The 111,697-nt window shown below is 73.9% G+C and carries 97 protein-coding genes and 1 pseudogene (1 of these 98 cut by a window edge); 55 read left to right on the forward strand and 43 right to left on the reverse strand.

What is annotated here, in order from left to right; genetic code table 11:
• Positions 1–119: 119 nt before the first annotated feature.
• Positions 120–2,615 (reverse strand): helicase C-terminal domain-containing protein, encoded by a 2,496-nt coding sequence (locus tag AB0D66_RS16935; RefSeq protein WP_362303200.1) that lies wholly within the window; start codon positions 2,613–2,615, stop codon positions 120–122.
• A gap of 85 nt (positions 2,616–2,700) precedes the next feature.
• Between AB0D66_RS16935 and AB0D66_RS16940 the strand changes: the two genes are divergently transcribed.
• Both AB0D66_RS16940 and AB0D66_RS16945 read left to right on the forward strand, forming a co-directional pair.
• Positions 2,701–3,747 carry a hypothetical protein gene (locus tag AB0D66_RS16940; protein WP_362303203.1) on the forward strand — a complete coding sequence of 349 codons (1,047 nt, stop codon included), beginning with the start codon at positions 2,701–2,703 and terminating at the stop codon, positions 3,745–3,747.
• Between the two features lie 162 nt (positions 3,748–3,909).
• Positions 3,910–4,545, forward strand: coding sequence for an HAD family hydrolase (locus AB0D66_RS16945; RefSeq protein WP_362303206.1), 636 nt, complete (start codon positions 3,910–3,912; stop codon positions 4,543–4,545).
• 26 nt (positions 4,546–4,571) lie between these two features.
• Here the strand turns inward: AB0D66_RS16945 and AB0D66_RS16950 are convergent, their stop codons facing one another.
• Positions 4,572–4,823, reverse strand: coding sequence for a hypothetical protein (locus AB0D66_RS16950; protein ID WP_362303208.1), 252 nt, complete (start codon positions 4,821–4,823; stop codon positions 4,572–4,574).
• Between the two features lie 178 nt (positions 4,824–5,001).
• On the opposite strand from AB0D66_RS16950, the gene AB0D66_RS16955 reads away from it, so the two are divergent.
• On the forward strand, positions 5,002–5,385 hold the full coding sequence (locus tag AB0D66_RS16955; RefSeq protein ID WP_355825214.1) for a cold-shock protein: 384 nt from the start codon (positions 5,002–5,004) through the stop codon (positions 5,383–5,385).
• 81 nt (positions 5,386–5,466) lie between these two features.
• On the opposite strand, the gene AB0D66_RS16960 is transcribed toward AB0D66_RS16955, so the two are convergent.
• The 4 genes from AB0D66_RS16960 to AB0D66_RS16975 form a co-directional block, all read right to left on the reverse strand.
• Positions 5,467–6,336, reverse strand: a complete 870-nt coding sequence (locus AB0D66_RS16960) for a 1,4-dihydroxy-6-naphthoate synthase (protein ID WP_362303211.1) — start codon at positions 6,334–6,336, stop codon at positions 5,467–5,469.
• Positions 6,323–7,075 carry a futalosine hydrolase gene (locus AB0D66_RS16965; protein ID WP_362303213.1) on the reverse strand — a complete coding sequence of 251 codons (753 nt, stop codon included), beginning with the start codon at positions 7,073–7,075 and terminating at the stop codon, positions 6,323–6,325. The genes AB0D66_RS16960 and AB0D66_RS16965 overlap by 14 nt, the downstream gene beginning before the upstream one ends.
• Before the next feature lie 13 nt (positions 7,076–7,088).
• A complete protein-coding gene (locus tag AB0D66_RS16970) occupies positions 7,089–7,577 on the reverse strand; it encodes a hypothetical protein (protein WP_069921361.1) in 489 nt (162 codons plus the stop codon).
• Positions 7,578–8,029: 452 nt separating this feature from the next.
• Positions 8,030–9,391 (reverse strand): MFS transporter, encoded by a 1,362-nt coding sequence (locus tag AB0D66_RS16975; protein WP_362303217.1) that lies wholly within the window; start codon positions 9,389–9,391, stop codon positions 8,030–8,032.
• A 343-nt stretch (positions 9,392–9,734) separates the two neighbouring features.
• Here AB0D66_RS16975 and AB0D66_RS16980 point away from each other — a divergent pair, with 343 nt between their 5' ends.
• The 3 genes and pseudogenes from AB0D66_RS16980 (at position 9,735) to AB0D66_RS16990 (ending at position 11,781) form a co-directional block, all read left to right on the forward strand.
• A complete protein-coding gene (locus AB0D66_RS16980) occupies positions 9,735–10,652 on the forward strand; it encodes a DUF3027 domain-containing protein (RefSeq protein WP_362303220.1) in 918 nt (305 codons plus the stop codon).
• 66 nt (positions 10,653–10,718) lie between these two features.
• Positions 10,719–11,300: pseudogene (locus tag AB0D66_RS16985) on the forward strand (ATP-binding cassette domain-containing protein); the annotation flags it as partial.
• 298 nt (positions 11,301–11,598) lie between these two features.
• The gene (locus AB0D66_RS16990; RefSeq protein ID WP_362303223.1) at positions 11,599–11,781 is read left to right on the forward strand and encodes an AAA-associated domain-containing protein; all 183 of its coding nucleotides are present in this window, start codon (positions 11,599–11,601) and stop codon (positions 11,779–11,781) included.
• A gap of 111 nt (positions 11,782–11,892) precedes the next feature.
• On the opposite strand, the gene AB0D66_RS16995 is transcribed toward AB0D66_RS16990, so the two are convergent.
• Positions 11,893–12,891, reverse strand: coding sequence for a WD40 repeat domain-containing protein (locus AB0D66_RS16995; RefSeq protein ID WP_362303225.1), 999 nt, complete (start codon positions 12,889–12,891; stop codon positions 11,893–11,895).
• 77 nt (positions 12,892–12,968) lie between these two features.
• Between AB0D66_RS16995 and AB0D66_RS17000 the strand changes: the two genes are divergently transcribed.
• Positions 12,969–13,655: a GDSL-type esterase/lipase family protein gene (locus AB0D66_RS17000; RefSeq protein ID WP_362303228.1), complete on the forward strand. Its 687-nt coding sequence runs from the start codon at positions 12,969–12,971 to the stop codon at positions 13,653–13,655.
• Positions 13,656–13,688: 33 nt separating this feature from the next.
• On the opposite strand, the gene AB0D66_RS17005 is transcribed toward AB0D66_RS17000, so the two are convergent.
• Complete coding sequence (locus tag AB0D66_RS17005; RefSeq protein WP_362303230.1) at positions 13,689–14,006, reverse strand: hypothetical protein; 318 nt, start codon at positions 14,004–14,006, stop codon at positions 13,689–13,691.
• A 262-nt stretch (positions 14,007–14,268) separates the two neighbouring features.
• Here AB0D66_RS17005 and AB0D66_RS17010 point away from each other — a divergent pair, with 262 nt between their 5' ends.
• Entirely contained in the window at positions 14,269–16,866 is a 2,598-nt protein-coding gene (locus AB0D66_RS17010; protein WP_362303233.1) for an NACHT domain-containing protein, read from the forward strand.
• 95 nt (positions 16,867–16,961) lie between these two features.
• On the opposite strand, the gene AB0D66_RS17015 is transcribed toward AB0D66_RS17010, so the two are convergent.
• The 4 genes from AB0D66_RS17015 to AB0D66_RS17030 all read right to left on the reverse strand — a co-directional run bounded on the left by AB0D66_RS17015 (position 16,962) and on the right by AB0D66_RS17030 (position 20,562).
• On the reverse strand, positions 16,962–17,951 hold the full coding sequence (locus AB0D66_RS17015; protein ID WP_362303236.1) for an aldo/keto reductase: 990 nt from the start codon (positions 17,949–17,951) through the stop codon (positions 16,962–16,964).
• A gap of 219 nt (positions 17,952–18,170) precedes the next feature.
• Complete coding sequence (gene thpR, locus AB0D66_RS17020) at positions 18,171–18,722, reverse strand: RNA 2',3'-cyclic phosphodiesterase (RefSeq protein WP_362303239.1); 552 nt, start codon at positions 18,720–18,722, stop codon at positions 18,171–18,173.
• 36 nt (positions 18,723–18,758) lie between these two features.
• Positions 18,759–20,099, reverse strand: a complete 1,341-nt coding sequence (locus AB0D66_RS17025) for an MFS transporter (protein ID WP_362303241.1) — start codon at positions 20,097–20,099, stop codon at positions 18,759–18,761.
• Between the two features lie 25 nt (positions 20,100–20,124).
• Positions 20,125–20,562 (reverse strand): MarR family transcriptional regulator, encoded by a 438-nt coding sequence (locus tag AB0D66_RS17030; protein ID WP_362303244.1) that lies wholly within the window; start codon positions 20,560–20,562, stop codon positions 20,125–20,127.
• Positions 20,563–20,682: 120 nt separating this feature from the next.
• Here AB0D66_RS17030 and AB0D66_RS17035 point away from each other — a divergent pair, with 120 nt between their 5' ends.
• The gene (locus tag AB0D66_RS17035) at positions 20,683–20,865 is read left to right on the forward strand and encodes a hypothetical protein (protein ID WP_030156886.1); all 183 of its coding nucleotides are present in this window, start codon (positions 20,683–20,685) and stop codon (positions 20,863–20,865) included.
• Between the two features lie 27 nt (positions 20,866–20,892).
• Here the strand turns inward: AB0D66_RS17035 and AB0D66_RS17040 are convergent, their stop codons facing one another.
• Positions 20,893–22,353 carry an NCS2 family permease gene (locus AB0D66_RS17040; protein ID WP_362303247.1) on the reverse strand — a complete coding sequence of 487 codons (1,461 nt, stop codon included), beginning with the start codon at positions 22,351–22,353 and terminating at the stop codon, positions 20,893–20,895.
• Between the two features lie 166 nt (positions 22,354–22,519).
• Here AB0D66_RS17040 and AB0D66_RS17045 point away from each other — a divergent pair, with 166 nt between their 5' ends.
• Together AB0D66_RS17045 and AB0D66_RS17050 are read left to right on the forward strand one after the other, a co-directional pair.
• The gene (locus AB0D66_RS17045) at positions 22,520–22,846 is read left to right on the forward strand and encodes a DUF2530 domain-containing protein (protein ID WP_362303249.1); all 327 of its coding nucleotides are present in this window, start codon (positions 22,520–22,522) and stop codon (positions 22,844–22,846) included.
• Positions 22,847–23,002: 156 nt separating this feature from the next.
• Complete coding sequence (locus AB0D66_RS17050; RefSeq protein ID WP_362303252.1) at positions 23,003–25,456, forward strand: cation-translocating P-type ATPase; 2,454 nt, start codon at positions 23,003–23,005, stop codon at positions 25,454–25,456.
• Positions 25,457–25,511: 55 nt separating this feature from the next.
• Here the strand turns inward: AB0D66_RS17050 and AB0D66_RS17055 are convergent, their stop codons facing one another.
• The 4 genes from AB0D66_RS17055 to serC all read right to left on the reverse strand — a co-directional run bounded on the left by AB0D66_RS17055 (position 25,512) and on the right by serC (position 31,457).
• Positions 25,512–28,676, reverse strand: a complete 3,165-nt coding sequence (locus AB0D66_RS17055; protein ID WP_362303255.1) for a molecular chaperone Hsp90 — start codon at positions 28,674–28,676, stop codon at positions 25,512–25,514.
• A gap of 57 nt (positions 28,677–28,733) precedes the next feature.
• A complete protein-coding gene (locus AB0D66_RS17060; protein WP_362303258.1) occupies positions 28,734–29,243 on the reverse strand; it encodes a class F sortase in 510 nt (169 codons plus the stop codon).
• Between the two features lie 41 nt (positions 29,244–29,284).
• The gene (locus tag AB0D66_RS17065; RefSeq protein ID WP_362303260.1) at positions 29,285–30,073 is read right to left on the reverse strand and encodes a hypothetical protein; all 789 of its coding nucleotides are present in this window, start codon (positions 30,071–30,073) and stop codon (positions 29,285–29,287) included.
• A gap of 265 nt (positions 30,074–30,338) precedes the next feature.
• Complete coding sequence (gene serC, locus AB0D66_RS17070) at positions 30,339–31,457, reverse strand: phosphoserine transaminase (protein ID WP_362303263.1); 1,119 nt, start codon at positions 31,455–31,457, stop codon at positions 30,339–30,341.
• A 148-nt stretch (positions 31,458–31,605) separates the two neighbouring features.
• Between serC and AB0D66_RS17075 the strand changes: the two genes are divergently transcribed.
• From AB0D66_RS17075 to AB0D66_RS17085, 3 genes are read left to right on the forward strand one after another with little or no spacing between them, the layout of a single operon-like run.
• On the forward strand, positions 31,606–34,470 hold the full coding sequence (locus tag AB0D66_RS17075) for an FAD-binding and (Fe-S)-binding domain-containing protein (RefSeq protein ID WP_362303266.1): 2,865 nt from the start codon (positions 31,606–31,608) through the stop codon (positions 34,468–34,470).
• A 46-nt stretch (positions 34,471–34,516) separates the two neighbouring features.
• A complete protein-coding gene (locus AB0D66_RS17080; RefSeq protein WP_362303269.1) occupies positions 34,517–35,461 on the forward strand; it encodes an EamA family transporter in 945 nt (314 codons plus the stop codon).
• A complete protein-coding gene (locus tag AB0D66_RS17085) occupies positions 35,461–35,817 on the forward strand; it encodes a DUF1801 domain-containing protein (protein ID WP_362303271.1) in 357 nt (118 codons plus the stop codon). The genes AB0D66_RS17080 and AB0D66_RS17085 overlap by 1 nt, the downstream gene beginning before the upstream one ends.
• A gap of 576 nt (positions 35,818–36,393) precedes the next feature.
• On the opposite strand, the gene AB0D66_RS17090 is transcribed toward AB0D66_RS17085, so the two are convergent.
• Positions 36,394–37,383 (reverse strand): WYL domain-containing protein, encoded by a 990-nt coding sequence (locus AB0D66_RS17090; protein WP_362303274.1) that lies wholly within the window; start codon positions 37,381–37,383, stop codon positions 36,394–36,396.
• 39 nt (positions 37,384–37,422) lie between these two features.
• On the opposite strand from AB0D66_RS17090, the gene AB0D66_RS17095 reads away from it, so the two are divergent.
• On the forward strand, positions 37,423–37,878 hold the full coding sequence (locus AB0D66_RS17095) for a hypothetical protein (RefSeq protein WP_362303277.1): 456 nt from the start codon (positions 37,423–37,425) through the stop codon (positions 37,876–37,878).
• Between the two features lie 61 nt (positions 37,879–37,939).
• On the opposite strand, the gene AB0D66_RS17100 is transcribed toward AB0D66_RS17095, so the two are convergent.
• A complete protein-coding gene (locus tag AB0D66_RS17100) occupies positions 37,940–39,580 on the reverse strand; it encodes a CocE/NonD family hydrolase (RefSeq protein WP_362303280.1) in 1,641 nt (546 codons plus the stop codon).
• 340 nt (positions 39,581–39,920) lie between these two features.
• Here AB0D66_RS17100 and AB0D66_RS17105 point away from each other — a divergent pair, with 340 nt between their 5' ends.
• The 7 genes from AB0D66_RS17105 to AB0D66_RS17135 all read left to right on the forward strand — a co-directional run bounded on the left by AB0D66_RS17105 (position 39,921) and on the right by AB0D66_RS17135 (position 49,204).
• Positions 39,921–40,742, forward strand: coding sequence for a TIGR03084 family metal-binding protein (locus tag AB0D66_RS17105; RefSeq protein ID WP_362303283.1), 822 nt, complete (start codon positions 39,921–39,923; stop codon positions 40,740–40,742).
• Positions 40,739–42,808 carry an acyclic terpene utilization AtuA family protein gene (locus AB0D66_RS17110; protein WP_362303286.1) on the forward strand — a complete coding sequence of 690 codons (2,070 nt, stop codon included), beginning with the start codon at positions 40,739–40,741 and terminating at the stop codon, positions 42,806–42,808. The genes AB0D66_RS17105 and AB0D66_RS17110 overlap by 4 nt, the downstream gene beginning before the upstream one ends.
• A complete protein-coding gene (locus AB0D66_RS17115; protein ID WP_362303289.1) occupies positions 42,805–44,403 on the forward strand; it encodes a carboxyl transferase domain-containing protein in 1,599 nt (532 codons plus the stop codon). The genes AB0D66_RS17110 and AB0D66_RS17115 overlap by 4 nt, the downstream gene beginning before the upstream one ends.
• A gap of 8 nt (positions 44,404–44,411) precedes the next feature.
• Positions 44,412–46,319 (forward strand): biotin carboxylase N-terminal domain-containing protein, encoded by a 1,908-nt coding sequence (locus tag AB0D66_RS17120; RefSeq protein ID WP_362303292.1) that lies wholly within the window; start codon positions 44,412–44,414, stop codon positions 46,317–46,319.
• Positions 46,316–47,479: an acyl-CoA dehydrogenase family protein gene (locus AB0D66_RS17125; protein ID WP_362303295.1), complete on the forward strand. Its 1,164-nt coding sequence runs from the start codon at positions 46,316–46,318 to the stop codon at positions 47,477–47,479. The genes AB0D66_RS17120 and AB0D66_RS17125 overlap by 4 nt, the downstream gene beginning before the upstream one ends.
• A 217-nt stretch (positions 47,480–47,696) precedes the next feature.
• Positions 47,697–48,431 carry an enoyl-CoA hydratase family protein gene (locus AB0D66_RS17130; protein WP_362303298.1) on the forward strand — a complete coding sequence of 245 codons (735 nt, stop codon included), beginning with the start codon at positions 47,697–47,699 and terminating at the stop codon, positions 48,429–48,431.
• Positions 48,428–49,204, forward strand: a complete 777-nt coding sequence (locus tag AB0D66_RS17135) for a TetR/AcrR family transcriptional regulator (RefSeq protein WP_362303300.1) — start codon at positions 48,428–48,430, stop codon at positions 49,202–49,204. The genes AB0D66_RS17130 and AB0D66_RS17135 overlap by 4 nt, the downstream gene beginning before the upstream one ends.
• 74 nt (positions 49,205–49,278) lie before the next feature.
• Here the strand turns inward: AB0D66_RS17135 and AB0D66_RS17140 are convergent, their stop codons facing one another.
• A complete protein-coding gene (locus AB0D66_RS17140) occupies positions 49,279–50,385 on the reverse strand; it encodes a citrate synthase 2 (RefSeq protein ID WP_362303303.1) in 1,107 nt (368 codons plus the stop codon).
• 200 nt (positions 50,386–50,585) lie between these two features.
• On the opposite strand from AB0D66_RS17140, the gene pdxH reads away from it, so the two are divergent.
• Together pdxH and AB0D66_RS17150 are read left to right on the forward strand one after the other, a co-directional pair.
• Positions 50,586–51,248 carry a pyridoxamine 5'-phosphate oxidase gene (gene pdxH / locus AB0D66_RS17145; RefSeq protein ID WP_362303305.1) on the forward strand — a complete coding sequence of 221 codons (663 nt, stop codon included), beginning with the start codon at positions 50,586–50,588 and terminating at the stop codon, positions 51,246–51,248.
• 410 nt (positions 51,249–51,658) lie between these two features.
• A complete protein-coding gene (locus tag AB0D66_RS17150) occupies positions 51,659–53,005 on the forward strand; it encodes a PAS domain-containing protein (RefSeq protein WP_362303308.1) in 1,347 nt (448 codons plus the stop codon).
• Here the strand turns inward: AB0D66_RS17150 and AB0D66_RS17155 are convergent.
• Positions 53,002–53,757 carry an SIS domain-containing protein gene (locus AB0D66_RS17155; protein ID WP_362303311.1) on the reverse strand — a complete coding sequence of 252 codons (756 nt, stop codon included), beginning with the start codon at positions 53,755–53,757 and terminating at the stop codon, positions 53,002–53,004. The two genes, AB0D66_RS17150 and AB0D66_RS17155, sit on opposite strands and share 4 nt — an antisense overlap.
• A gap of 234 nt (positions 53,758–53,991) precedes the next feature.
• Here AB0D66_RS17155 and AB0D66_RS17160 point away from each other — a divergent pair, with 234 nt between their 5' ends.
• Positions 53,992–54,684 carry a metal-dependent transcriptional regulator gene (locus AB0D66_RS17160; protein ID WP_362303314.1) on the forward strand — a complete coding sequence of 231 codons (693 nt, stop codon included), beginning with the start codon at positions 53,992–53,994 and terminating at the stop codon, positions 54,682–54,684.
• A gap of 347 nt (positions 54,685–55,031) precedes the next feature.
• On the forward strand, positions 55,032–55,913 hold the full coding sequence (locus AB0D66_RS17165) for an alpha/beta hydrolase (RefSeq protein ID WP_362303317.1): 882 nt from the start codon (positions 55,032–55,034) through the stop codon (positions 55,911–55,913).
• Positions 55,914–55,985: 72 nt separating this feature from the next.
• On the opposite strand, the gene AB0D66_RS17170 is transcribed toward AB0D66_RS17165, so the two are convergent.
• The 3 genes from AB0D66_RS17170 to AB0D66_RS17180 form a co-directional block, all read right to left on the reverse strand.
• Positions 55,986–57,626 carry a transporter gene (locus tag AB0D66_RS17170; protein WP_362303320.1) on the reverse strand — a complete coding sequence of 547 codons (1,641 nt, stop codon included), beginning with the start codon at positions 57,624–57,626 and terminating at the stop codon, positions 55,986–55,988.
• Positions 57,623–58,471, reverse strand: a complete 849-nt coding sequence (locus tag AB0D66_RS17175) for an ABC transporter ATP-binding protein (RefSeq protein WP_362303323.1) — start codon at positions 58,469–58,471, stop codon at positions 57,623–57,625. Before AB0D66_RS17175 ends, AB0D66_RS17170 begins: the two co-directional genes overlap by 4 nt.
• Positions 58,472–58,691: 220 nt before the next feature.
• Positions 58,692–59,360 carry a bifunctional DNA primase/polymerase gene (locus AB0D66_RS17180; protein WP_362303326.1) on the reverse strand — a complete coding sequence of 223 codons (669 nt, stop codon included), beginning with the start codon at positions 59,358–59,360 and terminating at the stop codon, positions 58,692–58,694.
• Positions 59,361–59,592: 232 nt separating this feature from the next.
• Between AB0D66_RS17180 and AB0D66_RS17185 the strand changes: the two genes are divergently transcribed.
• From AB0D66_RS17185 to AB0D66_RS17195, 3 genes are all read left to right on the forward strand, one after another.
• Entirely contained in the window at positions 59,593–60,975 is a 1,383-nt protein-coding gene (locus AB0D66_RS17185; RefSeq protein ID WP_362303329.1) for a transcriptional regulator, read from the forward strand.
• Positions 60,976–61,087: 112 nt separating this feature from the next.
• On the forward strand, positions 61,088–62,416 hold the full coding sequence (locus AB0D66_RS17190; RefSeq protein ID WP_362303332.1) for a hypothetical protein: 1,329 nt from the start codon (positions 61,088–61,090) through the stop codon (positions 62,414–62,416).
• The gene (locus AB0D66_RS17195) at positions 62,413–62,853 is read left to right on the forward strand and encodes a hypothetical protein (RefSeq protein ID WP_362303335.1); all 441 of its coding nucleotides are present in this window, start codon (positions 62,413–62,415) and stop codon (positions 62,851–62,853) included. Before AB0D66_RS17190 ends, AB0D66_RS17195 begins: the two co-directional genes overlap by 4 nt.
• A gap of 15 nt (positions 62,854–62,868) precedes the next feature.
• Here AB0D66_RS17195 and AB0D66_RS17200 read toward each other — a convergent pair whose 3' ends face one another.
• The gene (locus AB0D66_RS17200) at positions 62,869–64,176 is read right to left on the reverse strand and encodes an ABC transporter substrate-binding protein (protein ID WP_362303338.1); all 1,308 of its coding nucleotides are present in this window, start codon (positions 64,174–64,176) and stop codon (positions 62,869–62,871) included.
• 208 nt (positions 64,177–64,384) lie between these two features.
• Here AB0D66_RS17200 and AB0D66_RS17205 point away from each other — a divergent pair, with 208 nt between their 5' ends.
• Both AB0D66_RS17205 and purU read left to right on the forward strand, forming a co-directional pair.
• A complete protein-coding gene (locus tag AB0D66_RS17205; RefSeq protein WP_069921400.1) occupies positions 64,385–64,831 on the forward strand; it encodes a hypothetical protein in 447 nt (148 codons plus the stop codon).
• Positions 64,832–64,845: 14 nt separating this feature from the next.
• Complete coding sequence (gene purU, locus AB0D66_RS17210; protein WP_362303341.1) at positions 64,846–65,727, forward strand: formyltetrahydrofolate deformylase; 882 nt, start codon at positions 64,846–64,848, stop codon at positions 65,725–65,727.
• Between the two features lie 214 nt (positions 65,728–65,941).
• Here the strand turns inward: purU and AB0D66_RS17215 are convergent, their stop codons facing one another.
• Entirely contained in the window at positions 65,942–66,460 is a 519-nt protein-coding gene (locus tag AB0D66_RS17215) for an EF-hand domain-containing protein (RefSeq protein ID WP_362303344.1), read from the reverse strand.
• Between the two features lie 300 nt (positions 66,461–66,760).
• On the opposite strand from AB0D66_RS17215, the gene AB0D66_RS17220 reads away from it, so the two are divergent.
• Together AB0D66_RS17220 and AB0D66_RS17225 are read left to right on the forward strand one after the other, a co-directional pair.
• Positions 66,761–67,324, forward strand: a complete 564-nt coding sequence (locus AB0D66_RS17220; protein WP_362303347.1) for a sigma-70 family RNA polymerase sigma factor — start codon at positions 66,761–66,763, stop codon at positions 67,322–67,324.
• On the forward strand, positions 67,321–68,568 hold the full coding sequence (locus AB0D66_RS17225; RefSeq protein WP_362303350.1) for a zf-HC2 domain-containing protein: 1,248 nt from the start codon (positions 67,321–67,323) through the stop codon (positions 68,566–68,568). The genes AB0D66_RS17220 and AB0D66_RS17225 overlap by 4 nt, the downstream gene beginning before the upstream one ends.
• 164 nt (positions 68,569–68,732) lie before the next feature.
• Here AB0D66_RS17225 and AB0D66_RS17230 read toward each other — a convergent pair whose 3' ends face one another.
• Positions 68,733–70,304: an AMP-binding protein gene (locus AB0D66_RS17230; RefSeq protein ID WP_362303353.1), complete on the reverse strand. Its 1,572-nt coding sequence runs from the start codon at positions 70,302–70,304 to the stop codon at positions 68,733–68,735.
• A gap of 136 nt (positions 70,305–70,440) precedes the next feature.
• Between AB0D66_RS17230 and AB0D66_RS17235 the strand changes: the two genes are divergently transcribed.
• The 4 genes from AB0D66_RS17235 (at position 70,441) to AB0D66_RS17250 (ending at position 74,514) form a co-directional block, all read left to right on the forward strand.
• Positions 70,441–71,655, forward strand: coding sequence for an amidohydrolase family protein (locus AB0D66_RS17235; RefSeq protein ID WP_362303356.1), 1,215 nt, complete (start codon positions 70,441–70,443; stop codon positions 71,653–71,655).
• On the forward strand, positions 71,655–72,809 hold the full coding sequence (locus tag AB0D66_RS17240; protein ID WP_362303359.1) for an acyl-CoA dehydrogenase: 1,155 nt from the start codon (positions 71,655–71,657) through the stop codon (positions 72,807–72,809). The genes AB0D66_RS17235 and AB0D66_RS17240 overlap by 1 nt, the downstream gene beginning before the upstream one ends.
• A gap of 5 nt (positions 72,810–72,814) precedes the next feature.
• A complete protein-coding gene (locus AB0D66_RS17245; protein ID WP_362303361.1) occupies positions 72,815–73,738 on the forward strand; it encodes an acyl-CoA dehydrogenase family protein in 924 nt (307 codons plus the stop codon).
• A gap of 311 nt (positions 73,739–74,049) precedes the next feature.
• Positions 74,050–74,514 carry an ATP-binding protein gene (locus AB0D66_RS17250; protein ID WP_362303364.1) on the forward strand — a complete coding sequence of 155 codons (465 nt, stop codon included), beginning with the start codon at positions 74,050–74,052 and terminating at the stop codon, positions 74,512–74,514.
• 340 nt (positions 74,515–74,854) lie between these two features.
• Here AB0D66_RS17250 and AB0D66_RS17255 read toward each other — a convergent pair whose 3' ends face one another.
• Positions 74,855–75,580 carry a hypothetical protein gene (locus AB0D66_RS17255; RefSeq protein ID WP_362303367.1) on the reverse strand — a complete coding sequence of 242 codons (726 nt, stop codon included), beginning with the start codon at positions 75,578–75,580 and terminating at the stop codon, positions 74,855–74,857.
• Positions 75,581–75,843: 263 nt separating this feature from the next.
• On the opposite strand from AB0D66_RS17255, the gene AB0D66_RS17260 reads away from it, so the two are divergent.
• Complete coding sequence (locus tag AB0D66_RS17260; RefSeq protein WP_362303370.1) at positions 75,844–76,437, forward strand: MBL fold metallo-hydrolase; 594 nt, start codon at positions 75,844–75,846, stop codon at positions 76,435–76,437.
• 98 nt (positions 76,438–76,535) lie between these two features.
• On the opposite strand, the gene AB0D66_RS17265 is transcribed toward AB0D66_RS17260, so the two are convergent.
• A complete protein-coding gene (locus AB0D66_RS17265; RefSeq protein ID WP_362303373.1) occupies positions 76,536–77,462 on the reverse strand; it encodes a cyclase family protein in 927 nt (308 codons plus the stop codon).
• A 108-nt stretch (positions 77,463–77,570) separates the two neighbouring features.
• Between AB0D66_RS17265 and AB0D66_RS17270 the strand changes: the two genes are divergently transcribed.
• Genes AB0D66_RS17270 through AB0D66_RS17280 form a run of 3 tightly spaced genes read left to right on the forward strand, consistent with a single transcriptional unit; the run spans position 77,571 to position 80,778 of the window.
• Positions 77,571–78,482: an SDR family oxidoreductase gene (locus AB0D66_RS17270; protein WP_362303376.1), complete on the forward strand. Its 912-nt coding sequence runs from the start codon at positions 77,571–77,573 to the stop codon at positions 78,480–78,482.
• A gap of 17 nt (positions 78,483–78,499) precedes the next feature.
• Entirely contained in the window at positions 78,500–79,714 is a 1,215-nt protein-coding gene (locus tag AB0D66_RS17275) for an acyl-CoA dehydrogenase family protein (protein WP_362303379.1), read from the forward strand.
• Positions 79,711–80,778 carry a Zn-dependent alcohol dehydrogenase gene (locus tag AB0D66_RS17280; RefSeq protein ID WP_362303382.1) on the forward strand — a complete coding sequence of 356 codons (1,068 nt, stop codon included), beginning with the start codon at positions 79,711–79,713 and terminating at the stop codon, positions 80,776–80,778. The genes AB0D66_RS17275 and AB0D66_RS17280 overlap by 4 nt, the downstream gene beginning before the upstream one ends.
• Before the next feature lie 213 nt (positions 80,779–80,991).
• On the opposite strand, the gene AB0D66_RS17285 is transcribed toward AB0D66_RS17280, so the two are convergent.
• Positions 80,992–81,624 (reverse strand): flavin reductase family protein, encoded by a 633-nt coding sequence (locus AB0D66_RS17285; protein ID WP_362303385.1) that lies wholly within the window; start codon positions 81,622–81,624, stop codon positions 80,992–80,994.
• A gap of 135 nt (positions 81,625–81,759) precedes the next feature.
• Between AB0D66_RS17285 and AB0D66_RS17290 the strand changes: the two genes are divergently transcribed.
• From AB0D66_RS17290 to AB0D66_RS17305, 4 genes are all read left to right on the forward strand, one after another.
• Complete coding sequence (locus tag AB0D66_RS17290; RefSeq protein WP_362303389.1) at positions 81,760–82,686, forward strand: hypothetical protein; 927 nt, start codon at positions 81,760–81,762, stop codon at positions 82,684–82,686.
• 111 nt (positions 82,687–82,797) lie between these two features.
• On the forward strand, positions 82,798–83,622 hold the full coding sequence (locus AB0D66_RS17295) for a hypothetical protein (protein WP_362303392.1): 825 nt from the start codon (positions 82,798–82,800) through the stop codon (positions 83,620–83,622).
• A gap of 11 nt (positions 83,623–83,633) precedes the next feature.
• A complete protein-coding gene (locus AB0D66_RS17300; protein WP_362303395.1) occupies positions 83,634–84,383 on the forward strand; it encodes a hypothetical protein in 750 nt (249 codons plus the stop codon).
• Between the two features lie 170 nt (positions 84,384–84,553).
• Positions 84,554–85,372: a VOC family protein gene (locus tag AB0D66_RS17305; RefSeq protein WP_362303398.1), complete on the forward strand. Its 819-nt coding sequence runs from the start codon at positions 84,554–84,556 to the stop codon at positions 85,370–85,372.
• A gap of 41 nt (positions 85,373–85,413) precedes the next feature.
• Here the strand turns inward: AB0D66_RS17305 and AB0D66_RS17310 are convergent, their stop codons facing one another.
• From AB0D66_RS17310 to AB0D66_RS17320, 3 genes are all read right to left on the reverse strand, one after another.
• Complete coding sequence (locus AB0D66_RS17310) at positions 85,414–86,256, reverse strand: enoyl-CoA hydratase-related protein (RefSeq protein ID WP_362303401.1); 843 nt, start codon at positions 86,254–86,256, stop codon at positions 85,414–85,416.
• A 579-nt stretch (positions 86,257–86,835) separates the two neighbouring features.
• Positions 86,836–89,070: an acetate--CoA ligase family protein gene (locus AB0D66_RS17315; RefSeq protein ID WP_362303404.1), complete on the reverse strand. Its 2,235-nt coding sequence runs from the start codon at positions 89,068–89,070 to the stop codon at positions 86,836–86,838.
• A 183-nt stretch (positions 89,071–89,253) separates the two neighbouring features.
• Complete coding sequence (locus AB0D66_RS17320) at positions 89,254–90,408, reverse strand: NAD(P)/FAD-dependent oxidoreductase (protein WP_362303407.1); 1,155 nt, start codon at positions 90,406–90,408, stop codon at positions 89,254–89,256.
• A gap of 263 nt (positions 90,409–90,671) precedes the next feature.
• Here AB0D66_RS17320 and AB0D66_RS17325 point away from each other — a divergent pair, with 263 nt between their 5' ends.
• Together AB0D66_RS17325 and AB0D66_RS17330 are read left to right on the forward strand one after the other, a co-directional pair.
• Positions 90,672–91,124, forward strand: a complete 453-nt coding sequence (locus AB0D66_RS17325) for a DoxX family protein (RefSeq protein WP_362303409.1) — start codon at positions 90,672–90,674, stop codon at positions 91,122–91,124.
• Positions 91,121–91,540 carry a Zn-ribbon domain-containing OB-fold protein gene (locus tag AB0D66_RS17330; protein ID WP_362303412.1) on the forward strand — a complete coding sequence of 140 codons (420 nt, stop codon included), beginning with the start codon at positions 91,121–91,123 and terminating at the stop codon, positions 91,538–91,540. The genes AB0D66_RS17325 and AB0D66_RS17330 overlap by 4 nt, the downstream gene beginning before the upstream one ends.
• Positions 91,541–91,822: 282 nt before the next feature.
• On the opposite strand, the gene AB0D66_RS17335 is transcribed toward AB0D66_RS17330, so the two are convergent.
• The gene (locus tag AB0D66_RS17335) at positions 91,823–92,497 is read right to left on the reverse strand and encodes a pyridoxal 5'-phosphate synthase (protein ID WP_362303415.1); all 675 of its coding nucleotides are present in this window, start codon (positions 92,495–92,497) and stop codon (positions 91,823–91,825) included.
• A 50-nt stretch (positions 92,498–92,547) separates the two neighbouring features.
• Positions 92,548–93,744 (reverse strand): acetyl-CoA acetyltransferase, encoded by a 1,197-nt coding sequence (locus tag AB0D66_RS17340; RefSeq protein WP_362303418.1) that lies wholly within the window; start codon positions 93,742–93,744, stop codon positions 92,548–92,550.
• Between the two features lie 146 nt (positions 93,745–93,890).
• Between AB0D66_RS17340 and AB0D66_RS17345 the strand changes: the two genes are divergently transcribed.
• Both AB0D66_RS17345 and AB0D66_RS17350 read left to right on the forward strand, forming a co-directional pair.
• Positions 93,891–95,087 carry an acyl-CoA dehydrogenase family protein gene (locus tag AB0D66_RS17345; RefSeq protein ID WP_362303421.1) on the forward strand — a complete coding sequence of 399 codons (1,197 nt, stop codon included), beginning with the start codon at positions 93,891–93,893 and terminating at the stop codon, positions 95,085–95,087.
• On the forward strand, positions 95,087–95,569 hold the full coding sequence (locus AB0D66_RS17350) for a nitroreductase family deazaflavin-dependent oxidoreductase (protein ID WP_362303424.1): 483 nt from the start codon (positions 95,087–95,089) through the stop codon (positions 95,567–95,569). Before AB0D66_RS17345 ends, AB0D66_RS17350 begins: the two co-directional genes overlap by 1 nt.
• 120 nt (positions 95,570–95,689) lie before the next feature.
• Here AB0D66_RS17350 and AB0D66_RS17355 read toward each other — a convergent pair whose 3' ends face one another.
• The gene (locus AB0D66_RS17355; protein ID WP_362303427.1) at positions 95,690–96,337 is read right to left on the reverse strand and encodes a TetR family transcriptional regulator; all 648 of its coding nucleotides are present in this window, start codon (positions 96,335–96,337) and stop codon (positions 95,690–95,692) included.
• Between the two features lie 422 nt (positions 96,338–96,759).
• Here AB0D66_RS17355 and AB0D66_RS17360 point away from each other — a divergent pair, with 422 nt between their 5' ends.
• From AB0D66_RS17360 to AB0D66_RS17375, 4 genes are all read left to right on the forward strand, one after another.
• Positions 96,760–97,554, forward strand: coding sequence for a VOC family protein (locus AB0D66_RS17360; protein ID WP_362303430.1), 795 nt, complete (start codon positions 96,760–96,762; stop codon positions 97,552–97,554).
• A gap of 228 nt (positions 97,555–97,782) precedes the next feature.
• Positions 97,783–100,173, forward strand: coding sequence for a PQQ-binding-like beta-propeller repeat protein (locus AB0D66_RS17365; protein ID WP_362303432.1), 2,391 nt, complete (start codon positions 97,783–97,785; stop codon positions 100,171–100,173).
• A gap of 57 nt (positions 100,174–100,230) precedes the next feature.
• The gene (locus AB0D66_RS17370) at positions 100,231–100,731 is read left to right on the forward strand and encodes a peptidylprolyl isomerase (protein ID WP_362303434.1); all 501 of its coding nucleotides are present in this window, start codon (positions 100,231–100,233) and stop codon (positions 100,729–100,731) included.
• Positions 100,732–100,848: 117 nt separating this feature from the next.
• A complete protein-coding gene (locus tag AB0D66_RS17375) occupies positions 100,849–101,442 on the forward strand; it encodes a hypothetical protein (RefSeq protein ID WP_362303437.1) in 594 nt (197 codons plus the stop codon).
• 8 nt (positions 101,443–101,450) lie between these two features.
• Here the strand turns inward: AB0D66_RS17375 and AB0D66_RS17380 are convergent, their stop codons facing one another.
• From AB0D66_RS17380 to AB0D66_RS17390, 3 genes are all read right to left on the reverse strand, one after another.
• Positions 101,451–102,227, reverse strand: a complete 777-nt coding sequence (locus tag AB0D66_RS17380) for an enoyl-CoA hydratase/isomerase family protein (RefSeq protein ID WP_362303439.1) — start codon at positions 102,225–102,227, stop codon at positions 101,451–101,453.
• Positions 102,224–102,670, reverse strand: coding sequence for an OB-fold domain-containing protein (locus AB0D66_RS17385; RefSeq protein ID WP_362303441.1), 447 nt, complete (start codon positions 102,668–102,670; stop codon positions 102,224–102,226). The genes AB0D66_RS17380 and AB0D66_RS17385 overlap by 4 nt, the downstream gene beginning before the upstream one ends.
• Positions 102,671–102,731: 61 nt before the next feature.
• The gene (locus tag AB0D66_RS17390; protein ID WP_362303444.1) at positions 102,732–103,883 is read right to left on the reverse strand and encodes a lipid-transfer protein; all 1,152 of its coding nucleotides are present in this window, start codon (positions 103,881–103,883) and stop codon (positions 102,732–102,734) included.
• Positions 103,884–103,978: 95 nt separating this feature from the next.
• Here AB0D66_RS17390 and AB0D66_RS17395 point away from each other — a divergent pair, with 95 nt between their 5' ends.
• The gene (locus AB0D66_RS17395) at positions 103,979–105,661 is read left to right on the forward strand and encodes a FadD3 family acyl-CoA ligase (RefSeq protein WP_362303447.1); all 1,683 of its coding nucleotides are present in this window, start codon (positions 103,979–103,981) and stop codon (positions 105,659–105,661) included.
• A 12-nt stretch (positions 105,662–105,673) separates the two neighbouring features.
• Here the strand turns inward: AB0D66_RS17395 and AB0D66_RS17400 are convergent, their stop codons facing one another.
• From AB0D66_RS17400 to AB0D66_RS17415, 4 genes are all read right to left on the reverse strand, one after another.
• The gene (locus AB0D66_RS17400; protein WP_362303450.1) at positions 105,674–106,246 is read right to left on the reverse strand and encodes a Uma2 family endonuclease; all 573 of its coding nucleotides are present in this window, start codon (positions 106,244–106,246) and stop codon (positions 105,674–105,676) included.
• A gap of 28 nt (positions 106,247–106,274) precedes the next feature.
• The gene (locus AB0D66_RS17405) at positions 106,275–107,042 is read right to left on the reverse strand and encodes a class I SAM-dependent methyltransferase (protein ID WP_362303453.1); all 768 of its coding nucleotides are present in this window, start codon (positions 107,040–107,042) and stop codon (positions 106,275–106,277) included.
• Between the two features lie 175 nt (positions 107,043–107,217).
• Positions 107,218–107,406, reverse strand: a complete 189-nt coding sequence (locus AB0D66_RS17410) for a hypothetical protein (RefSeq protein WP_215143141.1) — start codon at positions 107,404–107,406, stop codon at positions 107,218–107,220.
• A gap of 181 nt (positions 107,407–107,587) precedes the next feature.
• Positions 107,588–110,629, reverse strand: coding sequence for a BTAD domain-containing putative transcriptional regulator (locus tag AB0D66_RS17415; RefSeq protein WP_362303456.1), 3,042 nt, complete (start codon positions 110,627–110,629; stop codon positions 107,588–107,590).
• Positions 110,630–110,793: 164 nt separating this feature from the next.
• On the opposite strand from AB0D66_RS17415, the gene AB0D66_RS17420 reads away from it, so the two are divergent.
• On the forward strand, positions 110,794–111,697 hold the 5' portion of the coding sequence (locus AB0D66_RS17420; protein WP_362303459.1) for an amidohydrolase family protein. 323 nt of this gene lie beyond the right edge of the window; only the first 904 of its 1,227 coding nucleotides appear in the window; its start codon is at positions 110,794–110,796; its stop codon lies off the right edge, out of view.

Below are 111,697 nucleotides of genomic sequence, written 5' to 3' on the forward strand. Positions count from 1 at the left end.
GTGGCGGGGCTGGGGGTGCCGGTGCGGCTCAGGGATCGGGGCTCCGCCCCGGGCCCCGCGCCTCAAACGCCGGCGGGGCTGGATTGTGGCGGGGGTGGAAGGGGGCTGGCGGGGGTGGGTCAGATGTGGTCTTCGGCCAGTTCTGCCACGCCCGTGATGCGGTGCAGGGCGTACGTGCGGACCTCGTCCGCCGTGTGGTCGTAGCCGGTGACGAAGCCGCCTTCCACGCGGACCGGGGCGATGACGCGCTGGCTCGCCGCGCCCTCCGCGTTCACGTAGCCGATCCACACCGCCGACCCCGTCAGCGCGGCCGCCTGTACCGTCGCGAGGGTCTCCGCCGCGCTCGTGCGCGGGAGTTCGCCGGGAGTGACCGAAGCCGAAGCCGAAGCCGTGACCGGCTCCTTGCGCACCGCCGTCGCCGCCACGTCGCCCGCGCGGATCGCGCGTACCGCCGCGCCCAGCAGGGTGTCGTCCGGCACCGGCGGGCCGTCCGGCACCGGTACGGGCGCCGAGCGCGCCGGGGTGCGGCGCGCGTCGGCCCGGGCCACCAGCACGTCCCCGGTCAGGGACTCCGCGGCGGGCGCGTACCCCATCGTCCGCAAGCCCTCCAGCAGCGTGGCGGGTTCGGCCTGCGCCGCCAGCACGGTGGGGGCGAGGCGGCGCAGGCCCAGCCCCGCCGAGCGCTTGTCGGCCAGGATCTCGCCGAGCATCGCGTCGTCGTCGCAGCGCACGTACGAGGAGGCCGCGCCGACCCGCAGGTGCCCGTGCCGCCGCGCGACGTCGTCGATCAGGTACGTCAGCGGCTGCGGGACGGGCGTGCGGCTGTGCTCCTTGAGGAAGGCGTGCAGGTCCGCGGCGGCGTGCCCGGCGTCCAGGGCCCGGCGCACCGACCCGGGCGTGAACCGGTACACCGTCGCCCCGCCCTTGGACTCCACGTCCGCGAGCACCGCCAGGGTGTCGCCGAGCGGGCGGCGCAGCGGGCCCGGGGCCACCGCCGTCAGGTCGGCCTGCAGCAGGACGTGGTCCACCGGCTCCGGCAGCAGCGGGGCCAGCAGCGGCGCCGGGTCGCGGTGCTCCAGCAGGGCCCGGCCGAACGCGCTGAGCGCGCCCCGGCCGGTGACGCCCAGCACCTCGGCCTCGGTCAGGGTCCAGTGCGCGAGGCGGGTGCGCAGGTCGCTCGTACCGCGCACGGGCCGCTCCCACGCCAGCCGGTCCAGCAGCGCGTCGGGCGCCGGGGAGCCGCCCTCCGGCAGCGCGGCGAGGAGTTCCAGGACGCGCCGGCGCACCTCGGGGGCGGCGGAGCGGTCGAGGTCGGGGCCGAGCGCGGACAGGGTGCGGCCCTTGCCGTCCTGCTCGCCGACCAGGCCGGCGGTCCGGGTGGCCGGCAGCCAGGCCGCCGCGAGCGCCGACCACCGCTCGGGGGGCGGCAGTTCGCACCAGTCGTCGAAGGCGGGGGTGGGGGCGTAGCGTTCGTCCGCCTCCCCGTCACTGGCCAGCAGCCCGGCCGCGTAGGCGAGTTCGATCCAGAACGCCGCCGTCGGCTCGGTGGTGTCCAGGACCGTCGCGGCCCGCTTCAGGTCCCGTACGGCGAGCCCGCCCGCGCGCAGCACCAGCGGAGCGGCGTGCTCCCAGGACTTCACCAGCTCCTCGACGGTGGACAGCGCGGCCAGCGCCTGCCCGGCGGCGTTCGCGTCCACAAGCTGTGGACGGTGCTCACGGTGCGCGGACACCGGCGGAGCCACCGGCGCGGTGTCCCGGTGCGCGAGGCCGCCGCGCAGGTGCAGCGCCACCTCGCGCGGCAGGACCACCGTCCGCGCGGAGGCGGGCAGCAGCAGCCCGTGGTCGCGCAGCCAGCGCACCGGCGCCGCCGGGTTCGGGGTCACCTCCCCGTACGGAGGCCCCCACACGAGCCGTCCGAGCACCTGGTGCGCCTCCGCCGGGGCCTCGTCCAGCAGCGCCGACATCCGCTCCGGGTCGGTGAACAGCCCGGTCAGCGCCGAGACCGCGGACACCGGGTCATGGGTGGCGGGCAGCCCGACGGCCGCCACGATCTCCTGGACCCGGGTCGGGGACATCCCGGACGTGGCCTCGGCGACGGTCGGGCCGAGGCCCGTCGGGGAGGGCCGCTGGGCGGCGGGCGCGAGCAGCTCGCGGGCGGTGCGCACCAGGCGCAGCCGGTCCTCGTCGCCCCAGACCAGGGCCTGGTCGCGCAGGGTGGCCACGGCCCGGGGGAGCGCGGCGCGCGCCCCGTTGTCGCGGCCGGTGGTGCCCTCCTGCCCGGTGAGCAGCGACTCCAACACCGGGTACGGGCACGGGTCCGGGGCCACCGCCAGGGCCTCGGCGGTCTGCAGCGCGAACCGGTCCAGCCGCTCCAGCGCCCGCACCACCGAGGCGCGGGTGCCGGCGCGGGTGGCCAGCTGGGTCACGTCGCCGGGCACCGGGCTGAGCAGGTCCGGGCGGGCGTGCAGCAGTGCGGCGAGCGCCGCGTCGTCGCGGGCGCGCAGCGCCTCGGCGAGGGAACGCGGGGCGCCCGTCGCGGCGCCCCCTGCGGTGCTTGCCTCAGGCACGGTCGTCGCCTCCTGGTCGCGTCGGCCGGTCAGTCGGCCGGTCCCCATCCGGCCAACGGTATCCGCTGAGCCCGCGGCCGCTCCACGGGCGCACGCGCTACCTTCGGGACAGGCGGTAAGGGAGGAGCCGGGCGTGGGGATCGAAAGCGACCAATTGGTCTACGAATATCTGAGCCGCGTCGGGGACTTGGCGCAGCAGCGGCAGCTGTCCTCCGGTGACCGGATGCGGCTCGTGGCGGGGCTGCGGGACGAGATCGACCGTCGGCGCGCCCGGTACGAGCCGGAGACCCCGGCCGCGGTGCGCGGCATCCTGGAGCGGCTCGGCTCGCCGGAGGAGGTCCTGGCCGGCCATGGCACCGCAGGGACGGGGTCCGCGCCGCTCCCTCCCGCCCCGGCCGTGCCCGCTCAGCGCGGGCCGCGCGGGCCGAAGCCGCCGAAGCCGCCGAAGCCGCCGAAGTCACGGGCGCAGCCGCCGGCGGAGCCGCGGAACGTGCCGCCCCACCTGGCCGGCCTGGACGAACTCGGCCCCTCGGGAGGGTCGGAGCCCGAGTGGTGGCGGCTCGGCCCCGGGGTGTACGGGGCGGGGCCGCAGGTCGAGGGGTTCGCGGGCGGCATCGAGTTCCCCGAGCCGGAGGCCGAGCCCGAGCCCGAGCCGGAGCCGGGGGCGGGCGAACCGGGGGCCGAAGCCGAGGCCAAGGGCAAGGGCGCGGCCGGAGCCGGGGCCGCGGCGGCGGAGTCGGGCGTACGGGGCCTCGTACGGTTCCTGCGGGAGCGGCGGCGGGCGAAGAAGGAGGCCGCGGCGGAGGCGGCCCCCGCCGCGGGGGCGGAGGCCGCGGCCGGCCCCCGGCCCCGGCCGAACGCCTTCCTGCTGTTGGCCGCGGCCGTCCTGCTCGCCGGTGTGGTCACCGGCTACTGGCTGCTGCTCGTCGTGGGCTGGCTGCTCCCGTACGCCTCGCGGGTGCTGGGGCCGGCCGAGCGCAAGTGGGCCGTCTTCGGGCCGCCGGGGGTGGTGGCCGCGGGGGCGGTGGTGTGGCTGTGGGGCCGGATGAACGAGCGCTGGGGGGAAGCCCTGCCGGAGGACCAGCTGAGCCATGCCCTGCACGGGATGTGGCCGTGGATGCTCCGGGTGGCCGCGGTCGCCTCCATCGTGTACCTGGTCTGGCGGGCGCGTCGGCGGTAGCCGGGGCCCGCCCGGGGGATCGGGTGCGGCGCCGCTGCGGGAGGCCGTGACGGGCGCGCCGGAGAGCGGGCGGGGCAGACATGCACCCATGTCTCCCGTGTCACCTGTACGTTCCCCGGCCGTAGGTCGCCGTCGGCCCGGGTGTCGGTCCGCCTCGGCACAATGGCGGGTATGAACCTCACCGTCGGCTTCGACCTCGATATGACCCTCATCGATTCGCGTCCGGGAATCAAGGCCGCCTACCAGGCACTCTCGGCCGAAACGGGCACGTTCATCGACGCCGACGCGGCGGTCACGCGGCTCGGGCCGCCGCTCGACGAGGAGCTGGCGTACTGGTTCCCGGAGGCCGAGATCCCGGCCATGGCGGACCGCTACCGCGAGATCTACCCCACATACGCGATCGAGCCGACCCCGGCGATGCCGGGCGCCCGCGAGGCGATCGAGGCGGTCCAGGCGCTCGGCGGCCGCGCGATCGTCGTCACCGCCAAGCACGAGCCCAACGCCCGCCTGCACCTGAAGCACCTCGGCATCGAGCCGGACGCCGTCATCGGCTGGCTGTGGGCCGAGGCCAAGGCCGGGGCGCTGCGCGAGTACGGGGCGCAGGTCTACGTCGGCGACCACGTGGGCGACGTGCGCGGCGCCCGCAAGGCCGGCGCGCTGTCCGTGGTGGTGCCGACGGGCCCCTGCCCGGAGCCGGAACTGCGCGCCGCGGGCGCCGACGTGGTGCTCGCCGACCTCACCGCGCTGCCGCAGTGGCTCGCGGAGTACGTCGCGGCCCAGCCCGCCCAGCCCGCCTAGGGCACGTACGGCTCCGCCGCCGCCGGCTACGCCTGTGAGGCGCGGGCCGCCCGGCGCTGGGCGGCCGCCGAGCGGAGCACCCCCGCCGCGGAGATCGCGAAGCCGACGCCCATCAGCATGCACACGGCCCACGCGTACGACGGGAAGGGGTCGAGGTCCAGGAACAGCGGGGCCATCGTCGCGAGCGTGGCCACGGCGCCCACGATGAAAACGATGCCGCCGGCCTTCACCAGGGCGTCGCCGGGCCGTGCTTCGTCGGCAGGAGGAGTAACAGTCACCCCACCAGGGTAGTTCCCTGGCCTGAGTGGCCGACGGCGAAGGACCGGGGAACGTCTTGTCACCGGGCCCTCGACCATTAGCCTGGAGGTGGCGGGTCACAGTTGACCCGCTGCACTGTTGTCCGGAGCCGTTCCACGGCACTTCGGACCCCGACGAGCACAAGGACAGAGGACGGACGTGCCTACCGGCAAGGTCAAGTGGTTCAACAGTGAGAAGGGCTTCGGCTTTCTCTCCCGCGACGACGGCGGCGACGTCTTCGTCCACTCGTCGGTGCTCCCTGCCGGGGTCGACTCCCTCAAGCCCGGCCAGCGCGTCGAGTTCGGTGTCGTCGCCGGCCAGCGCGGTGACCAGGCACTTTCGGTGACGGTCCTGGACCCGGCGCCGTCCGTCGCGGCAGCCCAGCGCCGCAAGCCCGACGAGCTCGCCTCGATCGTGCAGGACCTCACGACCCTGCTGGAGAACATCACGCCGATGCTGGAGCGCGGCCGCTACCCCGACAAGGTGCACGGCGCGAAGATCGCCGGCCTGCTGCGCGCGGTGGCCGACCAGCTCGACGTCTGAGCCGGCCGCACCACGACGGTGCCCCGCCCCTCGAGAGAAGGGCGGGGCACACGCATACGAGGGGCCGCCGCGGCCCCGGGGCTACGGGAAGGCCAGCGCACCGGGCGAAATGGCCGGTACCAGCCCCTCGGCCGCCGCCCGGGTCAGCAGCCCGCGCACCGCCGCGTAGCCGTCCTCGCCGAGGTCGGCGGTGAACTCGTTGACGTACAGCCCGATGTGCTGGTCGGCGACGGCCGGGTTCAGCTCCTGCGCGTGGGCCCGTACGTACGGGCGGGAGGCCTCCGGGTCGTCCCAGGCCATCCGCACCGACGCGCGGGCGGACTCGGCCAGGGCCTTCAGGGTCGCCTCGCCCAGCGAGCGCTTGGCGATGATCGCGCCGAGCGGGATCGGCAGGCCGGTCGTGGACTCCCAGTGCTCGCCCATGTCGGCCAGGCAGTGCAGCCCGTAGTCCTGATAGGTGAACCGGGCCTCGTGGATGACCAGTCCGGCGTCCACCCGGCCGTCGCGCACCGCCGGCATGATCTCGTTGAAGGGCAGTACGACCACCTCGCCCACCCCGGCCGGGAGCACGTCCGCCGCCCACAGCCGGAACAGCAGGTAGGCGGTGGAGCGTTCGCTCGGCACCGCCACCGTCCTGCCGCTCAGGTCGGGCCCCGCGCCACCGGCCAGGGCCGGGTCCTTGACGAGCACGAGCGGACCGCAGCCGCGCCCCAGGGCCCCGCCGCAGGGCAGCAGCGCGTACTCCTCGAGCACCCAGGGCAGTACGGCGTACGACACCTTCAGCACGTCCAGCTCGCCGCGCTCGGCCATGCCGTTGGTGATGTCGATGTCCGCGAAGGAGACGTCGAGGGCGGGCGCGCCCGGGACACGGCCGTGCGCCCAGGCGTCGAAGACGAAGGTGTCGTTCGGGCAGGGCGAGTAGGCGATCTTCAGCGGTTCACCGGTGCTCATGGCGTTCTCCCCAGTTCGCGAGTACGGGCCCCAGCGAGCGGAAGCCGTCGGCGAGGGCGGCGAGGGCGTCCCCGATCCGCCAGGCGGCACGGTCGCGCGGGCCCACGGCGTTGGAAACGGCGCGGATCTCCAGTACGGGCAGCCCGTGTGCGGCGGCCGCCTCCGCCACCCCGAAGCCCTCCATGGCCTCGGCCCCGGCCATCGGGTGCCGGGCGGCGAGCTCGGCCGCCCGGGCGGCGGTACCGGTGACGGTGGACACGGTCAGGACGGGCGCGAGCAGCGCCCCGGTGGCCTCGGCGGCGTGCGCGGCGAGCTCGGCGGGCGGCAGGTGCACGCTGTGCCCGAAGCCGAGCGCCCGCACGTCCAGGAAGCCGTCGGGGGTCTCGGCCCCCAGGTCGGCGGCGACGATCGCGTCCGCCACGACGAGGGAGCCGGGCGGGGCGGCGGGCTGGAACCCGCCGCCGATGCCGGCCGACACGACGAGCGTGTACGAGCCGAGGGCCAGGGCGGTGGCGGTGCCGGCGGCGGCGGCCGCCGGACCGACGCCCGCGACGAGCACGTCGAAGGCGGGGCCGGGGAGGTCCCCCGGGGTCCCCCCGGACGGAGTCCCGGCACGGGTGACGAGGTACCCGCCGGGAAGGGTGCGCGGCTCAGGACCCGGGGCGTCGGGATGAGGGCTCAGCCCGGCGGCGACGGAGTCTGCCTCCGCCGCCACCGCGGTCACGACGAGCGCGCGCACCGGTGCCGCCCGGTTACTTGAGCTTGAGGTTGAAGGTCCAGACGGAGAGCGGCTTGCCGTCCTCGGCGACCTGGACGAAGGCGAGCTTCTTCGAGGCCGGGGCCTCGCCCTGGCCGCCGGTCGCGAAGACGTCGGCGCCCGGGAAGCTGCGGTAGGTGTTCGAGGAGGGCTCCGTGATGGGCTGCCCGTCCAGGACGGCCTGCCACTTCTTGCCGTCCTCGACGACGTCCGGCTCGACGCCGAGGCGCAGCGTGTCGCCGCGGGCGTACTCGACGGTCTTGGCGTCCTTCAGGTTGGTGAGGCAGTCCTGGACCTTGTCCATGGACAGCGGCTCGGTGCCGCCGTGGCAGGCGGCTTCGGCGGACACCGACGAGGTGCCGACCGTCACGGTCGCCAGCGGTGTCGGCTTGTCGCAGGCGGAGAGGAGGAGGAGGCCGGCGGACACGGCTCCGAGGGCCGCGACGCTGCGGCGGGCCCTACCCGAGAAAAGCGGTGCGGTCATGAGCCGAAGGCTATCGGGCCGCTGGGCTGCGCCGCTGCACGGGGTCCCCTGGCCTGCGGCGCGCCGTTTCGCCTGCGGCTGTGCCCGGCCCACGACACGGGGCTCCGCCCCGCACCCCGCGCCTCAATCGCCGGCGGGGCTGGGTTCGGGTGCGGCGCCGCTGCCGGGGGCCAGCCCCCGGACCCCCGCGCCTCAATCGCCGGCGGGGCTGGGTTTGGCCCGCCCCGGACCCCCGCGCCTCAATCGCCGGCGGGGCTGGGTTTGGGCCCGCCCCCGACCTCCGCGTCTCGATCGACGGCGGGGCTGGGTTTGGCTGCGGTTGTCCGCGCGGCCACGCCGTACGCGGTGGGAGGCGACATCCAGCCCCTCCGGCGTTTGAGGAGCGGGGGTCCGGGGCGGAGCCCCGGTTGGTGGGCCGCGCCATGCGACGGGCGTGGTGGACGCCGCCCGGGTCACGCGACTCGGGGGCGGGGGGTGCCGGGCTGGTGGCGGGGGGCGTGCATGAAGCCGCGCAGGGCCATGGTCGTGCCGAGGGCGACCACGGCCGCGGCCACGGACATGCCCAGCACCCCGTTCAACGGCAGCGCGATCCCGATCGCGCCCCCCAGCACCCACGCCATCTGCAGCAGCGTCTCCGAACGGGCGAAGGCGGACGTACGTACCGCCTCCGGAACGTCCCGCTGGATCATCGCGTCCAGCGACAGCTTCGCCAGCGCCTGGCAGAAGCCCGCCGTCGCGCCCAGCACCGCCATGAACAGCCCGCTGAAGAACGCCGCCGCCAGCACCGCGACCCCGAGCGTCAGGCACAGCACCGCCGCGATGATCGCCTCCGGCGCCCTCGCCCGCAGCCAGGCCCCCACCGCCGTGCCGCACGCGTTCCCGACGCCCGCCGACACGCCGACGATGCCCAGCGACACCGCCGCGCTCTGCCCCGCCAGGGGATGCTCGCGCAGCAGGAACGCCAGGAAGAAGATCAGGAACCCGGAGAGCCCGCGCATCGACGCGTTCGCCAGCAGCCCGCACAGGACGGACCGGCTGACCGTCCGCAGCCCCGGCCGCCGCGAATGCGCCTCGTGCGTGGACAGCCGCGCCCGCCGCTCGCCGCGCGCCTCGTCCACCTTGTGCGGCAGCGTGAACGCCGCGACCGTGCCCCACACGAAGATCGCGCAGGCCCCGTACAGCGGCCACTGCGGGCCGATCTGGTGCAGTCCGGCCCCCACCGGCGCCGCCACGCCCGTCGCCAGCAGCCCGGCCAGAGTGACCCTGGAGTTCGCCTTGACCAGCGAGAACCGCGGCGGCAGCAGCCTCGGCACCACCGCGCTGCGCACGACCCCGTACGCCTTCGAGGAGACCAGCACCCCCAGCGCCGCCGGATACAGCTCCAGGCCGCCCGTGGCCACCGCGCCCGACATCATCAGCGCCAGCAGCGCCCGGGTCAGCATCGCGGCCGCCATCGAGGCCCGGCGGCCGTGCGGCAGCCGGTCCAGCAGCGGCCCGATCACCGGGGCCAGCAGGGTGAAGGGGGCCATCGTGATCGCCAGGTACAGGGCCACCCGGCCGCGTGCCTCGTCCGTGGGAACGGAGAAGAACACCGTCGAGGCCAGCGCCACCGTGATCATCATGTCGCCGGCGCCGTTGATGGCGTGCAGCTCGATCAGTCTGCCGAGGCCCGACTCACCGGCCCCGTGCGCGTGCGTGGCCCGCCGGATGCCGCGCGCCGTCCCCGTGAAGGGCAGGTGCAGGGCACGCCCCAGGGCCCGGCCGGCCCGCCTGGCCGGTCCCGAGCCGTCGCGGGACGACCGTACGGGTGCCACCTCGCCATAGTGCCCCACAGGTCCCTCCCGGACCCTCCCCGGCGTGTCGCGGGGTTCCTCGCCGGGCGGGCTTCTGCGCGAATCGGACCTTGCATGTGGGCCCCGGGCTTCGAAGGAGGTAGCGTGCGTAGCGCGCCACCGGCGGTTGCTCTTGGCCGCGCGCCTCTTCGCGATCCCGCAGAATGGATCGCATAAAGGTGCGCCCGGAGTCCGATCGGGTGCGGACGTCGACGCGGCCCTCTGGTCCGCTCCGCCCGTTCCACGTACGGACAGACCGACGGGTCGTTGTGGACGACAGTACGGACGGCGCACTCGTGAGACGGCGTAGGAGAGAACGAGACCAGTGAGTGCTGCGACGACGCGAAGCCGTACCCCGCGTACCCCCGACCGCCTGTGCGTCGAGGCGGTAGACCTCGCCCGCGCGGCCGCCGAGGAGGCCGCCTTCCCCGGTGTGGTGGGCGAGCACGTCTCCGCCGTGGCGGAGGGCGACCGGGTCGTCACGCACTTCTTCGAGTCCAAGGAGCCGGGCTACCGCGGCTGGCGCTGGGCCGTCACCGTGACCCGCGCCTCCCGCGCGAAGAACGTCACCCTCGACGAAACGGTGCTGCTCCCCGGCGAGGACGCGCTGCTGGCCCCCGAGTGGGTGCCGTGGAGCGAGCGGCTGCGCCCCGGCGACATGGGCCCGGGCGACCTGCTGCCCACCGACGCCGAGGACCTGCGGCTGGAGCCGGGCTGGTCGGGCGAGGACGCGCCGCCGCCGAACTCGGTGGTCTCCGCGGAGATGGCCGAGCTGGTCGAGGCGGAGGACGCGGACGTCACCGACCGCGCGGTGGTCCCGGTCCGCGGGTCCATCACCTCGGTGGCCGAGGAACTGGGCATGCGCCGCGCCCGGGTGCTCTCGCGGTACGGGCTGCACAGCGCGGCCGACCGCTGGGACGAGTCGTTCGGCGCGAAGACCCCGATGGCGCAGGCCGCCCCGGCCTCCTGCGTCTCCTGCGGGTTCCTGGTCGCGATCGGCGGCTCGCTGGGCCAGGCCTTCGGGGTTTGCGCGAACGAGTTCAGCCCGGCCGACGGGCGGCTGGTCTCGCTCTCGTACGGGTGCGGCGGTCACTCCGAGGCCGCCGTCATGCCGGCCCCGCTGCGGCCGGCCCCGCCGGTGCTCGACTCGATGGCCACGGACGAGTTCCCCCTCCGCCCGTCCCCTGACACGGGCTCGGTCCCCACGTCCGACCTCCCCGCCGCCGACCTGGGCCACTCGTAGCCCCAGCCCCCTCCCGGGGCCGGCCCCCGGGAGGGGCGCCGCACCTGTGCGGGTACCCCCGGTTGGATGGCTCGGGCGGCGGCCCGGGAGGGGCCGTGGTCCGCTGGGCGCGATGGAGACCGCGCGCCCGGACACGCCGCACACCGGTCAGGCCGCCCCGGCGAAGGGCCGCCTGACGTGGGCGGACCTCGCCGTGGCCGCAGCGGTGCTGGTGCTCTTCTCCCTCGCGCTCCAGGTCGGCAAGGGCACGACGGGTCCTACGCGGGCGCGGACGGCGAACTGCCCGTGTTCGGCGGCATCGACCTGGAGATCCGCGAGGGCGAGATCGTGGCCCTCCTCGGCAAGTCCGGCAGCGGCAAGTTCACCCTGCTGCGCTGCCTGACCGGCCTGATCCCCGCCAGCTCCGGCTCCGTCACCTACCGGGGCGAGGAACTGCGCGGCGCCAACCCGGGCACGGCGATGGTGTTCCAGACCTTCGCCCTGCTGCCCTGGCTGACCGTCCGGCAGAACGTCGAACTGGGCCTGGAGGCCAAGGGGGTGGGCCGCGAGGCGCGGGCCCGCCAGGCCGTCGAGGCGATCGACCTGATCGGCCTGGACGGCTTCGAGTCGGCGTACCCCAAGGAGCTCAGCGGCGGGATGCGCCAGCGCGTCGGCTTCGCCCGGGCGCTCGTCGTCGAGCCGGACGTGCTGATGATGGACGAACCGTTCTCGGCGCTCGACGTGCTGACGGCGGAGATCCTGCGCGGCGAGCTGATGGAGCTGTGGGCCTCCGGCCGCTTCCCCGCCAGGGCGGTGGTGCTGGTCACGCACAACATCGGGGAGGCGGTGCTGATGGCCGACCGGGTCGTCGTCTTCGGCTCGCGCCCCTACGGCACCATCAAGGAGACATTCGCCGTCGACCCGCGAGGTCCCGCTGGTCCGCCTCATCGACACCACCCTGCGCAGGTTGCGCGGGGCGCGGCCGCGGGCCGGCTTCTTCCGCGACCTGCTGTCGCACCACTACACGAGCGAACAGGTGGAACAGCAGCTGGAGACGGCCACCGACTGGGGCCGCTACGGGGAGCTGTACGGCTACCACGCGGACGCGCAGGAATACCGCCTGGACGAGGACCCCGCGCCCCGGCCGTGAGCACGTGCGGCGCCGCTGAACCCGCCGGCCCCCGGGGGGGTCGGGGCGCGGGGGCCCGGGGCGGAGCCCCCGGGCGGGGGCGCCGCCGGCTAGTCCGCGGAGCCCCGCCGGCTAGTCCGCGGAGCCCCGCCGGCGGAGCAGGCGCTTCGCGGCGAAGACCAGGCCCAGGGCCCCCGCGAGGACGAGGGCTCCCGTGCCGAAGCCGCCCGGCGGCTCCGGCACGGGCGAGGCGCCCGGCCCGGCCCCCGGCTGCGGCGGCGCCGCCGAGGCGGCCGCTGCGGCCAGCGGGACCGCGATGACGCGGCTGGCCCCGCCCTCCGTCCCGAACATCAGCGCCGAACCGTCCGCCGTGTACGTCACCGACTCCGCCTGGCCCTGCCACGGCGCGTCCAGCCGGTCGCCCTCGCCCTGCGGCAGCCCGTCCTTCCAGGCGTACGTACGGGCCGTGAAGTACCCCCGCAGGGCCAGCCGGCTTCCGTCGGGGGCGAAGGCCCCGTCCGTCACCCACGGCACGCCCGCGACCCGCCGGAACACGTTCGGCCCGCTCCCGGACAGCCGCTCCGGACCCTCGTACAGCCCGCCCGTGCTCTCGTGCTTGCTCGCGATGTACACCCGGCCCGTCACCGGATGCACCATCAGCGCCTCCGCGTTCCGCGGCCCGTCCGCGTACCGCACGGTGAACTGCGCCGCCTTGACCGTGACATCGCCCAGCTGCTTCGGCTCCGGGAAGCGGTAGATCCACACGTGGTCCCAGGTGCCGTCCTTGTTGTCCCCGATGTCGCCGACGTACAGCTGCCCGTCCGGCCCCAGCGAGATCGCCTCGACGTCCCGGGGCCGCCCGATGCCCGTCAGCGTGACCCGCGCCACCGTCTTGCCGGTCGCCGAGTCCACCGCGTAGACGTACGGGCCGTCGTCGCTGTCGTTGTGCGTCCAGTACACGCCCGGATGGATCCGGCTGGCCGCCAGCCCGCTCGACTCCTTGATCCGCGGATCGGTGATGGTGAAGGAGGACGCCCCGGGAACCTCCGACCCGGCCGCGAGGGCGGACGACGGCGGCAGCAGGGCGAGTACCAGGGCGGCGGAGGCGGACGACAACGGCAGCAGGCGCATACCCCCAGCCTGCCAGCCCGCCCGGGCGTGTCCGGCATCACAGGGGCTCGGGTCGGGTGATCCGCGATGATGACCGGATGCGTTTCATGTTCGTCGGCGACTCCATGACCATCGGACGCGCCGGCGACTACACCTGGCGCTACCGGATGTGGCAGCACCTGGGCTCCACCCCCGGCGGCCCGTACGAGATCGTCGGCCCCCGCCGCGAGCTGTACGACACCTCCGCCGACGCGCCCACCAGCCAGGCCTACGCCGACCCGGACTTCCCGCAGGACGCCCGCCGCCACCTGGCCGGCTGGGGCGAGGGCTGGCAGCACATGGCCCCCCTGGTGGGGCCCGCCGCCGCGGCCGGCCGGGCCGACGTCCTGCTCGTCTCCCTCGGCCTGATCGACCTCGGTTTCTACACCGGCGCCGAGGACACCGCCGCCAACGTCCGCCGCTTCGTCGAGGCCGCCCGCCAGGCCCGCCCCGGCATCCGGATGGTGCTGCTGCCGGTGATCCCCAACATCCGCGCCGAGGAGGACGCCCCCTTCGCGGCCGAGGTGGCCCGCTTCAACGAGCTCCTGGCGAAGGCGGTGGCCGATCTGACCACCGCCGCCTCGCCGATCCTGCTGGGCGCCCGCCCGGACGCGTACGACATCCACCGCGACACCTACGACGGGACCCACCCCAACGCCTCGGGCGAGCACCGCCTGGCGGGCGAGTTCGCGGCGGTCCTCCACCAGGCCTGGGGCATCGGCGGGCCCTACCAGCCGCGGGGCTAGCCCAGACGGGGCAAGCCCCTACCGGCCGCGGGACTAGCCCCCCGCACCCGGCTCCGTACCCGCACCCGGCTCCGCTCCCGAACCCGCACCCGGGCCCGCGGCCGGCTGCTGCGCCCGCCTGACCTCCCTCAGGTAGTCCAGGGCCTGCTGCCCGGAGACCTCGCCCAGCAGCCGGTCCTCGTGCAGCCCGCGGCGCGCTTCGTTGCGGGCGCCCACGAGCGCCTCGGCCCGCAGCACCAGCAGGCCGCCGAACACCAGGGCGGCGAGCACCCACCAGGGCGCCTCGGCGAGGACGCCCAGCGCGGCCGTCAGCAGGCCGCCGAGGGAGGCGAGGAAGCGGGGTGCGGTCATCGTGGACTCCTCGAAGGACGGTCAGGGCAAGGGGACTTCGGCGGATCCGCCAACAAAGCCGCCGAACCTGGCGGTTGGCCGTACAGGCGACGCCCGGCTGGCCAAGATGGTGGACCGGGCAGGGACGCGGACACCCGGCGCCGCGGCCGGCGGCGACTTCCGGCGACACCGTTTCTACGCCCGCCGAAGGCCTCCGACCAGGGGCTTCGGGCAACGGTGAACGAGTGAACGCCAATGAACGGGCCCCGGACGAGGAGAGCGCATGGCAGGACCTGGGGGAGCGCGCCCGAAGGGCCCGCAGCGTCCCGATCCGGCGGCGGCCGCACCGGAGTTCCGGTCCTGGGCGGCGCTCATGCGCCGTGTCCACGACGAGCTCTACCTGGAGCTGGAACCGGCGGACCGCCCCTCGGTCAGGGCGCTGGCCGAGGCGGCGCACCTGAGCCCCGGCTACGTCTCGGAGGCGTTCGCCGGCAAGCGGCGCCCGGGGCTGAGCGCCTTCCGCTCGATCGTCGGGGCACTGGGCGGGGACCCCCGTGCGTGGGAGCCGCGCTGGCACCGGGCGCAGGCCCGGCAGCAGCCGGCGGACGGGGAGCCGCCGCCCGCGCCCCTTCCCGGGGTCGCGGACGACAGCCCCGAGGGCCCCGGCCCCGACGGGGCGGTGCGGCCGCTGCCGGGCCCCGGCGCGGAGCTGCGCCGCTACCCCGTACGCCGCTTCGTGCGGGCCGTCCTGGCGTGGGCGGCGGCGGTGTTCGCCTTCCCGGTGCGCGCCCGCAGGGACAAGCGCGCGGTGCGGATGCGGCGGCGGCTGATCAAGCAGGTCATGGAGAGGGCGGCCGAGGACCTCGAGCGGGCGGAGGCCCACCACTACCTGGAGCCGCGGTTCGTGATCCTCGAGGAGCCGGAGCCGGAGCACGCCGGGGGCAGGCGCCGGAGCAGGGCGCACCGGCGGGCCGAGCTCGTGCCGGTGCCGACCCGGGTGAGCAGCGTCCGCGCGCTCTACGAGGACCTGGACGAGCTGGTGGTGCTGGGCCGGCCGGGCATGGGCAAGACCACGCAGCTCGCCCGGCTCGCCCACCGGCTGGCCGAGGAGGCCCTGGCCGGGGACGACGGCAGGGACCCTGCCCGCATCCCGGTCTACCTGCGCCTCGACAGCTACCGGGGCGAGCCGATCGAGGAGTGGCTGGCCGCCGCGATGAGCAGGTTCCAGGGCGTCTCGGGGGTGCTGGTGCGCACCTGGCTGGACGAGCACCTGCTGCTTCCGGTGCTGGACGGCCTGGACGAGGTGCCGGAGGCGGACCGGGCCCGGTGCGTGCGGGAGCTGCTGCGCCTGCGCGAGCTGTGCCCCGGCATGGCCGTCGGCTGCCGGACGGACGAGGGCGACCTGCGTCGCCTGGTCCGCGGTCTGCGGGCGCTGCGCTACGTCGAGCTCCAGCCGCCGACCCGGCAGGACGTCCAGGCCTTCCTCAACGCCGACCGGGCGGCCCTCGCCGACGTGCACGCGGCGCTGGAGGAGAACCCCGACCTGTGGCCGCTGCTGCAGTCGCCGATGATGCTGCACGTCATCCGCGTCGCCTACGCCAACCGGTCGGCGGACGACCTGCGTCTGGAGGGCGGCAACGCGGAGCGCCGGAGCCGGATCTTCGACGCCTACCTGGCGCAGTGCCTGCGGCGCGAGCGTCCGCGGCCGGACGAGGCACCGGAGCGGACGCTGACCTGGCTGACCTGGCTGGCCCGGACGCTCACCGCACGCGGCGAGCACGTCCTGTACCTGGACCGGCTGGACCTGAGCTGGCTGCCGCGCCGCGAGGGGGTCCTGCCGCGGGTCGTCCCGACCGTGGCCATGGCCGCCTGCGCCCTCGGGATACCCGTGCTGTGGGTGGCGGCGGCCGACCGGGCCGGGGTGCTGCACGCAGACGCGGCGGGCGCCGCGGCCGTGGCCCTGGCCATGGTGTGCAACACGGCGGCGCAGGCGTTCAGGTCGGACGAGCATTTCCTGCGGAAGCCGGAGGGCGAGGACGCGGACGGCCGGGGCCGGCGCGGAGACCTGGTGATCCCCATCAGGAACAACGGCGTGACGATGGCGGTCATCCTGTTCTGCCTGCTGCTGACGGGGGTGGACCTGGCGGCACCGGGACCCGTCGTGGTGGCGCTCGCCTACCTGTGGGTCATGACCACCCAGATGGAAGGCGCCCTCACCGACGTCTTCTCACCCGTGGAGCAGCTGCGGTGGACCTGGCGGCGCCGTGAGCGGGCGGTCTTCTCGCCGGGCGCGTTCCCGGTGAAGCGCATGGCCCTGTCGGCCCTCGTGTGGATCGCCGTCCAGGCCCTGGTCGGCTACGTCGTCCACCTGCTCTGCCCGGACCCCGCGTGGATCGCCCCGGTCGCGGCCTTCGCGCTGGGATGGGCCTACGTGCTGGGCAACCAGTTCGAACCCTCGCTGCAGGACCGGCGCCCCCGTCCCAACGAGGGGGTCCGCCGCACGGTCCGCTTCTCCCTGGTCCACGGGTTCGCGGGCCTGGTCGTGGCCGCGGTGCTGCTGACCGCGCTCATCGGACTGGCCGCTCCCGGACAGGGCCTGCGGCGCGCGGGCTTCGTCGCGGCCCTGCTGGGCCTGCTGTTCGCCGTGGTGCGCGGCTTTCGCTACGGGGGACTGGCGGTCGTCCGCCACTGGACGATCCGCGCGGTGCTCGCCCGCCGGGGGCGCACCCCCTACCGCTACCGGCGCTTCCTGTACACCGCCGAGCAGCGCATCCTGCTCTTCCGCACGGACAGCGGGTTCTTCTTCCCGCACCGCCTGATCCAACTGCACCTGGACACCAGCGCGGAGGAGCTGCTGCCCCGGGTGGTGGCCGCGCCGTGAGCGCCCGCGCCGGTGGGCGGGCCGCGCCGTGAGCGCCCGCGCCGGTGAGCGGGCCGCCGCCCCGGAGAGGGGGCGGCGGCCGGGGCTCGGCGCGATCACCAGGCGAAGGCCTCCGGGGACGGGCCGGGGCCGGGGAAGATCTCGTCCAGACCGGCCAGGACCTCCTCGCCCAGCTCCAGTTCCAGCGCGCGCAGGGCGCTGGTGAGCTGCTCGGAGGTACGCGGGCCGACGATGGGGCCCGTCACTCCGGGCCGGGTCAGCAGCCAGGCCAACGCCGTCTCGCCGGGTTCCAGGCCGTGCTTGTCGAGGAGGTCCTCGTACGCCTGCACCTGGGCCCGCACCTCGGTGCTGGCCAGCGCGTCCGCCGAGCGGCCGGAGGCGCGGCGCCCGCCCTCGACCTCCTTCTTGATGACCCCGCCCAGCAGGCCGCCGTGCAGCGGGGACCACGGGATGACCCCGAGTCCGTACTCCTGGGCGGCCGGGATGACCTCCATCTCGGCGCGCCGCTCGGCGAGGTTGTACAGGCACTGCTCGCTGACGAGCCCGACCGCGCCGCGCCGGGCGGCGGTCTCGTTCGCCTGGGCGATCTTGTAGCCGGGGAAGTTGGAGGAGCCGGCGTAAAGGACCTTGCCCTGCTGGATCAGGACGTCGACGGCCTGCCAGATCTCCTCGAAGGGGGTCCGGCGGTCGACGTGGTGGAACTGGTACAGGTCGATGTAGTCGGTCTGGAGCCGCTTCAGGCTCGCCTCGACGGCCCGCCGGATGTTCAGCGCGGAGAGCCGGTCGTGGTTGGGCCACGGGTCGCCGTCGCCGGCCATGTTCCCGTAGACCTTGGTGGCGAGGACGGTCTTGTCCCGGCGGCCGCCGCCCTGGGCGAACCAGGTGCCGAGGATCTCCTCGGTGCGGCCCTTGTTCTCACCCCAGCCGTAGACGTTGGCGGTGTCGACGAAGTTCAGGCCTGCGGCGAGTGCCTCGTCCAGGATGCGGTGACTGGTGGGTTCGTCGGTCTGCGGACCGAAGTTCATCGTGCCGAGAACGAGTCGGCTGACCTTGAGTCCGGTGCGTCCGAGCTGCGTGTACTTCATGAGCCCCTAGCCAACTGCTTCGAGTCCACTCGAAGCAAGGGGCGCTTACTGCCCCACGGCGGCCGCCACGGCGACGACGACGAACATCAGCACGAGCACACCGGCCATGACACGGTTTCTGGTCTTGGGATCCACCCGTCGAGCCTAACGCGGCCGCCGCCCCGTCCCGTACGCGCACTCCCCGGCCCGGCCCGGTCCCGGCCCCCGGCCCCGGCCCGGCTAGCCCTCCAGCGGCCAGGCCCCGGCGGTCTCGTAGCGGGGCTGCTCCCCGGGGACCCCGCCGACCGGCAGGTTGCTGCGCACCAGGCTCAGGGTGTCGGCCTGCCAGGGGGCGCCCTCGAAGTCGGCGAGGGCGTCGAGGTAGGGCCGCAGCGGCGCGCCTTCGCGGGAGCGGGCCAGGGTGAGGTGCGGGGTGTAGCGGCGGTGCTGCTCCATGGGCACCCCGGCCCGCCGGGCGGCGGCGTCGGCGCGCTCCGCGAGCAGCCGCATCCCGTCGAGGTCCCCGGCGGCGCCGATCCACAGCGCGCGCTCGCCGAAGTGGCCGGCGCCGTGCAGGCGCAGCGGGAACGGTGCGGTGCGGTGCGCGGCGCGGGCCAGCCGGGCGTGCAGGTCGGGCAGCAGCCGGTCCCCGACCTCGCCCATGAAGGCGAGCGTGAAGTGCCAGCCGGCTTCGCCGGTCCAGACCAGCCGGTCGTCGCGCACCGTGCGCACGGCCCGGGCGAGCTCGGCGACGGCCGCGTCGGGCGGCAGCACGGCCGCGAACAGTCTCATGGCGCGGAGCCTAGCGGCCGCCGTCCCGCCCGGGGGTCAGGCCGCCGGGACCAGCGCGGGCTCGCGGACCGCCGGGACGAAGGCCACGCCGTGCCGGTTCACCCGCAGCCGCAGGTTGCCCACGCGGGCCAGGACCACCGCGACGGAGACGGAGGCGAGGAGCGAGATCACACCTCCGGCGGCCATCCCGATCCGCGCCCCGTAGGTGTCCGTGATCCAGCCCAGCAGCGGCGCGCCCAGCGGGGTGCCGCCGGTGAAGACCATCATGAACAGGGCCATGACCCGGCCGCGCATCTCTGGGTCGGTCGCCATCTGCACGCTGGAGTTCGCCGTCACGTTGACCGTCAGCCCGAAGATCCCGATCGGCACGAGCAGCGCCGCGAACAGCCAGAAGCCGGGCGCGAAGGCGGTCACGGTCAGCAGCACCGAGAACAGCACGGCCGCCGCCACCAGCAGCCGCAGGCGGGAGTGCCCGCGCCGGGCGGCGAGCAGGGCGCCCGCCAGGGAGCCGGCCGCGATCAGGGTGTTGAAGAGCCCGTAGGTGCCGGCGTCCCCGTGGAACACGTTGCTCACGTAGGCCGACAGCCAGATCGGGAAGTTGAACCCGAAGGTGCCGATGAAGCCGACGAGGACGATGGGCCAGACCAGCTCGGGCCGGCCGGCGACGTACCGCAGTCCTTCGCGGAGCTGCCCCTTGGCGCGGGGCCGCGGCTCGACCGGGTGCAGTTCGCCCGTCCGCATCATCAGCAGGCCGGCGATGGGCGCGGCGAAGGACAGCCCGTTCAGCAGGAAGGCCCAGCCGGAGCCGACCGCGGTGATCAGCACACCGGCGAGGGCCGGGCCGACCAGCCGTGCGGACTGGAAGTTGGCCGAATTCAGACTGACGGCGTTGGCGACCTGGTCCTTGCCGACCATCTCGGGGACGAAGGTCTGCCGGGCCGGGTTGTCGACGACGGTGACCAGGCCGAGCAGGAACGCGGCGAGGTAGACGTGCCAGACCTGGACGTGTCCCGCCAGGGTGAGCACGGCCAGGGCGATGCCGGTCAGGCCCATCGCGGTCTGGGTGACGAGCAGCAGCGGCCGCTTGGGCAGCCGGTCGGCGAGTACGCCTCCGTAGAGCCCGAACACCAGCATCGGCAGGAACTGCAGGGCGATGGTGATGCCGACGGCGGAGGCCGAGCCGGTCAGGGAGAGGACCAGCCAGTCCTGGGCGATCCGCTGCATCCAGGTGCCGGTGTTGGAGATGACCTGGCCGGTCGCGAAGAGCCGGTAGTTCCGGATCTTCAGCGAGCTGAACATGGAGTTCTTGCCCGCGGGGGGAGTGTCGGGGGTGGATATGTGGCCGGGTGCGGAGTCTGCTCCGTTTCCCGTACTCAAAAGCTTCGCCTCCTGGCGTCGTTCCTTACAGGTGCGCGAGCTTCTCCAGGACGGGCGCCGCCTCGCGCAGCTTGGCCCATTCGTCCTCGGTCAGCTCTGCCGCGAGCCCGGCCAGGAAGGCGTTGCGCTTGCGGCGGCTCTCTTCGAGCATCGCTTCGGCCTCCTCCGTCTGGCGGACCACCTTCTGGCGGCGGTCGTCGGGGTGCGGTTCCAGCGTGACCAGTCCCTTGGCTTCCAGCAACGCGACGATGCGCGTCATCGAAGGCGGCTGTACGTGTTCCCGGCGGGCCAGCTCACCGGGGGTGGCCTGGCCGCAGCGGGCGAGGGTGCCGAGGACCGACATCTCGGTCGGGCTCAGCGATTCGTCGACGCGCTGGTGCTTCAGGCGCCGGCCCAGCCGCATGACGGCGGAGCGGAGGTCGTTCACGGCGGCAGCATCGTCGCCATGGGTAAGGTCACGCATGTTCTTTAGAATAACTCATTACTCTAGCTAAGGAAAACCATAAACCGGCCGTCACTCGTACGGGTGAGTCGGCGGCGGAAAGTGACACGCGTCCATGCCCGCTGCCCCGACTCTTTCGGCATGGGGACACATGTGCTGAGCATGCGCATAGACGGGGAGCTCCTCGACAGGCTCCGGACTCATGCCGCCAAACGCGGAATGAGCGTCCAGGACTACGTGGTCCGGACGCTCATTCGCGATGACTTCGACGAGCGCTTCAAGGCGGCCGTCGACGAGACGGAGAAGTTCTACGGGCTGACGTGAGCCTTCACGCCGGCCCGCGCGCGACCCCTACGTGAGGCCGAGGGCCGGCATCGCGTAGTAGAAGACGAACACCGCCGACACCACGTACATGGCCACGGGGACCTCGCGGCCCCGGCCGGTCGCGGCGCGCAGCACGCAGAAGCTCACGAAGCCGATGCCGATGCCGTTGGTGATCGAGTAGGTGAAGGGCATCATCACCATGGCCAGGAAGGCCGGGACGGCGATGGTGAAGTCGCTCCAGTCGATGTCCTTGACCGAGCCCGCCAGGATCAGGAAGCCGACCGCCACCAGGGCGGGGGTGGCCGCCTGGGACGGGACCATGGTGGCGAGCGGGGTCAGGAACAGGGCCACGGTGAACAGGCCGCCGGTCACGACGTTCGCCAGGCCGGTACGGGCGCCCTCGCCGACCCCGGCCGTGGACTCCACGAAGCAGGTGGTGGCCGAGGAGGAGGTCGCGCCGCCCGAGGCGACCGCCAGGCCGTCGATCAGCAGGACCCGGTTGATGCCGGGGAAGTTGCCGTCCTTGTCGATCAGCTTGGCCTCGTCGCCGACGCCGAGGATCGTTCCCATGGCGTCGAAGAAGCAGGACAGCAGCACGGTGAAGACGAACAGGACGCCGGTCAGCATCCCGACCTTCCCGAAGCCGCCGAACAGGCTGACCTGGCCGACGAGCCCGAAGTCGGGGGCGGCCACCGGGTTGCCCGGCCACGCGGGGACGGTCAGGCCCCAGGCCTCGCCGGGCAGGTCGGCGACGAGCTGGACGGCGACCGCGACGACCGTCATGGCGACGATGGAGATCAGGATCGCGCCCGGGGTCTTGCGGATCAGCAGGGCGAGGGTCAGCAGCACGCCGACGGCGAAGATCAGCACGGGCCAGCCGTGCAGGTGGCCGCCCGTTCCGAGCTGGAGCGGGACGGTGGTGTGCGCGGCGTCGGGGATGCGGGTGACGAAGCCCGAGTCGACCAGGCCGATCAGCATGATGAACAGGCCGATGCCGATGGCGATGCCCTTGCGCAGGCCCACCGGGACGGCGTTCATCACGCGCTCGCGCAGGCCGGTGGCGACCAGCAGCATCACCACGAAGCCGGCCAGCACCACCATGCCCATGGCGTCGGCCCAGCTCATGCGCGGGGCGAGCTGGAGGGCGACGACGGTGTTGACGCCGAGGCCGGCGGCGAGGGCGATCGGGACGTTGCCGATGACGCCCATGAGGAGCGTGGTGAACGCGGCCGTCAGGACGGTCGCGGTGACGAGCTGGCCGCCGTCGAGCTGGTGCCCGTACATGTCCTTCGCGCTGCCCAGGATGATCGGGTTCAGCACGATGATGTAGGCCATCGCGAAGAAGGTCGCGAAGCCGCCGCGGACCTCGCGGGCGATGGTCGAGCCGCGCTCGGAGATCCGGAAGTGGCGGTCGAGGACCGAGGTCTCCCGAGGGCCGGGTTCCGGGGCGCTGGCCGCGGAGGCGGGGGCCGGGGCAGGGGTGCTCATACGGTCCTCATTGGGTGGTTCATACGAAGAAAATGGGCCACGCCCAAACCGTTTCAGTATGAACACATGAACAAACGGGCGTCCATCTCCGCGCGTAGACCCCGTGGGGGCCGCCGTAAGCCCCACGCGGGGACCGCGGGAGCCGGCGCCCGCCTAGACTTGCCGCATGGCGAAATGGACTCCGAAGCACGAGGCGCCCGAGCCCCTTGAGGGTCCGGTCGTCGCCACCGTCACCGGCGGCACGATCCTCTGGTTCGTCCTCTTCGTCGTCCAGCTCCCCTTCTACGGGTGGTTCTCCGACCGGGGACAGCTGTGGTGGGTCTGGACCTGCGCGGCCGGCGGCTTCCTCGGCCTGATCGGCATCTGGTACGTCCGGGGCCGCGACGCCGCCCTCAAACGCCACGCGGCCGCCGCCACCGCCCCGGCCGGCCCGGAGCGCCCGGCCGGCCCGGAGCGTCAGGCCGGCCCGGAGCGCCACCCCGGCCAGGCCTGACACTCCAGCCGGAACCCCGACACCCCCCCCCGTCGGCGAAACCCCGACCCGGCGGGTCGCGCAAGGGGGACCAGGGGAGGATTGGGGTCATCCCGAAGTCGGATCTTCGGACTTCTCGGCGGGTGAAGCGTTCGAACCCCCCTTACCGTCGGAAGCATGACGCAGCGGGCGAAGATCGATCAGGACGGGCCGGAGCCGGCCGGCGGCGCCATCGACGCGGGGGCCGAGCTGGACCCCGTCCACCCGATGCGCCCGCCCGCGCCCCGGTTCAAGCCCGGCGGCCTGACCACCGCCGAGGTGGCGGAACGCGTTGCGCGCGGGGACGTCAACGACGTCCCCGTCCGCAGCAGCCGCTCCACCGTGGACATCGTCCGCGCCAACGTCTTCACCCGCTTCAACGCGATCATCGGCGTGCTCTGGGTGATCATGCTGATCGTCGCGCCGATCCAGGACAGCCTCTTCGGTTTCGTGATCATCGCGAACACCGGCATCGGCATCATCCAGGAACTGCGCGCCAAGAAGACCCTCGACAGCCTCGCCGTCATCGGCGAGGCCAAACCCAGCGTCCGCCGCGACGGCAGGACCGCCGAGATCTCCACCTCCGAGATCGTCCTCGGCGACGTCATCGAACTCGGCCCCGGCGACAAGGTCGTCGTCGACGGCGCCGTCGGCGAGGCCGAGGGCCTGGAGATCGACGAGTCCCTCCTCACCGGCGAGGCCGACCCCGTCCTGAAGAAGCCCGGCGACCAGGTCATGTCCGGCTCCTTCGTCGTCGCCGGCGGCGGCGCCTTCACCGCCACCAAGGTCGGCCGCGAGGCCTACGCCGCCCAGCTGGCCGAAGAGGCCTCCCGCTTCACCCTCGTCCACTCCGAGCTGCGCTCCGGCATCTCCACCATCCTCAAGTACGTCACCTGGATGATGATCCCGACCTCCATCGGCCTCATCATCAGTCAGCTGGTCGTCAAGGACTCCAACCTCAAGGACTCCATCGCCCGCACCGTCGGCGGCATCGTCCCGATGATCCCCGAGGGCCTCGTCCTGCTCACCTCCGTGGCCTTCGCGATCGGCGTCATCCGCCTCGGCCGCAAGCAGTGCCTGGTCCAGGAGCTGCCCGCCATCGAGGGCCTCGCCCGCGTCGACGTGGTCTGCCTCGACAAGACCGGCACCCTCACCGAGGGCGGCATGGACATCACCGAGCTCCGTCCGCTCGGCGGCGCGGACCCCTCGTACGTCAAGAAGGTCCTCGGCGCCCTCGGCGAGTCCGACCCGCGCCCCAACGCCAGCCTCCAGGCCATCATCGACGCCTACCCCGACAGCGCGGAGTGGCGCTGCACCGAGTCCCTCCCCTTCTCCTCAGCCCGCAAGTACAGCGGCGCGAGCTTCAGCGAGGGCGACGGTGAGAACAACACCTGGCTGCTGGGCGCCCCCGACGTGCTGCTCCCCACCGGGGACCCCGCCCTCGACGAGATCAACGACCTCAACGAACAGGGCCTACGGGTCCTCCTGCTGGCCCGCTCCGCCCGCGAACTCGACGACGAGGCCGTGGCCACCGGCGTGCGGCCCACCGCCCTCGTCGTCCTCGAACAGCGGCTGCGCCCCGACGCCGCCGACACGCTGCGCTACTTCGAGGACCAGGACGTCAAGGCGAAGGTCATCTCCGGCGACAACGCCGTCTCCGTCGGCGCGGTCGCCGGCAAGCTGGGCCTCCCGGGCGCCGAGAACACCGTGGACGCCCGCAAGCTGCCCACCGAACAGGCCGGCATGGCGCAGGCCCTCGACGCCAACTCCGTCTTCGGCCGCGTCACCCCGCAGCAGAAGCGGGACATGGTCGGCGCCCTCCAGTCCCGGGGCCACACGGTCGCCATGACCGGCGACGGCGTCAACGACGTCCTCGCCCTCAAGGACGCCGACATCGGCGTCTCGATGGGATCCGGCTCCGAGGCCACCCGGGCCGTGGCCCAGATCGTCCTCCTCAACAACAGCTTCTCGACCCTCCCCTCGGTGGTCGCCGAGGGCCGCCGGGTCATCGGCAACATCACCCGCGTCGCGACGCTCTTCCTCACGAAGACGGTCTACTCGGTCCTCCTCGCGATCCTGGTGGTCTGCTCCCAGGTCGAGTACCCGTTCCTGCCCCGCCACCTGACCCTGCTGTCCACCCTCACCATCGGCATCCCGGCCTTCTTCCTGGCCCTCGCCCCGAACAAGGAACGCGCGAAGCCGCACTTCGTGAAACGGGTGATGCGCTACGCCATCCCCGGCGGCGTGATCGCGGCGACGGCCACCTTCGTCACGTACCTGGTCGCCCGAGCCCACTACGCCGGCCCGGACGCCCTCAAGTCCGAGACCAGCGCGGCCACCCTGACCCTGTTCCTCACCTCGATGTGGGTCCTGGCGATCATCGCCCGCCCGTACACGTGGTGGCGGGTGGGCCTGGTCGGCGCGATGGGCGGCGCCTTCCTGATCGTCCTGGTCGTCCCCTGGCTCCAGGACTTCTTCCAGCTCAAGCTGCAGGGCGCAACGATGCCGTGGATCGCGGTGGGAGTGGCGGCGGCCGCCGCGACCCTGATCGAGTTCACGTTCCGCTGGGTGGACCGCAAGTTCCCGGCGTAGGGGGCACGGGAGGCGTACGGGGCTCCGGCGGCGCCTCCCGCGGCGCGGGCACGACCTAGTCGAACCACCTGTCCCGGGCCAGTTCCGCGGTCCGGGACGGGTCCTCCAGGAGGGCGGCGACCTCGAAGCGGCGGGGCCATTGGCCCGAGGACCAGGCCAGGCCGGCGGCCACGCCCTCCAGGGTGGAGGCGTGGACGGTGCCGTCGGGGGTGTGGCGCCAGTCCAGTTCGATGCCGCCCGCGATCAGTTCCTCGTGCTCCAGGTACGTGGCCGGGGTCGCCGGGCCGAGCAGGATGCGGACCGGCTCCGGGACCTCGTGTTCCTCGCCCGGGGTGGTGACCTCCGCCGGGACCGTGTCCGAGAGGCGGCGGACCTGGAGGAGGTCGGCCAGGTCCGCGGCGCGGGACGGGGCGACCGGGAGGAGGGGCAGGCCCTCCGTCAGGGGGAGCAGGTCCGGGGCGTCCGCGATGACCGCGTCCGTCGCGTCCACCACCCGGACCTCGCCGTCCACCACCGCGCGCAGCTCGTCCGGGAGGGTGACCTGCTCGGGGTCCAGATCGGCCAGCGCCGAGTACAGGCCGTGCAGCTGGCGGCCCGTCACCTCGCGGTCCGGGTCCGCGAGACGGGCCAGGAGCTCGGCCGCGCCGCCCGGTTCGTCCAGCAGGGCCGGCACGGTGGTCCGTACGCCCAGGGCCCGCAGGACCTGCTCGTCCTCGAAGCCGGTGGCGTCCGCCGGGGTGTAGAGGCCGGCAAGCAGCGGGTCGCCGCCCGCCGCGCGCAGGCCCGCCGGGCGGCGGCCGTCGAGCACCGGGTGGTCGCGCAGCCACCAGGCGGTGTACGGGCGCACCGACTGCGTGGTGCCGTCCGGGAGCAGGACGCGCACGGGCTGGGTCAGCGCGTCGCGCAGCGGGGGCTGCGCGAGCATCGCCAGGGCCTGGGGCCAGCAGTCGTCGTCGACCAGGTCCAGGTCGCGGACCGCGACCAGTTCGGTGGCCACCGGCGGCACCGGGGTGTCCGGCAGCTGGTCCAGGACGTCCTCGCACCACACGTCGACCGCGTCCAGCAGGCCCGCGTCGTCCGGTTCCGCGAAGTCCCCTTCGCGCGGCTCCAGTTCGTCCGGATCGAGCACCACGTCGGTGGCGCGGACCAGCTGGAACGTGGCCAGCACCCCGCACGCGGTGAGGGTGTCCGCGTCCCAGCGGCCGACCAGTTCCGCGTCCACGTACGGGACCTCGTCCTCGCGGATGACCGAGGCCAGCGGCGATCCGGGCAGCAGCAGCTCGCCGGCCGGGGTCGGCTCACCGTCCTCGTCCGGGAGGGCCAGCGCGCCCAGCCAGGGCTCGTCACCCGGTGCCAGCTCCGCGTCCCGGACCAGGCCCAGGACCACGTCGGCCAGCTCCTCCGGGTCCAGGGCGTCCTCGTCCCAGATCTCGCCCGCGTCCATCGAGCCGGCCACCGCCGCCCGCACCTGCGGGGTCGTCAGGACGGCCCGCGCGGTGGCCGGGAGGGCGCCGAGCTTCTCCAGCAGCGGGTGCGCGGCCTCCGGGTGGGCCACCTTCAGCCCCAGCCGGGCCAGGTCCGCCGGGGTGTCGGCGTACGGCAGGAGGACGTGGCGCGGCCCGATCGTCGTACGGCCGTCGGCGAGCGGCACGGGCAGCCCGGACAGCCGGTCCGGGTCGACGCCGGCGAGCGAGTCGTAGAGCCGGTGCCACCACTCGGGGGTCCGCTCGATGCCCGCGATGCGCTCGATGGCGTCACCGAGCGGCAGCCGGCCCACGCCCAGGGTGCGCAGCTCGGCGCGGCGCTCCAGGCCGGCCGGGAGCAGGGTCGGCAGGACCTCGGCGAGGACCCGTACGGTGTCGGCGCCCGCGCCCTCCACCACCTCGGCCTCGAAGGGGCGCAGGGCGGCCCGCTCCTCGGCGTGCTCGGGCGGCGCGGCGGGCGCGAGGAACGCCGTACGGGGGAGCCGCCGGAGCACGGCGGCGCGCAGGGCCCCGTCCAGCTCGCCCTTGCCGAGCGGGCCGGGGACGAGGTCCACCAGGCCGGTGGTCACCGGGTCCCAGGAGCCGAGGAGTTCGGCGTACGCGTCGGCCGCGCGCTCCACGAGGAAGTCGGTCAGCGGGCCCGGCGCGGGGTGCCGGCGGGTGGTGTCCAGCGGCAGGCTCGCGATGAGCAGGGCGGGGATGCCCAGCGGTTCGTCGGTGGGGGTCGGCGCGTGCACGACGGGCGCGGTGGCCGGGTGCAGCGGCGCGCCCTCGGTGTCGACGGGCACGGCCCAGGACACCGACCAGAAGGGCCGCAGCCGTTCCTCCACGGGCCGGTCGGCGAGCAGGGCCTTCTCGACGGGGCCGCCGTGGCGGACGGTGCGCCAGCGGTTGGTGCCCGACCGGGAGTCCTCGATGACGGCGTAGGGGCCCTCGTCGCGGCGGTACAGGGTGCGGGCGGGGCCGGCCGGCGTCTCGACGACGACCTCGCGCAGCCCGGGCAGGGTGAGCAGCAGGGCGTCGTCGATGCCGGTGAGGAGCCGCTCGACGAGGTCCTCGGCGGCGGCGTCGCGCAGCGGGAGGACCACGACGGTGTCGTAGCCCTCGGGGGCGGTGCCCTCGGCGGGCAGCGGGAGCCGCAGCAGCGGGACGTGGCCGTCGCGGCGGCGCAGTTCGTCGCCGAGGCCGGGACTGCCGACGGCGGCGCCGCGGGCCAGTTCGCGGGCCTCGGCGAGGGACCAGCGGACGCCGCCGTGGCGGCCGAGGACGGCGGGCTCGTCGGACACCGCGAGGACGGCCGCGAAGCCGACGCCGAAGCGGCCGACGGGGCCGCCGGAGCCGGAGCCGGAGCCGGAGCCGGGCCCGGTTCCCGTTCCGGCGCCCGCCGGCTCCCGCTTCGCGGAGGCGCGCAGGGTGCTCAGCGATTCCACGCCCGTCGCGTCCAGCGGAGCACCGGTGTTGGCGGCGGCCAGGACCGCGTGTCCGCCCTCGCCCGCGTGCAGGGTGAGCCGCAGCCGGCCCGGCACCCCCGCCCGGGCCGCGGCGTCGGCGGCGTTCTGGGCCAGTTCCACGACCAGCCGGTCCCGGTAGCCGCCGAGCGCCAGGTCCTCCTCGGCGTTGGCGTCCTCGCGGAACCGCGCCGGGCCGGCGCCCCAGGCGTCGAGCACCCCGCGCCGCAGCCGGGCCGTGCCGAAGGGGTCCACGCCGCTCTGGGCCGCCGTCACTCGCACGCTCACGCCGCTGCCTCCACGCTGTGCTGCCTTCAAGAACTCCTGAAGGTACCGCCTGCGGGGCTACCGCTTGCCCGTGAGGTGCGCGAACACCACGACGTTGGCATCCCAGTGGCGGTCCTGGGTGAGGTTGCCGCCGCAGGTGATCAGGCGGAGCTCCGCCTTGCCGTGGGTGTCCCCGTAGACCTTGTCGGTCGGGAACGCGTCCTTCTTGAAGGTGTCGACCCCGTCGACGGCGAACACCGCGGTCGTGCCGTCGGCCCGGTGGACCTCGATCTGCTCGTCCTTCTTCAGGCTCTTGAGGTCGAAGAAGACGGCCTTCGGGGCCTGCGGGGTGTCCATGTGCCCGACGATCGCGGCCGCGCCCGGCTCGCCGGGCGTGGGGCCCTGGTCGTACCAGGCCGCGTCCCGGGGTTTGGCGAAGTCGGGTTCCCGCATGACCCCCTGGGAGTCCAGGCCGACCGTATCGAGCGGGGCGTCCACCTTGATGTCGGGGATCTCGACGCGGTCCGGGACGGACGGCGGGAGCGAGGCGGCCGCGGCCGCCCCGGCGGAGCGGCGCCGGACGGGCATCGGGAACGCCGGCGGGAGCGGACCCGGATGCGGGTGCGGACTCAGGCATTGCCGGCCTCGGGGGCGTGAGCGGCCGGCGCCTCACCGGTGTTCACGGAACCCTTGGGCTTCTTGTGCTCGCTCGGCTTCAGCGGCTGGGGCTTCGGCTGCGGCTTCACGTCCGGGGTGCCGCCCTTGCCCTCGGTGGAGAACTTGACGGTGTCGAACTGCTTGCCGCCCGCGAAGGCCTGGACGCCGTAGTAGCCGGTCTTGACGTCCTTGGCCACCACCGCGGTGCCGGTCCAGGTGCCGTGGCCGTCGCTCTTCAGGTTGACCTGGCCGCCGAAGGCGTCGGACTTGACGAAGGCGTTCTTCTCGCCGGTCTTGATGGTGACGACGACCTTGTCGCCGGGCCGGCCGAAGTCGGTGGACAGCCGCACGCTCGCCGGCTGCGGGGCGGGCTGGTCGCCCTTCTTGACGGTCAGCTGCGCGGTGGCCTGGAGCTTGGCGCCGTCGGGGCCGGTGCCGGTCAGGGAGACGCCGTACGTGCCCTCCGCGACGTCGGCGACGGTGGCGGTGCCGCCCCGGCCCTCGGTCATCTTCACGGCGGCCAGGGCCTTGGAGGAGACGGCCAGGTGCGTCGAGCCGTCCGGCACGTCCATCTGGAAGCTCACGGAGGCGCCCGGCTTGGCGCTGGAGGCCGACAGCTTCAGGCTCGCGGCGGCCGCCGGGGCGCCCGTGCTCGCCGACGCGGTGGGGGCCGGGGCGTCGGCTGCGAAAGCGGTGGTGGCGCCGCCGAGGGCCAGCGACGAGGCGAGGGCGATCGCCGAAAGGGTGAGTGCCTTGCGCATGGGGTTACCTCCTGAACGGGCCGGGGTTTTCCCGGCACACCAGACATGAGGGACATCCTGGGCGCGTGGTTGCGGGCAGCCGCAGGGGCGGGGAGGGCCCCGGTCGAAGGTCCTCCGGCATAAAGCCGCAGGCGGGAAGGCGGGCCGGGAACCTCCCTTGGCAGCCCCTTTGCCGCGATTTTTGAGACCAAAGTCCCGGAGGCGGCGGCCGGACACGACGGAGCCCCCGGTGACACGAGGTCACCGGGGGCTCCGGGTCAAGCCGTCAGAGCTTCTCGATCACGTAGTCGATGCACGCGGTCAGCGCCTGCACGTCCGCCGGGTCGATCGCCGGGAACATTGCGATGCGGAGCTGGTTGCGGCCGAGCTTGCGGTACGGCTCGGTGTCCACGATCCCGTTGGCGCGCAGCACCTTGGCGACGGCGGCCGCGTCGATGTCGTCCGAGAAGTCGATCGTGCCGATGACGGCGGAGCGCTTGTCGGCGTCCACGACGAACGGGGTCGCGTACTTGGACGCCTCGGCCCAGCCGTACAGGTTGCGCGCGCTGGCCGCCGTACGCCCGGTCGTGAACTCCAGACCGCCCTGGCCGTTCATCCACTCCAGCTGCTCGTTCAGCAGGAAGAGGGTGGACAGCGCCGGGGTGTTGTACGTCTGGTTCTTCAGCGAGTTGTCGATCGCCGTCGGCAGCGAGAAGAACTCCGGGATGTGCCGGCCCGACGCGTGCACGCGGGCGGCCCGCTCCAGCGCGGCCGGGGAGAACGCCGCCAGCCACAGGCCGCCGTCCGAGGCGAAGGACTTCTGCGGGGCGAAGTAGTAGACGTCCGTCTCGGTGATGTCCACCGGCAGACCGCCGGCGCCCGAGGTCGCGTCCACCAGGACGAGCGACCCGGCGTCCGCGCCGGCGACGCGCTTGACCGGCGCCGCGACACCCGTCGAGGTCTCGTTGTGGGTGTACGCGTACACGTCCACGCCCGCCTCGGCCTGCGGCTCCGGGTGGGTGCCGGGGTCGGAGGAGATGACGGTCGGCGCGTCCAGCCACGGCGCGAGCTTCGCGGCCTTGGCGAACTTCGAGGAGAACTCGCCGAAGGTGAGGTGCTGGGACTTCTGCTCGATCAGCCCGTGGGTCGCGATGTCCCAGAAGGCGGTGGAGCCGCCGTTGCCCAGGATCACCTCGTAGCCCTCGGGGAGGGAGAAGAGGTCCCGGAGCCCCTGACGCACCGAGCCGACCAGGTTCTTTACCGGGGCCTGGCGGTGCGAGGTTCCGAGCAGGGAGGTACCGGTGGCGGCGAGGGCGTCCAGCGCCTCGGTCCGCACCTTGGAGGGGCCCGCGCCGAAGCGTCCGTCGGCGGGCTTGATGTCAGCGGGAATCTGGATCTCGGCCACGAGCGGAGCGTATCGGGTCCCGGTCCGCCCCTCGGAGGTGCGTCCACCCGATGAGACGCACGGTGCACCGGGGATGGGACGTGGAGGAGGGGGCCCGGGTGGCGCCCGCAGCCCCCGCCGAACCCCCAGCGGTGGCAGGGTGGACGCCGTGACGACACCCGGGGAACTCGAACGGACCTTGCGGGCGGAGCTGCGCGGGGAAGTGGACTTCGGTGCCGCGGCCCGGGCACTGATGACCATGGACGCCTCGAACTACCGGCGCGTGCCCGTCGGCGTCGTCGCCCCGCGCGACGCCGACGACGTGGCGGCCGCGCTGCGCGTGTGCGCCGCGGCCGGGGTCCCCGTCGTCCCGCGCGGCGGCGGGACCTCCATCGCCGGGCAGGCCACCGGCACCGGCGTGGTGCTCGACCTCACCCGCCACATGAACGCCCTGGTCTCCGTGGACCCGGCCGCGCGCCTCGCCGTGGTCCAGCCCGGGCTGGTCCTGGACCGGCTGCGCGACGCGGTGCGCCCGTACGGCCTGACCTTCGGCCCGGACCCCTCCACCCACTCCCGCTGCACCCTCGGCGGCATGATCGGCAACAACGCGTGCGGGGCCCACTCGGTCGCCTGGGGCACCACAGCCGACAACGTGGCCGAGCTGGCGGTGACGGCGTACGGCGGCGCCGCCCACCGGATCGGGACGGGCTGGTCCGGAGCGCCGCAGGGCCTGCGCGAGCTGGTCGAGGGGAACCTGGCCGTCCTGCGCACCGGGATGGCGGGCGGGTTCTCCCGGCGGATCTCCGGCTACGGGGGGCTCGACGCGCTGCTGCCCGAGCGGGGCGTGCAGCTCGCGCGGGCGTTCTGCGGGAGCGAGGGCACGCTCGGGGTGGTCACCGAGGCGGTGGTGCGCCTGGTCGAGCTGCCGCCCGCGCCGGCGCTGGCGGTGCTCGGGTACGGGGACGAGAGCGCGGCGGCGGACGCGGCCGCCGGGCTGCTGGCGTACCGGCCGCTCACGGTGGAGGGGATGGCGCAGGACCTGGTGCGCGGCGCCGCCGGACTGCCGCGGGGCGGGGCCTGGCTGTTCGTGGAGATGCGGGACGAGGGCGCGGCGCGCGAGCTCGTACGGGGCGCGGACGCGCTCGACGCGGTGGTGGTCGCCGACCCGGCGGCGCAGCGGGCGCTGTGGCGGATCCGGGAGGACGCGGCGGGGACGGCGACGCGGATGCCCGCGGGCGCGTCCGCGACGGGGTCCGGGGGAATGCCCGCGGGCACCTCCCCGACGGGGCCCGGGGGAGGGGACATGGCCTGGCCCGGCTGGGAGGACTGCGCGGTGCCGCCGGCCCGGCTCGGCGCATACCTGCGGGAGTTCCGCGCGCTGCTGGCGCGGCACGGGCTGCGCGGATCGCCGTACGGGCACTTCGGCGAGGGCTGTGTGCACGTGCGGATCGACTTCGACCTCGCGTCGGCCCGGGGGGTGGCCCGCTTCCGGGCCTTCTCCTCCGACATGGCGGACCTGGTGGTGTCCCACGGCGGCTCGCTGTCCGGGGAGCACGGGGACGGGCAGGCGCGGGCGGAGCTGCTGCCGAGGATGTACGGGGCGGAGGTGGTCCGCCTCTTCGGCGCGTACAAGGACGTGTGGGACCCGGCGGGCGGCATGAACCCGGGGATGCTGGTCCGCCCGCACCGCCTCGACGAGAACCTCCGCTTCGCCGTCCTGCCGGACTCCGCCTTCGCGGGGGAGGTGGCCCGGTGCGTCGGGGTCGCGAAGTGCCGCTCGGCCGACGCGGGCGGGCCGGGGGTGATGTGCCCGTCGTACCGGGCCACGGGGGAGGAGCGGCACTCCACGCGGGGCCGGGCCCGGCTGCTGCACGAGATGCTGGCGGGCGAGGTCGTACGGGACGGCTGGCGCTCGCCGGAGGTCGCCGAGGCGCTGGACCTCTGCCTGGGCTGCAAGGGGTGCCTCAGCGACTGCCCGGTGGGCGTGGACATGGCCTCGTACAAAGCGGAGTTCCTGTACCGCCACTGGTCGGGGCGCATCCGCCCCCTCGCGCACTACACCCTGGGCGGCCTCCCGGCCTGGCTCCGCCTGATCGCCCGGCTGCGGGGCGCGCGGGCGGCGAACGCCCTGGCCCGCCGGATCCGCGTGCCGGGCCTCGCCCGCGAACGCTCCCTGCCGGAACTGCCCCGCGAACCGTTCACCCGCACGCACCGCGGGATGGGGCGGGGGGAGGGGCGGGGACGGGGTCCGGGGGCCGCGGCTGCGGCCGTGGCTCCGGTCCCGCCCGCCGTCACCCTGTGGCCCGACACGTTCACGGAGTACCTCGCCCCGGAGGTCGGCCACGCGGCCGTCCGCGTGCTCGAGGCCGCCGGTCTCACCGTCGCCGTCCCCGCCGGCCAGGTGTGCTGCGGCCTGACCTACCTCTCCACCGGCCGCCTCGACCGGGCCCGCAAGGTCCTGCGCCGCACGCTGGCCGCCGTCGGCGCGCACCCCGGCCCCGTCGTCGTCCTCGAACCCAGCTGCGCCGCGGCCCTCCGCACCGACCTGCCCGCCCTGCTCCCCGACGACCCCCGGGCCAAAGCCCTGGCGGCAGCCGTCCGCACCCTCGCCGAGACCCTGGAGGAGTACGCGCCGCACTGGCGGCCGCCCCGCCTCGACCGGCCGGTCACCGGCCAGACCCACTGCCACCAGCACGCGGTGCTCGGCGACGCCGCCGACCGGCGGCTGCGCGAGCGGGCCGGGCTCACCGGCGAGCTCAGCGGCGGCTGCTGCGGCCTGGCCGGCAACTTCGGCTTCGAGCCGGGCCACCACGAGGTGTCGGTGGCCTGTGCGCAGGAGCAGCTCCTGCCGTCGCTGCGGGCGGCCCCGCCGGACGCCGCCGTCCAGGCCGACGGCTTCTCCTGCCGCACCCAGATCGCCCAGCTGGGCGGAGTCCGGGCCCGGCACCTGGCGGAACTCCTGGCGGACGGGCTGGACGGGCTGGACGGGCTGGACGACGAGCGGGGGGAACAAGGCGGGCGGGGACCCGTGTAAGGCAAGACACGAAGCCACACTCCTTACGAACCACTAATCTGGATAAATGCCCGCACCCTCCGCCTCCCCGACGACGAACGCCACTCCGGCCCCGGCCGGCGCCGCGACCCCCACCGCCACGCCCCCCGCCGCCGGCGGATCCCGCTTCGGCCCGGTCGCGCTGGTGGTCTCGGCCGGGATCTCGGTGCAGTTCGGCGCCGCCCTCGCGGTCATGATCATGCCGAGGGCGGGGGCGGCGGGCGTGGTCACCCTGCGCCTCGCGGCCGCCGCGCTCGTGCTGCTGCTCCTGTGCCGCCCCAGGGTGCGCGGCTACCTGCGCGCCGACTGGGGCACGGTGATCGCCTTCGGCGTGGCCATGGCGGGCATGAACGGCCTGTTCTACCAGGCCATCGACCGCATCCCGCTCGGCCCGGCCGTCACCCTGGAGGTGCTCGGCCCGCTGGCCCTGTCCGTGATCGTCTCCCGGCGCCTGGTGAACCTGCTCTGGGCGGGCCTGGCCCTGGCCGGCGTCGTGCTGCTGGCCGGCCACGGCGGGGCCGGCTTCGGCGGCCTCGACCCCCTGGGCGCGGCCTACGCGCTCGGCGCGGGCGCGATGTGGGCGGCGTACATCGTGTTCAGCGCGCGCACGGGCCGCCGCTTCCCCCAGGCGGACGGCCTGGCCCTGGCGATGGCGGTGGCCGCCGTCCTGTCGCTGCCGCTGGGCATCGTCGAAGCCGGCTCCGCCCTGCTGGTCCCCAGCACCCTCGCGCTGGGCCTCGGCGTGGCCGTCCTGTCGTCCGTACTGCCCTACACCCTCGAACTGCTGGCCCTGCGGCGGCTCCCGGCCCCGACCTTCGCGATCCTGATGAGCCTGGAACCGGCCATCGCCGCCACCGCCGGGTTCCTCGTCCTGAACCAGGCCATGTCCGCCCTGGACGCCCTGGCCATCGCGCTGGTGATCGCCGCCAGCATGGGGGCGGTCCGCTCCCAGACCCGGAAGCAGGTCGCCTGATGGATGCCGACGCCTACCTCGCAGCCGCCCCGGACGCCCGCCGCGAGGCCCTCACCCGCCTGCGGGAGCTGTGCCTGGCGGAACTGCCGGGCTTCGAGGAGGCCATCGCGTACGGGATGCCCGTGTACATCCGGCCCGGTGAGGAGGTCGGAGAGATCGCCTGGGCGAACCAGAAGCAGTACATCTCCTTCTACCTGATGCGCACGGACGTCCGCGAAGCCTTCGCGGACCGCCTGGCCCCCCACGACATGGGCAAAGCCTGCCTCCGCTTCCGCAACCCCGCCAAGGTCGACTTCGCCCTCATCCGCGACCTCCTCCGCGCCACGGCCGCGCCCGGTCCGGGCCGGGCCTGCTGAGGGGTGCGAGGGCTCGCCGGACGGGGTCGGGGGCGGGCGGAGCCCGGGCCGCGGGTGATCCGCGAAGGGCGAGGCTCCGGCGGCGGGAGTTCGGCGGGCCTTGTCAGGGAGGGTCGGGGGTTTCCCGTCAGTCCCATCGTCTCTCCGTGGCGGGACGCTCCCTCAAGGGCGCTCCTCCTTCGTCGTCGCGTCGCTTCGCGATGGCTTCCAGCCACCCTTGACCGACCGCCCCACCACGGAAAGACAGGGACCGCCGGGAACCCCCGAAGGAACGGGCCGGGGGACCGGGATCCGCGCGGGCACATCGCGCTCCCCGGCCATGCCCCCGGAGAGGCGGGGCTCCCAGGGGCCCGGCCTTCACCACGGCCCGAGTCCGGTGCACGCGTCAGATCGCCACGCGCCTCTCCCGGCACGGCGTCCGGCGCCCGTCCGGGGTGGCTGCACGGCCGCGCGGAGCGCCCGTGGGTAACGGCTTCGAGGTGTCGAGCGCGGGTTTCAGGGGATTGTGGCGGTCGGGCTCGGTCGGGGGCCGCGCCGTACGAACCCTGCGGGAGCGGGCCAGGGGGGTCGGGGCGCTCAAGGGGTGAGGTGGGGAGCGCTCGGCCCCGTGGTGTAGCGGGCCGTCAGCGTGGTCAGGGTGGTCTGGATGCGGGCGCGCAGGGTCGGTGGGGACAGGACTTCCGCTTCGGCGGCCAGGGACAGGAACTGGGATTCCGCCTGGTCCTGCGACTCGATCGGGAGGGTGGCGCGGGTCCAGCCCGGCAGGTCCGGGTCCGGGTGGCCGGTGGCGGCCAGGGCGCGGGCCTGGGGGCCCGTCAGCCGGGACGCGGCGCCGGGGGAGAGGCGTACCTCCGCCTGTTCCGGGTACAGCCGGGCGTGGAAGTCCTCCTGGGTCCGGCGCCAGTGCGCGGCCAGGTCGAAGCCCTCGGGGAGCTCCACGGTCCGCGCGGTCCGCGTCACCGACAGGATCTGGTCCACCCGGTAGGTGCGGGCGCCGTCCGGGCCCGCCACCAGGTACCAGCGGCCGGCCTTCAGGACCAGGCCGTAGGGGGCGAGGAGGCGGCGCACCTCCCGGGGTTCCTTCCAGCGCCGGTAGAGGACGTCGATCTCCCGGCCCTGCCACACGGCGTCGGCGACCTCGGCGAGGTACGGGGTCTCCTCGTGCTCCGCGTACCAGCCCGGCGCGTCCAGGTGGAAGCGCAGCCGCATCCGGTCGGCCTGTGCGCGCAGCTCCGGCGGCAGCGCCGCCCGCAGCTTCAGCTGGGCCGCCGACAGGGCCCGGCCGAGGCCCAGTTCCGCCGCCGGGCCCGGGATTCCGGTCAGGAACAGGGCCTCCGCCTCGCCCGTGCTGAGCCCCGTCAGCCGGGTCCGGTAGCCGGCGAGCAGCTGGTAGCCCCCGCTGTGCCCGGCGTCCCCGTACAGCGGGACGCCCGCCGCGGCCAGTGCCTCCGCGTCGCGGTAGACCGTGCGGACGGACACCTCCAGCTCGTCCGCGAGCTCGGCGGCGGTCATCCGGCCGCGGGTCTGGAGCAGGAGGAGGATCGACAGCAAACGGCTCGACTTCACTGACACATGGTGTCAGTGAACCCCTCCTACGGTCCTCACATGAACGATTTCGACTTCCTCATCGGCACCTGGGACGTCGCCAACCGCTGGCGCGCCGACTTCCTCGACGCGGACAGCGCGTGGGAGGAGTTCCCGGCCGTGTCGCGCATCTCCCGCCACTTCGACGGCGGCGCCAGCTTCGACGAGATCGACTTCCCGACGAAGGGCTTCGGCGGCCTGACGCTGCGGCTCTTCGACCGGGAGCGCGAGCAGTGGTCGCTGTACTGGTCGAGCCGCCGCACCGGCGTCCTGTTCCCGCCCGTCGTCGGCCGGTTCGAGGGCGGGCACGGCGTCTTCGAAGGGGAGGACACGCACGACGGGCAGCCGGTGCGCGTGCGGTACGTGTGGTCGGGGACGGGGGAGGGGCAGGCGCCGCGCTGGGAGCAGTTCTTCTCGCTCGACGGCGGCGCCGACTGGCTCCACAACTGGACGATGGACTTCACCCGTCGCCCCTGAGACCGTACGCCCCGCCCGGCCGGCCACGGGGGACCGGCCGGGCGGGGCGTACTCCTGCCCGCTAGCCCAGCGGCAGGTCCAGGTACGAGGGCGTCGGCTCCGGTGAGGTGAAGGCCAAGGTCGCGCGCGGCAGGTTGGCGTCACCGTAGAAGGGGTCGCGGGCGTCGATCACCAGCAGCAGCCGGTTGCCGCGCGGGACGTCGTACGCCGTCGCCTGGAGGTCGATGTCCGCGCTGATCAGGCTGTCGGGCGGCGAGTCGAGGTCGGTGTACGGGGCGTGCGTGACGATGTGCGCGGTGCCGTCGGGCGCGGTGTCCAGGAGGTACGCCACGAAGGCGGAGCCGGGGTTGGGCGCCCGGTAGGTGACCCGCAGTGCGGGTGTGCCGCGCAGCCGGGTGGTCTCCTCCACCGGCGCCGAGGCCCATACGGCGGCCACCGAGCGGTCGATGTCGCCCGTCGGGTAGGCCTTGGGCCGGCCGGCCATCTCCGCGTAGCCGGACAGGACCACCGCGTCGGCGACCGTCGCCGCGGTGTCCACCCCGCACAGCACGGTCGCCGTCCAGCCCGCCTCCGGAGCCTCCGCCAGGTCCCCGCTGCCCGCCAGGAACAGCCGGTGCGTGTGCTCGGTGAGGGAGGGCCAGGTCGGCCGGGGTTCGAGGGTCTTGTTCCACATGACCTCGCCGAGCACCTGGCCCTCGTCGCCGATGCCGTTGTCGATCTCCTTGAGGTGGTGGTCGAACCAGCGGTGGGCGTCCGTCCATATCCGGTTCGGCAGGCCGAACATGCCCGACGACTCGGGGCCGGAGTGGTCGCCTATGGACAGGACCATGCGCTTGGGGCCGGTCAGCTCGTTGAACATCTTCAGCGTCTGGTTGACCGGGAAGAGCGTCTCGTGCCAGGCGTGCGCGTAGAGGACCGGCACCTGGCGGCGGTTGAGCTCCTTGATGTGCGTGAACGGCGAGCGCGGCTCGGCCCAGGCCAGGGTGGAGCGGATGTCGCGGCCGGTGAGGACGTTGTCGAAGACGCTCTGCGTCTGCGGGCTCAGCCGCGCCTTCCCGGCCGCCTCGAGCAGGGCCCGTACGGCGGCGACGTGGCGGGTGGAGTTCTCGTAGAACGCCTCCCCGAGGTCGCCCCAGGTGCTCAGCGCGACCACGGCGTCGACGCGCGTGTCGTGGGCGGCGACCAGCTGGCTGATGCCCGAGCCGTACGAGTCCCCGAGGAAGCCGATCTTCGTCACCGGGCCGGCGGTGCGCTCGATGAGGTGGTCCAGGGCCCGGCTGCCGTCGGAGACGTCGAGCGGGCCCGCCACGTCCACCTGGCCCTCGGAGCCGGGGAAGCCGCGGGTGGTGTAGGTGAGGACGTCGTAGCCGCGGGCCGCGAAGAGGGTGGCCTGCACCGCGTACACGAGCCAGCCCAGGCTGGTCCACGGCGAGGGCATCACGACCGCCGGGCGCGGCGCGCTGCCCGTGTGCCGCCAGAGCGCGGCGTCGAGCAGGTCCCCGTCGGCGCCGGTCACCTTGCCGCGGGAGAAGACGGCGACGGACCGGACCTCGGCGATCTCGGCGGCCCGGGCGGGGGAGAGGCCGGTGACGTCACCGCTCTCCAGGGCCTCGACGAAGGCGTGCAGGGCGTTCGCGTCGAGCTCGGGGTAGAGGGAGAAGGGGGTCGGGGAGGCGTGCGCGGTTCGGGCGGCTGGATTCACGTCAGTTCATCCTCTTCGTCGTGGTCTGCGTCGAGTGACATGAACGTGCTGCGCGCGCCCGGGCCCGGAGCGGAACGTCCAGTATCGACGGGACATCCGGTGACGTATCGCGAGTTTCCGGCTTACGGCCTGAATCGCCCCCGTCCGGCCCCGGCCCGGCCGGCGGGCGAGCCGCCCGGAGACCGGCGGCTGCCAGGAGCGGTCACCAACTTCCCTTCCTCGGCGGATGGTTGGCGGGGGTGGCGGGAACGCGCCACCTCCTGAGAAAACCATGCAAGCGTGCTTGATTGTTTTGGAGGCGGCTGCCAGTGTTCCCCTCACGCCGAGAGGGGAGCACACCGTGCCCGATCCGTCCGCCGCAGACGCCACCGCCGCCGCTGCCGCCGTTCTCGCGGACCTGCGCGAGGAGGGGCGCGAACTCGACGCCCTGGTCGGCGAGTTGCCCGCTCCCGACTGGACCCGGCCCACACCCGCGCCCCGCTGGAGCATCGCCCACCAGATCGCCCATCTGCACTGGACCGACCGGGCCGCCCTGCTCTCCCTCACCGACGCCGCCGGCTTCGCCCGCATGGTCGAGGACGCCCTGGAAGCCCCCGAATCCTTCGTCGACGAGGGCGCGGAGGAGGGCGCGAAGCTGCCGCCCGCCGAGCTGCTCGCCCGGTGGCGCTCCGCGCGCGCCGCCCTCGACGCGGCCCTGGCCGCCGCCTCGCCCGACACCCGCTTCCCCTGGTACGGGCCGCCGATGAAGGCCGCCTCCATGGCGAGCGCCCGGCTGATGGAGACCTGGGCGCACGGGCAGGACATCGCCGACGCCCTCGGCGTACGCCGCACCCCCACGGCACGGCTGCGGCACGTGGCCCGGATCGGCGTACGGGCCCGCGACTACGCCTACGCGGTACGCGGACTGCCCGCGCCCGCCGAGGAGTTCCGGGTCGAGCTCACGGCCCCGGACGGCTCCGGGGCGTGGACGTACGGGCCTTCGGACGCCCCGCAGCGGATCACCGGCCCGGCGCTGGACTTCTGCCTCCTGGTGACCCAGCGGGCCCACCGCTGCGACCTCGCCCTGACCGCCACCGGCCCCGACGCGGACCGCTGGCTCGACATCGCCCAGGCCTTCGCGGGCCCGGCGGGGCAGGGCCGGGCTCCGGAGGGCTCCCGATGACCGCCGCCCCCGCCGCCCCCGATGCCCAGCACCCCCGCCACCCCCGTCGCCCCCTGCGCATCGGCAACGCCTCCGGCTTCTACGGGGACCGCTTCGACGCCCTGCGCGAGATGCTGACCGGCGGCCCGCTGGACGTGCTGACCGGGGACTACCTGGCCGAGCTGACCATGCTCATCCTCGGCCGCGACCGCCTGAAGAACCCGGACCTCGGCTATGCGAAGACCTTCCTGCGCCAGCTCGAGGAGGGGCTCGGGCTCGCGCACGAGCGGGGCGTGCGGATCGTCACGAACGCGGGCGGCCTGAACCCGGCCGGACTGGCCGACGCGGTGCGGGCACTGGCGGCCGAGGCGGGGGTTCCCGTGACCGTCGCACATGTCGAGGGCGACGACCTGATGCCGTACGGGGAGGGGGCGCTGACCGCCAACGCCTATCTCGGGAGCGCCGGGATCACGGCCTGCCTGCGGGCGGGCGCGGACGTGGTGGTGACCGGCCGGGTCACGGACGCGGCGCTGGTCAGCGGCCCGGCGGCCTGGTGGTTCGACTGGGCGGCCGACGACTACGACCGGCTGGCGGGAGCCGTGGCCGCGGGCCACGTCCTGGAGTGCGGCACGCAGGCCACCGGCGGGAACTACTCCTTCTTCACCGCCCACGACGTCCGCCGCCCTGGATTTCCCCTCGCCGAGGTGTCCGAGGACGGCTCCGCGGTGATCACCAAGCATCCGGGGACGGGCGGTGTCGTCTCGCCCGGCACCGTCACCGCCCAACTCCTCTACGAGACCCAGGGCGTCCGCTACCTCGGCCCGGACGTCACCGCCCGCCTGGACACGGTCCGGCTCTCCGCGGACGGCCCGGACCGCGTCCGCATCTCGGGCGTACTCGGCGAACCGCCCCCGGCCACCCTCAAGGTGGGCGTGACCCGCATCGGCGGCTGGCGCAACGAGGTGGTCTTCGTCCTGACGGGCCTGGACGTCGAGGCGAAGGCGGCGTTGGTGCGTGCGCAGCTGTCCGAGGCGCTGGAAGGGGTCGCGGACGTGCGGTGGACCCTGTCCCGCACCGACCACGAGGACGCCCCGACGGAGGAGACGGCGAGCGCCCTGCTGCGCCTGGTGGTCCGCGATGCGTCCCCGGACCGGGTGGGCCGCGGTCTGACCTCGGCCGCGATCGAACTCGCCCTGGGCAGTTACCCCGGCTTCCACGTCACCTCGCCGCCGGGGCCGGCGCAGCCGTACGGGGTCTTCGGCTCGGACTGCGTCCCGGCGGAATCGGTCCCCCAGGTGGCGGTCCTGCCGGACGGCTCGCGCCGGCCGGTTCCGGTCGCGCGGCGGCCCGCCCCCGGGGCTTGCGGCCCCGGCCGCCGCTCCCGGGACTCCGCCCCGGACCCCACGGGGGCTCCGCCCCCGGACCCCCGCGCCTCAAACGCCGGCGAGGCTGAACAAGATCCAGCCCCTCCGGCGTTTGAGGAGCGGGGTCCGGGGCGGAGCCCCGATCTTGCAGCCTCGCCGGCGTCTGAGGCGGGGGGCCCAGGGCCGAGCCCCGACCCTTCAGCCTCGCCGGCGTTTGAGGCGCGGGGTCTGGGGCGGAGCCTCGGTTCGGGAAGGGGCGGGGTGGGGGAGAGCCCCGCGGGGCGCACCACCCGCGCCCCGCTCGGCTCGGTGGCCGGCGCCCGCAGCGGCGACAAGGGCGGGGACGCCAACGTCGGCGTATGGGTCGAGTCGGCCGCAGCCTGGGACTGGCTCCACCGCACCCTCACGGTGGAGGTCCTCCAGGACCTGCTCCCCGAAGCCCGGGACCTGCCCGTCACCCGGCACGTGCTCCCGAACCTCCGCGCCCTGAACTTCGTGATCCCCGGCATCCTCGGCGACGGCGTCGCCTCCGGCCACCGCTTCGACCCCCAGGCCAAGGCCCTCGGCGAATGGCTCCGCGCCCGCCGCCTCGACATCCCGACCCACCTGCTGCCCGAACCCGCCCCAGCGCCTGCGCCCGCCACCGCGCCCGCCACCGCGCCCGACCCCGACCCCGACCCCGCCACCGAACCCGCCACCACCCCGGAGGGGACCGGCTCATGACCCGCCTGCGCACCACCGTCGACCCCCACGCCCCCGAGCACGCCCAGGCCCGTACCGCCGCCCTGGAACGGCTCGCCGCCCTCGACGCCGAGCACGCCAAGGCGCTCCAGGGCGGCGGCGAGAAGTACACGGCCCGGCACCGGCAGCGCGGCAAGCTGCTGGCCCGCGAGCGCGTCGAGCTGCTGCTCGACCCGGACACCCCGTTCCTGGAGCTGTCCCCGCTGGCGGCCTGGGGCAGCGACTACCCCGTCGGCGCGTCCATGGTCACCGGCATCGGCACCGTCGAGGGCGTCCCCTGCCTGGTGACCGCCAACGACCCCACCGTCCGCGGCGGCGCCAGCAACCCCTGGACCCTGAGGAAGGCGCTACGGGCCAACGAGATCGCCCGGCAGAACCGCCTGCCCTGCATCAGCCTCGTGGAGTCCGGCGGCGCCGACCTGCCCTCCCAGAAGGAGATCTTCATCCCGGGCGGTGCGATCTTCCGCGACCTCACCCGGCTCTCCGCCGACGGGATCCCGACCATCGCCGTCGTCTTCGGCAACTCCACCGCCGGAGGCGCGTACATCCCCGGAATGTCCGACCACACCATCATGATCAAGGACCGCTCCAAGGTGTTCCTCGGCGGACCGCCGCTGGTCAAGATGGCCACCGGCGAGGAGAGCGACGACGAGTCCCTCGGCGGAGCCGACATGCACGCCCGCACCTCCGGCCTCGCCGACTACTACGCCCTCGACGAGCAGGACGCGATCCGCCAGGCCCGCCGCGTCGTCGCCCGCCTGAACCACCGCCCGGCGCACGCGGAACCGCCGCAGGCCGAGGAGCCGGCGTACGACCCCGACGAGCTCCTCGGGATCGTGCCGCCCGACCTGAAGACGCCCTTCGACCCCCGCGAGGTCATCGCCCGCATCGTCGACGCCTCCGACTTCGACGAGTTCAAGCCGCTGTACGGCACCAGTCTCGTCACCGGCTGGGCCACCCTGCACGGCTACCCGGTCGGCATCCTCGCCAACGCCCAGGGCGTGCTGTTCAGCGCCGAGTCGCAGAAGGCCGCCCAGTTCATCCAGCTCGCCAACCAGCGCGACATCCCGCTGCTGTTCCTCCACAACACCACCGGCTACATGGTCGGCAAGGAGTACGAGCAGGGCGGCATCATCAAGCACGGCTCGATGATGATCAACGCGGTCTCCAACTCCCGCGTCCCCCACCTCTCCGTCCTGATCGGCGCGAGCTACGGCGCCGGCCACTACGGCATGTGCGGCCGCGCCTACGAGCCCCGCTTCCTCTTCGCCTGGCCCAGCGCCAAGTCCGCCGTCATGGGCCCCCAGCAGCTCGCCGGGGTGCTCTCGATCGTGGCCCGGCAGTCCGCCGCCGCCAAGGGGCAGCCGTACGACGACGAGGCCGACGCCGGCATGCGCGCCTTCGTCGAGGCGCAGATCGAGTCCGAGTCCCTGCCGACGTTCCTGTCCGGGCGGCTGTACGACGACGGGGTCATTGACCCGCGCGACACCCGTACCGTCCTCGGCCTGTGCCTGTCGGCCGTCCACAACGCCCCCGTCGAGGGCGCCCGCGGCGGCTTCGGCGTCTTCCGGATGTGAGCCCGCACATGACCATCACCTCCCTGCTCGTCGCCAACCGCGGCGAGATCGCCGTCCGCGTCTTCCGCACCGCCCGCGCCTTGGGCCTGGCCACCGTCGCCGTCCACTCCGACCCCGACGAGCACGCCCTGCACGTGCGCGAGGCCGACGCGGCCGTACGCCTGCCCGGTGCCGCACCCGCCGACACCTACCTGCGCGGCGACCTGATCATCAAGGCCGCGCTCACCGCCGGAGCCGACGCCGTCCACCCCGGCTACGGCTTCCTCTCCGAGAACGCGGCCTTCGCCCGCGAGGTCCGGGCCGCCGGCCTGGCCTGGATCGGGCCGCCGCCCGAGGCCATCGAGGCCATGGCCTCCAAGACCCGGGCCAAGGAGCTGATGCGCGCCGCCGGCGTCCCGCTCCTGGAACCCGTCGACCCGGCCGCCGCCACCTGCGCCGACCTGCCCCTGCTGCTCAAGGCGGCCGCCGGGGGCGGGGGCCGCGGGATGCGCGTGGTCCGCGACCTCGACGTCCTCAAGGAGGAGCTGGAGGCCGCGGCCGCCGAGGCCCGATCGGCCTTCGGGGACGGCGAGGTCTTCGCCGAGCCCTACGTGGAGCGCGGCCGCCACGTCGAGGTGCAGATCCTCGCCGACGCCCACGGCACCGTCTGGGCGCTGGGCACCCGCGACTGCTCCCTCCAGCGGCGCCACCAGAAGGTCATCGAGGAGGCTCCGGCCCCCGGCCTGCCGGAAAGCCTGCGCGAGAGCCTGCACGAGGCGGCCGTCGCCGCCGCCCGCGCCGTCTCCTACCAGGGCGCCGGCACCGTCGAGTTCCTCGTCGCCGCGGACGGACGCCCCTACTTCCTGGAGATGAACACCCGCCTCCAGGTCGAACACCCCGTCACCGAAGCCGTCTTCGGCCTCGACCTCGTCGCCCTCCAGCTGCGCGTCGCCGAGGGCGCCGCCCTGCCGCTCACACCCCCGGCGCCCGTCGGCCACGCCGTCGAGGCCCGCCTGTACGCCGAGGACCCCGCCCAGGACTGGCGCCCGCAGACCGGCGTCCTGCACACCCTGGCCGTGCCCGGTGAGGTCCGCGTCGACACCGGCTTCACCGACGGGGACGAGGTCGGCATCCACTACGACCCCATGCTCGCCAAGGTCGTCGCCCACGCCCCGACCCGCGCGGAGGCCGTACGCGTCCTCGCCCACGCCCTGGCCGGAGCCCGCATCCACGGGCTCACCACCAACCGCGAGCTCCTCGTACGGTCGCTGCGCCACCCGGAGTTCGCCGCCGGACAGCCCGACACCGGCTTCTACGAGCGCCACCTCGCCGCCCTGACCGACGACGCCCCGGACGCCACCCTGTCCGCCCTGGCGGCGGCCCTCGCCGAAGCGGCACCGGGCCCGGACGCCCCCCTCGCCGCCCGCCTCGGCGGCTGGCGCAACGTCCGCTCCCAGCCCCAGACCCGCCGCTACACGGCGGCGGGCACCGAGTACGAGGTCGCCTACCACCCGGTGGACCACCCCGGAGTCCGCGTCCTGTCCGCCGCCCCGGACCTCGTCACGCTCGAAGTCGACGGCATCCGGCGCCTGTTCCACGTGAAACAAAATTCGAACAGCTCCGACCTCTACGTCGATTCGGCGCTCGGCGCCCACACCCTCACCCCCGTCCCCCGGTTCGCGGACCCCCAGGCCCGCACCGAACCGGGCTCCCTCCTCGCCCCCATGCCCGGCACCGTCGTCCGCGTCGCCGAGGGCCTCGCCCCCGGCGTCGCCGTCACCGCCGGGCAGCCGCTGCTCTGGCTGGAGGCCATGAAGATGGAGCACCGCATCCTCGCTCCCGCCTCCGGCACGCTCACCGCGCTCCACGCCACCACGGGCCGGCAGGTCGAGTTCGGCGCCCTGCTCGCCGTAGTCCAGGAGGAAACGACGTCATGAGCTCCGCCACCATCGAAACGCCCGAGCACAAGGCCCTGCGCACGGCGGTCGCCGCCCTGGGGCAGAAGTACGGCCGCGAGTACCTCGCCCGCGTCGCCCGCGAGGGCGGCCATCCCGACGAACTGTGGGCCGACGCCGCCAAGCTCGGCTACCTCGGCGTCAGCCTGCCCGAGGAGTACGGCGGCGGAGGCGGCGGCATCGCCGAACTGTCCATCGTCCTCGAGGAACTCGGTGCCGCGGGCTGCCCGCTGCTGATGATGGTCGTCTCACCCGCCATCTGCGGCACGGTCATCTCCCGCTTCGGCACCGAGGACCAGAAGCGCAGCTGGCTCCCCGGCCTCGCCGACGGCAGCCTGACCATGGCCTTCGGCATCACCGAACCCGACGCCGGATCCAACTCCCACCGCATCACCACCACGGCCCGCCGCGACGGCGACCACTGGATCCTCACCGGCCGCAAGGTCTTCATCTCCGGCGTGGACATCGCCGACGCCACCCTCATCGTCGGCCGCACCGAGGACGCCAGGAGCGGCCGGCTCAAGCCCTGCCTGTTCATCGTCCCGCGCGAGGCCCCCGGCTTCACCCGCTCGGTCATCGACATGGAACTCCAGGCCGCGGAGAAGCAGTTCGAACTGGTCCTGGACGAGGTGCGCCTGCCCGCCTCCGCGCTGGTCGGCGACGAGGACGCGGGTCTGCTCCAGCTGTTCGCCGGGCTCAACCCCGAACGCATCATGACCGCCGCCTTCGCCATCGGCATGGGCCGCTACGCGCTCGCCAAGGCCGTCGACTACGCCAAGTCCCGCCAGGTGTGGAAGGACCCCATCGGCGCCCACCAGGCCCTGGCCCACCCCCTGGCCGCGGCCCACATCGAGCTGGAACTGGCCCGCCTGATGATGCAGAAGGCCGCCCATCTCTACGACGCCGGAGACGACCTGGGGGCCGGCGAGGCCGCGAACATGGCCAAGTACGCGGCCGGCGAGGCCTGTGTCCGGGCGGTGGACCAGTCCGTGCACACCCTCGGCGGCAACGGCCTCACCCGCGAATACGGCCTGGCCTCCCTCATCACCGCCTCCCGCGTGGCCCGCATCGCCCCGGTCAGCCGCGAGATGATCCTCAACTTCATCTCCCACCAGACCCTGGGCCTGCCCAAGTCGTACTAGAGCCGGCCGGCGCGGGGCCGGGTCGGGGTGTTGTCCGGACGGAGAACGTGATGTGTGGGCGCGGTAGCTGCTCGGGGAGAGCGGCCGGGCCAGGACGCCATGGATCATGAGTCCCGGACAACACCCCGCCCCGGCCCCCGCAGCCAAGCCCACCCGGGCCCGGGCTCCGGCGCAGCCGACCCGCACCGCCCAGCCGCCAACCCCCTCCGGAGGAGACATGCCACCCGTCCACGCCGCGCGAGCGACCGGCGTAGCCGTCCTCACCCTGGACTCCCCGGCCAACCGCAACGCCCTCTCCGCCGACCTCGTCGCAGAGCTGCGCGCCGCGCTCGCCGACGCCGGGGCGGATCCGGCGGTCCGTGCCGTCCTGCTCACCCACACCGGCAGCACCTTCTGCGCCGGGGCCGACCTCAAGTCCCCGTGTGACCCGGCCGAGTTCCTGGCCCTGCTCCGCGAGATCGCCGAACTGCCCAAGCCCGTCCTCGCCCGCGTCACCGGCCACGTCCGGGCCGGCGGCCTGGGCCTGCTCGGCGTCTGCGACATCGCCGCCGCCGGACCGCGGTCGACGTACGCGTTCACCGAGACCCACCTCGGCCTGGCCCCCGCGGTGATCTCCATGCCGCTGCTCCCGCGACTGGACCCGCGCGCCGCCGCCCGCTACTTCCTCACCGCCGAGGCCTTCGACGCCGCCGAAGCCGCCCGCATCGGCCTGCTCACCCTGCACGCCGAGGACGTGGACCAGGCCCTGGAGCCGGTCCTCGCCGGGCTGCGCAAGGCCTCCCCGCAGGGCCTGGCCGCCACCAAGGCGCTGACCGCCGCTGCCGTACGCGAGACCCTGGACCGCGACGGCAGCCGCCTGACCGAGCTGTCCGCGCGGCTCTTCGCCTCCCCGGAGGCCCGCGAGGGCATCACCGCCCGCTTCGAGCGCCGCACCCCGTCGTGGTCGCTGTGACGCGCGCGGCAGCCGACGAGTCGACCGGCACGGCGCCCGACGAGTCGACCGGCACGGCGCCCGACGAGGTGACCGGCGCGGCAGCCGACAAGGCGGGCTCGGCAGCCGACAAGGCGGGCTCGGCAGCCGACAAGGCGGGCTCGGCACCGCACGCGGCCACCGCCGGGGCCACGCCCCCCGCCGCCCCCGCCCCGCCCGGCGGCCCCAAGCAGGCGCGCAGCCGGGTCACCCGCCGCCACCTCCTCGAGGCCGCCGTCTCCTGCCTCGCCGAACACGGCTGGGCGGGCTCCACCGTCGGGGTCGTCGCCGAACGCGCCGGCGTCTCCCGCGGCGCGGCCCAGCACCACTTCCGCACCCGCGAGGACCTGTTCACCGCCGCCGTCGAGTACGTCGCCGAGGAGCGCTCCACCGCCCTGCGCGAGCTCTTCCACGCCGGTCCGGCCGCCCGCCCCGCCGCGGTCGAGGCGCTCGTCGACCTGTACACCGGCACCCTGTTCCGGGCCGCGCTCCAGCTCTGGGTCGCCGCCTCCAACGAGGAGCAGCTGCGCCCCCGGGTCACCGAACTGGAGGCCCGGGTCGGCCGGGAGACCCACCGCATCGCCGTGGAGCTGCTGGGCGCGGACGAGTCCGTGCCGGGCGTACGGGAGACCGTGCAGGGCCTCCTCGACATGGCCCGGGGCCTCGGCCTGGCCAATGTCCTCACCGACGACACGGCCCGCCGCGACCGCGTGGTCGCCCAGTGGGCCCGCATCCTCGACGCGGCCCTGGGCTGAGCCCGGGCGACGCGAAGGGCGCCGCACCCCGCCACGGGGTACGGCGCCCTTCGCGCAGGGGGTCCGTCCGGGGATCAGGCCGTGCCGGCGATGTCGGCGTAGCCCTCGATGTCGCGCGGGTCGCGCCGGCCGGGGCCGATGTAGCGGGCCGACGGACGCACCAGGCGGCCCGTGCGCTTCTGCTCCAGGATGTGCGCGGACCAGCCGGCGGTACGGGCGCAGCTGAACATCGACGTGAACATGTGCGCCGGGACCTCCGCGAAGTCCAGCATGATCGCGGCCCAGAACTCCACGTTGGTGGCCAGCACCCGGTCGGGGCGGCGGGCGTGCAGCTCCTCCAGCGCGGCCTTCTCCAGCGCGGCGGCCACCTCGTAGCGCGGCGCGTCCAGCTCCTTGGCCGTGCGCCGCAGCACGCGCGCCCGCGGGTCCTCGGCGCGGTAGACGCGGTGCCCGAAGCCCATCAGCCGCTCGCCCTTGTCCAGGGCCTTCTTCACGTACGCCACGGCGTCGCCGGTGCGCTCGATCTCCTCGATCATGCCGAGCACCCGCGAGGGCGCCCCGCCGTGCAGCGGCCCGGACATCGCGCCGACGGCGCCCGACAGGGCCGCCGCCACGTCCGCGCCGGTCGAGGCGATGACGCGCGCGGTGAAGGTGGAGGCGTTCATGCCGTGCTCGGCGGCGGAGGTCCAGTAGGCGTCGACGGCCTTGACGTGCTTCGGGTCCGGCTCGCCCCGCCAGCGGATCATGAACCGCTCGACGACCGACTCCGCCTTGTCGATCTCCCGCTGCGGGACCATGGGCAGGCCCTGGCCGCGGGCGGACTGGGCGACGTACGACAGCGCCATGACGGCGGCGCGGGCGAGGTTGTCGCGCGCGGTCCGCTCGTCGATGTCCAGGAGCGGTTTCAGGCCCCACACGGGGGCGAGCATGGCGAGCGCGGACTGCACGTCGACCCGGATGTCGCCGGAGTGGACGGGGATCGGGAAGGGCTCGGCGGCGGGCAGTCCGGGGTTGAACGCACCGTCGACCAGCAGGCCCCACACGTTCCCGAAGGACACGTGCCCGACGAGGTCTTCGATGTCGACCCCGCGGTAGCGGAGCGCACCGCCTTCCTTGTCGGGTTCGGCGATCTCCGTCTCGAACGCGACGACCCCTTCGAGCCCGGGTACGAAGTCGGACATCAGGCGGCTCCTCAGATAGTGCGAACACGCGCGGCTCCCGGCGTGATTCGCGGTCCGGCGCGGTCATCCCCGTTGATGCCCGGCGCGGCCGATGGTCACCCGCGCGGGGACCGTCGGACCGGCCCCAAGATTTTGTCCGTTCCCGGTGGACTGCGGAAGCGTGACATACGGCACACTCCCGGTGGGCGCACTGCGGCAGGATGGCCGGCGTGACCCATCAGGACCTTGATCCCTCCCTCATGCGCAGGCAGTACCGCTCCGAGATCGTCCCCGAGGAGAGCCTCGCCGACGATCCCATGGACCAGTTCGCGCGATGGTTCCAGCAGGCCGCCGTCGCGCACGTCTTCGAGCCCAACGCGATGATCGTCTCGACGGCCACCGCCGACGGCCGCCCCAGTTCCCGCACGGTGCTGCTGAAGCAGTTCGACGCGCGGGGCTTTGTCTTCTACACCAATTACGGCTCCCGCAAGGGCCGCGAGCTCGCCGAGAACCCGCACGTCGCCCTGTTGTTCCCCTGGCACCCCATCGCCCGCCAGGTCATCGTGACCGGCACGGCCGCCCGGGTCGGCCGCGACGAGACGGCGGCGTACTTCCGCTCCCGCCCGCACGGCTCGCAGCTGGGCGCCTGGGCCAGCGACCAGTCGCAGGTGATCGCCTCGCGCGCCGAGCTGGACCGCCGCTACGCGGAGCTGGAGCAGCGCTACCCGGAGGGCGAGCAGGTGCCGGTGCCGCCGGAGTGGGGCGGCTACCGGGTCGTCCCCGGCGAGGTGGAGTTCTGGCAGGGCCACGAGAACCGCCTCCACGACCGCCTGCGGTACGTCCGCGACGCGGAGAAGTGGCACGTCGAACGCCTCTGCCCGTAGCCGTGCGGGTCCCGTCGAGGCGGGGCCGGAAACGCAGGCGACCCGCGGGCTCGGGTCCCTCCCCCTGCAGTGGGGAGGGGCCGGCCGGACGTACCGGCGAGCCCGCGGGTCGGGTGACTGCTTGGGATTGGCGCCTGGCGTTCCCGCCGGGCACCGCACTGGGTGCGTGCGACGACGGGCGCTTTAGCCCGCAGCCACCTCACGCGTCCGGTTTCCGTACATTTCGGGAACCACCTCCCTTCTCGTGTACGGCAGAGCCTAGGAGCCTGTCCGGCAGGACACAAGCAAATATTTTCCGGGGCCGAAACGGATCATTCTGGGGTATTCGGGGGAACGGGGTGTGGGCTGCGTCACGTTCCAGTTCAATGATCTGACGTGCCGCACACGCGAACACCTGCTGGGGGTGCCAGGTGACTGCTTCCGGACGTGACGAGACCACCGACGACGATCTGCTCGCAGCACTGCTCGACGGGATGGACGCCGCCCTGTGCGCGTTCGACTCCGACGGCGTGATCACCCACTGGAACCGCGAGGCCGAGCGGATCCTGGGCTGGTCCGCCGCCGAGGCCGTGGGCCGCAAGGGCTTCGAGGGCTGGGCGGTACGGCCCGCCGACGCCCAGGACGTGCAGGAGCGGCTCCTGTCCGCCCAGCACGTGCCGGGCCGCCAGGTGCACGAGTTCGCGCTGCTGACCAAGGACGGCGGGCGGGTCCTCGTACGCACCCAGTCCGCCGGGGTGCCGGGTGCGGACGGGAAGCCGGCCGGGGTGTACTGCGCCTTCAGCGAGGTGCACGCGCAGATCGACCTGGAGCGGTCCATCGCGCTGAGCGAGGCCCTGCTCGAGGACGCCGCCTGGGGCGTCGTCCTCGTCGACGTCGACCTGCGCCCCGCCGTGGTCAACGCGCACGCCGCGCGCGCCCTCGGCGCCGGGCGCACCGCGCTGCTCGGCCGGCCGCTCGGGGAACTGCTCCTCCAGGGCGTGGAGGAGCTGGAGGGCGCCCTCCAGCACGTGCTCGCCGAGGGGGCGCCGCCGGCCCCGGTGGAGCTGTGGGTGTCCGTGCGGACGCCGGAAGGAGCGCGGCGGCGGTGCCTGCGGTGCGGGTTCCTGCGGCTGGCCTCGCCGCTCGCGGAGGAGCCGGTGCCGCTCGGGGTGGGCTGGCTGTTCCAGGACGTCACCGAGGCCCGGCAGGCCCAGCTGGACACCGCGCAGCTGCGGTTCCGCTCCCACCAGCTGCACCGCGCGGGCCGGGCCGCCGCCGAGTGCGAGGACCCGGCGGAGGCGGCGGCCGTCCGGCTGGACTTCGCCCTCGCGGGCTTCGCCGAGCACGCGCTGCTGGACGTACTGGACCCCTCGGCCGGTCCCGAGCGGCGCCGGCTCGTACGCTCCGCCGTCTCGCCGCCCGAGCTGCCGGGGCCCGGGGCGATCCCCGTGCGGTACGAGGCCGGGCACCCGGCCCTCCAGGCGCTCGACCGGATCGGCTCGGTGCGCACGAGCGCTCCGCGCGGGGCGGCGGACCCGGAGTGGGCGCGGGCCCGCCACTGGCCCGAGGGCGCGGCGCACGTCCTGTGCACGGTGCTGCGCAGCCGGGGGCGGACCCTGGGAGCCGTGACCTTCGTACGAGGGCCCTCGCGGGCCGCCTTCGAGGGGCCGGACGCGGCGTACGCGGAGGAGGTCGCGGGCCGGATCGCCGCCGATCTGGACCTGGCGGCCGGGGCGGGGGGACGGGCCCCGGGCGGACCCCCGGCCGGCGACGGCTAGTGGCGGAAGAAGATCCGGTCGCCGTACTCCTGCATCACGCGGCCGTTCCACTCGTGGCCGCCGTCGACGTTGCCCGAGCGCAGCAGCGGCGGCTCGATCCCGCGGGCCGCGAGCTCGCCGGCCGCGGCGGCCATGACCGCCTGCATGATCGCGCTGGTCACGACCGTGGAGGCGGGGGCGAAGGGCGCGTCGATGCCGTCGAGGGTCAGCTCCGCGTCGCCCACCGCGATCTTGCTGTCGAGGACCACGTCGCAGTGGTCCTTCAGGAAGCTGCCGGAGACGTGCCGCGACCTGGTGCCGGTCGCGTACGCCACCGAGGTCACGCCGATGACCTTCAGGCCGATGGCGCGCGCGTTCATGGCCATCTCCACCGGCAGGGCGTTGCGCCCGGACAGGGAGATGATCACGAGGACGTCGCCGTCGGAGGCGGGGCTGCTGTCGAGCACGGCGCCGGCGAGGCCGTCGACCCGCTCCAGGGCACTGCCGAGCGTGGCGGGCATGACGTCGACCCCGGCCGTGCCCGGGACCGCGAGGAAGTTCATCAGGGCCAGCCCGCCGGCCCGGTAGACCACGTCCTGGGCGGGCAGCGAGGAGTGCCCGGCGCCGAAGGCGAAGAGCCGGTTCCCGGAGGCCACGGCGTCGGCGACGAGGACGCCGGCCTCGGCGATCCGAGCGGCCTCCTCGTCCCGCACCCGCTCCAACAGGCCGATGGCGGCGTCGAAGAACTGACCGGCCAGCTTGCTCTCGCTCATACGCCGATGGCCTTCCGGGGGTCGGGGCGGGTTGACGGGGTGGGTCCGTGTCCGCCGCTCACCGTGCGGTCTGGACCAAGGGCGTGTCAATACGAACGTCAATCCCACGGAAGATCTCCGCCGGCCTGTCGGGGAGATGTCCGGGAGAGGGCTTGACGCTCGGTACGGGACGGTTGTCCGCCCGATGCGTCAGAATTGGGGGCAGGGCCAGCGCACGCAATCCGAGGGGCACGAATGTCCGGACTGATCGACACCACGGAGATGTATCTCCGCACCATCCTTGAGCTGGAAGAGGAAGGTGTGGTCCCCATGCGCGCCCGTATCGCCGAGCGGCTCGACCAGAGCGGCCCGACGGTGAGCCAGACGGTGGCGCGGATGGAGCGGGACGGCCTGGTGGCCGTGGCAAGCGACCGGCATCTGGAGCTGACGGAGGAGGGGCGGCGGCTGGCGACGCGCGTGATGCGCAAGCACCGGCTGGCCGAGTGTCTGCTCGTCGACGTCATCGGCCTGGAATGGGAGCAGGTGCACGCCGAGGCCTGCCGTTGGGAGCACGTGATGAGCGAGGCGGTGGAGCGGCGGGTGCTGGAGCTGCTGCGCCACCCGACCGAGTCGCCGTACGGGAACCCGATCCCGGGCCTGGAGGAGCTGGGGGAGAAGGCCGAGGCGGACCCGTTCCTGGAGGACGGCATGGTCAGCCTCAACGAGCTGGACCCGGGCGTCGACGGCAAGACCGTGGTCGTGCGCCGGATCGGGGAGCCGATCCAGACGGACGCCCAGCTGATGTACACGCTGCGTCGGGCGGGCGTGCAGCCCGGCTCCGTGGTGAGCGTGACCGAGTCCCCGGGCGGGGTCCTGGTCGGCAGCGGCGGCGAGGCCGCCGAGCTGGACGCGGAGGTCGCCTCGCACGTGTTCGTGGCGAAGCGCTGATCCGTTCCGGTGCGGGCGTCCGGTGCGGACGTCTGGTGTAGGCACCTGGTGCGGACGTCTGGTGTAGACGTCTGCTGTGGACGTTCGATGTGTGGATGTGGGCGGTCCCGGCGCCTCGCGGCGCCGGGACCGGTCCTCCCCTGGTGACCTGGAGCCCCGAGCTCTCAAGGTCTTCCCCTTCGGACCGTCTTCCCCGAGCGGCCCGCCTCCCTGTTGAAAGGATCTCCATCGGCAGCGGCGGCCAATCCTTGAGCAAGGTCACTCGAAAGAGCGGTGTTGTCGGCGAGACGCCCGTTTTCGAATGCGGGTTCGATAGTCTGGCCGGGAGCGAAGGGGGTGCATCTGCGGTGGTACAGCGCATCGATGTGACAGGGGCCGATGGCGTACGCCTGGCCGCCTGGGAGTTCCGCGAAGCGGACTCCGCGGCCGAGGCCCGGCCCGCAGGCCCGGACCCCCGCCCTGCCGTGCTCTTACTCCACGGGCTCATGGGCCGCGCCTTCCACTGGTCCGGCACCGCCCGCTGGCTCGGCGAGCACCGCCGCGTCGTCGCCCTGGACCAGCGCGGCCACGGCCAGAGCGACCGCCCGGCGCACGGTCCCTACACGCGCGAGGCCTTCGTGGCCGACGCGGAGGCCGTCGTCGAGCAGCTCGGCCTCGCCCCCGTGACCCTGATCGGCCACTCCATGGGCGCCCTGACCGCCTGGCAGCTCGCGGCCCGCCGGCCCGACCTGGTCGAAGCCGTGGTCATCTGCGACATGCGGGCCTCGGCGCTCGGCGAGGCCTCGCAGCAGGAGTGGGAGGACTGGTTCCACCGCTGGCCGCTGCCCTTCCCCACCCAGGACGCCGCCCGCCGCTGGTTCGGCGAGGACGATCCCCGGGTGGAGCGCCCCGACCCGGGCCGCGGCGCCTTCTTCGCCGAGGTCATGCACGAGGCCCAGGACGGCTGGCGCCCGCTCTTCTCCCGCCGCCAGATGCTGAGGGCCCGCGAGACGTGGGTGCACGACGCCCACTGGGAGGAACTGGCCCAGGTCAGCTGCCCCACCCTGGTCGTCCGCGGTCTGGACGGCGAACTGGGGAGGGCCGAAGCCCAGGAGATGGTCCGCGTCCTCCCGGCCGGCCAGTACGCCGAGATCCCCGACGCGGGCCACTACCTCCACTACGACCAGCCGACAGCTCTGCGAGCGGCCCTGGAACCCTTCCTGGACGCGGTCAGGGCTTCGCGGATCTGAGGGGGCGGGGCGGGGGCCAGGGGCTGCCCCGCCCCGACCTCCCGCCCCGCCGCGTCCGGCCGTGCCCCGCCCCTACCCCTTGCTCACCGCCGCCAGGATCTCCGGCAGGCGCCGGGCCACCAGCGGCGCCGCCAGGCGCAGGCCCGACCAGGTGGCCAGGGCGCCCCAGACCACGCCCAGCGGCAGCACCAGCCAGGTCATGTCCTGGTGGTCCGCCACGTTGAGCCAGATCGTCAGGGCGATCAACGGGGCGCACAGCAGGGCCGCCGCGAGCATGCCGCCGAAGATGCTCAGCCAGGCCAGGCCGGCCTGGCCCGGGGCGACGTTCTTGAACGCGCCCTCCGTCGGGATCGAGTACGGGTACCGCGCCGAGGCCAGTGCCCCCGTGCACAGCATCGCGCCCAGCAGGGCCAGGGCCAGGCCCAACGCCGCCGGGAAGTTGGACCAGTTGCCGACCAGGGCGGCCGTCACCACGGTCACGAAGACCGTGTACGGGACGGTGACCAGGGCCAGCGCGGCGGCCCGCCCGCGCAGCTCCACGTACGCGTCGTGCGGGGTGCCGAGCGTCTGGGCGACCATCCAGAACGCCGAGGTGTCCTGCCCGAACTGGTTGTACATCTGGATGCCGAGCATGCCGGCGCCGAAACAGGCGAGGTAGAGCGAGCCGGTGCCCTGGAGGGCGTTGAAGACCGGGATGATCAGGCCGATCGCCAGGGCCGTCACGGTCGCCGACTTCGTCTTCGGGTCGCGGACGGCATAGCGCAGGGTCCGCTGCATGACGGCGCCCGTCCGGCCGGCCGGCAGCAGGGACCAGAAGCCGCGCTCGGCGCGGTTCTTCTCCGGCTTGGCGGCCGCGAGGGTGGAGCCGTCCGGGCTGACCATCAGCTTGGTCAGGCTGCGCTCCCAGAACCAGAGCAGCAGGGCCAGGGCGCCGAGGGTGAGGGCGAGTTGGGCGGCCGCCTGGCCGTACGAGCCCTTGCTCGCGGAGTCGACCATGCCGACGGCGGTCGCCGGCGGGAGCCACCGCAGCACCGCCTCGGCCGGCTCCAGCTGGGACAGTCCGCCGGTCTGGAACAGGCGCTGGCTGGCGAAGTTGGCCAGCTGCGCGCCCACCGCGATCAGCAGGCCGCTGAGCAGCGCCAGGTCCCGCCCCTTGCGGCTGGTCAGCAGCCGCACGTTGGCGGTGGCCACCGCGCGGGCGAGGGCCACGCAGCCCACGAGCAGCAGTGGGGCGGCCACCACCGCGGCCGCCACCCCGGCGGCGCCGCGGGCGACCGCTATCACCGAGCCGATCGCCAGGCACAGCGTGAACATCGGGCCGATGCCGACCAGCGAGGAGGCCAGCAGGGCCCGTACGAGAGGACGCGGGCGCAGCGGCAGCATGACCAGCCGGCTCGGGTCGAGGGTCTCGTCCCCGGTGGGGAAGAACAGCGGCATGAAGGTCCAGCCCAGTGCCAGGATCGCGGCGAGCAGCACGACGACGGTGCCCGCGTGGGCGTTGCCGTGCAGCATGGCCAGGCCGAGCGTGACGAAGAAGCCGACCACGAGCGCGAACACCAGCGAGCTGATCCAGGCGGCCTTGCGCTTGGAGGAGCCCTTCAGCCCGTTGCGCAGCAGCGAGAGCTTGAGCCGGACGAACACCGGGGTCAGCGAGGCGGCGGCGGAGGGTGCGGGCGAGGCGGGGGACGGGGCGGCGGAGGTGACGGCGGTCATCGTGCGTCCGCCGTCCCGGAGGAGCCGCCGCCCAGCCAGTCGAGGGAGTCCCCGGCGGCGTCGCGTCCGTGTGCGCCGACCAGTTCGAGGAAGGCGGCCTGGAGGGAGGGCGCCGAGCCCCGTACCTCGGCCAGCGGGCCCGCGGCGCGGATGCGTCCGGCGGCCATGACGGCCACCCAGTCGCAGAGCGATTCGACGAGCTCCATCACGTGGGAGGAGAAGACGACCGTGGCTCCGGAGGCGGTGTAGCGCTCCAGCACCCCGCGGATGGTCTGTGCGGAGACCGGGTCGACGCCCTCGAACGGCTCGTCCAGGAAGAGCACTTCGGGGTTGTGGAGCAGTGCGGCGGCCAGGCCGATCTTCTTGCGCATGCCGGTCGAGTAGTCCACGACCAGCTTGTGCTGCGAGCCCGCCAGGTCCAGGACGTCCAGCAGCTGCGTCGCCCGCTTGTCGGTCTCCTCGCCGGGCAGTCCCCGCAGCCGGCCCATGTAGCCGAGGAGTTCGCGGCCGGACAGCCGCTCGAAGAGCCGCAGGCCCTCGGGCAGGACGCCGATCCGCGACTTCACGTCGACGGGGTCCGCCCACACGTCGCGCCCGGCGACGAGGACCCGTCCCATGTCCGGGCGCAGCAGCCCGGTCACCATCGACAGCGTCGTCGTCTTGCCGGCGCCGTTCGGGCCGACCAGTCCGATGAACTTGCCCGCGGGCAGCTCCAGGTCGATCCCGGCCACGGCCACCTGCTCGCCGAAGCGCTTCCACAGGCCTTCCACCCGCACGGCGGACGGCGCGGGTCGCGCGCCACCCGTTCCGTACGTCCCACCCGTCGCATCAGCCTGGTCCGGCATGCGCCTGCCTCTCGTCACACGTCCCCGTTGGTCGTTCTTTTCTCACCATAGGAGGAGGGGGAGAGGCTTGAGCAGTTACTTATGTCATGAGTTTCCGGTCAGCCGTGTCAGGTCAACGCCCCAGGTCGGCGGGGTTCCAGCGGCCTTCCAGCGGCTTTGCGGCCGCCTTCCGGCGGCCCGCCCGCCGGCGTGCCGGGGCGCGGCGTGCCCGGCCGCGGGCTCAGCCCTGGCGCCGCTTGCGCTCGGCGGCGGCCTCGCTGCCGCACGCGTACGCCAGTGCGTCGATCAGCTCTTCCGTGTCCGGCAGCCACCGGTTGGCGGGAGTGGGCCGCCGGGCCCACTGGACCGAGCCCCGGCCGCCGAAGCGGGTGGGCGGGGCGGCCACGTACTCGCCCTCGCCCCGGGCGACGAGGTCGATCGCCGACGGCGTCCAGCCCAGCTTGCGCACGAGGTCCGGCACCTTGGCCCCGGCGCCCGGCAGCACGAAGAAGAGCATCCGGTGGTCGGGCGTGAGGGTGACCGGCCCGAGGGTGCGCTCCATCCGCTCCAGCCGCGCGAGGGCGAGGAAGCCGGCCGCGTCGGGCACGTCCAGGGCGTCGAACGTCCGGCCCGTGGGCATCAGGATGCAGGCTCCGGGGTGGCGTCCCCAGATCTGCCGGACGCGCACGGCGCTGCCGGTCGCCTGCGCCGCCCAGTCCTTCACCGCCGGGTGCGCGCCCGGGGCCGGGCAGTCCTGCGCCCCGCAGGAGCAGAGCTCCCGCCCGTCTCCCACCTCCAGCCAGGTGCCGGCGAAGACATCCCAGTGCCGTTCTTCCGCGTACCGCACGGCATGGTCCAGCAGCTGCTCGCCGCGCTGCTTGGGGATGGGTGCGGTCTCCGTGACTCCCATGGTCTCTTCCACGCCCATCACAACTCCGCGGGTCACCTTGGGTTACGGGCGTAAACCGGCCGGTGGGCGGAGCATCGATCCTGCATACGGGGCGCACCGGTGCACGGGCGGGGGCGCGTAGGAGCCCGGGGCGCCGGAGCTGGGTAGCGACACGACGCAGAGCGGAAGATTCTCCGCACATCAGGCGGGAAGTGATCATTCCAACGATCACCCGCGGCCTCAGGGGGTTTTCATGGCAGCCAGGCCTCTCGTTGCCCGCCAGCCGAACGAACGGCTGCAGGCGCTCATCCAGGAAGCCGGGTGCTCCAACGCCGGGCTCGCCCGGCGGGTCAACATGTGCGGGGCGGAACACGGCCTCGATCTCCGCTACGACAAGACCTCCGTGGCCCGTTGGCTGCGCGGCCAGCAGCCGCGCGGCCGGGCGCCCGGCATCATCGCCGAGGCGCTCGGGCGCAAACTCGGCCGGACCGTCACCATCGACGAGATCGGCATGGCCAACGGCAAGAACCTCGCCTCGGGCGTCGGCCTGCAGTTCTCCCCGACCGTCGTCGGCGCCATCGAGCAGGTCTGCGAGCTGTGGCGCAGCGACGTGGGCCGCCGTGACTTCCTGGCGGGCTCGAGCGTGGCCGCGTCCGCGCTCGTCGAGCCGAGCCGAGACTGGCTGATCACGGGCGCCGATCCGCAGGTGGCGCGCAGCGGAGGCTCGCGCGTCGGGATGTCCGACGTCGAGGCGGTGCGGGCGACGACGGAGGCCCTGAAGGAGCTCGACCACCGCTTCGGCAGCGGGCACGTGCGGCCGGTGGTCGTGCACTACCTGAACTCGGTGGTGTCCGGGCTGATCGGCGGTTCGTACCGGGAGCCCGTCGGGCGGGCGCTGTTCGGGGCGGTGGCGCGGCTGACGGAGCTCGCGGGCTACATGGCGGTGGACACGGGGCAGCCGGGCCTGGCCCAGCGCTACTACATCCAGGCGCTGCGGCTCGCGCAGGCGGCCGGCGACCGTTCGTACGGGGGCTACGTGCTCGCGGCGTCGATGAGCCACCTCGCCGCGGAGCTGGGCAATCCGCGGGAGATCGCGCAGCTGGCGCGGGCGGCGCAGGAGGGGACGCGGGGGCAGGTCACGCCGCGGGTGGAGGCCATGTTCTACGCGGCCGAGGCGCGCGGGCACGCGCTGCTCGGCGACAACCGGGCGACGGCGGTGCTGTCGTCCCGGGCCGTCACCGCGCTGGAGCGGGCGGAGCCGGAGTCCGGGGACGACCCGGTGTGGATCCGCCACTTCGACCGGGCGTACCTCGCGGACGAGCTGGCGCACTGCCACCGGGACCTGGGCCAGGCGGACGCGGCGGCCCGGCAGGCGGCGGAGGCGCTGCGGGGCCTCCCGGCGGGCAAGGCCCGCCGGCGGGCCATCGGGCTCCTGCTGCTGGCGGCGGCGCAGGTCCAGCAGCGGGAGGTCGAGCAGGCCTGCCAGACGGCGTCCCAGGCCTCGGACCTGCTCGCGGGCCTGCGGTCGACCCGGGGCGCGGAGTACCTGGACGACTTCCGGGCCCGCCTGGAGCCGTACGCGCAAGAGGCCCCGGTCCGCGAGTTCACGGCCCGCCTGGAGGCCCGTGTCGCGTAGGCCGGGCCGCCAAGGGGCGGGTGGGGTTGCCGGGTGGCCTCCCGGTCGCGGTGTGTGACCGGGTAGCGTGACCGACGGCCGTAGGTTCGGGCGAGTCGGAGAAGGAGACCCGGTGACGGAGAACGGACAGGGGAGCGCCCCCCAGCCGGGTGCCCCGTGGGGTCCGGAGCCCGCGTACGGCTACCCGCAGCAGCCGCAGCACCCGGAGCAGCAGCACCCGGAGGAGTACCCGCAGCAGCAGCCGCAGGCGCCGCAGTTCCAGGCGGTCCCCGGGCACGTGGTGGGCCCCGGGTACGAGGGCCCCGGCGATCCGCACGGCTACGGCTACCCGCCGCTGCCCGAGGCGGTCACCCAGTACATCCCGCCCGTCCCGGCCGACCCCGCCCACGGGGAGGCCGCCACCCAGTACATCCCGCCGGTGCCGGCGGCCCCCGCGGCCTCCGCGCACGAGGAGGCGGCGACGCAGTACATCCCGCCCGTGCCGGCCGGCCCCGCGCACGGGGAAGCGGCGACGCAGTACATCCCGCCCGTGCCGGCCGGCCCCGCGCACGAGGAGGCGGCGACGCAGTACATCCCGCCCGTGCCGGCCGGCCCCGCGGCCGGACTCGAGCCGTTCGACGGGCTGTTCCGCGGCGACGGCTCCGCCGGGCACACCCAGCACCTCCCGCCGGTCCCGCCGCGCTCCTACCCGCCGCGCGGGCAGCGCCCCGCACCGCCGCCGCAGCACCACCAGCCGCACCCGGCGCCGCACCCGCACCAGAGCCCGCAGTTCGCGCCGCCGCAGCCCCCGCCCCCGCCGCCGGAGTCCCCCCGCAAGGTGTCGCCCGCGATCATCGGCGCGGTGGTCATCGGCCTGGCCGTGGTCGGGCTGGGCGTCGGCTCGCTGCTCGGCGGCGGCAAGCCGCAGAACAACGACCCGGCCGCGGTTCCGCCCGCGGCCACCGCGAGCGGCGGCTCGGCCGCGCCCGCCGGCGAGGCCCCCGTCGACCCGGGCCGCCCGCAGGCCGTCCAGCTGGACAAGCTCCTCGCGGACAGCAACGACAGCCGGGCCGCGGTGATCAAGGCCGTGGAGGACATCAAGAGCTGCAGCAACCTCGACCAGGCGGCCGCCGACCTGCGCGACGCGGCCCGCCAGCGCGAGGAGCTCGTCACCCGCCTCCAGGAGCTGAAGGTGGACCAGCTCCCCGACCACGCGAAGCTGTCCGCCGCGCTCACCAAGGCCTGGAAGTCCTCCGCGGCCGCCGACAACAGCTACGCGGCCTGGGCGGACGACGTCGACGACGACAAGTGCAAGGACGGCAAGGCCAAGAACTCCGAGAACGCCGCCGCCGGCAACAAGGCGAGCGGCGAGGCGACGAAGGCCAAGGAGTCGGCCGCGGGCCTGTGGAACACCATCGCGGCGAAGTACGGCCTCACCAAGCGGGACAAGTCGCAGCTGTGAGCCGGGCCTCCCTCTGGCGGCAGCTCTTCGGCGGCGCCGGGCCCGCGGACCGCTCCGCCGCGGCGGCCGGGGCGGAGCCGATGACCTTCGCCCGGGTCACCGCGCCGCTGGCCGAGAACATGTCCGCGCTCGACGGGGACTTCAGCCTGGAGGGCATCCGGAAGCTGGGCAGCCCCGTCCCGATGCTGGTCGAGAACAGCGGGACCGAGCTCCTTGAGCTGTGGCTGGAGCCGTTCGGGCAGGACTACTGGCTGCGGCCCGGCGAGGGATTCACCGTCACCTCGTACGGCACCTGGCACGACCGCCCCTTCGAACTGGCCCACCAGCCCGGCCAGATCCAGATCTGGGCCTGCTCGTGCTTCGCCACGGTCACCTTCCCCGACGGCACGGAGGTCCCGGGCGGCCACCAGCGGCCCAGCGGGATGTACGGGACATAGCGGCCGCCCCGGCCGTCACGCCGCCCGGGGCGCCTGTTCCAGCGTCGCCGTCATGTCCATCGTCTGTTCCCCCGCCTGGGCGACGAGCCGGCCCGCCTGGACGACCTGGAAGGTGACCCGGCCGTTGACGATGCGGGGGAAGCCCGCGACGGCGCGCATGTCCTGGTAGCGCCAGCTCAGGTCGGGGGTGAGGCCGCCGGTGGTGACGGCCTCCGCCTGGTTGAGCGACCGGGTGACCTTGCGGGCGGTGATGTTCTCGTCCGGCTTGAAGCGCTTCACGACCTCGTTCAGCACGGTGTACGCGATCCAGGTGGTCTGCGTCCCGCTGTCGTCGGGGTCGACCCCGTCGTCGCCGAAGGCGTGGTCGGCGATCACCTTGCGCATCGGGTCCCAGAGCGGGTCGCCCGCCACCGGGTACCAGCTGGTCAGGAACGCGCCCTCGAAGGGGCTCTCCTTGCCGCCGGTGCGGTCCACCAGGGACTGGCTGACGCTGCCGAGGACCGAGGAGATCTGCGGCTTCCTGTTCTGGGCGTCGGCGCGGCGGAAGGCGTCGAAGAAGGTCTCGGTGCGCTCGCCGAGCACGGCGGTCACACAGCCCTTGGGCTTCTCCTTCTCCTTGTCCTTGCTGCCGGCGGCGGCGTTCGTGGTGGTGCCCGCGAGGGCCTCGCGGGCCTGCGCGGAGAAGTCCGCGGAGTCCTCGGCGGCCCGGATGTCGGAGGCCTCGGCCAGCTTGTTCGCCTTGAGCCCGGCGTTCAGCAGGATCGGCATCGAGTCGCCCGCGAGGGTGTCGGGGCGGACCAGCGCGACCTCGCTGCAGGCGCGGCCCAGCTGGTGGCCGGCGCCGGCGAGCAGGACGGGCTGGCCGCCGTTGACCGGGTAGGAGAGGACCGACTGGAACTCCTCGGAGGAGACCCCGTAGCCGCCGATGAACGGGATGCCCTCGGCCTCCAGCGGGGCCATGAAGGCGCGTCCGTGCTGGCTGTAGGAGCCGACGACGGCCACGGCCTTCTCGTTGACGGCCTTGCGGGCGCAGTCGGCCGCGCCGCTGGGCGTGTTGTTCTCGTTGCAGGTCAGTACGCGCAGCCTGCGCCCGTTGATGCCGCCCTTGGCGTTGACCCAGCGCTCGTACGCCTTGGCCATGCCGGTCATTCCGGGCATGTTGGTCGCCTTGGTGCCCTCGGGCGCGAACGTCATGACCGTGAGGGTCTGCCCGGAACCCTCGGAGTCGCCGGGGATCACCCCGCACCCGGCGAGGAGACACGCAGCGATCGCCGTGGCCAGGAAGGTGCGGGAGAGGGTTGCTGTGTGTCGCCGATCGGTCATGTCCATGCACCATTCCGCCCCACGGGTAACTGAGGAGTGAGGGGTGCACAACATCCGGTGACGTGCAGGTGAATTGCCGGGGGGAATATCGTCTTCCGTTTATTCACATGCCCCTGAAGATCGCGGAGAGCGGGAACGTACGATCGACGGCGTGACATTCGCCCAAGGTTCGAAGAACTCTTCCCGTCGCGGTGGCCGCTCCTCCACCATGGGCGGCATGCCCCTGAACGACATGCCGTGGTGGCGCTGGCGCAGCAACGTGCGCTCGGCGCTGCACATGCTCTCCGATCCGGCCTTCCACGAGGACACCTGGCTCGCCGGCGCCGAAGGGTACGGCGACGTCACCGACGCCGTGTACCGGCTCGTCGAGGACACCTGGCTCGACAGCTGGTCGGCGGAGAAGTACGTCGGCACGATCTTCCGCGACTCCCAGGAGGCGGCCCTGGTCGACCTCGCCGTGCTGCGCGTGCTGCGCATCATGCACCAGGTCGGTCCCGACGCGGCCGTCTCCGCCTACCTGGAACACCACGCCTGGCCCGAGGCGGTGCGCGCCGCGCGGGAGGCGCACGTACGGCTCGCCGCGGCGGACGGGGACGACCCCGACGTGCGGCCGCGGTCGCTGGAAGTGTTGAGGATCCTCACCCGCGCGGTGTGAAAGGCTATGCGGTCATGAGCGACCCGCAGCCCGAGGCACAGCCCCAGCCCCCGCAGTACGTCCTGACCATGTCCTGCCCCGACAAGCAGGGCATCGTGCACGCCGTGTCGAGTTACCTGTTCATGACCGGCTGCAACATCGTGGACAGCCAGCAGTTCGGAGACCGGGAGACCGGACTCTTCTTCATGCGGGTGCACTTCGAGGCCGAGCCGGCGGTCACCGTCGAGAAGCTGCGCGCCAGTTTCGCCGCGATCGGCGACTCGTTCAGGATGGACTGGCAGATCCACCGCTCCGACGAGCGCATGCGGATCATCCTGATGGTGTCGAAGTTCGGCCACTGCCTGAACGACCTGCTCTTCCGCTCGAGCATCGGCGCCCTGCCGGTCGAGATCGCGGCCGTGGTCTCCAACCACACGGACTTCGCCGAGCTGGTGGGCTCTTACGACATCCCGTTCGTGCACATCCCGGTGACGAAGGACACGAAGGCGGCGGCGGAGGCGCGGCTGCTGGAGCTCGTCCGCGCGGAGAACGTCGAGCTCGTCGTCCTCGCCCGCTACATGCAGGTGCTGTCCGACACCCTGTGCAAGGAGATGAGCGGCCGGATCATCAACATCCACCACTCGTTCCTGCCGAGCTTCAAGGGCGCGAAGCCGTACCACCAGGCGCACGCCCGGGGCGTGAAGCTGATCGGCGCGACCGCGCACTACGTGACGGCGGACCTCGACGAGGGGCCGATCATCGAGCAGGAGGTCGAGCGGGTGGGCCACGAGGTGACCCCCGACCAGCTGGTGGCGGTCGGCCGCGACGTGGAGTGCCAGGCGCTCGCCCGCGCGGTGAAGTGGCACAGCGAACACCGCGTCCTCCTCAACGGCGCCCGCACGGTCGTCTTCGCGTAGCCCGTCCCCGGGTCTTGGCCCCGTCCCCCGCCGCAGTCCCGGCGGGGGACGGGGCGCGGCGCACCCCCGGCAGAGCCCGCGCAGCCCGGGCAGAGCCCGCGCACCCCCCGGCAGAGCCCGCACCCCCCCCGGCAGAGCCCGCGCAGCCCCGGCAGGGGGCCGGGCCCGTCCCGGCAGGGGACGAGGCCCACCCCCGAGCGCCGCACGGCAGGGGTCACGCGTCAGGGGCCTCCACCCCGCAGTACGACGCGAACGCCGTCAGGATCTCGTCCTCCGAGATGCGGCCGTCGCCGTCCGTGTCCAGGGCGGCGGCCACCCGCGTGGCCGGCTCGGGCGCGGTGCCCAGGACGCGCAGGACGCGGGCGGCGGCCGCCGGGGTCGCGCCCGCGCCGTCCTCGTCCGCCACCGCGATCACGGCCCGCAGGAACGGCCGCGCGATCTCCGCGAACCGGTCCGGGTTGTCCCGCAGCCGCTTGGCCGCCCCGGTGATGAACTCCTCGCGGGACACCCGCTGGTCCCCGTCGACGTCCGCGATCCCGGCCATGCCCTGCCAGAAGGCCTCCGCGCCCGCGAAGACGGCCTGGCCCTTGTCCGACCGGGCCGTGGTGCCGAATTCGGCCAGGACGGCCTTCGCGGCCGCGCTGAAGTCCTCCCGGTCGATATACCCGGACCCGTCCTGGTCGAAGGTGGCGAATCGGGCGGCGATCTTGCGCTCGTATTCTGCGCTGTCCATGTTCGGCGTTCCGCCTTCACGTGTGCGGTGGGTTCAGATCAAGACAAGGCAGGAGCGTAAGGCCTCGGTGGCCTGTGCGTTAAGCGAACCGGTCAAGGGCGCGAACGCATCGAACCCGCGCACGGGGAGCGCGGCGGGGCGCGCACACCTGTCCCCATGTGCCGCTGCCCTTACCACGGTTCACACACCGCCACGCCTCTATCACGGAGGGCTCACTTCCAGGGTGACCTTCCCGCAAAACGGGCGCGATGGGCCGGGTGCCCACTACATTCGATGCGTCGACACACGGCTGGGGGCATCATGCCTAAGGACGTACCACCGCGCTGGGACCGCCGCATGCAGCAACGCCTCGCCCGCGGCGAGGCCGCCGCGCTCGGTGAGCTGTACGACCGCTTCGCCTCGCTCGTGCACAGCCTGGCGCACCGGGTACTGGGCGACGAGAAGGCCGCGGACCGGATCACCCGCGAGGTCTTCGGCTACATCTGGGAGAACCCGGACGCCTACGACCCCAAGCAGGGGTCCATGCGCTCCTGGGTCGCCCGGATCACCCAGGGCCAGGCGGTGGCCCGGCTGCGCCAGGCCGAGCTGGGCCGCGGCTCGCGCGAGGAGCTCGAGCAGAAGGTCCGCAGTGCCAACGCGGCCGCCCGCGCGGACTACATCGTCACCTCCATGCCCGCGCCGCTGCGCGCCGCGCTCGAACTCGCGTACTTCAAACGGCGCGACTACCGGCAGGCCGCCGCCGACCTCCAGATCAGCGAGGACGAGGCGCGCCGCCGGCTGCGGCTCGGGCTCCAGCTGCTGTCGACCGCCAACACCCTCCCGCAGGAGGACTCCGCCCAGCCCGGATATGGAACGTCGCGATGAACGGCCCCGCCGAGTGGCCCGAGGACGGATACGAGCGCCCCGGGGGCCCGGCCCGGATACCGGGTCCGCGCGGCGCCGCCGACGACTTCGACCCGCGGCACGCGCCGCCGTTGCAGCCGCTGCCGCCGCCGGCCGCGGAACCGCGCACGCACGCCGTACTGAAGTCGCTGCTCGGCGCGTGGGCGCTGGCCGCGTGCTCCGCCGAGGAGACGCAGGCGGTGGAGGACCACCTCACCGAGTGCGCGCCCTGCGCGGAGGAGGCGCTGCGGCTGCGCGACGCGGTGGGGCTGCTGCACCCGGAGGAGAACCTCGACCTGGGGCCGCTGCTGCGCTCGCGGGTGCTGGAGGACTGCCTGGGCAAGCGGCCGGCCCGGATCCCGGTGCCGGTGTGGGCGAACCCGTACGACACCGAGACGGCGCGGCTCGACGCGCTGCTCCAGGACTTCGGGGACTCGGAGTGGCACACCCCGGTGCGGCTGAAGTGGTTCGAGGAGGAGCGGCGCAAGACGCAGCGGACGACGGTGGCGGGCGTGATCGGGCACCTGCTGGCGGTGGACGGCCTGGTGGCCGCCGCGCTGGGGCTGGACGATCCGCTGGGCAGGGAGGCGCCGGCGGGCGCCGGCCCGGCCGAGCGGTCGGAGCACTTCTGGCAGGCGTCGGCGTACCCGACCACGCGGCAGGTCCGCGAGCCGTGGCGGGAGCAGGGGCACACGCTGGTGCGTACGGTGTCCTTCGCGGGCCGGGGCGTGGCGGAACTGGCCGTGGACTACGGGGATTTCGCCCTTCCGCTCGGGGACGCCTTCCTGGAGCGGGCCTTCGAGTGCTGGGTGCACGCGTGGGACATCGCGGAGGCGGTGGACTACCCGTACGAGCCGCCGGCCGGCCCGCACCTGCACCGGATGATCGACTTGGCGGCACGCCTGCTCCCGGGCGCGCTGGCGCAGCGCCGCCGTGCGGGCCTGGCGGCGCCGGCGCGGGGCCTGGTCGCGGCGGGTGCGCCGGGGCGGACGCTGCACCTGGAGATCGAGGGCGCGGGCGGCGGCGGGTGGGACATCGCGCTGGACTCGCCGGGGGCCGTGCCGTCGGTCGAGCGGACGGTGGCGGAGATCGCGCTGGACCGCGTCGAGTTCTGCCAGCTGGCTGCCGGGCACATCTCTCCGGAGGAGGCGGCCGCGGGCCAGCACGGCGACCGCGAGGCCATCCGCGACGTCCTCTTCGCCGCCGCGTCCCTGAGCCGCATGTAGCCCCCGCCCGCCCTGCGGGCCTGCTGCTGGGGCTCCGCCCCCGGGGGTCCGGGGGCGGAGCCCCCGAAGCGGGGTCCGGGGCGGAGCCCCCGGGAAACGGAGAAAGGGCGGGGCGGGGAGCGGCTCCGCCCAGCGGCACCCCGCACCCGCCCCACCCGCCAGGCCTACGCGAAGCGCTCGCGAAGTCGGTACTTCAAGACCTTCCGCAGGGCCTCGTTGCGCGGCAGCGCGTCCAGTACCTCCAACTGCTCCGGCAGCTTGTGCGTCGCCAGCCCCGCCCCCCGCAGGTACGCCGTCACCTCCGCCAGGGTCAGCGGCGCGGCCGAACCCGCTGGCTGCTCCACCACCGCACACACCCGCTCGCCCCGCTCCGCGTCCGGCAGCCCGATCACCGCCACGTCCGCGACCCCCGGCAGTTCGTGCAGCAGGTCCTCGATCTCCTTCGCGGAGATGTTCTCGCCCTTGCGGATGATGACGTCCTTGCTGCGCCCGGTCAGCACCAGGTACCCGTCCTCCGTGAGGTGCCCGAGGTCGCCGGTGATCAGGTAGCCCTCCGCGTCGAAGACCTCCGGCGCCCCCGGCCCCCGGTCCCGGTTCAGGTACCCCTGGCAGACCGCCTCCCCCCGGAGCCGGACCTCCCCGTCCGTGCCCGCCGGCAGCGCCTCCCCGTCGGGGCCCGTGATGCGGATGGACATCCCGGCCGGGGGCCGGCCCTCGGTGGTGGCCAGGTGGTGCGCCGTGTCGTCCGGGGAGCCCATGGTGATCATCGGGACCTCGGTCATGCCGTAGCCGTGGGTCAGCATGCAGCCCATCTCCCGTACGACGGCGTGGTAGATCTCCGGCGGCTTGGGGGCGCCGCCGCCGGCGAGCAGCCGCAGGGTGGGGATGAGCTTCGTGGCGGGGTCCTTGCGCTGCTCGGTGAGGAACATGGAGTAGAAGGCCGTGGAGCCGCCTGCCACGGTGACCCCGTGGCGGCGGTAGCCGTCCAGTGCGTCGGGCATCGCGAACTTCTCGAAGAGGACCGCGGGGAAGCCGTACAGCAGCAGCATCACGGTGTAGTCGGGCCCGGCTATGTGCGCGAAGGGGAAGGCCATCGAGCCCACGTCGGCCGGGGTCAGGTGCAGGGCGTGCGCGAGGCAGGAGCCGCCCGCGATCAGCGAACGGTCGGTGTGCAGGACGCCCTTGGGGTCGGAGGTGGTGCCGGAGGTCCAGTAGATCCACCGGACGTCGGTGCCGGAGGCGGGCGGCGGGGGCAGGACGGAGGGGTCGCCGTCCGGGAGGGCCGAGTACGCCTCGAAAACGCCGCGCGCGCCGAGCCGTTCGGCCATCGCGGGGTAGTCGAAGCCCCGCCAGACGCCGGGGACGGCGAAGAACTCGGCCTTGGACTCGCGGAGCGCGAAGCCGACCTCCCGGTCCCGGTAGAAGGGGATCACGGGGGACTGGACGGCTCCGATCCGGGCGAGGGCGGCCGAGAGCAGGACGGTCTCGATGCGGGTGGGCAGCTGCCAGGCGACGACGGTGCCGGGGCGCACGCCCATGGCGTACAGGCCGGCGGCGGCCCGTTCGGAGCGGTCGCGCAGCTCCCCGAAGGTCAGCCGGCGGTCGTCGGCGGGGTCGTGCGCTGCCTCGATGAGGACGGTGGTGTCCGGGGTCAGGGCGGCGCGGCGGGCGATCAGCTCCCACAGGGTCGCGGCCCGGCTCAGTTCCGTCGCGGTGCCGGTCGTCGTGTCCGTCATCCCAGACCTCCCATGGCTGACCTAGCTAACTGACGGATAGTCAGATCAAGCGGAGAGCGTAGAGCGCCGACGCTTGTCGGTCCAGGGGTGGCGGGGCTAGCTTGTTTCTGACGATCCATCAGATTGGGGAGACGGCATGGGACTGGAACTGCCACGGATCATCAGCGTCGACGACCACGTGATCGAGCCCGCGCACCTCTTCGACGTCTGGCTTCCGGCCAAGTACCGGGACCGCGGCCCCAAGGCGCTCACCGCGGGCATCGGCGAGCTGGAGTACACCGGCGGCAAGTACGTGATCACCATGGATCCCGACGGCCCGCCGACCGACTGGTGGATCTACGAGGACCTGAAGTTCCCGTACAAGCGCAACATCGCGGCCGTCGGCTTCGACCGCGACGACATGACGCTGGAGGGGATCACGCGGGAGGAGATGCGCCGGGGCTGCTGGGACCCGGGGGCGCGCCTCGCCGACATGGACCTCAACCACGTCGAGGCCTCGCTGTGCTTCCCCACCTTCCCCCGGTTCTGCGGCCAGACCTTCGCCGAGGCCCACGACAAGGAAGTGGCCCTCGCCTGCGTGCGCGCCTACAACGACTGGATGGTCGAGGAGTGGTGCGGCGACAGCGGCGGCCGGCTGATCCCGCTGTGCATCATCCCGCTGTGGGACATCGACCTGGCGGTCGCCGAGATCCGGCGCAACGCGGCCCGCGGCGTGCGCGCGGTGACCTTCTCCGAGATCCCGACGTACCTCGGGCTGCCGTCCATCCACTCCGGCTACTGGGACCCCTTCTTCGCCGTCTGCCAGGAGACCGGCACGGTGGTCAACATGCACATCGGGTCCAGCTCCCAGATGCCCGCCGCCTCCCCCGACGCACCGCCCGCCGTCCAGGCCTCGCTCAGCTTCAACAACGCGATGGCCTCGATGATGGACTTCCTGTTCAGCGGGGTGCTGGTGAAGTTCCCGGCCCTCAAGCTGGCCTACAGCGAAGGGCAGATGGGCTGGATCCCGTACGCCCTGGAGCGCGCCGACGACGTCTGGCAGGAGCACCGGGCCTGGGGCGGGGTCCGCGACCTGATCCCCGAGCCGCCGTCCACGTACTACTACCGGCAGATGTTCTGCTGCTTCTTCCGCGACAAGCACGGCATCGCCTCGCTGGACGTGGTGGGCCGCGACAACGCGACGTTCGAGACCGACTACCCGCACGTGGACTCGACCTTCCCGCACACCAAGGAGGTCGCCCTCGACCACGTGCAGGGCCTCGACGAGGAGACGGTCTACAAGCTGATGCGCGGCAACGCCATCCGCATGCTCGGCCTGGACCTCGACCGGGACCGGGCCGGGGGCCGCTGATGGACCTGACCTACACGGACGAGGAGCAGGAGTTCCGGGCGCGGCTGCGCGCCTGGCTCGGCAAGGTGCTGCCCGAGCTGCCCGCCAGGCCCTCGCCGGACGACTGGCCCGGGCGGCGGGCGTACGACCTGGGCTGGCAGCGCAGGCTGTACGAAGCCGGGTACGCGGGCCTGCACTGGCCGGTGGACGCGGGCGGCCGGGGGGCCACCCCGACCCAGCACCTGATCTTCCTGGAGGAGACCGAGCGCGCGGGGGCCCCGTACGTCGGCGCCAACTTCGTCGGGCTGCTGCACGCGGGCCCGACCATCGCCGCCGAGGGGACGGCGGAGCAGCGGGCGCGCTGGCTGCCGCCCGTGCTGCGCGGCGACGAGGTGTGGTGCCAGGGGTTCAGCGAGCCGGACGCCGGCTCCGACCTGGCCTCCCTGCGCACCCGCGCGGTCCGCGACGGCGACGAGTACGTGATCACCGGTTCGAAGATCTGGACCTCGCACGCGGAGGTCGCCGACTGGTGCGAACTGCTCGTGCGGACGGACGCGCAGGCCCCCAAGCACCGCGGGATCTCCTGGCTGGCCCTGCCCATGGACGCGCCGGGGGTGACGGTCCGGCCGCTGCGCACGCTGGCCGGGTCGACGGAGTTCGCGGAGGTGTTCCTGGACGAGGTGCGGGTGCCGGTCGCCCACCGGGTCGGGGCGGAGAACGACGGCTGGCGGGTCACCATGGTCACCCTGTCCTTCGAGCGGGGCACGGCCTTCGTCGGGGAGGTCGTCGCCTGCCGCCGCACCCTGGGCGAGCTGGCCCGTGCGGCGAAGGCGAACGGGCGCTGGGACGACCCGGTGCTGCGGCGCAGGCTGGGGCGGCTGTACGGGGAGTTCGGCGCGCTGTGGCGGCTCACGCAGTGGAACGTGAGCGAGTCGGAGCGGTCGGGCGGGGTCCCCGGGATCGGCGGCTCCGTCTTCAAGCTCGCCTACTCGCACGCGCGGCAGGAGCTGTACGAGGCGGCGGCGCAGGTGCTGGGGCCGCTGTCCCTGTCGCTGGAGGAGGAGTGGACCCTGGACCGGCTCTCCTCGCTGTCGTACACGATCGCGGCGGGCACCTCCCAGATCCAGCGGAACATCGTCGCCGAGCGGATCCTCGGCCTCCCGAAGGGCCGGTGACGGGCGTGGATTTCCAGCCGACCGAGGAGCAGCGGGACCTGCGGGCGGGCGTACGGGACCTCCTGGCGGGCCGCTACGGGCGCGAGGCCCTGCGGGCGTCGGTGGACTCGGGGGTGTGCGTGGACCGGGGGCTGTGGCGGGAGCTGGGCGAGGCGGGCTTCTTCGCGCTGCGGCTGCCGGAGTCCGAGGGCGGGGTGGGGCTCGGGCTGCCGGAGGCGGTGATCGTCTTCGAGGAGGCCGGGCGGGCGCTGCTGCCGGGGCCGCTGGTGGCCACGCACCTGGCGGCGGGGGCGGTCCCGGGGGCCGCGTCCGGGGCCGCGGTGGTCACCGCGTTCGACCTGGGCGGGGACCTGGTCTCCTACCTGGGGGAGGCGGACGCGGTGCTGGGCGGCACCGGGCTGCCCTCCGGCTCCCCGGTCCGCTCGGCGGACCCGCTGACGCCGCTGCACCGGGTCTCGGCGGGGGCGGACGTGTCCTCGTACACCGCCGAGGGGGCGGTGCTGACGGCCGCGCTGCAGGTCGGGAGCGCGCTGCGGACGGTGGAGCTGGCGGTGCGGTACGCGGGGGAGCGCGAGCAGTTCGGGCAGCCGATCGGGGCGTTCCAGGCGGTCAAGCACCTGTGCGCGCAGATGCTGGTGCGGGCGGAGGTGGCCCGTACGGCGGTCTACGCGGCGGCGGTGACCTCGGCGTACGGGGCGGGGGCGGCGGAGGTGGCGGCGGCCAAGCTGCTGGCGGACGAGGCGGCCGTGTCCAATGCCCGGGACTGCCTGCAGGTGCACGGCGGGATGGGCTTCACGTGGGAGGGGGACGTGCATCTGCACCTGAAGCGGGCGTGGGTGCGGGCGGAGCAGTGGCGGACCGCGGCGGAGGCGGAGGAGCTGCTGGCGGCGGAACTCCTGGCGGCGGAGCTGCTGGGCTCGGCGCCGTAGCCGACTGTTACGGGAGGGAAGGCGCGGGACGCATGTCCGATTACAGAGAGTTGATATCGCTTTGTGTCCTTCGCCCTCCTCCTTACGGACCGGAGTCGGGGGGTCGCTCCGGTACGCTCCCACGAATGCGAGCGGTTGAGCGGCGCAGGCGTCGCACAGTATGCACCACGCCCACTCCTTCGCGCGGGAATATGCCCGAAGCGCTTGTTGTGGTGACTGTATGTCAACCATGCTGCTGCGCAAGGGGATCACAGTGGGTGATCCCATCCTGTCGCGAGGCGAAGTGTCCGCCGGTTCGGATGGTGTGAGCGGTGCAGGTGCTTCAGGTTCAGCTGGAGGTAGGACCGGACCCCGCCGAGGTCGGCCGGGCACGCCGGTGGGCCCGGTCGCGGCTGGCGGGGTCGGGCATAGGGGATGACGAGCCGCTCGCGGAGACGCTGATCCTGCTGATCTCCGAGCTGGTCACGAACGCGGTCGTGCACACCGGCTGTCCGGCGGTGCTGCGGATGCTGTTCGGGGGGCCGGGGGTGCGCGTCGAGGTCGCGGACGCGAGCGACCGCGCGCCGGCCCGCCGGCAGGCGGGCGGCGAGGACACGAACGGGCGCGGCCTGGAGCTGGTCGACGGCCTGGCGGACCGCTGGGGCTGGCAGCGCGAGGGGCAGGGCAAGCGGATCTGGTGCGAGATCGACCGCGCGGAGAAGTCGACGTCGGACGGGGCCACGGACGGGCCGCCGGAAGTTCACCCCTCGATGAGGGAACCGCGCGTGTACCTCTAACGAGGTGTTGACGATCCGTCACATCTTGATCACCCTGGTGTGGAGCGATTCGACGCGAGGGGACGCCAAGGACACGCCTTGACGAGTGCGGGTCGCGGGGTGGCGGCTGCCGTGCCGCGCTCGGGGCGTGCATGCGCACCGCCGCCACCCGCAGGTCTCCGGGGGCGGGGCCGGGCTGGGGCCGGGGCCGCCTGGAGTTCCGGATCAGGCGCTCCCTACCGGTGGAGGCAGGGCTTGGCCCGCTCGGCCGAGCAGGACGTCGTCCGGTCGGTTCCCGCCGCGCGGACCGGGACGACAGCCCCCTGCCGGGGCAGAGGGGCTGTGCGTCGCGGGTGCGGCGTTACTTGTCGGCGCAGATCACGTCGTACGGGCGGCCGATCGCCATGGTCAGTTCCATCGGCTCGGTCGTGCCCGACGGGCACTCGCTCTTGGTCTTGACCAGGCCGAGAACCTTGTACGAGCCGCCCGTGGCGCAGGGGACCTCCTGGGCCTGGTCGGTCACGCAGTCGCCCTGCACCAGTTGGCCGCCGCCCGCGCCCGCGTCGCCGGGGTGGTCGTCGGAGAGGTTCCGGCCGCAGACGGTGTTGGTGGGGATGCCGCTCGTCTTGCCGCTGCCGTACGTGATGCTCACCTCGATCATCAGGTCGGTGCCGGCCGGGCACTGGATCGAGCCCGGGAGGATGCTGGCGTCCTTGATGTCGATCGCCTTGAAGGTGGCGCCGGAGGCGGAGCACTTCTGGGGGCGGTAGCCGTCGGGCTTGTTGTCCGGGTCGGGTCCGCCGCAGTCGCCGACCTTCCACGTGCTGGAGGTGTCGGAGGAGGACTCGGGGTTGCCGGGGTCCGAGGGCTTGCCGGAGGGCTTGGCCGACGGGGACGCGGTGGCGGAGGCCGAACCCTTGGGCTTGCCGTCGTCGTTGCCGAGCCACTGGGAGGCGCCGTAGATGCCGGCGATGACCAGGGCGACGGCCAGGAAGCCGGCGAGGCCGCCGTTCGAGCGGCGGGCGGGGGGCTGGGGCGGGGGCGGCGGCGGGAACGAGGGCGGCGTGGCCTGGTACGGGTTGGCCATGGGGGCTGTCTCCTGGCGTGAAGGTGAGGGTGGGGCGGGGGCCGGTGTCCGGCCCCGGGGTCCGGCGTCCGGGGTGGTGCGCGCGAACGGGGACGCGTCATGGACACCTCATGGTTCCACGGGGTCGGGCAAGCGGATCACCCTGGTCCGCATGCTGGGAGGCGGACCGGATCGGCCGGCCCGTGAGGGTGTGGCACGAAACCCGCGATCATGGGCAGAAGAGCCACTCGTGGAGGTGCGGGTGCCGGCGCGAAGGTAGGGGCATGACAGACCAGCCCACCGGCCGCAGCGCCGAGTTCACCGTCCTGACCACCGGCTACACCACGTCCACCGGACCGGGCGTCGCCGCCACCGTCTCGTACGTCACCGACGGCGACCGCCACGTGATCGTCGACCCCGGCATGGTGGCCCACCGCGACCGGATCCTCGGCCCGCTCGCCGCACTCGGCCTGGGGCCCGACGACATCACCGACGTCGTACTCAGCCACCACCACCCCGACAACACCATGAACGTGGGGCTGTTCGCCCAGGCCCGGGTCCACGACCACAAGGCGGAGTACCGCAACGACCAGTGGACCGACCGGGACGCCGAGGGGTACGAACTCACCGGCTCCCTGCGCCTGATCCGCACTCCGGGCCACAGCCCCGAGGACATCACCCTGCTCGCCGGCACCGCCGACGGCGTGGTCGCCTTCGTGGGGGACCTCTGGTGGCGGCCGGACGGCCCGGCCGAAGACCCGGTCGCGCCCGACCGCGACCTCCTGCGCGGCTCGCGCCTGCGGGTCCTGGGGGTCGCCGACGTGATCGTCCCGGGGCACGGGCGGCCGTTCCCGGCCGGGGACGAGGCCCCGCTGTAGCGGGAGGCCCTGCTGTGGCGGGAGGCCCTGCTGTGGCGGGAGGTCGCGTGCCGCCCGCTCCCGGCCCGCCCCGGGCCCCGGACCCCGGGCCCCTGGCCTCAGAGGACGGCCACCGGGGCCACCGGAGTGCCGGTGCCGCCGACGAACGGTTCCGGCATGGCCGACAGGAGGAAGGCGTACCGGTTCTCTTCCGCACAGGCTGTGGACAACTTTTCGAGGTTCCAGTTCTGGCCCTGGAGCATCCCCATCTCGACCAGGTCGAGCGCGTGCACCGGAAGCCACAGGTTCTCGATCTCCGGCGGGAAGATCTCGAAGGTGAGCGTGTCGTTTGCGACCGCCGCCACGTCCCGCGCGTGGAACCACTCCGGGGTGCGGACCGACAGCCCCGGGGACGGGAAGCCGTAGCCGTGCTTGTCGCCCGCCAGGTAGACCTGGATCTGGCCGGTACGGACCAGGACGATGTCCCCGGCCCGGACCTCGACCCCGCCGAACTCCTCCGCCTCGGCCAGGTCTTCCGGGGTCACCGCGTGCCCCCCGGGCAGCCGGTCCAGGCCCTTGGCGCGCGCCACGTCCAGCAGGACGCCCCGCGAGACGATGTGCCCCGCCTTGTCGATGCCGCTGAACTCCGACCGCGCGTGCGCGGTGATCGAGGAGGCCGGTCGGCCGTTGTAGATCCTTCCCGAGTGCGAGACGTGCGTCAGGGCGTCCCAGTGGGTGCCCGCCTGCAGGCCCATGGTCACGGCGTCGTCGCTGCACGCCACCGTGCCCGGCCCGAAGAGCTCCTGGTTGATCTGCACCATCGTGTGCAGCGGGTTGATCCGGCCGGGGATCATCCCGGCCTGCACTCCGTCCTCCTTGAGGGGGAGGGCCAGCGGGACGCGGCGGCCCGTCCGGATCTGCGCGGCGGCCGCCCGGACGACCTCGTCGGTCACCAGGTTCAGGGTGCCGATCTCGTCCTCGGCGCCCCAGCGACCCCAGTTGTTGACGCGCTTGGCGATGTCGTGGAACTCGGCGGGCAGTGCCATGGGCCTCAACAGCTCCTTGGGTGGAAACGGCAACGAGGGCTTGTGCAGGTGCATCGAGGTGCCCATAGAATCTAACGGTCCGTCAGAAAACGCGGGAAGGGGCCGGACGTGGGGAACTTCTTGACAGGCAAGGTCGTCGCCGTCACCGGCGCCGGCCGGGGCATCGGGCGGGCCGTGGCACTCGCCGCGGCCGCCGAGGGGGCCAAGGTCGTCGTCAACGACTACGGAGTGGGCATCGAGGGCGGGGAGCCCACCAGCGAGGTCGCCGAGTCCGTGGTGAAGGAGATCCTCGCCGCGGGCGGCGAAGCCGTCGCCGTCGCCGACGACATCTCCACCATGGCGGGCGGCCAGCGCATCGTCGACACCGCGCTCGCGCAGTTCGGGCGCATCGACGGCGTCGTGTGCGTGGCGGGCATCCTGCGCGAGCGGATGCTCTTCAACATGTCCGAGGAGGAGTGGGACCCGGTGGTCGCCACCCACCTCAAGGGCACCTTCACCGTCTTCCGCGCCGCCTCCGCCGTCATGCGCCGGCAGGGCTCGGGCACCCTCATCGGCTTCACGAGCGGCAACCACCAGGGCTCCGTCGCCCAGGCCAACTACAGCGCCGCCAAGGGCGGGATCATCTCCCTCGTCCGCTCCGCCGCGCTCGGCCTCGCCAAGTACGGGGTCACGGCCAACGCCGTCGCACCCGTCGCCCGCACCCGGATGTCCGCGAACGTCCCCATGGAGCTCAAGGAGATCGGCGAGCCCGAGGACGTCGCGGCCCTCGTCACCTACCTGCTCAGCGACCGGGCCAGGGCGGAGGACATCACCGGGCAGGTCTACACCATCGCCGGCCCGAAGATCGCCGTCTGGGCGCAGCCGCGCGAACTGCGCGCCGGGTACGCCGAGGGCACCTGGACCCCGGAGAAGATCGCCGACTTCCTGCCCGGAACGGTGGGCAAGGACCCGATGCCGATGCTCGCGCAGCTGGAGGCCATGGCCAAGGCGGCGGCCGCCAAGGACCGGCCCAACGCCTGAGACCGAGGGAGACCGGCGTGGATTTCGGCTTCGGGGCCGAGGACGAGGAGCTGCGCGGGCACGCCCGCGCATGGCTGGCGGAGCACCTCGTGGGCCCGTACGCGCAGGCACGGGGCCTCGGCGGGCCGGGCAGCGAGCACGAGGGGGTCGCGGCGCGGCGGGCGTGGGAGCGCGAGCTGGGCCGGGGCGGCTGGATCGGGCAGGGCTGGGAGGCCGAGGGGTACGGGAACCGCCGGCTCTCCCTGACCGGGCAGGTGGTGTGGGCCGAGGAGTACGCGGCGCTGCGCGCGCCCGGCCGGGTCGGCCACATCGGGGAGAACCTCCTCGCGCCCACCCTCATCGCGTACGGGAGCCGGGAGCAGCGCGACCGCTTCCTGCCCGGGATCGCGCGCGGCGAGGAGCTGTGGTGCCAGGGGTACAGCGAGCCGGGCGCCGGCTCCGATCTCGCGGGCATCCGTACGGCGGGGGTACGGGACGCCGCCGACGGGCTCTTCCGGGTCACCGGCCAGAAGATCTGGACCTCCCTGGCCCAGGACGCCGACTGGTGCTTCGTCCTGGCCCGCACCGAGCCGGGGTCCCGGCGCCACCGGGGGCTGTCGTTCCTGCTCGTACGGATGGACCAGCCCGGGCGGATCGACGTGCGGCCGATCCGGCAGATGTCGGGGACCTCCGAGTTCAACGAGGTGTTCTTCGACGGGGCGGTGGCGGCCGAGGTCGTCGGCGGCGAGGGCGACGGCTGGAGCGTGGCCATGGGGCTGCTCGCCCTGGAGCGGGGGGTCTCGACCCTGGTCCAGCAGGTCGGCTTCGCGGCGGAACTGGAGCGCGTGCTGGCGGCGTACGCGGCCTGCGGCGCCGGCGATCCGGTGCTGCGCGAGCGCCTCGTACGGCAGTGGGCCGAGCTGCGCACGATGCGGTGGAACGCGCTGCGGACCCTCGGCGCGGCCTCCGCCGCCGGCGGTGGTGCGGCCGGCGGCGGTGCGCCGAGCGTGGCCAAGCTGCTGTGGGGCGGGTGGCACCGGCGGCTCGGCGAGCTGGCGGTGGAGGTCCGGGGCGCGGCGGCCGCGGCCGGTGCGGAGCCGTGGGCGCCCGGGCTGCCGTACGAGCTCGGACTCGACGAGGCGCAGCGGCTCTTCCTGTTCACCCGTGCCGACACGATCTACGGCGGTTCGGACGAGATCCAGCGCAACCTCATCGCCGAGCGCGTGCTCGGCCTGCCGAAGGAGTCCAGGTGAGAGGCGTCGTGTTCGACGGCAAGCAGGCCCAGGTGGTCGACGACCTGGAGATCCGGGATCCGGGGCCGGGGGAGGTGCTGGTCGCGATAGGGGCGGCCGGGCTGTGCCACAGCGACCTGTCGGTGATCGACGGGACGATCCCGTTCCCGCCGCCGGTGGTGCTCGGGCACGAGGGCGCCGGGGTGGTCGAGGCGGTGGGCGCGGGGGTCGCGCACGTGTCACCCGGCGACCACGTGGCGCTGTCCACCCTCGCCAACTGCGGGGCGTGCGCGGACTGCGACCGGGGACGGCCGACGATGTGCCGCAAGGCGATCGGGATGCCGGGGCAGCCGTTCTCGCGGGGCGGGAAGCCGCTCTTCCAGTTCGCCTCCAACTCGGCCTTCGCGGAGCGCACGATCGTCAAGGCCGTGCAGGCGGTGAAGATCCCGGCCGACATCCCGCTGACCTCGGCGGCCCTGATCGGCTGCGGGGTGCTGACGGGCGTGGGCGCGGTGCTCAACCGGGCGAAGGTCGACCGCGGTGAGTCGGTGGTCGTGATCGGCACCGGCGGGATCGGGCTGAACGTGCTCCAGGGGGCCCGGATCGCGGGGGCCGCGACGATCGTGGCGGTCGACGCGAACCCGGCGAAGGAGGCGGTGGCCCGGCAGTTCGGGGCCACCCACTTCATCGACGCCTCGGCGGTCCCGGACTCCTCGGCGGCGGTCAGGGAGATCCTGCCCACGGGCGCGGACCACGCCTTCGAGTGCGTGGGCAACGTGAAGCTGATCCGTCAGGCCGTCGACCTCCTCGACCGGCACGGGCAGGCGATCCTGCTCGGCGTGCCCGGCTTCAAGGAGGAGGCGTCCTTCCTGGTGTCGTCCATGTACCTGGACAAGACGATCATGGGCTGCCGGTACGGGTCCTCGCGTCCGCAGCGCGACATCGCGCTCTACGCCGAGCTCTACCGGCAGGGAAGGCTGCTGCTGGACGAGCTGGTGACGGAGGTCTACCCGGTGGAGGACTTCGCCAAGGCGGCGGACGACGCGCACCACGGCCGGGTGGCGCGGGGGGTCCTCACGTTCTGAGCGGCGCGGGGGCGGGCCGGCAGGCCCGGGCGGGCCTTGGCGGGCGCGCGGGGCAGGGGGGCGGGTTCCCCGGGCCAGCCCGCCCGCCCGCCCGTGTGTCCGCCCGCCGGCGTGTCCGCGTGTCGGCGTGTCCGCGTGTCCGCGTGTCCGCGTGTCCGCGTGTCCGTGCGTGGCGTGGGCCGCCGGGCCCTGTCGCGCGCGGCGGCCTCCGGCTCAGTCCGCCAGCCGGCCGAAGCGGCCCTTGTGGAAGAGGAGCGGGCCGTCCTCGCCGGCCGCGCCCATGGCCACGACCCGCCCGACCACGATGAGGTGGTCGCCGCCGGTGTGGACGGCGTGGATCCGGCAGTCGATCCAGGCGGGCACGGCGTCGAGCTGGGGGGACCCGGTGACGGGAGCCGGGCTGTGGGCGACCCCGGCGAACTTGTCCGCGCCGCTGACGGCGAAGGACCGGCACAGCTCGCCCTGTTCGGCCCCGAGGATGTTCACGCAGAACACCCCGGCGCGGGCGATCCGCGGCCAGGTGGTCGAGGTGCGGGCCACCATGAAGGTGACCAGGGGCGGATCCAGGGACAGCGAGGCGAAGGACTGGCAGGCGAAGCCGGCCGGGCCCCGCTCGTCCTCGCCGGGCGGCGCGGTGATGACGGTGACCCCGCTGGCGAAGTTCCCGAGCACGGCCCGGAACTCGGCGGGGGAGACCGGCGCGCGCTCGTCCTCGCCGACGGCGCGCAGATCGGGACGCGGCAGGGCGTCGACGGGCTCGGGCCCCTGCTCCGGCGCGGCGGAGGTGGGGGAGCCGACTGACCTGAGGTATCGGACGACGGTGGCCGCCATCCCTGCGTGTCCCATCACACCTCCGATTGAACCTGACGGTTCGTCAGATGGGAAGGGAGGGGTGGATCCGGCATGGGATTGAACGTGTTCAAGAGCGGGTGTAGGGTCCGCCGGGAGAGTGTTGAACACGTTCAAGGCGGGGTGGGCGGCATGGCGCGGGCAGCGAGCACAACACACGCAACACACACGGCACGCACAGCACATGCGCCGCACGAGGACCCGCCGAACCGGTGGGCGGCCGCCCCGGGGGCGGAGGCGGTCCTCGCCGGTGAAGTGCTGGTCGGGCTGGCCGTGTGGATGGCCCTGCCGAGCGCCCCCGACCCGTACGGCCGGGACACGGGGATTCCCGGCGCGGGGGTCGTCTTCCTCCTGCCCCTCGTGTGCGTGTCGGGCGGGCTGCTGCTCATGGTCTGCGGCTACCTGCACGCCCTGGTCTTCACCCGCCCCGCCCTCGCGCTGGCGGACCGGACCGGGCGCCCGTGGGTCGCCGTGGTGTGGCTGCTCGCGGCGTCGGCGGTCGGCGCACTGCTGCCCTGGGCGGCGGGGGCCCCGTACGCCGCCTCCTGGTTCTGGATCACGGCGGCGGGGGCGCTTCCGACGGCGGTCGCGGGCCGGGCCCTGCGCACCGGCAGGACGCCGGCGTCCGTCGTGGCGTGGACGGGCCTGGCAACCGGCGTGGTCGCCTTCGCCGCGGCCGTGGCGGTGGCCGTCGCGGCCGGTCAGGGCACGCCGGCGGGCTACGAGCCGCCCGAGCTCGGGCGGACGGCGTACGTCGGCGGGTGGCGCGGCGCGGACGGCGGGACGGTCCGGCTCCGGGAGGACGGCACGGCGCAGCTCGACGGCGTGCCGGTGCACGTCTTCGGCGGCGGCACGGAGACGTGCACGGCCGCGGGGACCTGGGCGGAGCGGCCGGCCGGGACCGCACGGGCCGGACGGGCGGGAGTAGACGTGACCGTGCCCGACTGCGGCGGCTGGGACGAGGCCTGGGAGGTGGCCGGCAGTACCGGGCAACCCGAGCTGTTCCAGTTGTACGGGGACCCCGACGAGGGGCGCCTGTGGCTGCTGAGAAAAGCCTGAGGTGGTTCCGAACTGCCCTGTGACGAAGCAGACATGACCCTCCGTCATGCGCCCGGAGGTGCGTGTGTACAGTCGTCGCCAACGACAGCGACGTCGGGGGCTGGGGTGGGTATGGCGAATGGCTTTCGCAACCGGGCCGAGCGGATCGCACTGGGTGCGATGGCGACGGCGGGCGTCGGGGTGCTGCTCGCGGACCTCCTCGGATGGCTCGACAAGATGGCCCCCGGCGGCACGCTCCCGAAGATCACGCTGCTGATCCTGAGCACGGTCACCCTCTTCCTCCTCATGGAGTTCGACCGCCTGAAGGTGCTCGACACCATGAACGCGCAGGTCTCCCGGCTCGACATCGACGGCATCGAGGGCCAGCTGCGGCGCGAGCGCTACGACGGCGTGACCAGGGTGCACCCGAGGTTCCCCGAGGCGGCCTTCCTCGAACTGCTGAAGAACGCCCGGTGGGAGGTCTCCATCCTGCAGACCTGGATACCCAACCTCGAGCAGCTGAAGAGCGAGCTGACCAAGGCCGTCACCGAACGGCGGACCGAGGTGCGCATCCTGCTGCTGCACCCTTCCTCCCTGGTGGCGGACCTGCGCGACCGGGCGCTGCAGACCGGGGAGTCCGGCCGGGGCGTGGACGTCCGCGGGAGCCTGCAGATCCTCAAGTCCGTCCACGACGAGGTCCCGCCGCAGCTGCGGCACCGGCTCCAGGTGCGGGTCTACAACTCCCTGCCGTCGATCGCCGTCTACAAGGCGGACGACCGCTACCTGGTCAGCTCCTTCCTGCACGGCCGGCTCGCCATCCAGTCCACCCAGCTCGAGATCGACGGGTGCGAGACGGCGATGGGCCGGGAAGTCCAAGGAGAGCTGGACAAGTTGTGGGGCATCGGCCGCGAGGTCGACCTCCGCGACTGGCAGAGATCAATCGACACCATGAATTAGAGGTAACGGCCGTGGAAGAACTGGACCGGTTCGAGAACGAACTGATCGAGCGGTACGCGCAGCACCCGGTACTCGCCAACATCGCGACGCTCCCGGAAGAGGACTTCGCCGCCGTCCTCCTCCAGCGGCGCTTCCTCTCGCTCGCGTTCACCCCGGCCTACGACCTGGCGATCGACCTCCTGACGGACGAGGAGGGACTGCGGATCGCCCGGGTCATCCTGCGCGAGGAGTACCCGGACAGCCGCGGGATGCGGTCCCACCGCGAGGACATGACGGCGGACATGTACCGGCTCGGCGTCTCCCGCGAAGCCCTCGTCCACACCAGGCCGACCCGGGCGACCAAGCGGGCCATCGACGCCACCTTCGACCTGATCGCCGACGCCGGCACCCACGCGGACGCCGACCTGCGGGTGCTGACCATCCTCCGGTTCTGGGGCGAGATCCTGGTATCCGTCGAGTACGGGCGGCTGTGGGAGCGCATGGAAGCGCGGTTCGACCCGGACGGGGAGAACGTCTCGCGCTTCTACTACCCGCACCACCAGCACGACGCCAAGAACGAGTCGCTCGCGACCACCGACCTGCTGGCCACGACCCACTCCGACCGGCTGGCCACCCGGGTGCTGGCCCACCTCGGCAGCGGGGGCGCGGGCGCGGCCGACGCCTTCAGGGAGATGGAGGAGCGCTCCCTCCGGATCAAGGTGGACTTCTACGACCAGTTCCTGCCGGCCCTGGAACGGGTCGGGGCCCGGACCGGCGGCTGAAGCGGAGCGCCCGGGCCGGCGGCTGAAGCGGAGCGCGCGGGCCGGCCGTACGAATCCTGCCCCGGACGGGTGAATCCCGGCCCCGGGAGGGGGCCGTACGCCCGCCGGCGTGCGGGGGCTCGGCATCGTGGCCGGCGGACTCGTACTGCCGGAACCGTAGGAGGCACTTGATGCTCGGCACCGACTTCCGTACCGGATCACCCAACTGGATCGACCTCGGAAGCCCCGACACCGACGTGGCCGCCGCGTTCTACGGTGCCGTCCTCGGCTGGACCTTCGTCTCCGCCGGGCCGGAGGCGGGCGGGTACGGCTTCTGGCAGGTGGACGGGAAGACCGTCGCCGCGCTGGGCCCGCTCACCGAGGAGGGGGCCAGGTCCGCCTGGATGGTGCACTTCGCCACCCCCGACGCCCGGGCCACCGCCGAGGCGGTCCGGTCCGGCGGCGGGCAGGTGCGGATGGAGCCCATGGACGTCATGGGGGAGGGCTGGCTGGCGCAGTTCACCGACCCGCAGGGTGCGCAGTTCGCGAGCTGGCAGCCGGGCAGGACCCCCGGTCTGGGGCTGGCCTCCGTCGAGAACACCCTGGTGTGGGTGGAGCTCCACGTGCCCGACCCGCTCGCGGCCCTCGCCTTCTACCACGGGGTGTTCGGGTGGCGGCACCAGGAGATGTCCGGGCCGGGGATGACGTACCGGGTACTGAGCACCGCCGAGGGCGACCAGCAGCAGACCTCGTTCGGCGGGGTCGCGGAACAGGGCGGGGTCGCGGAACCGGGCGGGGAGGGGGACGGGGGCGGCGGGTCGGCGAGGGTGCCGCGCTGGGTGCCGTACTTCAACGTGGCCGACGTGGACGCCACCGTCGCCGCGGTCGAGGGGAACGGCGGCGCGGTGACGATGCCGGCGGTGGACGTGCCGGGCGTCGGCCGGATCGCGTGGGCCGCCGACCCGGCGGGAGCGGAGTTCGCCCTGCTGAAGCCCGACCCCCGGATGTAACGGGCGCCCGGATGTACCGGCCGGCGGAGGCCGGCCGGCGGTCAGCGGCCGGTGTACTTGGGCGTGCGGCGCTCCACGAAGCTCGCCACGCCCTCGTTCGCGTCGGCCGTCCCCATGTTGATCTCCTGGGCGGTGGCCTCGGCGGCCAGCGCGGCCGCCCGGTCCCCGTCCAGGGAGGCGTTGACCAGCTGCTTCGCCAGAGCGAGCGCCCGGGTGGGGCCCTGCGCGAGGCGTTCCGCCCACTCCCGGGCGGCGGCCTGCAGCTCCTGTGCCGGGACCACCTTGTTGACCAGGCCGAGGCGCTCGGCCTCGGCGGCGGGGACGGCGTCACCGAAGAAGATCAGCTCCTTGGCCTTCTGCGGGCCGATCAGGCGGGGCAGCAGGTACGCGCCCCCGCCGTCGGGGACCAGGCCGCGGCGGACGAACACCTCGATGAAACGGGCCTCTTCGGCGGCGATGACCAGGTCGCAGGCGAGGGCGAGATGGGCGCCGATGCCGGCGGCCGTGCCGTTGACGGCGGCGATCACCGGCTTCTCGCAGTCGAGGACCGCGGTGATCAGGCGCTGCGCGCCTAGGCGGATCATGCGGGCCACGTCTCCGGCGACGCGCTCGGCGGGGGGAGGGGGCGGGGCCGGGGTGTTGGGGGTGGCCGGTGTGCCGGCGGCGCGGAGGTCGGCGCCCGCGCAGAAGCCCTTGCCGGTGGCGGTGAGGACGACGGCCCGCACGTCGGGGTCGGCGGAGGCGTCGGAGAGCAGCGCGATGACGCGTTCGCGCTGGTCCCAGGTGAGGGCGTTCATGGCCTCCGGCCGGTTGAGGGTGATCCAGGAGACGTTGCCGGCGGTGCGGTGCAGGATCGTGTCCGGAGCGTCCGGAGCCTCGGTCATGGCGGTACTCCCGTTCGGGGGTGGGTGTGGATGGGGGGCGGGGGTGGGGGCGGGGTGGGGTGTCGGCCGGGACGGGCTTCGATGTCCGGCGCCCTGGGCCGGGTTGACGGCGGGGCCCTGTCCTGCGCCGGATTCATCTCGTTTTAGTCCCGGCCGACACCCCACCCCGCCCCCACCCCCTCACGCACGGCAGCAGACCAACCTTTCAGGGGCCGGCCCCGATCCCTGCGGGGCCAACCCCGGCCCCTGCCGGGGCTAAACCGGCCCTTGTGGGACCAACCCCGGCCCTTGTTGGGACAACCCCGGCCCTTGTGGGGCCGAACCCGGCCTCTGCGGGGGCCAACCCCGGCCCTTGCGGGGCCGAATCCGGCCTCTGCGGGGGCCAACCCCGGCCCTTGCGGGGCCGAATCCGGCCCCTGCCGGGGCCAACCCGGCCCCTGCCGGGGCCAACCCGGCCCCTGCCGGGATCAACCCAGCCCCGCCGGCGTTTGAGGCGCGGGGGTTCGGGGGCGGAGCCCCCGATGTGGAGGCGGGGTTCAGGGGCGGGGCCAGGTCCAGGATCGGTCGGCCAGCGCAGCGCTAGCGGCAGATGGCCAAGGCGTCCAGCGCGACCGCCCCCTGCCCCCTCGGGAGGACCATCAGCGGGTTGATGTCCAGCTCGGAGAGCTCGTCGCCCAGTTCCAGCGCCATCCGCTGGATCCGCAGGATGACCTCCACCAGGGCGTCGACATCGGCCGGGGGAGCCCCCCGTACCCCCTCCAGCAGGGCGTGCCCCCGCAGTTCGGTCAGCATCGCGCGGGCCTGGTTCTCCCCGAAGGGCGGCACGCGGACCGCCGCGTCGTCGAGGACCTCCACCAGGACCCCGCCCAGCCCCACCGTGACGGTGGGGCCGAACAGGTCGTCCTGGGTGACGCCGACGACCATCTCCACGCCGCGTTCCACCATCTGGCAGACCAGGATGCCGTCCAGCGGGACGTTCTCGTAGCGGGCTATGTCGGTGAGCTCGCGGTACGCGTCGCGGATCTGGCTCGCGGAGGTGAGCCCGATCTTGACCAGGCCCAGCTCCGTCTTGTGGCCCAGCTGGGGGCCCGAGGCCTTCATGACCACCGGGTAGCCGACCAGGCCCGCCGCGCGCACGGCGGCCGCCGCGCTCGTCACGAGCTGCTCGCGCGGCACCCGGATCCCGTACGCGCGCAGCAGCTGCTTCGCCGCGTGCTCGCTGAGCTGCTGCCCGGGCCGCATCAGGGCCTGCGCCTTGCGGTACGAGGGCGAGGGGGTGCGGGGGGCCTCGTCGAAGGGGGAGCGGTAGCCGGTGGTGAAGCGGTGGTGGCCGAGGTAGGCGCGGACGGCGGTGATGCAGTTGCCGAACGTGCGGAAGGTGGCCACGCGGGAGGAGCCCAGCAGCACCTGGCGGTAGGCGTCCTCCGTGCCGACCGGGGAGCCCCAGATCACGCAGATCAGCTTGTCGCTCTGCTCGGCCGCGTCCACCAGGTCCTGGGCGAGCCTGTCGCTCATGGGCGGGAAGGGCCCGGTGATCGGGCAGATCAGCACGCCCACCGAGGGGTCGGCGAGGATCGCGTCGATGATCTTGCGGCCGCGCCAGTCGCCGACCGGGTGGCCGCCGTTGTCGACGGGGTTGGCGACGTTCAGGTACTCCGGGATCCACTGGTGGAGCTCGTCCTGCTTGGCCCGGGAGAGGGTCGGGAGGCTGAGCCCGGCCTCGGTCGCCAGGTCGGAGAAGTGGGCTCCGGTGCCGCCGGAGATGGAGTACACGACGACGCCCTCGGCCTTCGGCCTGCGGGCCCGCGCGAGCAGGGCGGCCGTGTCCTGGAGCTCGTCCAGCCCGTCCACCCGGATCACGCCGAACTGGCGCATGGCGGCGTCCACGACGGTGTCGGCCCCGGTCAGCTTGCCGGTGTGGGACGCCGCCATCCGGGCGCCGGTCTCGGTGCGGCCGACCTTGACGGCGACGACCGGGACCCCGCGCCGCGCCGCCCGGTCGGCGGCGAGCAGGAAGGACCGGCCGTCCTTGAGGCCTTCCACGTAGCAGGCGATGGCCCCGACCTCGGGCTGCTCGGCGAAGTAGGAGATGAAGTCGGAGGTCTCCAGGTCCGCCTCGTTGCCGGTCGGCGCCCAGTGCGAGAGGCGGATGCCCAGCTCCTGGAGGGTGTAGACGGGCCGTCCCTGGTGGCCGGACTGGGTGATCAGCGCGATGGCCGGCCCGGTCAGGTCCTCGCGGAACTCCTCGAAGGCGTTGAGGTTCGTGTTGGGGCCCAGCAGGCGCAGGCCCGAGCGGCCGACGGCGGCCGCGAGCCGGGCCTGGGCGGCGGCGCCGGCGTCCCCGGTCTCGGCGAAGCCGGAGGCGAAGGCGACGGCGAACTTCACCTTGGTCTCGGCGAGTTCCTCGATGACGGGCAGCGGGTCGGCGACGAGGAGGACGGCGAGGTCCACCTGTTCCGGCAGGTCCGCGACCGAGGGCACGCACGGCAGCCCGAAGACGCTCTCGCGGGTCGGGTGCACCGGGTGGATGCGTGCGCCGACGCGCTGCGCCCAGGCGATCAGCTGGCGGGTGATGCCGGTGTTCGGTCTGCCCTCGGCGTCGGAGGCGCCGATGACGGCGACCGACTCGGGCCGGAAGAACCGGTCCAGGTCGGGGACGTCGGCGTGCAGGGGCCGTCCGCTGACGTCCAGGGCGGCCGTGTCCTCGGGGGACGGCGGCGCCGAGGAGTGGACGGCCGTTCTGGGGGACTCGCCGCAGGCCTCGACACGTGCGCGGAAGTCGGTGGTGAGGGTGCCGTGAGTAGATCCAAGCATCGTTCCGCCCGCTCCTGCTCGATGAACCTCGATGGAACTCGATAACTGACGTGTAGTCAGATTACTGAACTGACGTGCCGTCAGGAACAGGGCTGCGCAGGAAAGGTGGTGGAGGTGGTGTGTGGAACGGTGTCAGATCCCCTCGGGGGCGGTCCAGAGTGCGATTCCGGCCGGAACCGGGCCTCAGCACCGGGGGGCGCGCAGGTGCCGCTGCACCGCCCGGGCGATCTTCTCGGCGTCCCGGGCCATCTCGCGGAACATCCCGCTGATCGGGTTGGAGAAGCCGGTGAAGTACAGGCCGGGGGCCTGTGCGGGGGTGTGGGCGCCGTGCGTGCGGGGCCGCCCGCGCTCGTCGAGCACCCCGTCCAGCCCGCCCACCAGGCCCTCCAGGGCGCGGCGGTATCCGGTCGCCGCGACCACCGCGTCCGGGGTGATCCGCGAGCCGTCCGCGAGGACCACCTCCGGGCCCTCGAAGCCCTCGACGGCGGCCACCGGCTCCACCCGCCCGGCGCGGACCGCGTCGATCAGGCCGACGTCCTGGACCGGGATCGCCCCCTCCTTGACCCGGCTGTAGAGCCCCGTCGCGGGCCGCGGGAGCCCGTACGCCGACAGGTCGGGGACCGACGCCTTGGCGACGAGCGCGCCCAGCCGGTCCACGAGCCGCACGGGCAGCCGGCGTACGAGGATGCCCGTGCGCTGGGCCGGCCAGCCGGCCGTGGAGCGGCGCACGATGTGCGGGGCGGTGCGCACCGCGAGCCGCACCCGGGCGGCACCGCCCTCGGCGAGGTCGACGGCTATCTCGGCGCCGGTGTTGCCGGCGCCGACGACCAGGACGTCGAGGCCCGCGTACGGTGCGGGGTCGCGGTAGTCGGCGGCGTGCAGCAGCCGGCCGGGGTACGCGTCACGGCCGGGCCAGTCGGGGAGCCCGGGCGTGTGGTTGTAGCCGGTGGCGACGACCACGGCCGCGGCGGTGAGCACCCGCCCGCCGGTGGCGTGCAGCGTCCAGCCGCCGTTCCCGTCGCTCTCCAGGCGCGTGACCTCGACGCCGGTGACGATCTCCAGCTCGTGGAACTCGGCGTACTTCTCCAGGTACCGCACCACGTCGGCGCGCGCGACCCACCGGCCGAAGCGGCGCGGCATGGGCAGGCCGGGGAGCGCCGAGAGCCGGCGCGTGGTGTGCAGGCGAAGCCGGTCGTAGTGCCGCCGCCAGGACGCGCCGACGTCGTCCGACTTCTCGACGACCACGGCGCGGACCCCGCGGGCGCGCAGCGCCGCGGCCGCGGCGAGGCCGCCGGGACCGCCGCCGATGACGTACACGGGGCGGGGCTGGGTGGTCATGTCGGGTGGTGTGGGGACTCCTGGCATGAGGTGTGATCGTATCGCCACGCTGAGTTGATGGGTCTCGGTCAAGCGGGGAATCGATTGCGGATCGATCACGGACGCGGCGCGGAGCCCCGGCGGCGGGCCGGGCCCGGGCGGCCCCGGCGGGCGGGAAGCGGCGAGCCGGAGGCGGCCGGGGCCTTGCGTGATCGGCGCCCATCCGCTGAACTGACGTTCCGTCAGATCGTGCGTGTCGATCGCGAGAGGGGTGGGGGCTGCCGATGCAGACCGTCTGGCTCAGTGGGGCCGAATGGCTCGCCGTGCTCCGGATAGGCCTCGGCCTGTGGTGGCTGGAGAGCTGGCGGCACAAGGACAAGAAGGGCTGGTTCGAACGCGGCACCGGCATCGCCTGGGCCGCCGACGTCGCGGGCAAGCACCGCTGGACCTTCGTCAAGGGCGGCTTCGAGCTGGTCGTGAAGCCGCGCCCCAAGCTGATGGCGTACCTCGTCGTCTACGCGGAACTCGCCCTCGGACTGGGCCTCGTACTCGGCTTCCTCACCCCGATCGCGCTGGTGGGCGGGCTGCTGCTGAACCTGCTCTACCTGGTGCTGATGATCCACGACTGGGCCGAGCAGGGGCAGAACGCGATGATGGCGCTCATCTCGCTGGTCGCCCTGCTGGCCATGTCCTGGCAGACCTGGTCCCTCGACGCGGCGATCGGACTCTTCCTGTGAACGACGTGCGGTACGACCTCCCCGAGGCGGACGAGTTCACCCGCCCCTACTGGGACGCGGCGGCCGAGGGCCGGCTCCTGCTGCGCCGCTGCGCGCGGTGCGGGCGGGCGCACCACTACCCGCGGGAGTTCTGCCCGTTCTGCTGGGCCGGTGAGGACCGGGTGACGTGGGAGGCGGCGAGCGGCCGCGCCACGCTCTACACATGGTCTGTGGTCCACCGCAACGACCTCCCGCCGTTCGGGACGCGCGTCCCCTACACGGCGGCGGTGGTCGACCTGGCGGAGGGGCCGCGCATGATGACGGAGGTCATCGGCTGCGCCCCCGCGGACCTGCGCATCGCCATGCCCCTCGCGGTCGCCTTCCGCGAGGCGGCGGAGGGCCTGCGGATCCCGGTCTTCACACCGGCCCGGGGCTGAGGCAGGGCCTCGACGGCACCCCGCCGCACGACACGACACGGGCTCCCGCCCCTCGGCCCGAGACCCCGGCCGGACCGCCCGCCGCGGGGGCCGACTCGCGGGGTCTGCCGCGGCCGCCGGGTCTGCCGCAGCGCCCGGCCTGCCGCAGCCTGCGGCCCGCCGCCGCGGCCCGGCCTGCCGCAGCGCCGGGTCTGCCGCAGCGGCCCGGCCTGCCGCGGCGCCCGGTCTGCCGCGGCGTCCGGTCTGCCGCAGCGGCCCGGCCCGCCGCGGCGCCCGGTCGCCTCAGGGCCAGAGGAGCTCGCGGGTCCATCCGCCGGCCGGGTCGCGCCGGTAGCGCAGCCGTACGTGCCTGCGCGCGGCGTCGCCCTGGAAGAACTCGACCTCGTCCGCGGCCAGCACGTACCGCGTCCAGGTCGGCGCCGGGGCGTCCGGCTCGGCCCCGGCCCGCTCCCAGGCCGCCGCGGACGCCCGTACGAGCTCCTCGCGCGAGCCGAGCACCTCACTCTGGCGGCCCGTCAGCGCGGCGGCGAGCGCCCCGCGCGAGCGGACCGCCAGGTCCGCCCGGCTCTCCCGCGGCCCACAGGCGCCGACCCGGCCCCGCACGCGCACCTGGCGCCCCACGGAGGGCCAGTAGAACCCGAGCGCGGCCGCCGGCTGCCCGGCCAGCTGCACCCCCTTGGTGCTGGTGGCGTGCGAGGCGAAGTGCCAGCCGCGCTCGTCGGCGTCGTGCAGCATCAGCGTCCGCACGTCGGGCCGCCCCTCGGCGTCCACGGTCGCCAGGCTCATGGTGTGCGGCTCCGGCTGCCCCGCCCCCACGGCCTGCACGAACCACTCCCGGAACAGCCCCACCGGCTCGTCCGGCGCCTCCCCGGCCTCGAAGCCGGGGAGCGGGACGTCCCACACGCGCAGGGAGTGCAGGGCCTCGCGGAACTCGTCACTGCTGATGTCACGGCTCATGGCGCCCATGGAACACCACGGGCCCGCGCGGGCGCCCGGCCGGCGGGGGATCAGTCCCGGCCCAGGATCACCGTCCCCGACGAGCAGAACCAGCCGCCCGTGCCCGAGGCCAGGGCCACCTGGGGCAGGCGGCCGCCCGCCTTGGCGACCTGGCCCGGGCCGCACTCGCCGCGCAGCTGGCGGACCGCCTCGACCAGGAGGAACAGGCCGCGCATCCCCGGGTGGCAGGCCGACAGGCCGCCGCCGTCCGTGTTGACCGGGAGTTCGCCGTCGCGCAGCAGCCGGCCCTTCTCGACGAACGCGCCGCCCTCGCCCTTCGCGCAGAAGCCGAGGTCCTCCAGGGTCACCAGGGTCATGTAGGTGAAGGCGTCGTAGATCTCGGCCAGGTCCACGTCCGCCGGGGTCAGGCCCGCCCGCGCGAACGCGATGCGGCCCGAGGCCGCCGCCGGGGAGACCGTGAAGTCCTCCCACTCGGACATCGTGGTGTGGGAGACGGACGTGCCGGAGCCCAGGATCCACACCGGGGCCTTGGCCGTGTCCGGTACGTAGTCCTCCGCGGCGAGCAGCACCGCGCAGCCGCCGTCCGAGCGGATGCAGCAGTGCAGCTTCGTGAAGGGGTCCGCGATCATCTCGCCCGACAGGACGTCGTCCACCGTGATCGGGTCGCGGAACATCGCGTCCGGGTTCGTCGCCGCGTTCGCCCGCGCCTGCACGGCCACCGAGGCGAGCTGCTCCAGCGTCGTCCCGTACTCGTGCATGTGGCGGCGGGCGGCCATCGCGTACTTGGAGATCAGCGTGTGGCCGTAGGGGACCTCGAACTGCAGCGGCCCCCGCGCCCCGAAGGAGAGGTTCGAGGTGCGCCGCCGGGCCTTGATGTCGGCGCGGGCCGTGGAGCCGTAGACCAGCAGGACGGCGTTGGCGTGCCCGGCCGCGATCGCGTCCGCCGCGTGGGCCGCCATGACCTCCCAGGTCGAGCCGCCCACCGAGGTGGAGTCGACCCAGGTGGGGCGCAACCCCAGGTACTCGGCCACCTCGACCGGCGCGAGGGTGCCGAGGCCGGCCGAGGCGAAGCCGTCGATGACGGACCGGTCGAGGCCGGAGTCGGCCAGCGCCCGCCGGGCGGCCTGCGCGTGCAGTGCGTACGGGGTGGGGCCGTCGACCCGGCCGCAGTCGGAGAGCGCGACGCCGACCGCCGCGACCCTCCGGCGGGGGCGTGCGGGGACGGGTCCGGGTGTGAGTCCAGGCATGGGAGGACGGTACAACTGACGGTGTGTCAGTTTCTAGCCCCCGTGCGCCCGCCCCCTGGGCATCTGCGTCCGCCCGGCCTAACATGACGCCCCGTCAGATACTCCCCCAGCTACCGCTGGGAGGCGCCCCCAGGAGGAGCCCGACGATGGATGCCGCCTTCACCGCGGAGCAGGAAGAGATACGCCGTACCCTGCGCGAGATCCTGGGCAAACGCTGCGGCCCCGACGAGGTCAAGGCCGCCGTCCGCACCACCGCCGGACACGACCGCGAGCTGTGGCAGCAGCTCGCCGAGCGGCTGGGGCTGCCCGGCCTCGCCGTCGCCGAGGAGTACGGGGGCGTCGGCTGCGCCCCCGCCGACCTGGCGCTGGCCTGCGAGGAGACCGGGCGGGCGCTCCTGCCCTCGCCGCTGCTCGCCACGGCCGCGCTCTGCGTGCCGCTGATCACCGCCCTCGGCACCGACGCCCAGCGCTCCGAGCTGCTCCCGCCGCTGGCCGCCGGCGGGCTGACCGCCGCCCTCGCCGTTCCCGGCCCGGCCCTGGCCACCGCCCTCGCGCTGACCGGCGACAACACCGCCGGCCCGTGGTCCGGCGGCGGCCGCGCGGGCGGGGTGCAGGCCCGCGCCGCCGAGGCGGAGGGCGGCTGGCGGCTGTACGGAGAGGCCGCCCAGGTGCTCGACGGGCACAGCGCCCCGCTGCTGCTGGTCGCCGCGCACACCGGCGGCTTCGCCCGCAGCCGCACGCTCCTGTTCCTCGTACGGCAGGACGCGCCCGGCCTCGTCCGGTCGCGGCAGACCACCCTGGACGAGACCCGCCCCCAGGCCCGGGTCCAACTGCGGGACGTGCCGGCTGAGTTGCTGGGCGAGGAGGACGCCGACGTCCTCGGGGCCCTGGCCGCCACCGGCCGCACCGCGGCCTGCGTCCTCGCCGCCGAGGCGGTCGGCGCGGCCGGCCAGGCCCTCGCCCGCACCGTGGAGTACGTGCGCCAGCGCGAGCAGTTCGGCCGGGCGATCGGCTCCTTCCAGGCGGTCAAACACCGCCTCGCCGACCTGTACGTGCAGGTGGAGGCGGCTCGCTCGGCGGCCTACTACGCCGCCTGGGACCCGCGGCAGGGCGCCCTCGCCCTCGCCCAGGCCCTGGAGGCCCTGCGGATGACCGCGGGCGAGGCGATCCAGCTGCACGGCGGCATCGGCTTCACCTGGGAGCACGACGCGCACCTCTACTTCAAGCGGGCGGCGGCCGACGAGCTGCTGTTCGGCCCGGTCCACCGGCTGCGGGCGTACGCCGCCGACCGCGCGGGCCTGTTCACCACCCCGTCCGCCACACCAGAGAAGGTGGCCGTCTGATGGCTCGCGTGGCACCCGGCGTCAAGCTGATGCAGAAGGTCTCCTCGACCATGCTGTTCGCCAAGATCGCACCGCACTTCATCCCCGCCATGGACAAGGCGGTCCACAAGCTCACCCGCGGCAGGGTCATCCTCAGCGCCCAGATGCTGCCGGGGGTGATCCTCACCGCCAAGGGCGCCAAGACCGGAGAGCCGCGCACCACCCCGCTCGCCTGCATGCCGGAGGAGGACGGGGTGAGCTGGCTGCTGATCGGCTCGAACTTCGGCCGCCCCGGGCACCCGGCATGGACCGGGAACCTGCTCAAGCACCCCGAGGCGTCCGTGAGTTGGAAGGGCCGGGACATCGCGGTGCGGGCCAGGCTGCTGGCGGGGGAGGAGCGTGCGGCGGCGTGGGGGGCGGCGCTGCGGTTCTGGCCGCCGTACGCGACGTACCAGGCGCGCATCGAGCGCGAGATCCGGCTGTTCCGCCTGGAGCGTCGCTGATCACAGGCGTACGGATCGCAGGCGTACGGATCACAGGCGTACGGATCGCAGGCGTACGGGCCGCAGCCGCACGGACGCGCGGCCGGTGCCGGGGCGGCGGACCCTCTCCAGGGCCCGCCGTCACTTGGTCGGCTTCTTGCCCGTGATGCCGAGGTGGACGAGCAGCGCCAGGTTCGGCTTCAGCTCGGCCTGCTTGACGCCCCAGGTCTGGAACCCCTTCTGGTGCGAGGCGACCGCGGCCAGCATCGCGACCAGCGAGCCGGCCATCGCCGCGGGGCTGACGTCCTTGTCGACCTTGCCCTTGGCCTGGAGCTCCTTCATCGACTCCGTCAGGGAGTTGGTGACGGAGTTCAGGATCTTCATGCGGATCTTGTAGAACCGCTTGTCCCCCTCGGCCGCGCCGAGGTCGACGACCCGCAGGATCGCGTCGTTGCGCCGCCAGAAGTCCAGGAAGCCCTCGACGAGTTCCTCGGCGGCGGCCCATCCGGACTTGCCGACCCAGGTGCGGCCCTCGACGAGCTGCGTCAACTGCGCGCCCTCGGTGGCCATTTCCTCGGCGATCTCCAGGACGGCGCCCTCGACGTCCGGGAAGTACTGGTAGAAGGTCGCGGGGGAGGTACCGGCCTTGCGCGCGACGTCGATCACCTTGACGTCGCGGTACGGCGAGGAGCTGAGCATCTCGCTGAGGCAGTCGAGCAGCTTCTGCCGCGTCGCCTGGCCGCGCCGGCCGGCGACACGCCCGTCGACGGTGCGTACTTGTCCTGTCATGCCGTCAGCTTACCGAGGGGTGATCGGCGCGCTATTCGGCCGCCTGCAAATGGGGTTACGGGGCGCCTGGCCTGGTCGGAAGCCGGTCCCGCGCGGCCGCGGCAGCGGAATCCGGCCGGAGGTCCGCCACCGCCCGGGCGGACGCGGGGCGGACGGGCGGCGGACGGGCGGCGGACGCGGGTGCGGGGCCGATCCGCTGCGGCGGCGGACGCGCGGCGACGCCGGTGCGGGGCCCGTCCGCGGTGGATTGCGGCCCCGGTGCCCCCCTTCCGGGCGGGGCGCCCGCTTTCTCGGCGTTTCCCCCGAATAGTCTTATCAACAGGCTGTGGACAAGTTTTCGGGCGGACCATGGCTGGGAGAGGTGGGACGCGTGGGAGAGGTGGGACGGTACACATCCCCGCACAACGGAAGGAACCGGGCTCATGGCCGCATTCGCGGAAGGCGCACCCTGCTGGGTGGACGCCTCACTGCCGGACGTCGAGGCGGGCAAGCGCTTCTACGGTGAGCTCTTCGGGTGGACCTTCGGGGACAGCGCGGGCGCCGAGTACGGCCACTACACCCAGGCCTACAGCCGCGGCCGCAACGTCGCCGCCCTCGCCCCCAAGCCGGACGGCCGGATGCCCACCGTCTGGGGGATCTACCTCTACACCACCGACGCCTACGCCTGCGCCCAGCGCATCCGCGCCGCCGGCGGCCAGATGGTGATGGACCCGATGCCGGTCGGCCCGTACGGGACCGCCGCGATGGCCGCCGACCCCGGCGGGGCCGTCTTCGGCCTCTGGCAGCCCGGCACCCACCACGGCTTCGACGCGCAGCAGGAGCCCTACACATACTGCTGGACCGAGGTGTACACACGGGCCCGCGACGCCGTGGACGCCTTCTACGCCAAGGTCTTCGGCTACGTCCCGCAGGACCAGGACGACGCGGGCGTCGAGTACCGCGTGTGGTCCCCGCCCGGCGCCGCGCCCGGCACGGGCACCGCCGTCATGGGCCGCAGCCTGATCACCGACGCCTTCCCGGAGATCATGCCGGCGCACTTCCTCGCCTACTTCGCCGTACCCGACTGCGACCAGTCCGTGGCCGTGGTGCAGCGGCTCGGCGGCCGGGTCACCGCCGACCCCTTCGACACCCCGTACGGCAGGATCGCGGTCGTCGCCGACAATCAGGGGGCGGTCTTCGGGCTGCTGTCGGAACCCCGGACCAAGCCGGAGGCCTGAGGCCCGGGGGCCCGGGCCCGGCGGCCCGGCGTTCCACGATCCAAGACCCGCGGCGGCCCTCCGCCGTGCCGGGGCCGGACCGGGCGCGGGCCTGACAGAATCGGGGTTGCACGACCCGGGCCGCGCCCGGGGTGAGACGCTGCACGGGGCAGGGGCCCCGCACCGGCGGCGCGTGCTGGTGGAAGCGGGCCCGGCGAGGGCCCGTACGGGGAGGTGTGGAGGCGAGTGGTGGAGCAGCTGACGCAGCACGACCCGAGACGGATCGGCCCCTTCGAGGTGCTGGGACGGCTCGGCGCCGGCGGCATGGGGCTGGTCTATCTCGCGCGGTCCGCGTCCGGACGGCGGGTCGCGATCAAGACGGTGCGCACGGAGCTCGCCGAGGACCAGCTCTTCCGGGTCCGTTTCACCCGCGAGGTGGAGGCGGCCCGCGCCGTGTCCGGCTTCTACACCGCGGCCGTGGTCGACGCCGACCCGCGCGCCGCCGTGCCGTGGCTGGCCACCGCCTACGTGCCGGCGCCCTCCCTCGAGGAGATCGTCAACGAGTGCGGGCCCATGCCCGCCCAGGCCGTACGGTGGCTCGCGGCCGGCATCGCCGAGGCGCTGCAGTCCATCCACGGCGCGGGCCTGGTCCACCGCGACCTGAAGCCGTCCAACGTCCTCGTGGTCGAGGACGGCCCGCGGGTGATCGACTTCGGCATCGCGAGCGGGGTCTCCAACACCCGCCTGACCATGACGAACGTCGCCGTCGGCACCCCCGCCTACATGTCGCCCGAGCAGGCGAAGGACTCGCGCAGCGTCAAGGGCGCCAGCGACGTCTTCTCGCTCGGCTCCACCCTCGTCTTCGCCGCGACCGGGCATCCGCCGTACCACGGGGCCAACCCGGTGGAGACCGTCTTCATGCTGCTGCGCGAGGGCCCCAACCTGGAGGGCCTGCCCGCCGAGCTGCGGCCGCTCATCGAGTCCTGCATGCAGATGGACGCCGCCCTGCGGCCCACTCCGGCCGACCTGCAGGCCCAGCTCGCCCCGCACCTCTTCGACGGCGGCGACGACAGCGGGACGGCCTCGGCCTGGCTGCCCGGGCGGGCCGTCGCCATGATCGAGGCCCGCCGGGCGGGCAACCGCACGCCCGCCGCCGCCGTGCCCGCCCCCGGCCACGGCCCGGGCGGCGCGGCGGGGCCCAGGGGGCCGATCTCGGGCCCCGCCACGCACCGGCGCCCGCGCGGCGCCGAGGCCTGGGTGGACCCGCGCACCGGACATGCCGTTCCGCAGCGCCCGCACCACCCGCCGATGTCCCCGGCCCCCTCGGGCGAGCCCGTCCTGCTGGCCGGGTCCCCGGTGCCGATCGGGCCCGGACCGCGGGCGACGGCCTCGGCGCCCGCGGCGCACGCCGCCGCCGATTCGGCGACCGGCTGGATCCGGCCGCCCGGCGGCTCGGTGGCCGCCCCCGCGGTGGCCTCCGTACCGGCTCCCGGCCCCGCCCCGGACAGCGGCCGCTGGCGCCCGTGGCGCTTCCGCATGTCCAACGACGTCTGGGGCACCCCCACCGTCGCCGGCGACCTGCTCTACGTGACCTCCTTCGAGGTGCACGCCCTGGACGTGGCCAGCGGCCGCCGCCAGTTCAAGACCCGCGACGTCGCCTGGTCCATGGCCGTGGCCGACGGACGCATCCACGCCTCCGACGGCCCTTCCCTCTTCGCGCTCGACGCCTCCGACGGCTCCGAGCGGTGGCGGGTGTCCGCCGACGCCTGGGTGTACGCCCTGCGCGCGGAGCGCGGCACGGTCGTCACCGCCACCCGTGGCGGCGGCGTTCAGGGCTGGGAGGCGTCCAGCGGCCAGAAGCTGTGGGAGCTGACCGGCGCGCAGACCGACTTCGAGACCCCGGAGGCGGCCCCCGTCCTCCACGACGGCACGGTGTACGTGTGGCAGGACGCCCGGCTGCGCGCCCTCGACGCCCGCAGCGGCCGCGAGTCCTGGTCCTACCCGGTCGGTGACGCGGGCTCCTGCGGGAACGTCCCCGTACGGGTCACCCCGGCCCCGGACGGCAACGTCTACGTCGCCGCCGGCACCCGCGTGCTGTCGGTGGACCGGGCCTCGGGCCGGGTCCGCTGGCACTTCGAGGCCCCCGCGGTCTTCCTGGCGCCCCCGGCCTTCGCGCCGGGCGCCGCGGTCACCGGCGGCGGGGTCTACCTCGCCGACTACCTGGGCACCGTCTACGCCCTGGACGCGGCCACCGGCCAGGACCGCTGGCGCATCGCGACCGAGGCGCGCACCTCCCCGGACCCGGTGCTCGTCGCGCACGGCAACGTCCACCTGGGCGCGGGCAGCGCCCTGTACACGCTCGACGCGGTCACCGGCACCCCGAAGTGGCGGTTCGCGGCGGGCGGCGAGATCACCGGCCTGCCGGCCGTCGCGGACGGCCGGGTGCACTTCGGTTCGGCCGACCACTGCCTGTACACGCTGGACGCGGCGGGCGGCCAGCTGCGCTGGAAGCTGGCGACGGGCGGCGAGATCACGGGCGCCCCGGTGGCGGAGGCGGGCGTGGTCTACGCGTGCAGCAAGGACCGCTGCGTGTACGCCCTGGACGCGGCGAAGGGCACCGGCACCCGTACGAGCGGCTGAGGCGACTCGGCCCCCCTCCCGGTAGCGGAACGCACCGGGAGTGACAGGATGGACCCCATGAGCGACAACGTGTACTTCGACATCACCATCAACGGCGAGCCCAAGGGCCGCATCGTCTTCAACCTCTTCGACGACGTCGTCCCGCAGACCGCGCGCAACTTCCGCGAGCTGTGCACGGGCCAGAACGGCTTCGGCTACGCGGGCTCGGGCTTCCACCGCGTCATCCCGCAGTTCATGCTGCAGGGCGGTGACTTCACCAACCACAACGGCACCGGCGGCAAGAGCATCTACGGCGAGAAGTTCGCGGACGAGAACTTCCAGCTGAAGCACGACCGCAAGTACCTGCTGTCGATGGCGAACGCCGGCCGCAACACCAACGGCTCGCAGTTCTTCATCACCACGGTCCTGACCCCGTGGCTCGACGGCAAGCACGTCGTCTTCGGCGAGGTCGTCTCGGGCCAGGAGCTCGTCGACCAGATCGAGGCCCTGGGCTCGCAGTCCGGCGCCCCCAAGGGCAAGGTCGAGATCGCGGCCTCCGGCGTCGTCTCCGCCGCCTGATTCCACCCCGCCCGTACGGCCGGTCGGCCCCGCCCCCTCCAGGGGACCGGGGCCGCCGGCGTTTGCGGGCCGCCTGGTAGCGTGACCGGCCGTCTGTCCAACGGGAGGGTGCGGGCCATGGCGGCTGGACGTCACATCAGATTGACCGCGGTCCTGGTGGCCGTGGTGTTCGCGCTGACGGGCTTCTCGTCGAGCGGTGGCAGCAGCGGCGGGAAGAGCTCGGGCAAGAGCAAGAGCAGCAGCAGCGGCGGCGGATGCTCCAGCTCCAAGAGCAAGAAGAAGAGCCACAGCGGCAGCGGCAGTACGGCGTCCGCCTCGGCCACGGCCTCCGCGAGCCCGACCGGCGACCCGGCCACCGTCGTGGTGGTCACCTGCACGGGTTCCGCGACGCCCGCCACCACGCTCCGGTTCACCTCGAAGCTCGACCGCAGGGCGGCCTTCGAGGTCGACCTCCACCGGGAGGGCGCCGGCGGAGCCGCCGTCGAGTCCACGGTCGTCCGGGTGGACCTGGGGGCGCGCGAGACCCGCACGGTCGACGTCGCCCTCGACGACCCCTCGCGCGCCGCGCAGGTCAGGAACTGCCGCCTCGGCAAGCCCACTACCAGCGGTTCCTCCGCGAGCGCGACGCCGGGGGCCAGCTCCGGGCCGACCTCCGACGGGTCCAAGGGCACGCCCGCGCCCAAGGCGAGCAAGTCCCGCAAGCCGCGCTGACGGGCCGGTCAGCGCAGCCGGAACTCCCTGCCCGGCGGCCGGGCCGCGAACAGGTCCGCCTGCCGGTCCGGGGGCAGGTTGCCCAGTGCGATCAGCGCCGGGGCCTGCGCCAGGGCCTGCTGGAGCGCCGCCTGCTTCGCCGACCACAGGGCCCGTACGGTGCCCTGCACGGCCTCCGTCGGGAAGCCGGCCAGGGTCCCGGCCGCGCGCAGGGCCGCCGCGAGCAGCTCCCCGGGCTCGGCGAGCTCGGAGACCAGGCCGATCTCGTAGGCCCGCCGCGCGGAGAGCCGTTCCGCCGTGCCCATCAGGGACATCCGGGCGGCTTCCCCGAAGGGCATCCGCTGCGCCATGTACATGGCCTCGTAGGCGCTGACCATGCCGTAGGCGGTGTGCGGGTCGAAGTAGGTGGCCGATGAGGAGGAGACGATGAACTCCGCCTCGCCCAGCAGGTAGAACGCCCCGCCGCAGGCCATGCCGTTGACCGCGGCGACCACCGGCTTCCACAGGTCGTTGGCCTTCGGGCCGATGGAGACCAGCGGGTCGTCGACCGAGTACGGGGACCCCGGCTGCGGCACCTGCGCCCCCCGGTCGATTCCCGTGCAGAAGGCGGCCGTCCCGGCGCCGGTCAGCACGACCGCCCGCACCTCGTCCTCGAACCGGAACTGCCGCCACACCGCAGCCAGTTCGGCGGCCGTCTCCAGGTCGATGGCGTTGTGCCTGCGCTCCCGGTCCAGGGTGACGACCGCGACCCCGGCCGCCTTGTCCCGCTCCACCCGCAGGGTCACGGCTTCTCCAGGATCCAGCGCGGCACCGCGACCCCGCCCGTCTCGGTGAACACCGCCTGCACCCGTGCCCCGATGCGCAGCCGGGCCGGGTCCACGGAGTTCAGCGGGGCGTCGGCCGAGGCCACCAGGTTCCCGGCCAGCCGGATGTGCGGGGCGTCGGCGAGTTCCACGAGGATCACGTTGTACGGGGCCTGTGCGGCGTAGGCGGGCAGCAGCGGCGGATGCGGCTGGACGTAGGACCAGATGCGGCCCCGGCCGCTGGTCAGGCGCCACTCGGAGTCGAAGGACTGGCAGTGCGGGCAGCAGGGGCGCGGCGGGAAGCGGAGTCTGCCGCAGGCCGTGCAGGCCTGGACCCGCAGTTCGCCCCGGGCGGCGTACTCCCAGAAGGGGGCGCCGTCCTCGTCGGGGACGGGGAGCAGAAGCGATTCCTCGGTGGTGGTCATGGCGTGGCCCTCCTCGGGGCTCGGGGCTCGGGGCTCGGCGGCTCGGCCTCGGTCGCGCCGCTCAGGCGCGCAGCAGGATCGCGGACGTCGGGACGCCCTCGCCCGCCGTCACCAGGCAGGTCGCGGCGTTTGGCACCTGGGCGGTGGAGACGCCGCGCAGCTGCTTGACGCCCTCGTTGATCAGGTTGAAGCCGTGCACGTAGGCCTCCGACAGGCCGCCGCCCCCGGTGTTGATCGGGAGCCGGCCGCCCATCTCCAGGGCTCCGCCCTCGGTGAAGGCGGCCCCCTCGCCGCGCCCGCAGAAGCCGTAGCCCTCCAGCGAGAGCGGGATCAGCGGGGTGAAGGCGTCGTAGATCTGGGCGACGTCCACGTCCTGGGGGCCGAAGTCGGCCTGCTTCCACAGGTGGCGGGCGGCCGTCCAAGCGGGCCCGGACAGGGGGTCGTCGTTCCAGTAGTTGACCATGCCGTGGTGCTGGGCGGGCAGGCCCTGGGCCACGGAGTGCACGTAGACGGGCTTCTGTCGACAGTCCCGGGCCCGCTCGGCGGAGACGATCACGCAGGCCAGCGCCCCGTCCGTCTCCAGGCAGTTGTCGAAGAGGCAGAGCGGGTCGCTGATCATGCGGGAGGTCATGTACATCTCGCGGGTCAGCGGGCGTTCGTACATCATCGCGGCCGGGTTCTCGTTGGCCCGGTTGCGGCAGGCCATCGCCACGTTGAAGAGGTGGTCGCGGGTGGCGCCGTACTCGTGCATGTACCGGCGGGCCAGCATGCCGATCTCGTCGGCCGGGCGCAGCAGCCCGAAGGGGCGGGTCCACTGGCCGGGGGTGGGCAGCTGGACGGCGGTGTTCTTCCAGGGGCGGGGGCCGGAGCCGCGCTTGCGCGAGCGCCAGGCGACGCCGACGGTGGCCTGGCCGGTGGCCACGGCGGAGGCCAGGTGCCCGACGGTGGCGCAGGATCCGCCGCCGCCGTAGCCGATCTTGGAGAAGAAGGTGACGTCACCGGCGCCGATGGCCTTGGCGACCTCGACCTCGTCGGTCTCCTCCATGGTGTAGGAGGCGAAGGCGTCGACCTCGGCGGGTTCTATCCCCGCGTCGGCGAGGGCTGCCAGAATGGCCCGGCATGCCAATTCCTTCTCAGTCTGCGGCAGTTGTCTGGCAAAGGCGGTCTGGCCGATGCCGACTATCGCTGTCGCGTCCTTGAGCGTTGCCGCCATCGCCACCTCCGGAGGTGTATCAGTACTGACAGCCGCGAAGGCTACAGCTAATCTGACGGATAGTCAGCTACTGGGATCGCAGGGAGGGGCGTGCGATGTACGAGGGCGTGGACGAGGGTGCGGGTGCGGGCGGATCGGTGAACAGTCGCGGGGGCGCGGCGCGGGAGGAGGGCACCGACCCGCGCGGGGACCTGAGGTGGGGCAGCATCGCCGGCCTCGTGCGCGACGCCGCGGCGCGCTACGCCGACCGCGAGGCCGTCGTGGACGGCCGGGTCCGCCTCGACTACGCCCAGCTCGGTGAGCGCGTCGAGCGCGCCGCGGCCGCCTGTATCGCCGCCGGGGTCGAACCGGGCGACCGGGTCGCCGTCTGGGCCCCCAACACCCTGGAGTGGATCGTCTCCGCCCTCGGCGCCGTCTCCGCGGGCGCGGTGCTCGTCCCCCTCAACACCCGCTTCAAGGGCACCGAGGCCGCGTACGTCCTGCGGCGCAGCCGGGCCCGGCTGCTCTTCGTCACCGGCACCTTCCTCGGCACCTCCTACGTCGCCTCCCTGCGCCGCGCCACGGCCGAGGGCACCGGCGAGGGCCCGCTGCCCGGGCTGCCGCACCTGGAGCAGGTCGTCGTCCTCGCCGAGGACGCCCCCGATTCCTTCCGCACCTGGAAGGACTTCCTGGCGGGCGGGGACTCCGTGGCGGCCGGCGCCGTCCGCGAGCGCGCCGAGGCCATCCCCGGCGACGCCCCCTCCGACATCATCTACACCTCCGGCACCACCGGCAGCCCCAAGGGCGCCGTCATCACCCACGCCCAGTCCCTGCGCTGCTACGACGTGTGGAGCGAGCTCGCCGGACTGCGCGAGGGCGACCGCTACCTGATCGTGAACCCCTTCTTCCACACCTTCGGCTACAAGGCCGGGATCATCGCCTGCCTGATGCGCGGGGCCACGATGATCCCGCAGCCCGTCTTCAACGTGGACACCGTCCTCGCCAACATCGCCGCCGAGCGGATCTCCGTGCTCCCCGGGCCGCCCACGCTCCACCAGTCCCTGCTCGACCACCCCCAGCGCGCCCACCACGACCTCTCCGCCCTGCGCCTGGTCGTCACCGGCGCGGCCGTCGTCCCGCTCCAGCTGGTCGAGCGGCTGCGCGGCGAACTGCGCATCGCCACCGTCCTCACCGCCTACGGACTCTCCGAGGCCAGCGGCATCGTCACCATGTGCCGCCGCGGCGACCCGGCCCGGACCATCGCCGAGACCTCGGGGCGGGCCATCCCGGACACCGAGGTGATGATCAGGGACGCGGAGGGACGGGCGCTGCCCGCCGGCCGGGTGGGCGAGATCGCGGTCCGCGGCCACCACGTCATGCGGGGGTACTTCGAGGACCCCCACGAGACGGCGAAGGCCATCACCCCGGAGGGCTGGCTGCTCACCGGCGACGTGGGGTTCACGGACGAGGACGGCAACCTGCGCATCACCGACCGGATCAAGGACATGTTCATCGTCGGCGGCTTCAACGCCTACCCCGCCGAGATCGAGCAGCTCCTGGGCCTCCACCCGGACATCGCCGACGTCGCGGTGGTCGGCGTCCCGGACCCGCGGCTCGGCGAGGTCGGCAAGGCCTACGCCGTCCGCCGCCCCGGCTCCACCCTCACCGCCGACGACCTGATCGCCTGGTCGCGGAGGGAGATGGCCAACTACAAGGTCCCGCGCGCGGTGGAGTTCGTCGCCGAGCTCCCGCGCAACGCGAGCGGCAAGATCCTCAAACGCGAACTGCGGGCCCGCTGAGTCGGGGCCGCATCAGGGGACGAGCCTGCCCAGGTCGATGGCCGCGGGGAACGGCACCGACACCTTCAGCCACTCGCGGTGGATCCCGGTCGCCACGTACGACCGGGTGACCGTGTCCAGTTCGTAGACGTGCACGGCGGGCCCGGCCGGCTCGTCCTCGACTCGCCAGAAGTGGGGGATGCCGGCCTGGGCGTACTTGAACGGCTTCATGGACCGGTCCCGGTCCGCCGACTCCTCGGACACCACTTCGATCACTAGGGCGACCTCGTCGGGGAGGTAACGGGTGCGGTCGGGGTCGTAGGCGACCGTCGCAGCCAGGATGTCCGGTTCGGGGCGGCTCCTCTTGTCGAGACGGACGGTCATCTCCCGTTCGACCTCGATGCCGGCAGGCGCGGCCTGCCGCAGGCTGAAGGTCAGGTTCTCCACGAGCCGGGCGTGCCAGGACCGCTGCGGGGACAACATGAAGATCAGCGCTCCGTCGATGAGCTCGGTGTGCCGGGGAGCCTGGGGCCAGTGATCGAGGTCGTCCGCCTCCCAGCCGCTCGGGCGGGGCGGGAGCATCCACTCCGGGAGCTCGGCTGCCATGGTTTTCCTCCAGGGGTCCCGAGCCAGCCTACTCGGCTGAGCCCTTCCGCACGGGCCCTTGGCGAGTCGGTCCCGTCTTGCGGGCCAGGACCAGGCGCCAGTTCGGGGCGCCTGAGGGCCGGTGGCCGAAGTGGGCCAGGGGGACCGTCTCCACCGTGAAGCCGGCCGTGCGGAGGTCGGTGCGGACCGGGCCCAGCGGGAAGGTCCGGTAGTACATGACGAAGGGCGGGCGCCACACCGCGTTGCGCACCCGCATCGCAGCGTCGAAGCCCGCGACCGCCCACCACAGCGGGTGGGCCGGCGGGATCGGCGCGCCGATCGGGAAGGCGAAGAGCCCTCCCTCGCGCAGCGCCGCGTGGACCCCGGCGAAAAGGGCGGGGCGTTCCGAGGGCAGGAAGTGGCCGAAGGCACCGAAGCTGACGGCCAGGTCGTAGGAGTCCGCGAGCGCGGGCGGCAGGGCACGCGCGTCGGCCCGTACGAAGTCCACGCGCGGGTCCGGATGCGCCCGCCGGGCCTCGGCCAGCATGCCCGCGCTCAGGTCCACCCCCGTCACGCGGTCCCGGCACAGCCGCCGCAGCATGCCGGTCCCGGCCCCCGTGCCGCAGCAGACGTCCAGCCCGGAACCGAAGGAGCCCTCCCGCTCGGCCAGGGTCTCCTCGACGGCGTCGAGCATCCGGTCCGGGGTGCGGAAGGGCGTGTGGTCGAACTTCGGGGCGAGCAGGTCGTAGCCGCGCTCGACCGAGGAGAGGGCCTGCACGGCGAGTTCGCGGACGCTCGGCCCGTGGCTGGTGAACACACCCCCAGCGTAGGCGCGGGCGTCCGCATCCGTACGCGGGCATGCGACGGCGGTCGCGGTGGCTCCCCCTCCGGGCCACCGCGACCGCCGTCCCCCCGTGCTCCCCCGTACGTCCCCCGTACGTCCCCCGTACGTTTCCCCCGTACGTTCGTGGTGCTTGGTGCGGTCGTGCCTGCTACGGGCGCGGACCGGACGCGTGGTTGTCCAGCGTCTGGATCTCCTCGCCCGACGCGTGGTTGTCGAGGGGCTTGATCTCGATCCCCGACGCGTGGTTGTCGAGAGTCTCGATTTCGACGCCCGAGGCGTGGTTGTCGAGCGGCTTGATGTCGCCGTCGTTCGGCAGGATGTTCTCGTTCGTCGTCATCGAATCTCCTGATGGATGGGTAGGGCCCGCTCGGCGATTCCCCCGCGGACCGCCGAACGGGTGGTCCTCCAACCGACCCGGTTGCCCCCCGACGCGCCGGGTCGATGCACTAATAGTGGCGCCGGGCGATAAACGAACGATGAACGCCTCGTTCATCGGACGTCACTGCAGGTCACCGCCGTCAGGCCGCGATCTCGGACGCCAGCAGCGCCCGCACCTCCGCCAGTTCGGCCGAACCCAGCTGTGCGAAGACGGCCTCCGCGTCCCGCCAGCACGCCCGCGCCCGGTCCGTCTGCCCCAGCCGCCGCAGCGCCTTGCCCAGCACCGTCAGCACGGTGGCCCGCCGCCACTCCCCGCCGATCCCGCGCAGCGCGATGGCCTGCTCGGCGTGCGAGGCGGCCAACGTCGGCCTGCGCGCCGCCAGATGGGTCTCGGCGAGCCGGAAGTGGGTCACGCCCTCCCACAGGGGCTGGCGGTTGTCGTGGAACAGCGACAGCGCCTCGGTCAGCTGCGTCAGGGCCTCGCCGAGCCGGCCCGCCTGGGTGAGGGCGATGCCCAGCGCGTAGCGGCCGTTGGCCAGGCGCAGGGTCAGGCCCATCCGGTCGTAGATGGCGATGCCCTGCTGGGCGAGGTCTATGGCGCTGGAGAGGCGGCCCAGCTCCACGTGGATGCGGGAGAGGTTGCACAGCGCGCTCGCCTCGCCCACGTTGTTCGCGTCGGCCCGGAAGCCCTCGATGGCCTCCAGCAGGTAGCGCTCGCCGTCCGCGTGCCGGCCCTGGTAGAGCGCGATGATCCCGCGGTCGTTGGGCGCCCAGCAGCTGGGCAGCGGGTCGCCGGCCTCCCGGGCCAGCGCCGTGGCCTGGCGGGCCTCGTCGTCGGCCTCGGCGAACCGGCCCGCGACCAGGTGCACGTTGGTGAGCGTGGTGCGCGCCCGGCCCTCGGCGTAGGGGTCCTTGGCGGCCTGGGCGGCGTCGCGCAGCGCGACGGCGGCCGACTCGTACTGCTTGGAGTTGGCCCCCGACTCGGCCAGGTCCTTCGCCGCCCACAGCAGGTCCACGGCCCGCCGCAGGACGAGCGTCTCGCCGCCGCGTACGGAGGCCTGCCGTACGCACGCCAGCAGCGGGTCGGCCTCGGCGTAGAGCCAGTCCAGGGCGGCGCGCGGCTCGCCGAAGACGAGCCCGGGGTAGTGGGTGTCGGACAGGTGGGCCGGGAGCCGGTCGCCGGGGCGCTCCAGGGCGTAGACCCCGGAGGCGGTGGCCAGGTAGAAGTCCAGGAGCCGGTCCAGGGCGGCCTCGCGCCCGCTCGGCGGCTGCTCGTCGCGCTCGGCGCAGGCGCGCGCGTAGAGGCGTACGAGGTCGTGGAAGCGGTAGCGGCCGGGGGCGGCGGATTCGAGGAGCGAGCAGTCCACTAAGGCCTCGAGGAGGTCCTCGGTGTCGTGCTCGGGCAGGTCCAGTACGGCGGCCGCCGCCGACAGGGAGATGTCGGGGCCGTCGGCGAGGCCGAGGAGGCGGAACGCGCGCTGCTGGGCCGGCTCCAGCTGGCCGTAGCCCAGTTCGAAGGTGGCTTTGACGGCGAGGTCGCCGGTCTGCAGCTCGTCGAGGCGGCGGCGCTCGTCGGCCAGCTTGGCGGCGAGGACGGAGACGGTCCACGTGCGGCGGGCGGCGAGCCGGGAGGCGGCGATCCGGATGGCCAGCGGCAGGAAGCCGCAGGCGCCGACCACGTCGAGGGCGGCCTGGCGTTCGGCGCGCACGCGCTCCTCGCCGACGATCCGGGTGAAGAGCTGGAGGGCCTCATCGGGGCTCATCACGTCGAGGTCGACGAGATGGGCCCCGGCGAGGCCCGCCATGCGGACCCGGCTGGTGACCAGGGCGGCGCAGCCGGCGGTGCCCGGCAGCAGCGGGCGGACCTGGGCGGCGTCGCGGGCGTTGTCGAGCAGGACCAGGACGCGGCGGCCGTCGAGGGTGGAGCGGTAGAGCGCGGCCCGGTCGGCGGGGGAGTCGGGGATGAGGGTGTCGGGGGTGCCCAGGGCCCGCAGGAAGGAGCCGAGGACGGCCTCGGGTTCGGCCGGGCGGGGCTCGGTGCCCTGGAGGTCGACGTAGAGCTGGCCGTCCGGGAAGTGCCGGCGGGCGGCGTGCGCGACGTGCACGGCGAGGGTGGTCTTGCCGACGCCGCCGATCCCGGCGAGCGCGGACACGGCCATCACCTGGCCCTCGGTGCCGCCGGAGAGGATGGTGCCGAGCTCGTCGACGAAGCTGGTGCGGCCGGTGAAGTCGGGGACGGTCGCGGGCAACTGGGCGGGCCTCACGTGCACGGTCGCGGCGGCCGGCGCCGGGTCCTCGGCGCGGGCGAGGTCGGCGTCGGCGTTCAGGATGCGCTGCTGGAGGGCGGAGAGTTCGGGGCGCGGGTCGACCCCGAGCTCGTCGGCGAGGAGCCGGCGGGTGTCGGCGTAGACGGCGAGGGCCTCGGCCTGCCGGCCGCTGCGGTAGAGGGCGAGCATCAGCAGCTCGCGCAGGCGTTCGCGCAGCGGGTGGGCGGCGGTGAGGGCGGTCAGCTCGGAGACGGCCTCGGCGTGGTGGCCGACCTCCAGGTCCAGGTCCAGGCGGGTCTCCACCAGCTGGAGGCGCCATTCGGCGAGCCGGGTGCGCTCGGTCTCCGCGGCGGGGCCGGGGACTCCGGCGAGGGGCTCGCCGTCCCACAGGTCGAGGGCGCGGGCCAGCAGCGTACGGGCGAGGGTCCGGTCACCGGCCCCGCGGGCGGAATCGGCGTCGGCGGCCAGGCTGCGGGCGACGCCCAGGTCGAGGGTGGCGGCGGAGCGCAGCCGGATGGCGTAGCCGCCGGCGTCGGAGACGAGCAGCCCGGGGTCGAGGACCTTGCGCAGGCGGGAGGCGTAGGTCCGGATGGTGGCGAGGGCCTGCTGCGGCGGGTCCTCGCCCCAGATGGCGTCGATCAGCTCGGGCGCGGTGGCGGTGCGCCCGTCGCGCAGCAGCAGCGTGGCGAGCAGGGCCCGCTGCTGGGGCGTCCCGGAGGGCAGCGCGTCGCCCCCGCGCCAGGCGCGGATGGGGCCGAGCACGGCGAACCGCGAGTCGCCCGCGGCGCGTTCGGCGGGATCGGGTGCGGGGGCTCCGGCCACCGTGGTGCCCGCGGCGGTGGTGGTGCGTGCGGTGGTGGCCGCAAGGGACTCGGGGTGTTTCCGCGGCTGCGGGATGGCCGGTACGCCGTCCATCTGTCGTCCCCCTGCCTTCCGTCGGTGTAAGGGTCAGTCTGCCCTGTCTTGCGCGTACACGTCAGCCCGTCCCGGACCGAGTCGTTCCTGATCCGGTCCCGATCCGGGCCGGATCGGCGCCCAACTAGCTGACGGTTCGTCAGATCGGCGCTACCGTATCGGGTATGGAGACCTTCCCGAAGATCATCTCGGTGGACGACCACACGGTGGAGCCCCCCCATGTCTGGCGGGACCGCCTCCCGTCCAAGTACAAGGACACCGGCCCCCGCGTCGTCCGCGCCCCCTTGAAGGAAATGACCTTCCTCGGCGGCAAGTTCGCCCCCGTGATGGGGGCCAGGGGCGACGACGGCCCGATCGGCGACTGGTGGGTGTACGAGGACCTGCACCGGCCGCTCACCCGACTCGACACCGCCGTCGGGTACGACCGCGACGAGATCAAACTGGAAGTCATCACCTACGAGCAGATGCGCCCGGGGTCCTTCTCGGTTCCCGAACGCCTCGCGGACATGGACGTCAACCACGTCCAGTCGGCCCTCTGCTTCCCCACCTTCCCCCGCTTCTGCGGCCAGACCTTCACCGAGGCCTCCGACCGCGAGCTGGGGCTGCTCGGCGTGCGGGCGTACAACGACTGGATGGTGGAGGAGTGGTGCGGCCCCCAGGCCCGCGGCCGGCTCATCCCGCTGACCCTCATCCCGCTGTGGGACGCCGAGCTCGCGGCCGCCGAGGTCCGCCGCAACGCCGCCCGCGGCGTCCGCGCGGTCGCCTTCTCGGAGATACCCCCGCACCTGGGCCTCCCCTCCGTCCACACGGACTACTGGGACCCCTTCCTCCGGGCCTGCGACGAGACCGGCACGGTCATCGCCATGCACATCGGCTCGTCGAGCCGGATGCCGTCCACCTCGGCGGACGCCCCGCCGGCCGTCGGCTCCACCATCACCTTCGCCAACTGCTGCTTCTCGATGGTCGACTGGCTGATGAGCGGCAAGTTCGAGCGCTTCCCCAACCTGCGGATCATGTACGCGGAGGGCCAGATCGGCTGGATCCCCTACATCCTGGAGCGCGCCAACG

The sequence above is a fragment of the Streptomyces sp. NPDC048270 genome (assembly GCF_040652335.1).
In the GTDB taxonomy this organism is placed as follows: domain Bacteria; phylum Actinomycetota; class Actinomycetes; order Streptomycetales; family Streptomycetaceae; genus Streptomyces.

What these genes read in the sequence shown, in the direction of transcription:
- AB0D66_RS17325 (WP_362303409.1), top strand. Translation starts at nt 90,672, where the DNA reads ATGCAGACCGTCTGGCTCAGTGGGGCCGAATGGCTCGCCGTGCTCCGG.
- AB0D66_RS17385 (WP_362303441.1), bottom strand. Translation starts at nt 102,670, where the DNA reads ATGACCACCACCGAGGAATCGCTTCTGCTCCCCGTCCCCGACGAGGAC.
- AB0D66_RS17335 (WP_362303415.1), bottom strand. Translation starts at nt 92,497, where the DNA reads ATGAGCCGTGACATCAGCAGTGACGAGTTCCGCGAGGCCCTGCACTCC.
- AB0D66_RS17050 (WP_362303252.1), top strand. Translation starts at nt 23,003, where the DNA reads ATGACGCAGCGGGCGAAGATCGATCAGGACGGGCCGGAGCCGGCCGGC.
- AB0D66_RS17030 (WP_362303244.1), bottom strand. Translation starts at nt 20,562, where the DNA reads ATGCGTGACCTTACCCATGGCGACGATGCTGCCGCCGTGAACGACCTC.
- AB0D66_RS17360 (WP_362303430.1), top strand. Translation starts at nt 96,760, where the DNA reads ATGGCCGCATTCGCGGAAGGCGCACCCTGCTGGGTGGACGCCTCACTG.
- AB0D66_RS17205 (WP_069921400.1), top strand. Translation starts at nt 64,385, where the DNA reads ATGGGCGGCATGCCCCTGAACGACATGCCGTGGTGGCGCTGGCGCAGC.
- AB0D66_RS17345 (WP_362303421.1), top strand. Translation starts at nt 93,891, where the DNA reads ATGGATGCCGCCTTCACCGCGGAGCAGGAAGAGATACGCCGTACCCTG.
- AB0D66_RS17255 (WP_362303367.1), bottom strand. Translation starts at nt 75,580, where the DNA reads ATGGCCAACCCGTACCAGGCCACGCCGCCCTCGTTCCCGCCGCCGCCC.
- AB0D66_RS17260 (WP_362303370.1), top strand. Translation starts at nt 75,844, where the DNA reads ATGACAGACCAGCCCACCGGCCGCAGCGCCGAGTTCACCGTCCTGACC.
- AB0D66_RS17180 (WP_362303326.1), bottom strand. Translation starts at nt 59,360, where the DNA reads ATGGGAGTCACGGAGACCGCACCCATCCCCAAGCAGCGCGGCGAGCAG.
- AB0D66_RS17040 (WP_362303247.1), bottom strand. Translation starts at nt 22,353, where the DNA reads ATGAGCACCCCTGCCCCGGCCCCCGCCTCCGCGGCCAGCGCCCCGGAA.
- AB0D66_RS17175 (WP_362303323.1), bottom strand. Translation starts at nt 58,471, where the DNA reads ATGCCGGACCAGGCTGATGCGACGGGTGGGACGTACGGAACGGGTGGC.
- AB0D66_RS17225 (WP_362303350.1), top strand. Translation starts at nt 67,321, where the DNA reads ATGAACGGCCCCGCCGAGTGGCCCGAGGACGGATACGAGCGCCCCGGG.
- AB0D66_RS16995 (WP_362303225.1), bottom strand. Translation starts at nt 12,891, where the DNA reads ATGCGCCTGCTGCCGTTGTCGTCCGCCTCCGCCGCCCTGGTACTCGCC.
- AB0D66_RS17415 (WP_362303456.1), bottom strand. Translation starts at nt 110,629, where the DNA reads ATGGACGGCGTACCGGCCATCCCGCAGCCGCGGAAACACCCCGAGTCC.
- AB0D66_RS17320 (WP_362303407.1), bottom strand. Translation starts at nt 90,408, where the DNA reads ATGACCACCCAGCCCCGCCCCGTGTACGTCATCGGCGGCGGTCCCGGC.
- AB0D66_RS17290 (WP_362303389.1), top strand. Translation starts at nt 81,760, where the DNA reads ATGGCGCGGGCAGCGAGCACAACACACGCAACACACACGGCACGCACA.
- AB0D66_RS17065 (WP_362303260.1), bottom strand. Translation starts at nt 30,073, where the DNA reads ATGCGCAAGGCACTCACCCTTTCGGCGATCGCCCTCGCCTCGTCGCTG.
- AB0D66_RS17120 (WP_362303292.1), top strand. Translation starts at nt 44,412, where the DNA reads ATGACCATCACCTCCCTGCTCGTCGCCAACCGCGGCGAGATCGCCGTC.
- AB0D66_RS17080 (WP_362303269.1), top strand. Translation starts at nt 34,517, where the DNA reads ATGCCCGCACCCTCCGCCTCCCCGACGACGAACGCCACTCCGGCCCCG.
- AB0D66_RS16945 (WP_362303206.1), top strand. Translation starts at nt 3,910, where the DNA reads ATGGCGGGTATGAACCTCACCGTCGGCTTCGACCTCGATATGACCCTC.
- AB0D66_RS17130 (WP_362303298.1), top strand. Translation starts at nt 47,697, where the DNA reads ATGCCACCCGTCCACGCCGCGCGAGCGACCGGCGTAGCCGTCCTCACC.
- AB0D66_RS17155 (WP_362303311.1), bottom strand. Translation starts at nt 53,757, where the DNA reads ATGAGCGAGAGCAAGCTGGCCGGTCAGTTCTTCGACGCCGCCATCGGC.
- AB0D66_RS17395 (WP_362303447.1), top strand. Translation starts at nt 103,979, where the DNA reads ATGTACGAGGGCGTGGACGAGGGTGCGGGTGCGGGCGGATCGGTGAAC.
- AB0D66_RS17295 (WP_362303392.1), top strand. Translation starts at nt 82,798, where the DNA reads ATGGCGAATGGCTTTCGCAACCGGGCCGAGCGGATCGCACTGGGTGCG.
- thpR (WP_362303239.1), bottom strand. Translation starts at nt 18,722, where the DNA reads ATGAGACTGTTCGCGGCCGTGCTGCCGCCCGACGCGGCCGTCGCCGAG.
- purU (WP_362303341.1), top strand. Translation starts at nt 64,846, where the DNA reads ATGAGCGACCCGCAGCCCGAGGCACAGCCCCAGCCCCCGCAGTACGTC.
- AB0D66_RS17015 (WP_362303236.1), bottom strand. Translation starts at nt 17,951, where the DNA reads ATGAAGTACACGCAGCTCGGACGCACCGGACTCAAGGTCAGCCGACTC.
- AB0D66_RS17160 (WP_362303314.1), top strand. Translation starts at nt 53,992, where the DNA reads ATGTCCGGACTGATCGACACCACGGAGATGTATCTCCGCACCATCCTT.
- AB0D66_RS17340 (WP_362303418.1), bottom strand. Translation starts at nt 93,744, where the DNA reads ATGCCTGGACTCACACCCGGACCCGTCCCCGCACGCCCCCGCCGGAGG.
- AB0D66_RS16970 (WP_069921361.1), bottom strand. Translation starts at nt 7,577, where the DNA reads ATGACCGCACCGCTTTTCTCGGGTAGGGCCCGCCGCAGCGTCGCGGCC.
- AB0D66_RS17125 (WP_362303295.1), top strand. Translation starts at nt 46,316, where the DNA reads ATGAGCTCCGCCACCATCGAAACGCCCGAGCACAAGGCCCTGCGCACG.
- AB0D66_RS17220 (WP_362303347.1), top strand. Translation starts at nt 66,761, where the DNA reads ATGCCTAAGGACGTACCACCGCGCTGGGACCGCCGCATGCAGCAACGC.
- AB0D66_RS17035 (WP_030156886.1), top strand. Translation starts at nt 20,683, where the DNA reads ATGGGGACACATGTGCTGAGCATGCGCATAGACGGGGAGCTCCTCGAC.
- AB0D66_RS17060 (WP_362303258.1), bottom strand. Translation starts at nt 29,243, where the DNA reads ATGCCCGTCCGGCGCCGCTCCGCCGGGGCGGCCGCGGCCGCCTCGCTC.
- AB0D66_RS17350 (WP_362303424.1), top strand. Translation starts at nt 95,087, where the DNA reads ATGGCTCGCGTGGCACCCGGCGTCAAGCTGATGCAGAAGGTCTCCTCG.
- AB0D66_RS17400 (WP_362303450.1), bottom strand. Translation starts at nt 106,246, where the DNA reads ATGGCAGCCGAGCTCCCGGAGTGGATGCTCCCGCCCCGCCCGAGCGGC.
- AB0D66_RS17110 (WP_362303286.1), top strand. Translation starts at nt 40,739, where the DNA reads ATGACCGCCGCCCCCGCCGCCCCCGATGCCCAGCACCCCCGCCACCCC.
- AB0D66_RS17185 (WP_362303329.1), top strand. Translation starts at nt 59,593, where the DNA reads ATGGCAGCCAGGCCTCTCGTTGCCCGCCAGCCGAACGAACGGCTGCAG.
- AB0D66_RS17200 (WP_362303338.1), bottom strand. Translation starts at nt 64,176, where the DNA reads ATGACCGATCGGCGACACACAGCAACCCTCTCCCGCACCTTCCTGGCC.
- AB0D66_RS17095 (WP_362303277.1), top strand. Translation starts at nt 37,423, where the DNA reads ATGAACGATTTCGACTTCCTCATCGGCACCTGGGACGTCGCCAACCGC.
- AB0D66_RS17215 (WP_362303344.1), bottom strand. Translation starts at nt 66,460, where the DNA reads ATGGACAGCGCAGAATACGAGCGCAAGATCGCCGCCCGATTCGCCACC.
- AB0D66_RS17285 (WP_362303385.1), bottom strand. Translation starts at nt 81,624, where the DNA reads ATGGGACACGCAGGGATGGCGGCCACCGTCGTCCGATACCTCAGGTCA.
- AB0D66_RS17010 (WP_362303233.1), top strand. Translation starts at nt 14,269, where the DNA reads ATGGCAGGACCTGGGGGAGCGCGCCCGAAGGGCCCGCAGCGTCCCGAT.
- AB0D66_RS17265 (WP_362303373.1), bottom strand. Translation starts at nt 77,462, where the DNA reads ATGGCACTGCCCGCCGAGTTCCACGACATCGCCAAGCGCGTCAACAAC.
- AB0D66_RS16960 (WP_362303211.1), bottom strand. Translation starts at nt 6,336, where the DNA reads ATGAGCACCGGTGAACCGCTGAAGATCGCCTACTCGCCCTGCCCGAAC.
- AB0D66_RS16935 (WP_362303200.1), bottom strand. Translation starts at nt 2,615, where the DNA reads ATGGGGACCGGCCGACTGACCGGCCGACGCGACCAGGAGGCGACGACC.
- AB0D66_RS17355 (WP_362303427.1), bottom strand. Translation starts at nt 96,337, where the DNA reads ATGACAGGACAAGTACGCACCGTCGACGGGCGTGTCGCCGGCCGGCGC.
- AB0D66_RS17235 (WP_362303356.1), top strand. Translation starts at nt 70,441, where the DNA reads ATGGGACTGGAACTGCCACGGATCATCAGCGTCGACGACCACGTGATC.
- AB0D66_RS17085 (WP_362303271.1), top strand. Translation starts at nt 35,461, where the DNA reads ATGGATGCCGACGCCTACCTCGCAGCCGCCCCGGACGCCCGCCGCGAG.
- AB0D66_RS17170 (WP_362303320.1), bottom strand. Translation starts at nt 57,626, where the DNA reads ATGACCGCCGTCACCTCCGCCGCCCCGTCCCCCGCCTCGCCCGCACCC.
- AB0D66_RS17230 (WP_362303353.1), bottom strand. Translation starts at nt 70,304, where the DNA reads ATGACGGACACGACGACCGGCACCGCGACGGAACTGAGCCGGGCCGCG.
- AB0D66_RS17005 (WP_362303230.1), bottom strand. Translation starts at nt 14,006, where the DNA reads ATGACCGCACCCCGCTTCCTCGCCTCCCTCGGCGGCCTGCTGACGGCC.
- AB0D66_RS17045 (WP_362303249.1), top strand. Translation starts at nt 22,520, where the DNA reads ATGGCGAAATGGACTCCGAAGCACGAGGCGCCCGAGCCCCTTGAGGGT.
- AB0D66_RS17000 (WP_362303228.1), top strand. Translation starts at nt 12,969, where the DNA reads ATGCGTTTCATGTTCGTCGGCGACTCCATGACCATCGGACGCGCCGGC.
- AB0D66_RS17315 (WP_362303404.1), bottom strand. Translation starts at nt 89,070, where the DNA reads ATGCTTGGATCTACTCACGGCACCCTCACCACCGACTTCCGCGCACGT.
- AB0D66_RS17410 (WP_215143141.1), bottom strand. Translation starts at nt 107,406, where the DNA reads ATGACGACGAACGAGAACATCCTGCCGAACGACGGCGACATCAAGCCG.
- AB0D66_RS17390 (WP_362303444.1), bottom strand. Translation starts at nt 103,883, where the DNA reads ATGGCGGCAACGCTCAAGGACGCGACAGCGATAGTCGGCATCGGCCAG.
- AB0D66_RS17240 (WP_362303359.1), top strand. Translation starts at nt 71,655, where the DNA reads ATGGACCTGACCTACACGGACGAGGAGCAGGAGTTCCGGGCGCGGCTG.
- AB0D66_RS17375 (WP_362303437.1), top strand. Translation starts at nt 100,849, where the DNA reads ATGGCGGCTGGACGTCACATCAGATTGACCGCGGTCCTGGTGGCCGTG.
- AB0D66_RS17370 (WP_362303434.1), top strand. Translation starts at nt 100,231, where the DNA reads ATGAGCGACAACGTGTACTTCGACATCACCATCAACGGCGAGCCCAAG.
- AB0D66_RS17305 (WP_362303398.1), top strand. Translation starts at nt 84,554, where the DNA reads ATGCTCGGCACCGACTTCCGTACCGGATCACCCAACTGGATCGACCTC.
- AB0D66_RS17115 (WP_362303289.1), top strand. Translation starts at nt 42,805, where the DNA reads ATGACCCGCCTGCGCACCACCGTCGACCCCCACGCCCCCGAGCACGCC.
- AB0D66_RS17310 (WP_362303401.1), bottom strand. Translation starts at nt 86,256, where the DNA reads ATGACCGAGGCTCCGGACGCTCCGGACACGATCCTGCACCGCACCGCC.
- pdxH (WP_362303305.1), top strand. Translation starts at nt 50,586, where the DNA reads ATGGCCGGCGTGACCCATCAGGACCTTGATCCCTCCCTCATGCGCAGG.
- AB0D66_RS17140 (WP_362303303.1), bottom strand. Translation starts at nt 50,385, where the DNA reads ATGTCCGACTTCGTACCCGGGCTCGAAGGGGTCGTCGCGTTCGAGACG.